We start from the raw sequence: 110,849 nt of genomic DNA on the forward strand, positions 1-110,849 counted from the left end.
GAGAGTAGGTCACCGCCGGACATAATTTATGTTCCAGAACCCCCAAGCCAAGGCTTGGGGGTTCTGATGTTTAACCACCCACCCACCCATGAACACGGCGTATAGGACAAAAAGTGTGTCTGCCCCGGGCATATCACCCGATCACCACCACCGTTGAGCCACCCCAACACATCGTTAACACCCGATAGCACCCATCCCAGCATCATATTCTTCGAGCGTTCCACCCCTGGTGGAACGCTCTACCTCGTTAAAAGAGTTATGCATACTTCGCGCATGACGGGCAGCAGCAAAACTGACTGTATCCACAGGTGCTGTGGATAACTATTGACGCGAGAGTTAGCCCAATGCGATCTGTGGATCTTGCCCATCACGCCGAGGGAGTAACGAAGTAAAAAAGATATCAAATCTTTGCTTCATAAGCGTAAGGTGGTTCGTTGAGACCTAGAACCAATTCCTTGATTCCGGCGAGGCCGGAACGAACATAGTTATAAGGACAGGACGATTATGAGCACCGATCCTTCGAAGACACCAGCTGCCGAACGCGAAATCTCAGCGGAAAACCACCGAGATGACAGTGTGCGCCCACAAGATGATCTGTATCGCCATGCAAATGGTGCCTGGCTCAATACTGCGCAGATCCCCGCTGACCAAGGGACCTACGGCTCATTCATGGCCTTACGGGATGATTCCGAGGAGGCTGTGCGTGCAATCATCGAAGAGGCTCAATCCGAAATCGGTCAGTCCGCGAACGAGTCCGATCCACGCAAGCTGCGCATTGCAAATATCTATGCAAGCTTCATGGATGAAGAGCGGATCGAGTCCAGCGGCGTCGAACCAATTCGGGACGATCTGACCAGCATCTATGCCACAGCAAACATTAGCGAGCTGCTCCAACTCGCAGGGTCGTTGTACCGTCGCGGGGTTTCAGGATTCCTTCAGGTAGGCGCTAGCTCGGACGCAGGTGCTCCAGAGCGAAACTTGCTCACCTTTATCCAAAGCGGACTGGGCCTTCCCGACGAGTCATACTATCGCGAAGAGCAATTCGCAGAACTGCGCGCGGAATACGAAGAGCACCTGACTCGGTTATTGAGCCTGGGCGGTATTGAAGCATCGGATGCCGCAGCTAAATCGGTGATGGAACTCGAAACAGTGCTTGCCTCGCATCACTGGGATCGGGTCAAATGTCGTGATGCTCAGGCCCGATACAACCTTATGACCAATGCCAAGCTCCTTGAACTGATTCCTTCTCTTGGGCTCTGGCTTCAGGGCGCTGGAATCGCCGAGAAGTACTATAACGAAGTTGACGTATGGCAGCCTAGCTACCTCGCGGGTCTTGAGGAAGCCTTGCAGGGCGTTGAGGTAGCTACCTGGCAGCACTGGCTTGCCGTACAACTGATCCGCTCAAATGCACCGTACCTTTCCAGTGCATTCGTAAACGAAAACTTTGACTTCTACTCGGCCAAGCTTTCTGGTGTGCAGGAACTGCGGGAACGTTGGAAGCGCGGTGTTGCATTTACCGAAGGCGCGGTGGGTGAAGACATCGGTCAACTTTATGTGGCCGAGCACTTCCCGCAGCGCAGTAAGGACAAGATGGAAGCATTGGTTGCTAACCTTACCGATGCGTACCGGATCTCCATTGGTGAACTTGAATGGATGAGCCCGCAAACCAAGGAAAAGGCACTCGAGAAGCTTTCGATGTTCCGCTCCAAGATAGGCTATCCGAACGAGTGGATCGATTACTCAGCAATCAACACGGTTGCAGATAACGTTATTTCCAACATTGCTGCCTCAAATGAATTTGATTTCCTGCGTGAACTGAAGAAGATCGACGACGGAGTGGACCGTGAACTGTGGTTCATGTACCCGCAGACGGTCAACGCTTACTACCACCCACTGCTCAACGAAATTGCATTCCCGGCAGCCATTCTACGATTCCCATTCTTTGATGCGGATCGGGATGCAGCGGCAAACTATGGAGCCATTGGCGCCGTCATTGGCCATGAAATCGGCCACGGATTCGACGACCAAGGTTCCCAATTTGATGGGACCGGTGAACTAAAGAATTGGTGGACCGATGAGGACCGGGCGGCCTTTGAAACACTGACCGGGAAGTTGGTGGACCAGTACGATGCGTTGGTTCCACCTGAAGCCCCCGAGCACCACGTGAACGGAAAACTCACACTCGGCGAGAACATCGGCGACCTCGGAGGTCTGGGCATCGCCTACACGGCCTACAAGCTAGACCTCGCCGCCAAGGGAATTGAAAACGACGAGATCATTGACGGGCTCACGGGCGACCAACGCTTCTTCTATTCGTGGGCCGAATGCTGGCGTACATTAATGCGCCCGGAGACCATGGTTAACCGCATCACCACCGATCCACACTCACCAGGTGAATTCCGCTGCAACCAGGTGCCCAAGAACATGGATGCATTCCATGAGGCATTCGGCACCAAGCCCGGCGATGGTATGTGGATGGCACCCGAAGACCGCGTCAAGATCTGGTGATAAGTAACTTCTGACAGCATCAGAAAATCAATAATGAGTTTAGGTTCTTGGGCTCCTCACGCTTGGAATCCAAGAACCTAAACTTTTTGATCGTCTATAAAATAGTCATTTATTTCACCCAATAGATCTTTGAAAGCTGCCGGCACGGAGCCATGCATGCCCTTGGGTGTTTCCACATAGTGGGAACCTGGCACTGCCCGATGAAGTGCCTGCGCGGTGGCGCGGAAGTATGCAGCACTCTTAGACCCGGCCATGAAGCAGGTGTTAGTCGGGAGTTTTGCGAACCGTTGGGCAGGGTGTGATTCCTGTAGTGCTGCGCTTAACTCTCCAACCCCTGTGGGCAGCAGGGCTCTTGTCGCTTTGCCTGCACCGAATCTAGAAGTTCCAGCAATCAAGAGCGCCAAAATGGGTTGTGGAACCCTACTTAGAGTGGGAGAGAACTGCATGCCGCGTTGCATGCGAGCAATAGCACGACCGGTTCTTCCCGCCTGTACGTCAAGCTCGAAATGCTTCATCCAAGCGGTATTTACCGATGCATCGATATTGATTGCCGGATCATATACGGCCAAACGCTGGGGTATTAGGGACTTGTACTCTTCGGCCGAGGCACTTTTTTCAATGAATTCTCGTACCGCGTTCAACACAACAGCCCCACCGAGTGAATGACCGAAGAGGTTTTGTGCACCGGTGTGCCGCAGCATCAAGGCAACATCGGAGATTTCCGTGTCCATGCTGTAGTCGGGTGGTTGTTCCGATGAGTTTCCGCGTCCGCGCCTGTCATAAACATCGATAGCCCAGTTATCGCCGAATTGAGTGCTCAGCGCTGCGGCAAAGGGTCGATAGATCAGAGCTGTGAGAAAAGCACCGCCGACTACCAAGACGCGCCTGTGGCCAGGTGCCTGCCCATTGCCATATGAGTACAGGGCAAGGTGGCCGCCGTCTGGGGTTTTTAGTGTGCTTTCTTCCATGGTGAATCCATCCTAGCCAGCGCGGGGAATAAGTGCTGTGGTGTCTCTGGACACCTCGCAGCCCACGCACAGCAAATGCAACGTAGAATTGCATATTGTGACTGCCGAAATTAAAACCCCCGCTGCCAAGAATCCCGACACCAACGATCAGCGTCAGGTGCGTATGAATAAACGCGCCACCTTGTTGGCTCGGGGCGAAGAAGCCTACCCGGTTGGAGTTGCACGTACGCACTCCCTCCAAGAAGTTCGTGAAGAGTTTCCCGAACTCGAACCGGACACGGCAACTGGCAAGCAGGTTGGCATTGTTGGACGCATAGTCTTCATGCGCAACACCGGCAAGCTCTGCTTCGCCACACTTCAGGAAGGCGGCCCAGACGGTACCGGCGTGCGCCTGCAAGCAATGCTGTCCCTGGCCAATGTTGGTGAAGAACGCCTTGCCGACTGGAAAGCGCTAGTAGACCTCGGTGACCATGTCTTGATCACCGGTGAAGTCATTGCCTCGCGCCGTGGCGAACTTTCTGTCATGGCCACCGAGTGGCAGATGGCGTCCAAGGCCCTACGTCCGCTACCGGTGCTTCATGCAGACCTCAATGAGGAAACCCGAGTGCGCCAGCGCTACGCAGATCTGATTGTGCGCGATGAAGCCCGCCAGATGGTTTACAAGCGTGCGGCAATCACCCGTGCGGTACGCGATACCCTGCATGCACGTGAGTACGTTGAGGTTGAAACCCCAATGCTTCAGCTGATTCACGGTGGCGCATCGGCCCGACCGTTCGAAACACACCTGAATGCCTTTGATCAGGATATGACCCTACGCATCGCAACCGAGCTATTCCTCAAGCGTGCCGTAGTGGGTGGCATTGACCGGATCTTCGAAGTTGGACGTATCTTCCGAAACGAGGGCGTTGACTCGACCCACTCACCGGAATTCACCACTCTAGAATGCTATGAAGCATACGCGGATCAGTTTGTGATGGCCGATCGCATCAAGGAAATTATTCTCAATGCGGCAGATGCTATTGGTGCAGGGCGCGTCATTGAAACTTCTAAGGGCACCATCAACCTCGATGGTGACTGGGCCTGGCTGGCAGTCTACCCGGGACTTTCCGAAGCCGTAGGCCAGGAAATTACTCCTGAAACCGACGCTGAAACTCTTCGTGGAATTGCCGAAAAGCACTCGGTAAAGGTTGACCCTAAATGGGGTGCCGAGAAATTAGTGATCGAATTGTTTGGTGAAATTGTCGAACCAAACTTGATCAACCCGACATTTGTTTATGATTACCCACCGGCCGCCCAGCCACTTGCCCGTCCGCACCGCAGCAAGCCCGGCGTCATTGAAGCCTGGGACTTGATCATTGGTGGCATGGAGCGTGGCACCGCCTTCTCCGAACTGATCGACCCGGTCATTCAGCGTGAGCGTCTCACCGAGCAGTCGCTCATGGCAGCAGATGGTGACGATGAGGCAATGCAGCTTGATGAAGACTTCTTGCGTGCACTGGAATACGGTGCTCCACCGATGGGTGGCATTGGCCTGGGCATTGACCGGCTAGTCATGCTGTTTGTTGACACTGGCATTCGTGAAACAATTCTCTTCCCACTGCTCAAGCCGGAGGCATAACATGCCCTATGTTGAAGCTTTGCTACCAACAATAGTTGTTGCACTCGTTTTTTGGTTTGTTATTCGTGCTGTATCAAACGTTGATAGAACCGAGCGTATTGCTGAAGCTGAAGTCGACGAACAAATGAATTCGATCAACGAAGAGTCTGGCAATAACGGTCAATAGTCTGACAGTTTGCCAAGTATTTTAGTTTCTACTTGTTACATTATGGGCTCTTGTGTTTATGATAATAGAGAACATGTGGATTGATACCGTTATTTGATTCATGTGTAATCCCAACAACACAAGGAGTAGCTAGTGGCACGCCAGGTTCAGATCGCGCTGATTGACGATATTGATGGCTCCGAAGCAACAGAATCCATCGTGTTTGGTATTAGTGGGCAGCACTACGAAATTGACCTAAATGAAGGAAATGCCGACGCGTTCCGTGACGCCTTGAAGCCGTACATCAAGGTTGCACGTCCCTCGAAGCAGTTCACTCCGAAGGAAGCTCCGGCCATTCGTGCCTGGGCCAAGGAGAACAACATCAAGGTGAATGCTCGTGGCCGCCTTCAGGCTGAAGTGATTTCGGCTTACCACGCCGCGATGGCCAAGAAGTCGCGTTCGAAGTCTAAGTAAAAGACTTCTTTGCGCTTATGCCTTTCACAACGAAGGTTGGGCGAAGGTAAGGCCGGGAACTAAATATTCAAATGGGGTCCGATCCATCGAGGATTTGGCCCCATTTGACGTTAATTCTCATTTCTTTGAACGCCGAGGGTGAACATTGTTATCCCTTGGGCGAACATTCCCCACGAGCGTGTATTTGATGCGTAGCATCGAAATACGTGTTAGCTAGGAGTGTGCCGCATGTTTGAGAGATTTACCGACCGTGCCCGTCGCGTTGTCGTGCTTGCCCAAGAAGAGGCGCGCATGCTCAACCACAACTACATCGGAACCGAGCACGTATTGCTCGGCCTGATTCATGAAGGTGAAGGCGTCGCTGCCAAGGCCCTTGAATCGCTGAACATATCGCTTGGTGCGGTTCGCGAACAGGTTCAGGAGATAATCGGGCAGGGCCAGCAGGCACCTTCCGGTCACATCCCCTTCACCCCGCGTGCCAAGAAGGTTCTTGAACTTTCCCTGCGTGAAGCGCTACAGCTAGGCCACAATTACATTGGCACCGAGCACATCCTGCTCGGCCTGATCCGCGAGGGCGAGGGCGTTGCCGCCCAGGTCTTGGTGAAGCTCGGCGCGGATCTGTCCCGCGTGCGACAGCAGGTTATTCAGCTGCTCTCCGGATACCAAGGTGGTAAGGAAACCGCAGGTGCCGGAGTTAGCTCCGGTGGCCAGACCGAGGGCACCCCTGCGGGCTCCGCGGTGCTTGACCAGTTTGGTCGCAACCTCACCGCAGCAGCACGCGAAGGCAAGCTCGACCCGGTCATTGGCCGCGAGTTCGAGATGGAACGCGTTATGCAAGTCCTCTCGCGCCGCACAAAGAACAACCCGGTACTCATCGGCGAACCAGGCGTTGGTAAGACAGCGGTAGTCGAGGGTCTAGCCCAGGCAATCGTGCGAGGCGATGTCCCAGAAACCATCAAGGACAAGCAGCTTTACACCCTTGACCTTGGTTCCCTGGTTGCTGGCTCCCGTTACCGCGGTGACTTTGAGGAACGCCTGAAGAAGGTGCTCAAGGAAATCCGCACCCGCGGCGACATCATCTTGTTCATCGACGAAATCCACACCCTCGTTGGTGCAGGTGCAGCCGAAGGCGCAATCGATGCAGCCTCGATCCTCAAGCCAATGCTGGCCCGTGGCGAACTGCAGACCATTGGTGCAACAACTCTTGATGAATACCGTAAGCACATCGAGAAGGATGCAGCGCTCGAGCGCCGTTTCCAGCCGATCCAGGTCAAGGAACCTTCGGTTGAGCACACCACGCAGATCCTGCGTGGCCTGCGTGATCGCTACGAGGCACACCATCGCGTCTCGATCACTGATGGTGCACTTGCGGCGGCAGCGCAGCTTGCGCACCGCTACATTTCCGACCGATTCCTTCCGGATAAGGCCATCGACCTGATTGATGAGGCAGGTGCGCGCCTGCGCATCCGCCGCATGACCGCCCCTCCGGCGCTGAAGCTGATGGACGAGGAAATCGCCACGGTTCGTCTGGAAAAGGAAGCCGCAATCGACGCTCAGGACTTCGAAGGTGCCGCAGCCTTGCGTGACAAGGAAGGCAAGCTTCAAGAAGCCCGTGCCGAGAAGGAAAAGGCTTGGAAGAATGGTGAACTCGATGAGATCGCCGAGGTTGATGAGGAACTCATCGCCGAAGTTCTTGCCAACTCCACCGGCATCCCGGTCATCAAGCTGACCGAGGAAGAATCCACGCGTCTGCTGAACATGGAAGATGAGCTGCACAAGCGCGTCATCGGCCAGGACCAGGCAATCAAGGCTATTTCTCAGGCAATCCGCCGTACTCGTGCGGGGCTGAAGGATCCGAACCGCCCCGGTGGTTCGTTCATCTTCGCCGGTCCGACAGGTGTTGGTAAGACCGAGCTGGCGAAGGCTCTGGCAGAATTCCTCTTTGGTGAGGAAGACGCACTGATCACCTTGGACATGTCCGAATACTCGGAAAAGCACACCGTCTCACGTCTCTTCGGTGCCCCTCCGGGCTACGTTGGCTACGAAGAAGGCGGCCAGCTCACCGAGAAGGTTCGTCGTCGTCCGTTCTCCGTTGTCCTCTTCGATGAGGTCGAAAAGGCTCACGCAGACCTGTTCAACTCGCTGCTGCAGATTTTGGAAGACGGCCGTTTGACCGACTCCCAGGGCCGCGTGGTGGACTTCAAGAACACCGTGATCATCATGACCACCAACCTTGGTACCCGCGACATTTCCAAGGGTGTGATGACCGGCTTCCAGTCGGCCACCGACACCAAGACCGGGTACAACCGCATGCAGGCGAAGGTCCAGGAAGAACTGCGCCAGCACTTCCGCCCCGAGTTCCTGAACCGTGTTGATGATGTCGTGGTCTTCCCGCAGCTGACCCAGGAAGAGATCGTTCAGATTGTCGATCTGTTCCTTGGCCGCTTGCAGAAGCGTCTTGACGATCGCAACATGACAATCGAGCTCTCCCCGGCCGCCCGTATCCTGCTGGCAACCCGCGGCTACGATCCGGCAATGGGTGCTCGTCCGTTGCGCCGCACCATGCAGCGCGACATTGAAGACCAGCTCTCCGAGAAGATCCTCTTCGGCGAACTTGTTGCTGGTCAGCACATCAAGGTTGACGTCGAAGGCGAGGGAGACGAAGCTACATTCACCTTCCATGGTGAAGGCGGAACCCCGCAGATCGAAGGCGAGCCGGCACCGGTAGCCATCGAAGGCTAACGTTTCAGATAGATTCAAAAGAAAAGAGGGCTTGTAATCCAGCAAGGATTACAAGCCCTCTTTTCGTCGTGGGGTCAATGCCTTGATGCAAGGAAGCAAAGAATATTGGGCATAGGATGATTTCATGAGTTCCTATACCGTCAGGCGTGCCCGTACCAGCGATGTGAAACATATTCGCAACCTAGTCAGACCACTGGCCGAGGGACGGGTGCTATTGGAAAAGGAAGCGGTTGCCTACTATGAAAACCTGCAGGAATTCTTTGTAGCCGAAGATAGCCAAGGCAACGTTATTGGTTGCGGTGGATTGCACGTGATGTGGGAAGACATTGCCGAGGTGCGGACTCTTGCCACCGACGGTGCCTGGCGCGGACAAGGTGTAGGCCATCAAATTCTTGACCGGCTCCTGCTCGAAGCCCAAGAACTTGGTGTTTCACGCGTCTTTTGCCTGACATTTGAGGTTGATTTTTTCGTGCGTCACGGCTTTGGTGTGATGGAAGAGCAAAGCGCGGTGGATCCGGAAGTTTATTCCGAACTGCTTCGCTCGACCGATGAGGGCGTCGCCGAGTTCCTTGACTTGGCTCGGGTAAAACCCAATACGCTGGGTAACACGCGAATGATTATTCGCTTTTAGTCCGGAAGGCTAATGCCCTCTGCAGCCTGCTGAGCCAGCCCATCTGCCAATAGTGAGCTCAAGGCCCGTTCGCGTTGTGCCAGCTCGGCAGGCAGCGAATGCAGGGTCACCCATGCCTCATGTGTGGGATCTCCAACCCGGCTCAGCGCACCGATCTGTGCGTTGCCAGTAGCAACCCCAAGATCCGGGGTGCCCAGCAGATCTGCACGGTCCACCGGTCGCGAGGAATTACGTAAGACCGCCATCATGGCACCGCGTACCTGTCGATCGGTTCCGTGCCATGGCTGACCCTTGGGAACATAATGCGGTTCGGGACGCCCGGCATCGATCCACGCGCAGTGGTTCATGACCGGGCAATCTTCACAGCGTGGGGAACGTGCGGTGCACACTAGCGCGCCAAGTTCCATCACACCAATATTCCAGGTATTGGCAAGAGGCGTGTTCGTTGGAAGAACCCTGGCGGCAAGGGCGAGCTCGGCAGCGTTTTGATTTTGTTCGGGTAACGCCTTGCCGCTGATGAGCCGGGCATGTACGCGGCGAATATTAGTATCAACAACAACCGTTGGTTCCTTGAAAGCAAAGCACGCAATTGCCGCTGCCGTGTAGGTCCCAACACCGGGCAATGCCAGCAGCTCGGCCTCGGTACCCGGAACCACCCCAGCATATTCTTCGGTAATCAATGTTGCCGCGGCATGTAGACGCAGTGCCCGACGCGGATAGCCTAGCCGCCCCCAGGCCTTGAGCGCTTCGGAGACCGGTTCCGCGGCCAAATCTGCCGGGGTTGGCCACCGTTTCATCCAGATCTCCCATACCGGCAGCACACGGACCACGGGAGTTTGTTGGAGCATGAATTCGGAGACCATAATGGCCCACGGCGTTGCCGTTTCTTCTCGCCAGGGCAAAATCCTGGCATTGCTGTGATACCAGTCGGCGATTTCCCGGTGCAGAAGCGGCAGGGCAGATTGTGGCACGAAGATCCTTGGAATTGCTAAATGGGACACCATTACTCTAGCTGGCGGCGTGGGAGCCACTACGAAGCGCAATCGGTTCGTAGCCTTGGTGTATGTCTGAAAAGTCGGTCCGCCCCTCTCGTCCCTCCGCGCAGGTGTTTCGCCGGCGCCGTCTAGCGGTACTCATCGCCGGGCTGTTGGTCATTGGGTTGCTGGTGTGGGGCGGCATTGCATTGGCCGGGGCGCTGCGCCCGGGCACCAGTGATACACCAACGCAGCAAGATTCCCAAGGTAATACACCAAAGGCCGATGAGCCCGGCACACAAGATCCAGCGGCGGAAAACAATGCCGATCCCAGTGCTTCAGCGACAGGATGCGTTGCCGAAGACGTAAGTGTTGTGGCTTCAACATCTCAATCAACGCTTGGTCCGTCGCAAAACCCTGTATTGATCATGACAATCAAAAATGAGGGTAAATTCGCCTGCACGGTAAACGTTGGAACAAGCCAGCAAGAATTCACCGTCATGAGCGGCAGTGACAGAATATTTTCAACTTCTGACTGTTTGGCGGATCCCCGCGACGTTGAAATCATCATGCCGGCGGGTAGCAGTGAAACAGCGCGTTTTACTTGGGAACGCGTACGTAGCGCACCTGGTTGCAAGGTAGTTGCAGCAAAGCCGCGCCCCGGTTGGTATGGATTTACTGCCAAACTTGGGAATCTGACAAGTGCAAAGGCAAGCTTCGAACTGAAGTAAGCGGCGTTAGGTAAACGGCCAAAGCGCTAACGTGAAAATGCTAGATGAAACGGTCCAGTAGGGAAGTTTCGGCAATCCTTGAAAGTCCTTCACGCACGGTACGGGCGCGCTGTTCACCGATGCCTTCCACTGCCATCAGATCCTCAATATTGGCTGCCATGAGCCGTTGCAGACCATCAAAACTCGTGACGAGTCGATCAGCAACAGTACGTGGAACCGACTTGATGCCAGCAAGTAGGCGGTATCCCTTGGGAGCGACGATTGCTTCAAGCGAATCAATACCAGGAGTAACGCCGAGAATTGCTGCGAACTTTCCAAGATCAATCAGATCTGTGCTGTCCAACGCCTGCATTTTGAGCAACGCTGCATCAATATCAAGTTCTTCCTTACCCAGTCCCGAATAATCCTTCAGGACAAGGTCCGAGCCCGGGCCAAGACCCGCGGAAAGCTCATCAAGCTGCAACGCTAAAAGTCGTCCATCGGAACCGAGTTCAAGAACGTATTGCGCGATTTCTTCGGAAATTCGACGCACCATCTCCTGACGTTGCAGCACAGCTGCAACATCCCGCACCGTAACAACCGCCTCGATTTCCGCGGCAGATAGGGCGTTGGTGACTTGATCAAGGCGTGCCCGGTAGCGTTCGAGGGTTGCCAGTGCCTGGTTGCCACGAGCCAGTACCGGTTCGGATCCTTCTAGTACATAGCGAATTCCCTTAACATACAGGGCAATGATGTGCATTGATTGGGATACCGAGACCACGGGGAAGCCGGTCTGAATTGCAACGCGTTCGGCGGTACGGTGACGAGTACCAGATTCCTGGGTAGGGATCGAGTGATCGGGCACTAGCTGTACGCCGGCACGCAAAATACGGGATCCATCCTTATCACAGACTATTGCCCCATCCATTTTGGCTAGCTCACGTAGCCGGGTGGGAGAGAACTCGATATTGATATCGAAACCACCGGAACAAATCGCATCGACAACCTTGTCGTGCCCTAAAAGTATGAGCGCACCTGTCCGACCACGCAGAATTCGTTCGAGGCCATCACGGAGCTCAGTACCGGGTGCCACCCGTGCCAAGGTAGTTTTTAGCGCTACTTCAGGGCTCTTGGGCATGACCAGTTCCTTCCGGCGGGATTAATACAATGGTATGGCCATGGCATGGGTGCTTAGCGCGTAAAGGGTCACTATCGACAGGTTTTGGTACAGCTTCGTTACAAAGAGTGCTCAAAATCTAGTTCTTTACACGCTGCTCAAAGGCAATATTGAGCGCCTCATGCACCGAAGAGACGGTAAAGACCCTGATTGAGTCGGGAATGTTCTTTGGTGGGTGGGGAGAATCTGGGACCATTGCGTAGCGAAAACCAAGTCGTTCTGCCTCGATGATGCGACGACCAATTTCCGGTACCGGCCGAACTTCACCGGCAAGCCCTACCTCTCCGAAAGCAACAAATTGTGGGGGCAACGGATGATTATGCATTGAAGAGGCGAGAGCCAAAGCGGTTGCTAGGTCGGTTGCCGGCTCGCTGAGCTTGACCCCTCCTACTGTTGCAACGTAAGAGTCCAGGCCGCTGAGCTCCATTTTTGCTCGTGACTGTAGAACCGCAAGGATCATCTGGGTACGGGCAGCATCAAGACCACTTGTGGCCCTGCGGGGAATGGCACTTACCGAACGCGAAAGTAGCGTCTGAACCTCTGCGACCAACGGACGACGACCCTCGAGGGTGACAGTGATGCAGGTGCCCGGTACCGGGTCTTTGGTGCGAGTGACAAAGAGCCCGGAAGGATCGGCAAGCCCATGAATGCCGGTTTCGGTCAGATCAAAACAGCCAACCTCATCTGTGGGTCCATAACGATTCTTCAAGGCACGCAATAGCCGCAATCGGGAGTGGCGCTCGCCGTCGAACTGACACACAACATCAACGAGGTGTTCAAGCAAGCGTGGTCCAGCGATAGAGCCTTCCTTGGTGACATGTCCAACCAACACTGTTGTCATATTGCGGCGTTTTGCCGCATTGATAATCGATGCTGCAACCTCGCGGACCTGGGAGATGCCGCCAGCAGTGCCATCGACCTCCGCGGAGGCCAGGGTCTGGACCGAGTCAACTATCAATAGTTCGGGATCGATCTTCTCAACCTGTCCCAAGGCAATGCCAAGGTCGGTTTCGGCGGTGAGGAAAAGGGTTTCGGCAAGCGCATCGATGCGTTCGGCGCGCACCTTGACCTGGGCCGCAGATTCTTCACCGGTAATATATAAAACTTTGCGATTGGTTCGGGCAGCACGGGCTGCAACATCAAGTAGCAACGTGGATTTACCAACCCCGGGTTCTCCGGCCAGTAGGATCACAGCACCGGGAACAAACCCACCGCCCAAGACGCGGTCGAGCTCATCGACCCCCGAAGGGCGGTAAGAAGCAGTGGATGCATCGATTTCGCCGATGGGTTGTGCAGGTACCGCAATATTTGAGGCAACGGTGGTCTTGGCGCTTACCGCACCCATTTCTTCAACCGTGCCCCAGGCTTGGCATTCGCCGCAACGGCCAACCCACTTCACGGTGCTCCAACCGCATTCACCGCAACGGTAGGAGGGAGTGGATTTGCTGCGTGAAATCTTTGCCATGTGCTTGATGCTAGTGCCTGGAACCGACAATTTGGGTCTGCACGTTGAGCTGTTCGCTAGAGGCGCGGTAGTAGTGCCACAGCGTCCTCGTGTTCAAGTCCCGCGGCCTCGAGCAAGTCAACAACCAGCGGACGCAATAACAGGATCATTCCTTCGCCCTGTAGACCACTTACATGCAAAGAATCCGGATCAAGCTGAAAGGCGCAATCGGAAAGCTCACGCTTAGCCCGAGCAATGGCCCGTTCATACCCCGAGTCCGTGGGCTCCAATATCGCTTGGCCCAGCGCATCCACTGCCTCGGAGAGTTCGGTAAGTAACCCGGAGACGGTTTCCACACCCCGGTCGCTGAGCGCCGCATGGTTGATCACTGTGGTCAGACGCCTAGCCAAAACTCGCGCATTTCTTACGGCAAGGTCCACCTTTTCGGCTGAAACATCGAGCCGGTCAACATCCGAGCGGTGCCTGCGCCGCAACGGTGCAAGGGTAGCTACCTCGCGGGCAGTCTTGAGCTCAGCGGGCAAGGCATCCATCAATGGTTGGGTGGCGCGGGCGCGGACCAACGCGTGGAAAGCCAAGGTCGCATCGGACTTACTCACTGCCCGGCCGCATTCATGCAAAACTCCCGAAAGCTCGGAGAGTAACTTCGCAAGATCCGCCATTGGCGCTCGGCGTGGGTCACGCGGCAGCAACATTAAGATAAGCAGCGCACATACGGAACCAACCACGGCGTCGAGCGAGCGGGCAAAGGGGCCAGCCTCGCCAATGGGCAACAACACCACGAGCAGTGATTGCAAACCCAATTGCATGGTAAAAAGTGGGCTTGAGTCTATAAAACGCGCAATCAAGAGGGACACAAACAGCACCAGTGAGGCCTGCCAGAGGCCAGCACCCAGAGCGGTGAGCATTAAATCGCCGACCGCCACGCCCAGCGTGCAACCAATAGCGACCTCTAGGGTGCGCCGCAGCGTTGTTTGTGGGCTAAACCCTAGAGCCAGTAGCCCACTGGTCGCGGCAAAAATGGGATCAACGTGCCCCAACAGCTGCTCGGCAATCCAATAGGCAAGGACCGCACACATAGTCATCTGGAGGATTTTGGGCAGCGACGTGCGTGCTCGCCGCACACCAACCCGGCTGCGACGTTTGAGGAAGCCCCAGCCTGCAGCAATCGAACTCTTCACGCCCATGGCCCTAAGTCTGTCATGTGCAGGTGGATCACCCTCAAATTCAAGACAGTGAGCCGAAACACCCCAATATCTTTAGCTTGTTCACCTTCCGTTCACCTTCAACGCAACCTCTGGTTACCTAGGCGGCATAACTTCGTATTGAAGCGATGCGCCAGCGAGTGCATCGTCGGGTACGAACCACGACGATTCGGACCACCATTGATAGGTATTTTGAAAGAGGAAAAACTCGTGAAGCTTCAACGCATCGGCAGCGCGGCTGCTGTTCTTACCGTCGCCGCACTGGCACTGACCGCTTGCGGTTCGGACAGCCCGACCGCCGCGGCCACTTCCGGCGCCGCAAGCTCCGGCGCTACCGCGGCTGCCGTTTCCGGCACGCTGACCGGTTCGGGCGCATCCTCGCAGAAGTCGGCAATGGAAGCCTGGAAGGCCGGCTTTGAGGCCGAAAACGCCGGCACCATGGTGCAGTACTCCCCGGATGGCTCCGGTGCAGGTCGCAAGGCATTCTTGGCTGGCGGCGCACAATTCGCAGGCTCGGATGCCTACCTCAAGGACGAGGAAATCGAAGCTTCGAAGAGCATCTGCGGCCCGGATGGCGCCTTCAACGTCCCGGCCTACGTTTCACCGATTGCCGTTGCATTCAACCTTCCGGGTATCGAAACCCTGAACCTTGACGCACCAACAATCGCCAAAATCTTCAAGCTTGAAATCACCAAGTGGAACGATCCTGCAATTGCTGCAACAAACGAGGGTGTCACCCTTCCTGATACGGCAATCACCGTTGTTCACCGCAATGACGAATCCGGAACCACGGAAAACTTCGTTGACTACCTACACACGGCTGCCAAGGATGTGTGGACCTACGACGTCTCGGGCGACTGGCCCAAGGACCTCTCCAGCGAAAATGCCAAGGGTACCTCGGGCGTCGTGGCAACCACCACCGGCACCGAAGGCGCAATTACCTATGCGGATCACTCTGCAGTAGGCAAACTGGGCACCGTGAATGTGAAGGTCGGCAGCGACTTCACCAAGATCTCCCCCGAAGCAGCGGCCAAGGGCGTCGAGGCAGCAACTCCCGTTGCCGGGCGTAGCGCACTAGATATGTCTCTGGATCTCAAGCGTGATTCCACCGAGACCGGCTCATACCCGATCATCCTGGTCTCCTACCACGTCTTCTGCTCCAGCTACAAGGATCAGAACACCGTTGATTTGGTCAAGGCATTTGGCGAGTACGTCCTCTCGGACGCCGGCCAGAAGCAGGCAGCCGAGTCGGCTGGTAACGCACCACTTTCGACAAAGATGAGCGAAACCGCAATCAAGTCGATTGAAGCAATCAAGGTTGGCTCCTAGCTAACACTTTGGGTCGGTTCCCGGGATGACCACTTGTTGGTGATTCGGGAGCCGACCACTCAAGTTTGTTTTTCCCCTCCATATCCCACGCGTTCGGCCACCCGATCCCCGTATTCGGACGCACAAAATTCTAAGGCTCACCTACATGACCAGCAACGCGCTTCGGCGCCAAGGATCTAAGGGACAGGCCGGAGACAAAATTTTCTCCGGTGCCGCGCTGGGCGCGGGCATCTTGATCCTCATCACACTTTTTGCTGTGGCAATTTTCCTGCTCATCCAGGCCTTGCCAACATTTACCGCTAACCCGGCATTGATCACCGGTGGCGAAGGATTCGCCAGCTACATTTTCCCGATCGTCATCGGTACCGTGATTGCAGCATCAATCGCGCTACTGATTGCCACCCCGGTAGGCATCGCCGTAGCGCTTTTCATCTCCCACTATGCCCCGCGCAAACTCGCTGCGGGTCTTGGCTATGTCATTGACCTGCTAGCCGCAATCCCTTCGGTTATTTACGGTGCTTGGGGCTACCTAGTTTTGGCTCCGGCCCTTGTGCCTTCCTACCAATGGTTGGCCGAGAACATGGGGTTCATCCCGCTCTTTGGCGGTCCGGCCTCACAAACCGGCAAGACGATCCTCACCGCCGGTATCGTACTTGCGGTAATGGTGCTTCCAATCATCACCTCGTTGAGCCGCGAAATCTTCCTCCAGACCCCTAAGCTCCATGAGGAAGCCGCACTGGCCTTGGGCGCAACGCGCTGGGAAATGATCACCATGTCGGTGCTTCCCTTCGCTCGGCCCGGAATTATCTCTGCGGTCATGCTCGGTTTGGGTCGCGCACTGGGTGAAACCATGGCGGTAGCCTTGGTGCTCTCAACCGGTGGTCTGATCCCATCGCTGATCAAGTCCGGTAACCAGACAATCGCTGCGGAAATTGCTTTGAACTTCCCCGAAGCGTTTGGCTTGCGACTTTCCGAACTGATCGCAGCTGGTTTGGTGCTCTTTGTCATCACGCTGGCCGTCAACCTGATTGCTCGAGCCATTATTGCTCGCCACAAGGAATTCTCGGGGGCCAACTAATGAGCAGCACAGCCACAAACCAAGCTAAGACCACACGAGCTAACGGGTCGTCGAAGACTCCGCAGGCTCCGCTTCCACGCAAACGTAACTCGCTAGCCAAGGGACACTTACCACGCTTTGCTGTTCTGGCAATTGCGGCCGGTGCCCTGGTGCTCGGTGCCGCGTCCTCAACACTTACCGGCTTTTCGATTGCTTCGTTTGCCATCTACAGCGCAATAATCTTCGTTTTGGCCGGAAGCATTATCACCACGGTGGTTGAAGGACCACGACGCGGAAAAAATGCGCTTGCCACATACCTTGTGTACGGTGCCTTCCTGCTGGCCTTGATTCCGCTGGCCTCGGTATTATTCACGGTCCTGCAAAAGGGTCTGCCGGGAATCAATATGCATTTCCTGTTCCATTCAATGAACGGCGTCACCGGCGCGATCGATAACGCAAGCGTAGAAAACGGTACTCCGGTCCTTGGCGGCGCCTACCATGCTGTGGTTGGCACTCTGCTGATCACCCTGTGGGCAACGTTGATCTCCGTGCCGGTGGGCATGCTCACCGCCGTATACCTTGTTGAATATGGCAAAAATGGTCCGCTGGCCCGCGCCATCACCTTCTTCGTCGACGTAATGACTGGTATCCCTTCGATCGTTGCCGGCCTCTTTGCCACAGCGCTTTTTGCGGTACTGCTGGGCCCCACCGCCCGCATGGGTATCGTCGCGGCGGTAGCCCTGAGCGTCTTGATGATTCCAACAGTGGTTCGCTCCACCGAGGAAATGCTCAAGATTGTTCCCAACGAACTACGCGAAGCATCCTACGCGCTGGGCGTGCGCAAGTGGCGCACCATCACGAAGGTAGTAATCCCCACGGCAATCTCCGGTATCGCCTCCGGTGTTACCCTTGCCATTGCCCGTGTCATCGGCGAAACCGCACCAATCCTTGTCACCGCGGGTCTAGCAAATAACATCAATGCGAATGTCTTTGGTAACTGGATGGCCACCCTGCCAACCTTCATTTACTACCAAATCATCACACCAACCTCACCGACGAACATTGACCCTTCGATCCAGCGTGCCTGGGCTGCGGCTCTGTTGTTGATCGTCATGGTCATGGTGCTCAACCTTGGTGCCAGATTGATCGCTAGCCTCTTCGCCCCCAAAAAGGGCCGTTGAGCCGTAAGGCTCCGGACCCTTCGATACCCCCAAAATTTTTAAGGAATAAGAAAAAATGTCAAAGCGCATCGACGTCAAAGACCTCAATGTCTACTACTCCAAGTTCTTGGCAGTTGAAGATGTAAATATCGGAATCGAAGCAAAATCTGTTACCGCTTTCATCGGCCCCTCGGGCTGCGGCAAGTCAACGTTCCTGCGCACCCTGAACCGCATGCACGAGGTTATCCCCGGTGGTCGCGTCGAGGGCGAAGTACTGCTCGATGGCGATAACCTGTACGAATCCGGTGTTGATCCGGTGACCGTGCGCTCGCAGATTGGCATGGTCTTCCAGCGCCCCAACCCGTTCCCCACCATGTCCATCAAGGACAACGTACTGGCTGGGGTCAAGCTCAACGGCAAGAAGATTTCCAAGTCCGATGCTGATTCACTGGTTGAAAAGTCCTTGCGTGGGGCCAATTTATGGAACGAGGTCAAGGACCGCTTAGATAAGCCCGGCTCGGGCCTCTCCGGTGGGCAGCAACAGCGTCTGTGCATCGCCCGCACCATCGCCGTAAAGCCACAGGTAATCCTGATGGATGAGCCATGCTCGGCATTGGACCCGATCTCCACCCTGGCCATTGAGGATTTGATCAATGAACTTAAGAGTGAGTTCACCGTGGTGATCGTGACCCACAATATGCAGCAGGCGGCCCGCGTGAGTGATAGGACGGCGTTCTTCAATATCGCCGGAACCGGCAAGCCAGGCAAGCTGATCGAATACGCGGATACCGCGACGATCTTCTCCAACCCGTCGGTCAAGGCCACCGAGGATTACGTCTCCGGTCGCTTCGGATAAGTCTCAGCGATCAAATGGCTGAGCTAATTACATAGAACTTCGCACCCCGGGCCCCTCAGGGGGTTTAGGGAGCGGTACCGGGAGGGGGATCTTCCGGGGATCCTGGAGGGGATCACAGTGGCGGGGTAGTGCGCGTAGGATGCGCACTACCCCGCCACTGGCATGTTTAATGCCGTATCTGAGGAGCCGACGCCGGACGCGACACGGAGGAACGCACTGCTGCAATGTGCACACTACTGTGTAAAGCGTAATACTGTGGTGTGCGGAGAAGGGAGTGCCTGGTGGACACCACGCAATTGCTCAAGGGAGTGCTGGACGTCGCGGTATTGGCCGTGGTTCGGGAGGAAGACGGCTACGGCTACGACATCGTGCGGCGCTTGCGCGCCGCCGGAATAGCGGAAATCGGCGACGCCTCGGTCTACGGGACGCTACGCCGGCTCTACGCGGCGGGAGCGCTTTCCACCTACGTGGTGCCTTCCGAGGGCGGACCCAACCGCAAGTACTACGCCATCAAGGCCGAGGGCATCGCAATGTTCGAGGCTCAGCGAGAAACCTGGAACGAGTTTGCCGCGGTGTTCTCCACGCTCATCAATCACCAACCAGCACCGGCAGCCGCCACGAGTTCGAACGGATCCCACTCATGAACACGAACCACCGGAACATCGTCGGCGAATTCGCCCGGGCAGTACGCGCCCAGCTTGCTGACCTCCCCGCGCTCGACGTCGAGGAGCTCACCGAGGGACTCGAGGCGGACCTCACCGAGCGGCTGGCCGAGGATGGCTCCGACCTAGGCGATCCGGCCGCCTACGCGGCGGAACTTCGTGCCTCCGCCGGGCTCCAGGCCAAGGCGCCGGTCCTTGCCGCCCTGTCCTTGCGCCGCTCCCTAGAAACCAAGGTGCGCGGGGCCATCGCGTCGCTGCGTGCAAAGCCCGCAACCGCGGCGCTGCTCGACTTTCTGGTCGCGCTGCGCCCCGTGTGGTGGGTGCTACGCGGCTGGATCGTCTTTGGACTGCTGATTGTCTTGGTCAAGCAGGACTGGCCGTTTTTCCCGCGGGGCTTGCTCGAATTCCTCCTGTGGGCCGGGGTGATCGCCGTGAGCGTGCAATGGGGACGCGGGCGCTGGCTGGGCAGCGGTCGCGCCGGCAAAGGGCTGAAGTATGCAACCAGCGTTGTTGCCGCGGTGCTGCTGCTGCCCATGGCGCTGGTCGCCTTCGACTCGGTTAACCGGGCGCTCTACAGCCAGTCCTACGACTACGCGTCCGCGGCGTCCGCGGTGTCGGATGGCCTGTCCCTCGACGGGGAAAACGTCTCAAATGTCTTCGCCTACGACTGCTCGGGTCAGCCTCTGCGCAACGTGCAGCTCTTCAGTGAGAACGGCACCAAGCTGTCCGTGAACCCCTTTGGTGACGGATACTCCTCATACCCCGACAAGGAAGAACAGGCAGATGTCTTTGGCCTACCAAGCCAGTTTGTCGCCGGGCATGAGGGATGGAACGTCTTCCCGCTAGATGCCACGGTTCAGGATCCGTACGAGTCCGAGGGCGCCGACCTGGGACGCATGCAGGCGCCCTTGCCGTTCGACACCGTCCAGCCGTTGCTCAATGAATGCAGCCCCGAGGCCCCGAAGGAAAAAGAGGCTGCGCTGCCGAGCACCATGCCCACGGCCCCGACGCTCAAGCCCGAGGACGTCAAGGCGACCGACGTGAAATCCGCTGTCGAGTCGGGCGCCACGGAAAGCGGAACGCCAAGCCCCTCACCAACAGACCCGGAGGTCGAGGAATCGACTCGGGACTCGGGCACGGAGCGAGACAAGCCTGCTACCGGTTCGTCTGTGCCGACTCCGGCCCCGTCAGGCAGCCCGTCACCCTCGGAAGAGAAATAGGCTCGGGTCAAAACGACAAGGGCGTCGGGGAGACGAACTAACCCAGCAGCGGGTTCATGGCCAGGAAAAGTATCCCGGCGAGCATGGCACACACTATTGGTGTTGCCACCCAGTGCAGACCGACCCGGTTCACATTCCGCCAAATCACCGATTCGAAGCGTTGGTTGGCCCCGGCACCAACGATTGAACTGGTGACCGCCTGGGTGGTGGACATCGGCAGATGGAACACCATGGCCCCCAGATAAAGCATTGTCGCGGAGATGGACTGGGCGATCATCCCACGCAGTGGGTCAAGGCTCACCAAACGGTAGGCAATGGTGTGGGCAATGCGCCAACCACCAAAAAGCACACCAGCTGCCAAACAGCTTGCCCCCAAAAGCTGGGTGCTGAGCATAATGGACCCCGGTTGCGCGGCATGCGCGGTCACCAAGGTCAGGGTGAGCATGGCACCGGTGCGTTGACCATCCTGGATCCCGTGTCCCAACGCTACAGCGCACGCGGCAACCGCTTGCCCGGCCCGAGATACCCCATTGACATCGGAAGCACTTGAATGGCGCACCAGCCAGGTTGCCGGAACCACAAGTAGGTAGGAAAGCGTGTAGGCAACTAGCGGGGTAACAAGTAACGGGAGCAGCACACCAGCAAGCAGCATCCGTAAGGCATCGTGTACTCCCTCGTTGCCTAGGATTGCCGAGGCCCCACTGGCACCGGCCAACGCGGAAATAAGCGAATGGGTCGAAGAAATCGGTAACCCGCGCCACCAACACAGCAGTCCCCAAGCCCCTGCGGCCAACAGCGCTGCCAGAAGCAGGGCGAGCCCCGGGGTTCCATCCGGGACATTTAGCTCAACCGCGGAGATGAGATAAACACCAAAGCTTGTTGAAAGCATGGTGCCAACAAAGGTGAAAAACGCTGCCACAAGCACCGCATAGGTAGGTGTTAGCGCCCGGGTGCGGACCGCGGCCGCCACCGAGTTTGACGCGTCACGAAACCCGTTGAGAAACGCGAACCCACAGGTGCAGGCAAGGACCGAGAACATCATGAGAGTTTGGGAGCTCATGGGGTGCGGATCAGGATTCCTTGACCAGGACGCGTCCCAAATGATCGGCAACGGCGCGCAGGGATTGTGCCGAAGCAAGGAACTGCTCGGCAACCGAACGGTGCCTAATGATGGTTCCTGCCTTGTTTAGATCCCCAATTTCGCCAACCCAGGTGAGATGGGTGCGGTGCGCACGCTTTGAGAGCCGCACCAGCTCTAGCCACAAATCCTCAAGATCATCCATGCGCTGAAGTTTGCCCAGTGCATCGGTGGTGAGCTCGGCCTGCCGCCCAATGAGTTCAAGTTGTTCGGCGGCTCGATGAGATAGCTGTTTATTACCCAGATGCGCAATCAAATCCCCGGCACCGCTGAGCTGCTCGACTGCCTCGTGCAGCAGGCGTGAAAAGGTGTAGATATCTTCACGCGGCAACGGGTTCACATAGCTGGTACGCAGGTGGGTGAGCACCGCATAGTGCAGGTCGGTGGTTTTTACTTCGGAAGCATTCAAGTCCTCCAGGTGAACCAGACGGTCCTCATCGGAACCGAGCATTTCGGAGAGGATTCCTACACATTGATGAACCTCGGTGGCCAGCTCACGCAACAACTCAAGACCACGCGTATCTGAGGGGAAAAATCTAAACTTCACGAAAGTACCACCGGGTGCAAATGAATCAAATGAAAACAGGTCGTGCCCAGTTTACGTGGGGAAGGTTAACAGATTTGATCACGTGTTGAAGTGCTCGTGTATCAGGAAAATTAGTGGTGCCGAACCGGGAGCGCCTCTCGGCGGAAGGCCGCTCGTAGCGGCTGAAAGTTGGAGCCCGGGGCTGCCGCGGTCCGGCACCATGAACTAATCTTTCTCGCTTTGACCCCAAGCTGTCAACATAAATACGTGGTTTGTGCCGCAAGCGTGAAAGAAGTCTCAGTCGAGTTCTCCGCGGCGCCACAGTGCGGCCGACGCTTCAAGATCCTCTGCGGTTTTAATCAGCGACTGCGCTCGCCGGGTCATGAGTGCGGCACGTTGTTCGTGAGCAAGCTCTGCTGCATCTGCCTGTTCTGCCTGCCCCAGGGCGATGATCCTGCAGTAGGCAGCGGTGCGTTCCAGTGCCACATCGAACTCTCCATCGAAGGCCCCTGTGAGAATGGAGCTCGTCATTTCGCAGAGTTCTGCGGCGCCCGGTGGCTCGGCAGCCCCGGCAATGACTCGGGAGACTTCTGCCTTGGACGCGCCGGAGGCAAAGAATGAGGCCATTGATTCGGGATTGTTCACGGTTGCCGAGCGGATCGCATACATGCGCCACAGGGCACCGGGCAGAGATCGAGCTGGAGTCTTTGACCAAAGCTCTGCAACAACTTCAAGACCTTCGTCCTCGGCAAGAGTGATGAGTCGGTCCCGAACCTGCGGATCATTATTGAGTTTTCCGGCTTGCACAAGTGCCTGCGCGGTGAGGTGCGCTGCCTCTGAGATGCGCGCAGGATCTGCCCCGCCCTCAAATGGATCAAAGTCCACCGGGGCAAAAGGCTTGGGTTTGTGGTGACGGAACGTGGTTGCCGGGGGAGTCAGTGCGATGTGGCCCTTCATGGGCTTGAGGATACTCTCTTCAGCTGGGTACTTACTCATCGGGTGGCAACCGGGCCCTGACAACACCACCGAGTGCCTTAGCCAAGGCCCGGACGATGAACTTCAGGTATCGGAACACTTCATGAATCTAGTAAATGTGCACAAAGCACTCTCATTTATCGGCTAATATAGGTGTTGGCCTTATGCCATGCGCCTTTAGCTCAGTTGGTAGAGCACTGGACTTTTAATCCATTGGTCGCGGGTTCGAGCCCCGCAGGGCGCACCAAGAAAACCCCGTTCTCCACGTGAGAACGGGGTTTTTGTGGTTCTATGGCGCCGCCCACCCGCGGCGCACCCAGGATTAGTGATGCCAACTACCTACCCAAAAGCGCCGATAGGACTAGGAGGGCTAGTGCGGCAATCGGGAAAATCCACGAAACAAGAATGTTAGAAGCTACCGAGAATGCTCGTGTTTTTTGAGCATTCCTCTGGCTGCGCAACGGATCGATAATGCTGTCGTCGCCGTCCTTGGCAGTGGCAATGGTGTCAATGAACGAAACAATAACCATGATTGACGCGGTGATGAGCAGGACCGGCAGCGGGGCTACCGAGAGCCAAGCCTCAGCGGATGTACGTGGAGCGCTAAAGGCCGCGAGCACTCCTCCGGACACCGCTGTTCCAATGAGTGCGGCAAGAATCCAGAAGTTTCGTAATAATTTGTCGAACAAAAGGGGAACGCTCAGCGCTGCAACTACGGGCAGTGCTAGCCAAGCTACTTGGGCAACGCCTAGGCGCAGTGCTTCGCCCGCGACCCATGGGACGGTGGCCTGAGTAAAAGCCAAGAAGGCTATGAGCCCAACAGCTGATCGCGTGATGGTGCCCTTGAGCGAAACGTTTTGAGTAGTAGTTGATGCGGCGATATGAGTTGCGTATTCGGCAGGGGAGCCGAACGCAACCTGTGCCGACTCTCCGGAATCTGCGAGGTGTTCTTTGACGGTGGCCAGCGTGTCACCGATCTTGACGCCGGGAATGTTGTGAATTCGCAACTCAAGTGTCAGGGCTTCTAACCACTTGCGGTCTTGTTTGGTTTTCATCATGACTCCTTGTTCTCGCTAATTCTTGGGGGCTTTGGGGGTGAGGAATGTCGTGGTGGTGCTCGTGAAGGAGTGCCAGGCCTTGCGCTGCATGGCTAACTCTTGATGTCCAAGTTCGGTGAGCTTGAAGTATTTTCGTCCAGGGCCTTGTTCTCCGGGCCGCCATTCAACATCAAGCCAACCGGCGGTTTCAAAGCGTGTAAGTAGCGGGTAAAGGGTTCCACCCTTCACCTTTCCGAGTCCCGCCCGGTCCAGCTCATTGATAATTGCGTATCCGTAGGTTGTGCCCGACTCCAGCGCCTGCAATGTGCAAAGGCCAAGTGCTGCGCGTAGCCAGTCACTTGGCCAGCCAACGGCGGGTTCGGGCTCCTCCTCGGATGGTTCGAAGATTTGCTTTGTCTGCATAGCTAGATTGTCTATCTAACTAGTCAGCGTGTCAAGAGTGGCTGGCTCGCGACGGCAGGGTGTGTTGCCTCGAACGATGTAGCAATGTTGCGTGCGGCACACTGCGAGCACTATCTTTGAGATGTCAGGCGAAACACCAAAGACGTTTCTGCCGTCGCTCTAAAAATGGGCGAAAGCCGGGTTCATTGCCCGAAGACGAATATGGCCCTACTCTTTTTGCTGCATTCGAAAGTACCCCCAAATGCCTACAATTTCCGCTGTAGTTTCCCACGCCCTTTTAACCTGCACCTCAGAAATATTTGGGGTCATGGGAAACGGAAACGCACATTTCCTGGATGCCGCGGTCCGTACCGATTTCCGCTTCACCGCAGTACGCCACGAATCCGCGGCAGTCACTGCCGCAGATGCCTACTACCGAATCACCGGTAAACCCGCGATAGCCACCACCACGTACGGCGCCGGCTTCACCAACGCGGTAACCCCACTGGCAGAGGCCGCTGCAGCCCAAATCCCGATGATTCTTGTGACAGGGGACCAACCAACCTCCGGAGCGCGGCCCTGGGATGTTGACCAAGATGCAATCAATACAGCGGTTGGCGCCAAAACCTTCACCATTGATGCGCGCACCCCCAAGGCAACAACACTTGCCGCGGTCGCCCACGCGCTACGCGAACGGATGCCGGTAGTCATTTCCCTGCCCTATGACATCGTTGCCGATCGCGCCCCGGAAGAAGCCGAGCTAACGCTTGCCGACTTCGCTACCGAACCCGAATACCCGCAGGCATCGCCAGAGCTATTGATCCAGGCCGCTACAGCTCTGAGCAGCGCAAAACGCCCACTGATCCTCTACGGACGCGGTGCGCGCCTCTCCGATGCGGCAATGGCAATAACGGCGCTCGCCGACAAACTTGGCGCCTTGAGCTCAAGTACGGTCCTGGCCACGGGTCTGCTGGGTTCTCGTCACGGGGATCTAGGGATCACCGGAGGCTTCTCATCTGCAGAAACGGCGGCACTGATCCACGAGGCAGACACCGTGCTGGTGCTCGGTGCCAAACTGAACCAGTTCACTACCCGCTTTGGAGACCTTTTCAATACCGGAGCGCAGGTCATCCAAGTGGATCTGGGCAATGCCGCAACCAACCCACGCGTGGATGCATTTATTAGCGCAGATGCAACCGCCGTCGCCACGGCACTTGAATCGATGGTTGCACCGGTGTCGGCCAACGCAAGCTGGCTTGAGCAGGTCGCCGATCGCTTGGCGAAGATCAACGATCACGAATCTGGCGAGGTCACCGCCCCCGATGGACTGCTAGACCCGCGCTCGGTTGCGGCAACGCTGAATACCATCCTTCCCAAACGCCGCTTGGTGGTTCAAGACGGCGGACACTTCATTGGTTGGGGACCGATGTACTGGGATATCCCCGGACCCCACGCCCTGAATCTTGTGGGAACCGCCTACCAAAGCATCGGTATGGGAATTGCCTCCGCTGTGGGTGCCGGCGCCGCGGCGCGGGCCGATGAGACGGTTGTCCTTGCCGCAGGTGATGGCGGATTCCTCATGGGCCTTGCTGATCTTGAATCGGTGGTCCGTTCGGTAGCGAGTGGCATCATCGTAGTCTATAACGATGCGGGCTACGGGGCGGAGATTCATCAATACGGATCGATTGGACTCCATGAGAAACCGATGCTGATTCCAGAGGTTGATTTTGCTGCGGTGGCCCGTGGCCTCGGTGGGCAAAGCACTAAGGTGCGTACCCTGGAAGACCTTGATGAGCTGCGTGCTTGGGTAGCCCGTGGAGCCAAGGGCGTGTTCCTTGTCGATTGCCGTATTAGCCCGCAGGTACGTGCCCCGTACATGGAAGAAGTTCTTGAAGCCAATCGCAGGGCGGCTCTTGCCCGAGGCTAGATTTTATTGCTAAAGGCGTCTGGACCAGTGCGTATGTGCGCGGGTTTGGGCGCCCTTTGCTGTCTGAGTAGTGAATTTCGCGATGGGGATAATCCCCAGACCTACCACAAAGTAGGTTTGCGGTTTAGGGTGGAACGGTGCGATATCTGACCAGGCTGGCGCTGAGCGCTGCAATCCTCACCGCCATCACAACGATGGGCGTTACCCCGGCAATCGCACAAACATCAGCACCCCTACAGGTAAGTAGCGTGAGCGGCACCTTGATCCAGCCAATTCCCTACCCCGACGCACCGCACGAACAGGCCCAGTCCCTGAAGGTTGCAACTTTCAATGCATCACTGAATCGCCCCGCCGAGGGTCAGCTGGCACTCGATTTAGCGGGACCACACGATGCGCAGGCACAGGCGGTGGCCGAGATCGTGCAGCGCAATGCCCCGGATATTCTGTTGCTCAACGAATTTGATTACGATTCCCAGGGCGCTTCCGCACGACTATTTAGCGAAAACTACCTCAAGGTCTCCCAGCGTGGGCAGGCGCCGGCGAATTACCCCTACACCTATCTGGCCCCCTCAAACACTGGCATTCAAAGCGGTGCTGACCTTGACGGCGATGGGATCGTTGGGGGTCCCGGCGACGCCTTTGGTTATGGGGACTTTGAAGGCCAATTCGCGATGGTTCTTTATTCCAAATACCCAATTGATGCGGCAAATGCGCGTACCTTCCAAAATTTTTTGTGGAAGGACATGCCAGACTCGCAACTACCTGGGGAGTACTACAGCGAACTAGTACAAAGCGTCTTACGTTTACCAAGTAAATCCGTGTGGGATGTGCCGGTAAAGGTTGGTAAGAGCACCGTGCACATTATTGCTTCGCACCCCACCCCACCGGTCTTTGACGGTGCAGAAAAGCGCAACAAGCGCCGTAATCACGACGAAATCCGGCTACTTAATGACTACATTAGCGGCGGAGAAGATTCTCAATACATCTACGACGACAACGGAACGCACGGACCATTGGAAAGTGGAAGTAAGTTCATTGTTCTGGGGGATCTGAATTCGGACTCGAATACCGGAGAATCGGATCCGGCTGCCATCAAAGAGCTGCGCACCAATCCACTGCTTGTTGACCCTAAACCCGTGAGTGAAAAATGCTCGGCCTTTGCTGGCTCCCGCATTGGCCGCAGTGCCTTGATGCTTGACGCATTGAGCACTGCCGATTTCGGTCGCGGCGGCAAGGGGGTCATGCGCGTTGATTATGTACTGCCAGCAAAGGCCCTGCCGATACTTGATTCGGGTGTTTATTGGCCAGCAACCGGAGCCTCCGGAGCGGACCTAACCGAAGGCTTGCCACCGGTCAGTAGTGATCATCGCTTGGTCTGGGTCAACCTGCAGCTTCCCAAATAAAGAACAGCCCGGAAACGCACGCAAAGACAGCTGCCCGTGGTGGAGATTCGTTAAGGCAATCCCACCACGGGCCAGCTGCACTTCTTACACGATGGCTCTCGTGCGCGATGTGTTTAGGCGTGAGTATTTTCCTTGCTCAAGGTCGTTGAGTCAGTATCACTCGGCCTATCTTCAAGGCGATGCCGTCGCCGCTGAGCCAGCGCATTAAGCACAGCAATGGTGATGATCAAAACTGTGGTGGCGAGAAGCTGCGTGCGGCTGGCCGGGTCAAAGAGCGCCAAGAGAACGATTCCAGCAAGCATTGCCAAGGCAAGCAGGGATAAATATGGGAAACCAGGCATGCGTACCGGCAGGATAATGCTTGGGTCCTTATCCGCTCGATGGCGCAGAACCAGTTGGGAAACAATAATGAATCCCCAGGTGACAAGAAGGGTTGAGCCCACCGCGTTGAGCAGTAGCGGCATGACTAGGTCGGGCGCCAGGTAGTTCATGGCTACCGCAACAGTGCACAGGATTATTGATCCCAACACCGCAATATAGGGTGTCTGATTCTTATTACGTACCATGACAACCTTGGGTGCAAGCTTTCGTTCGGAGAGCGAAAGAAGCATGCGAGAAGCCGCATATATATTTGCGTTCATTGCCGAAAGCAGGGCAATGACAACTACTAGTGCCATGATCGAATCAATGAATGGAATATTTGCGGCGCCAAGCACAGCAACAAATGGACCAGCGGCAAGTTCCGGGGTGTTCCATGGCAGGACGGCAACCATCACAAGCGCCGAACCAATGTAGAAGACAAGTACGCGCACCAGCACGCCACGCACTGCCTTGCGAATACTACTACGCGGGTTATCGGATTCGGCTGCAGCAATTGCAACAATTTCAATGCCACCAAAAGCAAAAACTACCATCAACAAGCCCGCGCAAAGGCCAACAATTCCGTTGGGCATGAACCCACCATGCTCAACCAAATTGCTCAGGCCCTTGGCCTCAACTCCGGGAAATAAACCAAAGATCATCGCGGCACCGATGACCAGGAACACGACTATCGCTGCGACCTTGAGGAATGAGAACCAGAACTCAAACTGGCCAAATTTTGCAACATGGGCAAGGTTCACCGCCGTCAACAGGCCGACAAATATCAGTGACCAGGTGCCTTGCGAAATTCCTGGAATCCACCCGCCAATGATTGCCGCGGCACCCGTAGCCTCTGCCGAAATGACAATGACCGCCTGAATCCAATACAACCACCCAATGACCGCTCCGGCATTAGGCCCCAGTGCCTTAGTCGCGTATACGGAGAAAGAGCCCGAGGATGGGTTAGCGGCAGCCATTTCGCCGAGCATATTCATGATCAAGATGACCAAAAAACCTGCAAGAGCAAAGGCCAGGATGACACTTGGTCCGGCAACGGCAACTGCCTGACCGGAACCGATAAACAATCCGGCACCAATGGCTCCGCCGATGCCCATCATGGTGATTTGGCGGGTGCTGAGGTTCGTTTTAGAGCTAGTGGTGGAGCTATTAGACATGTGCAGGAAACTCCTGCAGGACGCTGATCAGTGAGTCTGCCACCAATTTATTGGCTTCGGGGGATCCAATAGAAATGCGGATACCTTCACCCGGGAATGCTCGGCCCCAAACACCTGCCGCACGCAATGCGGCATCGATGGCTTCGGTGCGTTCCTTGGTGGCTAGCCAAATAAAGTTTGCGTGCGAATCCCAGAGCTGGATCCCGGCATCACGCAACGCCTTGACCAAGCCGGCGCGCTCAGTAATCAATTTATCGATACGCACCTGCAACTCGGCCTCATGATTCAGGCTCAGTACCGCAGCGCGCTGAGCCAGTGCGCTGACACCAAAGGGAATCGCAGTTTTGCGCAGGTTCTCGGCAACTGCAGCGGGTGCAATTGCGTAGCCAATACGTAGCCCGGCCAGGCCGTAGGCCTTGGAAAAGGTGTGTAGCACGGCAACATTGGGGTAACGGTGGAAGAAATCTAGCCCAATTGCAGAATCACCGTGAATATTGAAGTGGACGTAGGCCTCATCGATGACAACCAAGACGTGCGCGGGAACCTTGGCCATAAACGCATCAACAGCAGCCGAATCTACAACGGTGCCGGTTGGGTTATTCGGATTACAAATGAAGATCAGTGAGGTGCGCTCGGTGATCGCCGCTGCCATCGCCGGCAGGTCGTGCCCGCCCTGTGCGTCCAGAGGAACCATGACCGGTGTAGCCCCTGCAACATGAGTCAAGATCGGGTAGGCCTCAAAGGAGCGCCACGCGAACATGACCTCAGCACCAGGGTTAGTTGTCGCATGAATTAGCTGCCCGGCAACTTCAACCGAACCTGCACCCAATGCGATATTTTCCGGGGCAACCTTGAATCGTTCGGCAAGCATTGCAACCAATTCCGGTGCGGCTGCGTTCGGATACTCGTTAATTCTTCCGAGCTCGGCAACAAGAGCCGTAGTGACTGCGGGTAATGGGGCAAAAGGATTCTCGTTCGAGGAAAGCTTGAACGCCTTTTCGTGCTCGCCGGGAGTCGCACCCTGCTTGTATGCAGGGATCGCTTGCAAAGAATTGCGCTGGGCGATTGTCATCGTGCCTCCGTAGAATTTACAGGTGGCGAATCATCGGTGATGCGCCTCACATAAGCTACGAAGCTGGTCTCCGCCGGTCAACTGCCCAGCGAAAAGCCATACAAGATGTACACGAAGAGTAGTGAAAAGCAGTCAAACACTAGGCAGTGTGCCCAGCATTAGTAGCAGCACCCAGCCTACCGCCATTGCGCAATGTGGACTCACGCGGTGCCGTCGCCGGCTCCGCAAGATCGGCGCTATTCTTTCGCACAGCCTCCCACGCCAAGGGGATAGTACGGTTCTCAAAGTGGGTTTCGAGCACAATCGATGAGGAAGATCTGCTCATGCCCTCGGTGGCGGAAATCGCATCAAGCACGCGCTGTAAATCCTTAGTCGACCGGGCAACAATTTTCACCAACATGTCACTGGTGCCAGAGACAGTATGCATTTCAAGAATCTCAGGAATTTTTGCAAGTTCGGCAGCAACTTCGGTCTGCCCAAAATTCTGTTTGATCTGTAAGGAACAGAAGGTGATGACCGGGTAGCCCATGGCCGAGGGGCCTATTTGTGGGGCAATGCGGGAGATGACTCCCGATTCATGGAGGCGATTGAGCCGGTTTTGTACCGTCCCGCGGGCAACACCTAAACGCTTTGAACACTCCATGACCCCTAGGCCAGGTTCATCGGTGAGCAGCTCGATTAATGAAACATCTAACGCATCGATTCTCATGACCCCAAGTATCTGCCCTGCAAGGCCAGAGATGCGAATTTAGCGACCTAACACATGGCCCAGATGCTCATTGAGCATCACTCCTGATGGATCTACAGCATCGCGTTGTGCCAAGAAGTCATCGAATCGAGGATAAGTCGAGGCGAGGTAGCCTGCGCCCTGAGTATGTAATTTACCCCAATGCGGACGCCCACCATAGTGAATGAAAACCTCTTCAATTTTTTTGAAGAATTCACTCGAGGGTTCCCCAGCGTACCTATGCACGGCAATGTATGCGCTTTGTCGTCCCGAAGCGGTTCCTAGCCACGTATCGTCGGCAGCTGTTGCACGCACTTCAAGTGGAAACGTGATCCGTTCGGGGCAGGACTCCAGTACCCGACGGACCGCGGCAAAGACCGTGGGAAGCGCCGAAAGCTCCACAGCGTATTCCATTTCGCGGAAACGAACCCGACGTGGTGCCACGAAAACATGCTCGGACTGATCTGTATAGGTACGTGCCGCCAACGCCTTGGCTGCGAGTTTATTGATGCTGGGTACTGTCGCCGGAACCTTGGCACCGAGCCGGCAAAGAAGGGCAAAAGCACCATTTCCCATCAGCTCATCATCAAGAATTCTTGAGCGCCACGGCACCGGATCCACGGGAGTATTTTCCGGTAGCCGGGTATTGGTTTTGGTCAGAGCCGTTTGAGTGTAGGGAAACCAATAAAATTCAAGATGATCGGTGAGTACCACGCGATCAACGAATGACTCGAGCATGCCGGCTAGCGGTTCTGGTTCCTCGCGAGCCAAAAGCTTAAAACGTGGAACACATTGCAAGGTGATCTCGGTCAGTACGCCCAGCGCTCCAAGGCCCACGCGCGCGGCCTGAAATAATTCTGGGTACTGTTGTGCGTTGCATTCGCGAACTTCTCCGGTGGGCAGAACGATTCGCAACGCGGTGACCATGCCGGAAAAACCGGTAAAGCCGAGTCCGGTGCCGTGTGTTGAGGTGCTGATGGCACCGGCGAGTGACTGGTGGTCTATGTCTCCCATATTGGCAAGGGCCAGCCCATAGGGCAGCAGCAGCCGTCCGATGTCGCGTAGCCGGGTGCCTGCCTTAAACCGCACTTGGTTAGTACTTAGATCGACGTGGATGATCCCGCTGAAGCGGTCGAGACTCATCAGAGTTCCAGTAGTTGCTGCGATCGGAGTAAAAGAATGGGCCCCACCGACTACTTTAAGTGTTGACCCGGTTTCGTTGGCGCTGCCCAGAGCCGCAATAATTTCATCTTCATCGGCTGGGACCGAGATATTTTGCGGTACGGCGATGGAACTCGCCGCCCAGTTTCGCCACGTTCCATTGCGCCCAAGCCCCTCGATGCGTGGGGTTTTCACAGGAAGGCCTTCCCTTCGGACCGGTACGTCGGCCAAGAATCAATAATTTTTCCGTGGGAATACACGGCAATCTCATTGAGGCGTTCGGCGGGTTCACCCGACTTGGCGTGCCGAAAATACACTGTGTCACCAAGCCTGAGCTTGCTGGCATGTTCCCCGCTCAATGGTGTTTGTACCTCTCCTGGACCTTCGGTGCCGTGATATTTAAGCCCCAGTGGCCACGCAATGGTGGGTAGCCGATCTGCTCCCGGTGGCCCGGAAGCAATCCACCCACCACCAAGTACCGTCACGGTATTAGGACCCGGGCGGCGCACCACATTCAACCCAAAGAATAATGCGTGTTTTGGTTGAAAGTGTGTGTATGAATCGAAGAGCCCCGGGCCCAACAGCCCCGAACCCGCAGCAATTTCTGTGACAGCCGGCTCGCTGGAGGTTGATTCAATAGACCCAGTACCGCCGCCGTTGACAAACTCGAGATCGGTAAGGGTTTGCAGGGCCGCAACGGCCTCCGCTCGACGAGTTCGTAGCTCCATTGCAGAGGCCTTCTGCATGGCTCGAATCGCCGTTCCCTTCGCTCCGCTTGCGGCATTGCCAACCCCGGCGATCTGTCCCTCATAAGCCATGAGCCCGACCAAGGAAATTCTGGGCTTGCGCAAAATAGCTACTGCCAGCTTGGTGACATCGGCGGCGGTGCGCAGCGGGGAGCGAGCTGCACCAATGCTGATGCCCAGTGCCGGGCGATAGGAAGCGTCCATGTCAATGGCGATTCGAATATTCTGTCGGTCCGGAACTGCGCGATCCAATATTTCTATTTGCTCAATATCATCGATCATGAGCGTGATGTTCTCGCGGCCAATCTCGCTTGCAGCAAATTTTTTGAGTACTGATACGTCGGTACAGGGGTAGCCGAGGACTATATCTTTTATTCCACACTCGGCAAGCCAAAGGGCCTCGGACAGCGTGAATGCAAGGACTCCCGCATAGCCGGGTTTGCTGAGGGTTTTTTCAATTGCGCGCCTAACACGGAGTGACTTTGAGGCAACCCTGACGGGCTTTCCCTTGGCACGTTGGACTAAATCTCTAGCGTTGGCCTCAAAATTCTCCAAGTCCAGCAGACCTACGGGGCGAGAGATGAGATTGGCTTGAGCAAGCGCATCATCATATTTCTCAAAGCGGACCGCGGTGGCCAGCTCTTCGGCTCGACTTGCCGCCGGTTTTGTATAGAACACCACGACTTCTCCGTTTCACACCCTCAAAAGTGGTACCAGTCACTTTTCGTTATTTCAACTTACCCTAATGCGTTCCTAAAAACTCATCGCCCAATTAGTGGTTAAGCTGGGTACATGGATGAGGCAATCTATTCCAATGACGCACGCCAACGCGCGAATACCGATCTGGTGATAGTGCTGCACGGGTATGGTTCAAACCCACAGCGCATGCTTCAGTGGTTTGCTACCCTGCCACCGGGGGTCACCGGGGCGGCACTGCGTGGGCCCCTCGACGTGGGTGGGGACCGAGGCTGGTTCTTGCTTGATTACTTCCTCACCAATAATTTTGCTGAGGTTGTTGCCGCTGCCCAACGGGTATTTGACTGGCAAGACAAATACGCGCTTGGGTACAAATCAATAAGCTTGCTGGGTCACTCGCAGGGCATGGCCATGGCAACCACGTTGCATCGCTTGCGTCCCGAAACGTATAAATCACTTGTTGGATTGAGTGGATTCGTGCTTTCCAATGAGCTGCTGAACCTCACAGACACCACACCCGAAATCGGGCATGAGATCCCGTGCTTCTGGGGTAGGGACCCACAGGATCTAGTAATCAACCCAGAAGCCGTGCAGCACACCAAAGAATGGTTGGATACCTATACGGCGCTGACGGCTCGAAAATACCCGGACATGGGTCACGGATTCGGCGCCGATGAGGAGCGCGATGTGAGAGCCTTCCTAAGCCACTATCTAAAGTAAGCAAAAGTTGATCAACCAATGAGTCAACCGGATGGTTGATTTGCGCTAAGAAGACTACCGGCAGGATTGATAGTAGCCGGAGAATCTCTTCCCGCATCTCTAGGCCCAGCTGTACCGAGTCAAAGCGCGGGATACATAGATATGGGAGCTAGGACATGATGCGAATCTTGTATACGGCATTTGCTTTTGGGATCACCGGAGTGCTTTCCGGGCTGTATTACCGGGAGCTCACCAAGGCCAATGATTTCTTTGACCGCTCAGCCTCGCAGCTTCCCTTGGTACACACCCATTTATTGGTGCTGGGATTCGTATTTTTGCTGATTGTTTTGGCACTTGAAAAGATCTTCAATATTTCGGCAAGCGCACCGCGTGTTTTTGCATGGTTCTATTGGACCTGGACACTTGGCGTTGCGATCACCGGAGGGATGATGTTGGTGATGGGCACGATGACGGTATTGGGTGCCGATGCAAGTTCCGCTGCCCTTGCCGGAATCGCCGGATTGGGTCATATATTGCTAACGGTTGCAGTTGTACTACTCTTCGTTTCCATGCGTACGGCAATGAAGAACGCTGCGAAGCCCCAAGAAATAACGGCTGGCGTCTAACTTGCCGGTTCAGCGGCCTCCGGGCCGCTGTGCTTTGCCGTCAAGTAAACGGAACACTGCCATCATTCAGTCTGAGCGTTTAGACTTCATTGCAGAATGAAAAAGAACCCAAAGCCCTCCGCGATTATTGGCCCAGACGGAAAACCCGTCGGTGGACTTCAGAACGCCATGATGAAGGCCGTTGGCGTCCAGCGCCCCCTGGTGCTTGCGTATTTACGTAGGTTGCGGCGCAAATACCCGCAGCACACGGCGGCCGAGCTAGCGAAAATTGTTGAACGTGATTACCTTTTAGCGATTACGGGATCCGGTGCCGCGGTGGGGGCAACCGCAGCCCTACCTGTGGTCGGTACTGTTGCCGCACTGGGGTTCTCTGCCGCAGCAACCATTGGTTTCCTTGAAGCAAGCGCGCTCTACGCTCAGTCGTTGGCCGAACTTCACGGAATTACCACCGAAGACCCAGACAAAGCTCGCTTGCTGGTGATGGCCATATTGCTTGGTGAAGAAGGCAGCTCAATGATTGCGGCGCTCACTCATCAAGTTTCGGGCCGTGGAGCCGGACCGGTGAAGGGGTGGGCTGCAATGTTTGGAGCCAATAAACCTGCAAGCCTGGTCAGCAGCATGCAAGGGGGCCTGCAGCGGACCTTCATGAAGAAAATGTTAACGACTCAAGGCGCATCAATCATGGGTCGGATGGTTCCATTTGGCATTGGTGCCGCGATTGGTGGAGCCGGCAACAGATACCTGGGTAAGCGCGTGGTTGAAGCAGCAAGTCTTGCATTTGGTTCCTTGCCTACCAGCATTCCCGGACAGCTACTAGGTGAAATCGATGCCCGTGCACAAAGTTCCGAAGAAGAGATTATCGGTGAGCTTGAGGCGCAGATCGAAGCCGAGCGCACAAGGCGAAACCAGAACTCTAAGTAGTGAAACTTCGATTTTCGCTGGGATGCCTAACGCAATATTGCGTTGGCAATACTGAAAATCGTTAGACCCGCAAGGGAGCCGACCACCGTTCCGTTAATGCGGATGAATTGAAGATCCCTGCCCACCTGTAGCTCGATCTTGTCACTGGTTTCCCTGCCGTCCCAGCGCGCCACTGTATCGGTGATCAGCGAGGTGATCTGTCCGCGATAGTTATCAATGATGTAGCCAGCAGCATTCAGAACCCACGCATTAACCTTGGTAGCTAGTTGCTCGTCATGACTGAGTCGACGGCCCAGATCGCTTATGCCAGCCACCATTGATTTACGCAATTCTGATTCGGGGTTACTCATGGCATCAAGCAGCGCTGCCTTAATCGACGACCAACTGGTTGCTGCCAACTCACGAAGCTGCGGATCACCCAACAAAGAATGTTTGAGCGCTTCAACCTTTTGAATCATCGCAGGGTCATCCTGCATATCGGCTGCAAAGTTCTTTAGCCACTCATCAATACTTGTCCGCATCGGATGATGAGGATCCGAACGGACCCCTGCCACAAACTTACTCAATTCCTTATGGAGCTTTTCCCCTAATAGGGTGTCAACGAGCGAAGGAACCCACGACGGTGAATGCTGCGCGACCGTAGAAACTATCATTTGTCGGTTGGCTACAACCCATGTTTGAGCACGCTCGGCGAGCAAATCTACTGCCGGTTTGTGATGGCCATCGGCGATGACCCTTGACACGATGCGACCAATAGTTGAGGACCATTCCGGTGCCAACATATGTTTCTTGGCCAGCGACTCGATGAGGGCCAAAATGTCATGGTCATCAAGCACTTCAAGAGCCGCGCCAATGAGTGTTGATGCTTCCTGGGCTACTCTTTGTGCTGATTCTTCCTTCGCTAACCAGCGCCCGGTACTACCTGCAATATCAAGCTGATCGAGCTTCTCCTCGACCACCTCGTGGGACAGAAAGTTTTCTTGAACAAACTCCCCGAGGCTCTCGCCAATCTGATTTTTTTTACGTTCAATGATCGCTGTATGAGGAATCTTTAGTCCCAGGGGGTGCCGAAAAAGTGCGGTGACGGCAAACCAGTCTGCCAGAGCACCGACCATGCCACCTTCGGCGGCTGCTCGCACATACTCGAGCCACGGGTACTGCTGCTGAAACGCGAAGGCAAGAGTAAAAATGATTGCCATGAGGATCAACAGGCCCGTAGCAACTCGCTTCATCTTGCGCAGCGCAACGGCCTTTGCTGCATTGTTTTCCGTAGCCAGTGACGAAGCTCGGGCTGTTGACATGTGCGTAGACTCCCCGGTGCCTGAAGGTAAAGTTGGAACAAAGTCCAACGATAGTTCACGAATTGGTAGGTGCGGTTTATACCGCGCCTATAGCTTGAGGGTTGTAGCGTGAAACGTATGCAAACTCTCGTTTACGCTCATCGCGGTTCCTCGAAGGCCTACGCCGAAAATACTCGTGCCGCATATATGCAGGCCTTGGCCGACGGTGCCGATGGAATTGAATGCGATATCCACCTCAGTGCCGATGGCTTTGTCGTTTGCCATCACGACCCAACCGTGGATAGAACCTCAAATTCCTCCGGCAGGGTTGGTGAAAAAACTCTTGCGCAACTGAAATCATTGGATTTTTCCTCATGGAGGAACCCACACATTCCCTCTCAGTTCGGGATACTTCACGATCAACTGATCACCCTGCGTGAGTTGGTGGAACTCATGCTCGAATCGGGGCGCGAGATTGGGTTGGCGGTGGAGATCAAGCATCCAAGTCCCTTTGGCAGAAAACTTGAGGAAGCGATGCTTGCCGAGCTGAAACATCTTGGCTGGGAACCTCAAGAATCACGGATCAAGAATATTTATGTCTCGTTCATGAGCTTTGATCCCGAGTCGGTGCGTTACCTGCTTGAGAGGATTCCGGGCCGGCATGTATGTCAGTTGGTGACGGAGGTTGACGAAGAATGGATCGATGAGCTGGTGTTGGCAGGTGAGAGCGATCGTGCCGCGGTGGCTTCGGTGCTTGCACAATCCATGGCCGGCGGTGTTGAACTGCTGAATTCAGGGATTCCACACCTTGCGGGACCCGGCATTGAATATATCCGTAAGCATCCACAAACGATCAACACCTGGCTGCAAAACGGTTCAACCTTTAGGGTCTGGACGGTTGACGACCCGAAGGATGCAAAATTCTTGGTGGGACTCGGGGTCACTCAGCTGACGAGTAACGTTCCGGCATTGATCAAAGCCAAGCTTGGGCTTTCCTAAAGTTCAAACTTGGAGCGACACTTATGCGTTGGCTCGTAGCGTCTTAAATCCTTCATAGACCATCGCGGCTCCGGCCAAAATGAGGAAGATCGCGATAACGACGAGCATCGTGAGGATTCCAGCTCCTGGAGCAATGACAAGCCAGAGCCCAAGCACCATGGTGATGCCGCCGCTGATCAGCCCAACCCACCAGAATGTAAAGCTCTTCCGGGCAGCCAACGCAGCTGCAAGTTGAATAATGCCAAGGATTAAAGCCCACCAGCCAATCATCAGCACGATAATGATTGCAGTTTTATTTGGCCAGATCATCGCGAAGAGGCCGGCAAGAACCGAGACAATGCCTAAGGCCAGCAGCCAAGGATTCTTCGTGCTTTTCCTCGCTGTAAACCATAAGCCAAGGTTCAGGGCCCCATCAATGAGGAAGAAGAGACCGAACAGGAAAACTACGGTTGCAACGGTGATGTTTGACCAAGCAACGATCATGATGGCAAAGACTATTGCCAGAGCTCCACGCAGGATCAATGACCAGCCAGTGGGTTTTGCATGGTGGACCACGATGGTTCCTTCGAGCATGAGCTTTCCTTCTTTCTGAAGATCACTAGGGCAATGACCGCCGGGTTAGTGTCAGTCTATGGTGAACAAGGAGTCATATTGGGAGAAGCACCCAAGGATTTTAACTTGACCATGGTTAAGTGGACAGCGTGTTCCCCAAGATGACCCCCGCTACCAAGATTGGCTTGTCCATTGCCATCGCCACAGGGCTGTATGCAATTTCTTATGGTGCCCTTGGAGTGGCCGCGGGGTTAAACGTCCTCCAAGTGTCGGTCTTGAGTCTGCTGATGTTTACCGGTGGGTCGCAATTTGCCTTCATTGGGGTGATCGCCGGAGGTGGAACTCCTGGTGCTGCTTTTGGTGCAGCAACATTGCTTGGAATACGCAATGCGGTTTATGGCATGCAAATTAAATCGATGCTGAGACCCCGTGGGCTAACCAAAGTTTTGGCGGCTCACGTCACCATCGATGAATCGGTTGCCACGGCGTCCGGGCAAAGCGACCCGGCGGAACAAAAACTTGGTTTTTGGGTGGCTGGCCTAGGTATATATGTCTTTTGGAATATATTTACTCTCATCGGCGCCTTGCTTGGGGATGCCTTGGGCGATCCGAAAGCTTGGGGTCTTGACGGTGCAGCGGTTGCCGCATTCTTGGGGCTGCTGTGGCCCAGGCTGAAGTCCGCTGAACCCATCGCAATAGCCTCGGTTTGTGCACTTGCCACAATTCTGGTGATCCCCTTAGTCCCGCCGGGAATTCCCATTCTTGTTGCAGCTGTTCTCTCCGGTGTTTGGGGCTTCTTTGGCAAAGGTCCAGCCACCGAAGGACTGGAACCTGATATCGAACCAAAACCTAGTGATCGAGGTAAGCCATGAGTGAGCTGTGGCTTTGGATTGTTCTGGGGTGCCTTGCCGCCTATGCGATCAAGATGCTCGGATTCTTGGTTCCCGAGAAGGTCCTCGAAAATGAGAAAGTTACTCGTGCGGCTGGTGCCTTGACAATTGGGCTTCTTGCCTCGCTGACCACAGTGAATGCTGTGGCAAGTGGCACCGAAGTAGTTTTCGATGCACGCATTGGTGCCTTGGTAGCAGCGGCTATTGCACTAATCCTCCGCGCACCATTCTTGGTTGTGGTGATTGTGGGTGCCGGCGCAGCAGCCTTGTTGCGATGGATGGGCTGGGGCTAATTCATCTTTGGATCAGTCCACTGCCATTTCGAGATCAGGGTCTTGGTAAACGCTCAATGTGTAAGAAGTCCCAGCCGTGGCCGTGAGGTTGATGTTGAAGGATCTCGCTTCTTCGGGAACATCGAAATGAACACCCGTGTACTGGCCATCGCAGTCGAGCTCAGAGTAAGACGAATTACTTCCTTCAAGAGTTATAGTTCCATCAACACAGACGAACTGAACGATAACTGGACCGTTTTTTACTAGATGTGAAATACGCAGCGAAACCGGGTCTCCGGTGTCATTTATTTTCACCTTCGTGAGCGCGTTGGTTCCATCCGAGGTCATGAAGGATGTGGGATCCGGCAAGTTCTCTTTGGTGAAGGGTTCCGGTGTTGGCTCTGGAATGCCAAATTGCCCAAACATTTCCAGCTGCTCTTGCTCCCAACCAGTTAGTTCGGTGGGGCTCGGCTCTGGCGTTGGTGTGGCAAGGCTTCCGTCGGGATCGGTCAGCGACGTGCACCCGGTCAGCCCCAGCAAGAGCGCCGCGGCACAAAACCAACGAACAATATGACGACTCATGGGATTCATCCTATGCATGGCTATCGCTCGAGGAGGTAACAACATGAGGGGTATTTCCACACGTTTTGCACCGATTGTCATTGGTCAACAGTGACAGTGCGGCAGCATAGTGGCATTGTTGAAGCATGATTGTTGCCTTTTCCCTAGCACCCAGCACCGACAACGCCGATGGTTCGGTACATGACGCGGTGGCTGCGGCGGTAAAGATCGTTCGCGAATCGGGACTGCCAAACTCGACTTCCTCAATGTTCACCGAGATTGAGGGTGAATGGGACGAGGTGATGGATGTGATCAAGCGGGCAACCGAAGCGGTTGCTGCCTACGGTTCACGAGTATCTCTTGTACTCAAGGCGGATATCCGTCCCGGGTTCACCGGAGAATTGAGCGGCAAGATTGAACGCTTAGAAAAGGCTCTTAACGCCCAGGAGTAATCTCATGCACGATCCAGCGGTGCCCGTCACGCCAAGCGACGTAGACACATTCCTCATCAAACAACTTTTGGCTCCGGAACCGGAGCTTGATGCGGCACGTCAACGAGCACATGATGCCGGGCTGCCGCGGATTGAGGTCAGCGAGGTACAAGGAAAATTCTTGATGCTGCTGGCCCAAATAGCCGGTGCCAAACGAATCCTAGAAATTGGAACACTTGGCGGGTATTCAACCTCTTGGCTGGCCCGCGGAGTAGGGACCGATGGACAGGTGGTGACCTGCGAATATGAGCCTCTACACGCACAAATTGCTGCAGATAACCTTCAAACTGCGGGAATCGCTGATCGGGTTCAGATCCGCATTGGAGCAGCCGTTGACACCCTTGATGCCTTGTTGGCCGAAGGAGGGCAGCCCTTTGACCTTGTGTTTATCGACGCCGATAAGGAAAACAATGTTCACTACATTCAGGCAGCGATTTCCCTAGGAAAATCCGGAACCGTAATTGTTGTGGATAACGTGGTGCGTGACGGCTTGGTAGTACATCCTGCAGACCCGCAAACCCAGGCCGGTGCACTGATCAATGGAGTGCGTGCAGGGCTAGAACTGTTGGGAACACACCCGTTACTTGATGCCACGGCACTTCAAACAGTGGGGCTCAAGGGCTGGGATGGCTTTGCCCTAGCACGGGTCCGCTAGCTCGGAGGCTGAGCTGAGGCGTTGGGCTCCGGCGCGCAATAGCGCATAGGCTTGCAGGGTGAGTACCCAGACCTACACCATTCGCCTTGCCACACCCGAGGATATTTCCGCCACACTGGAGATGAAACTCCTTGCCTGGCGTCAAACCTACACCGACCAACGCCCAGAATCCTTCTTCAATAATGCTCAAGCACGCCAGGAACTAGAAGCCGATTGGTGGGCCCGCGGCCTTGCCCAGGGTGCCGAATTGTGGATTGCCCTGGATCAGGACTCAAACATTGTTGGTGTTGCCGGTGGCGGACCTGTGGCCGAGGAAGATCTTGGCACCGGGGTTGGCCTTGAGCTACAGGTGCTTTACGTGCTTGCCGAGCATTACGGCAGCGGTCTTGGCGCCCAACTCCTAGAAACAGTGTTGAGTGGACGCGACTCTTTGCTCTGGGTCCTTGAGGGTAATGCAAGGGCCATTGCGTTCTATAAGAAGCACGGATTCATTACCGATGGCCGCATTGAATCACTCGCCGATGACTGGGCCGGGCTGCGCGAAATCTGCATGGTTCGCAGGGGAGACTCACGTGGCTAAGGGAAAGACTAAGAAGAGTTCACGCGGCAGCAACACTGCGCCGGAGCAGAATGCAGTTGCACCGCAGGACGGTCCTCTGGAAGGGATATATCCCATCGATACGGGTACCGCAGAGCTTGAACGTGATCCCTATTCGCCCACCGGTTGGCTGCTACGCATCAACGATGTTCCCTCCTCGCACGTAGACCTCGCCGACCCTGGGCACCTAGATTTCGAATATATGCGCTGGATCGCTGCAATTATTCGTTCCCGCTTTGCACCCGAGGATATTACGGAGCAAGAACATAAACTTCGCGCCCTGCACTTGGGTGGTGGTGCCTGTTCAATGGCCCGCTGGATCAACGCAACCTACCCCAATGCCCGGCAGGTAGTTGTTGAACTTGATGGTAAGCTCGCCGCTCTGGTGCGTGAGTGGTTTGATTTGCCACGTGCTCCCTTGCTGCGGATTCGTGTGGGAGAGGCCGGAGCTGTACTGGCAACGCTCACCGATGCAACACGAGATTTGATCATTAGGGATGTTTTTGCCGGAGATCAAACCCCACGTGACCTGACAACTCTTGCGTTCACGGCTCAGGCAGCCCGTGTCCTTGATGCAAATGGCCTCTACGTGGTCAACTGCGGGGACACCCCATCACTTGAAAACGCCCGCCGTGAGGCAGCAACCATTGCAGCACTGTTCAAACACGTGGCAATAGTCGCCGACCCTACAATGCTCAAGGGCCGACGCCACGGCAATGTCATCATTGCCGGATCAAATGCACCGATCCCCGCGGAAGCACCCTTTATCCGTGAACTACTCGGTGGTGGGGTGCCTGCTCAGCACTGGGATGATGCAACTGTGCGAGCATTTGCCCGCTATGCGATAGCCATCTAGGGCTCTGCCCACGGAAGTAGGCTTAACGAGTGCCCATTCTTCCCCCGCTGGACGCATACATAAGCTTTTGGGGGACAATCACTAGACGCAGGAGCGCCCGAAAATCCCCATGAACTCCCCAACCTATGTTTCCTGGGAACAGGACGGAGCAACACGAACAGCCGTCTTTTCATCCTCTAATGCGGCCAAACCACCGGCGCGAATACAATCCGTCGATGACACACTTACCGCGCATGAGGCGCACAAGCTGGCGGCCCAGGGTGTTGGGATGCTCTGGACGGGAGATTATCATAACGCCCGGCAACTGCTAAGCGCCATGGGCCGACGAGCCCCTGACGCAGGTAAGCCCAAGCGCCAACGAGCCCAAGAAAGTACTGCCGAACGTTTTTATAAGTATCGACAGGCCCGTACCCAGCGTTCGCGGATGCTCTCTATGCTGATGGTCCCGGTCGAGCCGGGACCGGTGGTTGCCCTGCGCCGCGCACCGGATATTACCAAGGCCTGGCGCAACGCCTTCGGTGAGGTTACTGAGACAACGGTGGTGACGTTGCAGGAACTTCTTGGGGCCATTGGTGCCCAGCAGTGGCGCGCCACTGGATTATTTGTTCCCGCGTTGGATGCAAAGATTCATCCCCATTACGGAACCTTTGCCCCGGTGCGTGGAGAGTACCTAGATTTAGTAGCTCAAGCGCAGCTTCCTGCAACAGATACTGCCTTTGATATTGGCACCGGTACCGGTGTGCTAGCAGCGATCCTTACCAAACGCGGGGTTCAAAAAGTGGTTGGTACCGATTCGCAGGCCCGTGCCATCGAGTGTGCAAGTGAAACGTTCGCATCTCTGGGGCTCGCAGAACGGGCCAGTGCCGTGCAGTGCGATATGTTCCCTCCGGGGCGTGCCTCACTTATTGTCTGTAACCCGCCATGGTTGCCGGGTACCCCGCAAACCTTGCTTGACTACGCTGTATATGACCCCAAATCACGGATGTTACGCGAGTTTCTGCGTGGACTACCCGAGCATTTGAATACAGCCGGTGAGGGGTGGCTGGTCATCTCGGACTTGGCCGAACGATTGGGACTGCGCAGTCGGGAAGAGTTTTTGGGCTGGGTGGCGGAGGCCGGGTTGGAAGTTCTCGGGCGATCCGACACCCGTCCAACGCATGGCCGCAGTGCTGATACGACTGATCCATTCCATGCCGAACGATCTGCGGAAATCACTTCACTGTGGAAGTTGCGGGTGCGCGGCTAAGCGTCTGCGTGATGAGACTCAAAAGCCGGTGAGCTCGCCCCCCTGTAGGGGGTGAGCTCACCGGCTTTTCTGGCTAAGAACCGGGTATCAGAGGGAGAAGTTTAGACTCCCATGGCCTGTTCAATGACGCCAATACCGAAGAAGAGCACGAAGGCTCCGGCAACTGCCCACATCAGTGGGTGAACTTCGCGGGCTCGCCCCTGAACGCTCCTGATGAAGACGAATGCAACAAAGCCCGCACCAATGCCGTTGGCAATCGAGTAGGTGAATGGCATCAGCACGAAGGTCAGGAATGCCGGGATGGCAACGCCCCAGTCGTTCCAGTCGATCTTTGAAACGTGCGAGATCATCATGAACCCGACAACCACCAAGGCCGGGGCGACTGCCTCAAATGGCACCAGGTGGATCAGCGGGGTCAGGAACATTGCGGCAATGAACAAGATGCCGGTGACAATTGAGGCGAGGCCGGTGCGGGCACCTTCGCCAATGCCAGCTCCGGATTCCACGTAGATCTGGCTCGAAGAAGCAGAGGCGCCGCCGCCAACTACAGCACCGAGAGCATCAACAAGCAGAACCTTGTCCACATCTGGGATGTTCCCGTGTTCATCGACCGAATCTGCTTCATTGGCAAGGCCCACCATGGTGCCCATGGCATCAAAGAAGATCGAGAGCAGGATGACGAAGGCAAGTAGCAGGGCCGCGGTGGTGCCCAAGTTTTGGAAGGCACCGAAGATGTTTGCCTGACCAATCAGCGACAGGTCGGGCAGCGCCCAATTTGGCATGGAGGGGGCCACCAAGGACCAGCCCTGAGGATTGGAGGTTGTTCCGTCGAAGGATGGGCCGATCTTGAAGACCGCTTCAAGAATGTTTGCTAGAACGGCCGAGACGACGATGCCGATGAGGATTGCGCCCTTGGTTTTGCGCACCACTAGGGCGATGGTCAGCAGCAAACCAACGATGAATACCAGGATGGGCCAGCCAACAAGTGTGCCTTCGAAGCCCAGGCCGACGGGAACTGTGGTGCCCGCGGCGTCCGGAACGCGGCGCACAAAACCGGCATTGACAAGTCCAATGAGTGCGATGAACATGCCAATGCCCACCACAATTGCTGTCTTGAGGCTTGCGGGTACGGCGTTGAACACCGCGGTGCGGAACCCGGTAAGCACCAGAATCAGCATTGTCAGACCGGAGATGATGACAAGGCCCATAACATCTGGCCAGGTGAGTCCGGGGTTGGTGGCAACAGTCACGGCAATAAAGGCGTTGACACCAAGTCCGGTGGCCATGGCGAATGGGTGCTTGGCCCAGGCGCCCATGAGGATCGTCATGATGCCGGCTACCAGCGCGGTAACTGCTGCAACTCGGGTGGCGCCAAGTTCGGCGCCGGTGGAGTCCGCACCCGCAAGGATGAGCGGGTTAAGTACCACGATGTAGCTCATGGCGAAGAACGTGGCGAAGCCGCCACGGATTTCACGCGCATAGTTGGAGCCACGCTCGGTGATTTTGAAGTATCTGTCAAGACGGGAAACGGGCGTCTTGCTAAGGAGGGAGTTGTCCTGTTTGGGCATGGGGGAATTATAGAACTATTTTAAGCCAGTAGGCGAAATGCCGTTCGAGTTTCGCGGGAACGCGCCTATTGGATAGACCCACGTCACACCCGTGGTGAACAATAGAACCACAGGGGTATGCGGCGGTAAGTCCGAAGCACCTGAGGTCCTGACACGTAGGAGTGAAGACGATGAGCGAAAAGATTTTTAATCAAGACGACACCGAAGTCATCCAGGGAATCGTTGTTGGCGTAGACGGGTCTGATCAGGCGCTTTGCGCTTTGAAATGGGCGGTCAAGGAAGCCAAGCGACGTGGTTCGGTGCTGAACATCGTCACCGCGTACACCATCCCGGTCTTTGCTGCCTCCTCAATGGACGCGGGTTATGCGACCCTCGATGACCAGCTGATTCGCAATGGTGCCGAAGAAGTTGTGCGTCAGGCTCGGGCCACTATCACCGATGAAGATGTAACAATTCGCACATACATTGAGTCCGGTGATCCATCAGGTGTGCTGCTGGATCTGAGCCGTCAGGCGGAACTCATTGTCGTGGGTACCCGTGGCCGCGGTGGATTCGTTGGCCGTCTGCTTGGATCGGTTTCCAGCGCGCTTCCGGCACACGCAAAATGCCCGACGGTTGTCGTTCCGCTGTGCATTGCTAAACGCTCGGATGATGATCCGGAAATTCAGGACCGGATTGTTGTTGGCGTTGATGGTTCTGACCGTGCTCGGATGGCTGTGCTTGTTGCTGCCGAGCTTGCCGCTGCCCGCGGCCTGTCGATGCGCATCGTATGTGCTCTGGCCCCGGTTAGCGGGGCTCTGGCATGGATGCCGGCAACAGTGGACCAGGAAGCCGTGGCGGCCGATGTTCGCCACCAGATGACAATTGGCAAGGCCTGGTTGCAAAGCTACTTCCCGGAATTGGAAATCGATATTGATGTCCTCGAGGGTGCCCCGGTTGAAATTTTAATTCGTGAGTCGCAGACAGCAAGGCTGCTGGTGACCGGCTCACGCGGTCGCGGAGGATTTGCTGGCATGCTCCTTGGATCCACTAGTCAAGGCGTCCTACACCACTCCAAGGGCCCTGTGATGGTGGTTCCCGATGGTGATGATCCACGTTTGGAAACTCGCAAGCGCTTTGAGGATCGGGCCAACGGCCTATAAGTACCACTGAACAGTAAAAAGCTCCGCTCAACCAGACAAAGGTTGGGCGGAGCTTTTTCGTGGTCCTTCAAGATATAACTACACGGAATTTGCCGGTGTTAGTAGCGTCCCGCATAGGGGTGAAGATTATTGACGTAGCTCAACGGAGTTACCGAGATTCCGCTATTCGGGTTGCGCGCATGAACTACCTGACCGTTACCCAAGTAGATGGCCACATGGTAGAAAGACCGTCCACCGTTGCTGGAGGAGAAGACCAAGTCTCCGCGACGCAGCTGGCTCAAAGGAACCTTCTTGGGTGCTGCAGCATATTGCTGTGAGGAGCTACGCGGTATGCTGATGCCCGACTTTGCGAATGCAGTTCCGGAGAAAGATGAACAGTCGAAGCTTTTGGGTCCGTTGGCACCAAAAATGTATCCCTTTGACGGATCATCCGCAGTTTTAAGTGCCCAAGAAATTGCCGAATTGAAGTTTCGGGATGACGGCGGTGCAACCTCAGTGACCGGCGGCTTCGGCTTCGGCTTGGGAGTCTCAGGCTTCGGAGTCGGTTTTGGAGCAGGAGCCGGTGTTGGCTTCGGGGTGGGCTTTGGCTTCTCTGGGGTTGGAGTTGGCTTCGGCTTTTCCGGTGCCGGTTTAGGCTTCTCCGGCGTCGGCTTAGGAGCTTCCGGTTTCGGCTTCTCCGGAGTTGGCGTCGGCCTGGGAGCGTCCGGAGTAGGGGCTGGCTTAGGTGCCTCCGGTGCTGGCTTTGGCTTTTCAGGTGCTGATTCAGGCACGATCGGTTCCGGCTGCGAAACTACGGGAATGGTCTCGGTCGGCTTGGGCTTAGTTGGTTTAGGAACCAACGTATTATCCTGCTGGCGTTCGGTTGGAACCTTTTTCGGCGGAGCAGCAAGCGGCTTAATCTCCGCAGGATTCACTGGCTCTTCGAGCACCGGGGGAGTCTGTGGAGCCGACTCAATCAATGCCTGAAGTCGTGCTGCCTCTGTTGCAGCTTCCTTGGCGGCAATACGCTGGGCTTCGACCTTTGCATCAACATCGCGCAGGAAAGCGAGCTGGTTGATGATGTCGTTGCGGAGCTTTTCTTGAGGCGAGATCTCTGCCTCGTAAGAGGAGAGCGTACTCGCTGCGGTACTGGCCGCCTCTAGCTGGGCCGCGGTTGCCTCGTTTGCTGCCGACTCCGCATCGCCTGCATAGTCCTGCCAAGCCTTCCAAAGGGCTGCGGCTTCTTCAGCAGTGCTGACGGTGCGTGCGCGATTGGCACTTAGCGCTCCCATAGTTGAGGCCTTGTAGAGGACATCGCTGTCGGCGTTGCTCTCAAGCAAAGTCACCACGCCGGGGTTAATTCCACCATTACGGTACAAATCGGAAGCCAGAGCTCCGACTTCTTTTTTACTGTTCAGCAGGTATTCGGTGGCTTTTTCGGCTTCCGTGCGGGCTTCCTTAGCGGCGCTTGCACGTTTTTCGAGAAGCTCGTTTGCATCAAGGAGGCCGTCTTGAGCTTCAAGTGCACTGGCTTCTGCCGTCAGAATCTTGCTGCGTCCTGCTTCAATGGCTGCTTCTAGTTGGGAAACCATTGCCTGAAGTTGTGCAGGATCGGATTTGGCGGCCTCTAACTGCGCCTGAGTAGGTAAGGGAGTAGTCGGTTCGCGGGTGATGCTGACGGAAAGCTGTGGGGCGAGCGGTGCGGCGGAAGCCGGGGCTACACCAGCGACGCAAGAGACAGTTAAAGCAATTGCGCAGGCTGCAACACCAAGTGTTTGCCGGAATACCATGCCGTGTGTTCCTTACCGCTGCGATCGGTTGAAAGCATTTCCAAAATACCTGTGAAAATGCGGCGCGGGAGTCCGGCCTGATCGCTGCTACCTCTAGCACCATATGGGATATTCATTCACATTGGCAACATCCTGCGCAAAACAAAAAGCAATTACAGCCGTGTAATTATCAGATTTTTTGTCTCGTTATAGACGATCACAGTGCATGCGCGAAAGCCGTGCTGGCATGGGAACCCATCATCAGCACGGCTTTCATTTCACCGAGTACATCTCCGCGTGCAAGGTATGGCGAATATTCCTTAGTAACGGCCTGCGTACTTGTAGATATTCCGCATACCCGCATAGTTAAGCTTGGTAACCGAGATACCAGCCTTGGGGTTACGTGCGTGAGCGATCTTGCCTCCGCCAATGTATAGAGCAACATGGTAGAAGGAACGGCCACGGTTAGAGGACCAGAAAACGAGGTCACCCTTCTTCAGCTTGGAGAGCTTTACCTTTTTGGGTGCAGCCTTGTACTGTGCGCTGGAAGTGCGCTTGAGCTTCTTGCCGCCTGCGGCAAATGCCTTGCCTGTGTAACCCGAGCAGTCAAAGTAGCGGGGTCCGGTTGCCCCGTAGCGATACTTGTACTTGTTGTTACTTGCAATTTTTTTGGCCCATTTCACCGAATTGTCGATGCGCTTGGCACGGGAAATTGCTGTTGGTAACTGAACGGCTGCACCAGAGATTGATGCGGTTCCGAATGCGCCACTAGGTACCGTGGCGAATTCGGGGTCAAGGGCAGGGTCATTGATTGGCGCTTCAACGTTTTGTTCAGAATCCTGCAATGCTGCCATGAGTTCGGCTTCTTCGCGGGACTCGGTCAGTTTTTGCAAGCGCGCGGTTTCGGCCTTCACCGTAGTGTTGCCAACCTTGGCCGAGGCTCTGATGAGTTCTTCTCGCTTGGCGCTCAGTTCTGTTTCGGCCTTCGCATAGAGGCTCTGGACGTTAGCCGAGATTGCAGCGCTCTGTTGGCGGTCACGTTCGGCGGCAGTAAAACTGAACTTAGCAAGTGAGGTGCCTGAAAGTGAGGTGGGAGAGATCTTCTGGGCGGTTGCTGATTCTTCGGCAACTACTAGGTTCTCTGCTGCTTCGAGGGCCACGGCTTCGGCATCCTGGAGGGCAGCGTCTACCTGGAAGATCTGAGATTCAAGGGATTTGGCCGTGGTGGCCGGGGCGATGGCAGCTACTGCCATGCTCTTGGTGATGTCTTGAATAAGATTTGGGTTGAGCTCTGCTGCGAGGACGGTTTCCGAGGGAATATCTGAATTTGTGGGAACCGGAGCTGCGGAGGCGCCTGTTGCCAAAACGGTGCTGGCTACTAGCGCGGTGCTGGTCGCAATGACCAAGTGTCGAAGGACGGACAAGGGATTTTCCTAACTGCCTTGCAGCGCAACCAGGTTTTGGAATCGTGGCCGGGCGAATCATGTTGGCAAGATAGGCCTGCCGGATCGCCGATCGTTCTTGGTCACGGGTTGAGCTGCATCCCCAAGAAGTAGGAGTGGTGGGGTGGCTTTGTGCAACGAATGCATAACGAGCATGCAGGAGTATGCGTGGCTTGTCGAGGGTTCGGTCACGAAATGGTCACGATAAAATTGGTTTTCGTAACCATTTCGTGACCAAAATATTTTTACTAATTCCGTTCCGAGCTGGACTTTTGTGCTAAGTGCCGGGCTAGGGTGCGAATCACAAAAATATTTTTCTCTATTTTAGAGATTCAACCCCAGCCGAGGTCGTGAAGACGTTTGTCGTCAATTCCGAAATGGTGGGCAATTTCGTGAACCACAGTAATTCCTACCTCCTCGATTACCTGCTTTTCGCTCGAGCAAATATTTAGGATCGAATTTTTGAAGATGGTGATTCGGTCCGGCAGTGCTCCGGCATCCCATCCAGCATCCCGATCGGTTAATGAAGTTCCTTCGTAGAGTCCTAGGAGCTGAGTCTGCGGATCTTCATTTGGGGGTGGAGCGTATGCGTCTTCAACAAAAATGACAACGTTGCTCATGAGGCGACGGAGAGCTTCGGGAATCTGCTCTAGCGACCGCTCTACCAATAGTTCAAAGTCATCATCTGTCATTTCGAAAGCCATAAAACGAACTCTAGCGATAGTTTCCGACTCGCTGCTTGCCGTCCGGAAAAATCTTTTCCGCGTGATTCCGGGATTTTTCTAGCTTTTTCGGCCCGGAGGGCCTCTCGTTTTGCATCAACGGAAATTTACCTCTATAGTTATTGGAGTCCACTGCGGCGGAGAAATTCAACGCAGAGGTTCCTGGCCCCCATCGTCTAGCGGCCTAGGACACTGCCCTTTCACGGCAGCGGCACGGGTTCGAATCCCGTTGGGGGTACGCATGAAATGCGGATTTTACAAGAGCGAAAAGCTCTGGTAGAGTTCTTGTCTTGTGAGCGAGGGAGACTTCGCAAGTAAGGCCCTGTAGCGCAGTTGGTTAGCGCGCCGCCCTGTCACGGCGGAGGTCGCGGGTTCAAGTCCCGTCAGGGTCGCTTTGGTTTTCTGGTTCGCTGGGAGATCACGGTGATCATCTAGCCTGATGATGCCAGGCTCTGTAGCTCAGTTGGTAGAGCGTTCGACTGAAAATCGAAAGGTCACCGGATCGACGCCGGTCGGAGCCACCACATAAAACCCTCTTGGAAACAAGGGGGTTTTTGCTTTAACTCGAACCTTGGACTTTAAGCCCTCTTCAGTAGCCAGCACCACCTCATTTCTGAGCCAATTCCGGCGTTGCCCTAGACTCCACTTTTCGCGGGTTTTAAGTGAGCCCGCTTTGTGCCTATATATAGGTATAAAGCGGTGACGATCCTCCAATGGCTTTCTGGGACGTAACCAAAAAACGGTTGTACGCTGTGATTAGTGCCACTGAATAACTTTTGGAGGTAAAAATGAGCGATCCACTTGCATCCGAGAAGTCAGCCCCCGCAGAAAATCAACGTGTTGCCGGGGGACTAACTAAGCTCACCGATCTTGCCATAGCCAAAGTCGCAGCGGGTGCAGCTCGAAGTGTTCCTGGGGTTCATTCGCTTGGATCAGGAACTTCGCGGGCCTTGGGGGCAATTCGCGGTGCGGTGGGCGCGGGTTACGAACCCGCCCACGGTGTCAGTGTTGAGGTGGGAGCAACACAAGTAGCAATCGATATTGTCTTGACGGCAGTGTTCGGGGTCCCACTGCACGAGCTGGCGGGAAGAGTGCGTGAAGCTGTATTTGTCTCCACCAGTGAATTAACCCAACTTCACGTTGTTGAGGTCAATATTGAGGTTGGAGACGTCTATATTCCAGGACCCACGGGGTTAGGCAGTAAACAAGAAACAGTAAATCGAGGAGAACAGCCTTGAAAACTACACTCATTGGTACCTTAATCGGAGCAATTCTTGCCTGGGCGGCGCTTTCTTATGGTTTTGGCGGGTTCCTTCTCATGGCGGTCTTCATGGCGATTGGAGCGTTCGCCGGCAAAATGGCTAACAGTCGGGTCGATTTCAGGGCCCTGCGTGACGTGTTAACCGGGCGGCGCTCTTCATCATGAGTGCCTTGACCGGAATGAAAAGTTTAGCTCGGCCGGGCGAACAGTTCCCGGGATATACCCGTATCGGTGCGCACGCGCTAAGCAATGCTGCCCGAGGCATAGCGGGAAACCTCTTTGACGTGGATCCATATTTAGTACGCGTCTTTTTGCGTGATGATGCTGGATATCTTGCACTGAGTATTAATCTTCCGCTTTCCCTGAGCAGACGGACTGTTTCATTGCTTCAAGACGCAAGAACCCAGCGACCAATCTTGGGACAGCAGTTCACTGCGCTCACCGGAGCGCTTGTGAGCAAGGTAGATATCAGAATCACGGGTGTTGTCGCTGCAGAGGGTTGGACTTGAGCATGAGTGATCTCGACGATGAAACCGTCAAAACACGTGAACTGACTAGCGGCAGATCACCTGCGGCGATAGTACTTGCGGTGCTGGTTATTGTATTGTGCGGATACGCACTTTTTGAAGCCTCGCTCAAAGCGTTGGGTCAAGAACCACTAATCGCAACCCCAGAAACATGGTGGCGTTGGATCTCGACATTACCCGGGGAATCGAACCTCTACGCGTTAGCCGCAGCCGGAGCGGTGCTGACCATGCTGGGTCTGACATTCTTTATTCACGGTGTCCGGACTGGACGACTTGCTAAACACTCGATGCAATGCGAAGAGGCAGTCCTGATACTTGACGATCAGGTCCTGGCAGCTGCCCTAGCTCGGCGGACTCAGGTGGACGCAGCGGTTGGACAAGGCCAAGTCTTGGTCATCATCAACAGAGATCGCATCGAGGTGCAGATTAGACCAACATCTGGAACGCCGCTTAGCGACGACACCGTAATTGCGGCTCTTGAAAATGAGCTGGAAATTAATTCCGTCGTACCTTTACCAAAGATTAAGGTAAAAATATCTGCGAACGGGGTGATCGGGCAGTGAACCTCACCCCACGGCCACTGAATCGGCTACTTTGCGCCATCTTCGGCGTTTTGATCATGGTTATAGGCATCCACCTGCTGTTGATCTCAACTATTTCCGGCTATGCAAGGTGGTGGCGCGCCTTCGCAGGTGAAGTAGGTCAAACAAGCCTGCAAATACTGAGAAACACAACGCTCGCGGGACAAAAAGATTCCTGGCTATGGATTCTGATAGCCATGGGGCTCATCATCATCATTTTGTTGATGATTTGGTGGATTGCTGTGCAAGGCAGAGGTCGGGTGAACGAGTACGTCAATAGCTATTTTCAGGATGATCCGGTGCCCGGACGCATTGAAATTACCGATGCAGCAGTTGAACAAATTTTGCGTACGATCCTAGGCAAACGAACCGATATTGTGTCCCTGAGCCTAACTCTCTGGGAGAACACACCAACCCCGGGGATTAGAGTCAAGGTACAACCGCGCAGCGGTGTTGCACCCGCCGAGCTCGGGGCGCAGGTTGCTCTGGCAGTCCGTGAGACCCAGGAACTCATGGGTGTCTCGGGCCCGATTGTTGTACATCTGGCCGCCGGTGCGCGCGCTAGGTTTGCTCGTAGTGAACGCGTCCAATAGTATTCAGAGTATTTTACTGCTGTGCCAAAACCGCCATGACGAGCAACGCGGTAAGAGCAATGAAGGGGAGACACAGAAGCAGGTGTAGCCACTTGTGCTCGACTAATACTGCGGCAAATTCCCTTAAAAATGCACTGGGCAGATAATATTTGGCAGTTGGTGCACCAACCACCTCCGCATCCAACTTGAGACTGCGGGCCAATAGAGCGGCCCGCAGGACATGATAATTATTTGTTACAGCTACCAATGCACCACTGTGACCCGAAGCCGAAAACATCAGGGAAGCAAGCTTGAGGTTTTCTTCGGTGTTTATCGCCTTGTCTTCGATGAGTACATCGTCCGAAGGCACTCCAGCAGTGAATAGATATTCGGCCATGGCAGTACCTTCGGCACGTGATTCATCAAGGCCTTGCCCGCCGGAAGGTATCAGTATTGGTCTTGGGGTTGTCTGTTCGTAGATTTCCACGGCTTTATCGAGCCGGCTACGCAGCAGTGGGGGTACCTGCCCATGGATGAGCCTGGAGCCGAGCACCACAATGCCGGCTGGTTTGACTCGTGAAGCCATCCGGCCATAGGCAACCGCATAGGAAAGAAAGACAACGAACACCACGCCGAAATAGCTACAGAGGAAGAACAGTAATGCCGCCAACCCAATGGCCCATGCATTTAGGGTCAGTACTAAGAGCACCGCAAGAACTGGTAATACCAGAAGTAGCACACCAAGGATGAGCGATAAAAGGTTGCCCAGTGAACGTCCCTCCGAACGCATCATGACCACTCCGTTATGGATTAATGCTGCTGCCAATACCAAAATTGCCAGTGGAACAAGGGCCATGATGAGTACTACAAGCAAAGAGAACCCGGGAATCCAGCGAGTCAGCAACTCACTGAGGGCAAGCACCGCGAAGTAGACGGCGCCAACCAATACCACCCCGTTGCGGAGCATCCTCCGATCCTTGTGGCGCAAGTAAAAATACAGGGCAAAGAGTAAGGCTGCTGGAATCAATGACACACGTTGAGCCTATCAATGCTGGGTTCTTAGTTTGCGCGGGCCAACTGACGAACGGCAAGCCAACGGCTCGATAGTCGACGATAAGCCGCGGCGGCACCCGTCATATCGGCCTCGGAGAGGGACTCTATGCCCATGCGCAGATCATGCGGCGAATCATCGGGCCATACTAGGGAAGCGATGCGCCCGTAATCGAGTTCGAGCACCGAATCCTTGTCAAAGAGCAATAGCCATTCACTCAACGCAGTCAGTTCATCGAGCAGATCCATTTCCGGGGCATGGATCGCCAAGGTCGCCGCAGCGTAACGTGCCCTATCCAAGGCCTGGGTCAGGGGCGTGTAGATGCGTGTGGAGAGAAGCTCTTCGTCGTCTTCGATGAGCTCGAATTCATCGTCTTCATGTACTAGGACGAACCAGCCAAAGGGAATACCCCAGGTAGCGGTCCTGGTATGTAGATGAGCGATGTCCTCGGCAAAACGAACCTCATTGACACGTAATGCGTTTGCGGCTCGTGCGGCGCTGGGAACCAATAGTTCTAGTAACTGGGGCCGCATTGAACCATCGAGCTGTTCCGAGGCAAGAATTGCCCGGGTTGCCAATTGGTCCGGACAGTACAGCGTATGGGTTGCCCCATCCCAGCCGGTGATCACCAGTTTGCGGAATGTTTCTTGGTGTTGATGAGGGAACGGATCCGAGAGCTGTCGGGTCAATCGCTGAACCGCGGCGGCAGCAACCGATTCTTCGAGGGCCTCCCGGTCGGCCGACTTGGTACTGGTGATCAGTACCTGATCGGCGTCCGAGAATGCACTTAGCGGTTCATAGACGCGCAAGTAGGACGTCGGCGGGAGAGCCCGCCGGCTGCCCTGATTGGCCCGTTGCATGATTTAGCCGAGTTCCACGATGACTGGAGTGTGGTCGGATGCGCCCTTGCCCTTGCGTTCTTCACGGTCAATTTCCGCGCCGATCACACGGGCGGCAAGCGCGGGAGAAGCCAGAGTGAAGTCGATGCGCATTCCCTCATTTTTGGGGAAGCGTAGCTGGGTGTAGTCCCAATAGGTGTAGGTCTTGGGAGTGTCCGTGTAAGGACGAACCACATCGATGAACCCGGTTTCCAGGAATGCCTCAAACGCCGCGCGCTCCGGTGCCGAAACGTGCGTCATGTTGTTCTCGGTGAAGAAATCAATGTCCCAGACATCCTCATCACGTGGGGCGATATTGAAATCACCCATTAGCGCCACCTGCGCCTCGGGGTTCTTAGTGATCCAGTCCCCGGCCTGCTTGTTAAGGTTTTCGAGCCATGAAAGCTTGTATGGCATGTGTTCATCCTCGCGTGCGCGCCCATTGGGTACGTAGAGGCTCCAAATGCGCACACCGCCACAGGTTGCTCCGATGGCACGAGCTTCCTGAACCGGGTCTACCCCACCCTTGCCGAAGGCTGGCTGGTCGATGAAGGTACGTTCCACATCTTCAAGTCCCACGCGGGAAGCGATGGCAACACCATTCCATTGGCTGAACCCAAAGTGCGCAACTTCGTAATCATTGTTTTCAAACAATTCCCACGGAAAGTTCTCATCCTTGCATTTGGTTTCCTGGATGGCCAGAACATCAACGTCGGAGCGGCGGAGCCAGTCTTCGACGCGGTCGGCGCGGGCACGAAGGGAGTTTACGTTCCAAGTAGCAATCTTCACGCTCCCAACCTATCAACTATGGCTGCGGTGGTCAGGTTGGCGCGATGAATTCCCCTTGGCGGTGAATTAGGCAGCTGCTCAACATTGGTTGTCGCTTGGTGCCGAGCAGCTAGGGATAACCCTGTCGCTTATCCCTAGCAATTTAGTAGGAAGTCCGAGTATATTTTGGAGTGTCGAGTGGTGTGCGTCACTAGGGTGTGGCCGTGCGGAAATGTTTTGCGAAGGAGCAACAATCTCATGACACGTGAACTTACTCATTACGTGGGTGGCACCCACATAGCGGGAACTTCCCAACGATTCTCTGATGTTTTCAATCCCTCGACTGGTGTTGTCCAAGCAAAACTTCCGCTTGCCTCGGGCCAAGAAGTGCGCGCTGCAATTGCCGTTGCGCAATCCGCGCAGGAAGCCTGGGGCACAACTAATCCACAACGTCGGGCGCGGATTCTGAACAAATTCGTGTCCCTTGTATACGAGAATATGGACGAACTTGCGGCGCTGCTGACCAGCGAACACGGCAAAACCTTCCCCGATTCCAAGGGAGACATTCAGCGCGGGCTCGAAGTTATTGAATTCTGTGTCGCGGCCCCGCACATGCTCAAGGGCGAATTTTCAGATAGCGCGGGTGCAGGCATTGATGTGCACTCCATGCGGCAGCCACTCGGCGTTGTCGCAGGCATTACCCCGTTCAATTTCCCAGCAATGATCCCGCTGTGGAAGGCCGGCCCGGCGATTGCCTCCGGCAACGCCTACATCCTTAAGCCCTCCGAGCGGGACCCCTCGGTTCCCTTGCGTTTAGCCGAATTGTTCACCGAAGCGGGACTCCCCGACGGAATCTTCAACGTCATCAACGGAGATAAGGAAACCGTCGACGCATTAATCGAGGATCCGCGCGTCAAGGCCATCGGGTTTGTCGGCTCGACCCCCATCGCCCAAAGCATCTATGCCGCCGCGGCAGCACATGGAAAACGCGCCCAATGCTTTGGCGGTGCCAAAAACCATCTGGTCATCATGCCCGATGCCGACATGGACATGGTTGCAGACGCACTCATGGGTGCCGGATATGGTTCGGCAGGAGAACGCTGCATGGCGATCTCCGTTGCCATCCCCGTGGGCGAGGCAACTGCCGATGCCTTAGTCGCCAAGCTTGTTGAACGCATTGGCCGCCTCAAGATCGGCGACGGCATGGATGAGAACACCGATTTTGGTCCGGTAGTCGCTCAAAGCGCTAAGGAACGCATCGAAAACTACATCCAAGCAGGCATTGATGAGGGAGCCGAGCTCCTGGTTGATGGTCGTGGATTGGAAGTTCCTGGACATGAGGGAGGGTTCTGGGTGGGACCCACACTCTTTGACCGTGTCACCGAAAACATGAAGATCTATAAAGAAGAGATCTTTGGTCCGGTGCTCTGTGTGTTGCGCGCCAAAGACTATGAAGAAGCGCTCCGTTTGCCTTCGGAACACGAATTCGGCAATGGCGTCTCGATCTTCACCCGTGACGGAGACACCGCCCGAAACTTTTCCTCCCGTGTGCAGGTGGGCATGGTTGGGGTCAATGTCCCCATCCCGGTCCCGATTGCCTATTACACCTTTGGCGGCTGGAAGGCCTCGGGGTTTGGTGATCTAAACCAGCATGGTGCCGACGGATTCCGTTTCTACACCAAGACCAAAACCGTCACCACCCGTTGGCCTTCGGGTATCCGTGAGGGCGCAAGTTTCATCATGCCGGCGGGGAGCTAAAACGTGCTCATGAGCGAATCCGAAATTCTCTTTGAGGTCCGGGGAACCCTGGGGCTGGTGACATTAAACCGTCCCCGTGCGGTCAATGCGCTCACCGGTTCCATGGTCGATGCAATGCTTCAGACATTGACCACGTGGGCGAGTGACCCGGCAATAGCCCAGGTCCTGGTGCATGGTGCAGGGGATCGTGGGTTGTGCGCTGGTGGGGACATCGTGGCTATTCACCGTGATATCAGCGCCGGCGGGAGACAAACAGCGGATTTCTGGGACACCGAATACCGGCTCAACGCGCTGATCAATTCCTACCCCAAACCGTATATTGCGTACATGGATGGGTTGGTGCTCGGTGGTGGGGTAGGAATTTCGGCTCACGGAAGCCACCGGATCGTCACCGAACGCACACGCAGCGGCATGCCTGAAACCACCCTTGGGTTCTGCCCCGACGTGGGCGGAACCTACCTTCTTTCACGTTCCCCGGGACATAGCGGAATCCATGCAGCGCTAACGGGTGATCATTTGGGCGGCGCGGAAGCCATCTACCTAGGCCTAGCCGACTACCTCGTTGATTCTGCACGGTTTCCCCAGCTGCTTGAAAGGCTTCAAGATCACCCGGTGGAGCAAGTCCTTCCACGATTTGTACTTCCACAACCCGTGGCAAACCTTGAAACGTGGGCCGAATGGATCGATGTGGCATACGCTCGGCCAACGGTGCTCGAGATCATTGCCACACTCCACGAATTTGGGCTTTCCGGAAACGGCCAAGCACAAAAAACCATTGAAACACTTGCCAAGAAATCTCCGACGGCCCTGGCGGTGACGCTCGAATCATTGCATCGCGCCGGCAACCTTGAATCCCTTGAAGCCGTACTCGAACAGGAGTACCGGGTGGGGCTGCGCTTCCTAGAATCAGACGATTTCCCCGAAGGAATCCGCGCCCAAGTCATTGACAAGGACTATGCCCCCGTCTGGAATCCCGCAACACTTCACGATGTGACGCCAGAATCGGTGGCAGCGTTCTTTGCACCACTCGGTGAACACGAACTACGCCTAACCCCAAGCTCAAGCGTGACGCAAACTATTGAAAGTTGAGGACACCATGACAGAAACATCACCGGAGAACACCGGGCGCATTGCCTTCCTCGGTCTGGGGCACATGGGCGAACCCATGGCGGTGAACCTCATCAAGGCGGGCTTCGATGTGATTGGCTTTGATGTGCTTCCTGCCGCGGTTGAAGCCGCAAGACGAGCAGGAGTTCCCTGCGCAAAAAATGCACTTGAGGCAGCCGATAGTGCGTCAATCGTCTTGACGATGTTCCCCTCCGGGGCCATTTTGCTCGATGCCTACCGTGGTGTCGGGGAGCCGGGTCTGTTGGAAAGTGCAGCTGAAAATACTCTATTCCTGGACTGCTCAACCATCGATGTTGCCCAAGCCCGGGAGGCAGCACGGATTGCTCTTGAAGCGGGCCACCGTTCGGCCGATGCACCGGTATCCGGCGGTGTGGTGGGTGCCGAAGCGGGAACCTTGACATTCATGATCGGTGCCGCAGCCGCGGATCTTGCACAGATCACTCCGCTGCTGGAAGTCATGGGCAAAAAGCTTGTGCATTGTGGTGGGCATGGTGCCGGACAGGCAGCAAAAATTTGTAACAACATGCTCTTGGGCATCTCAATGATCGGTGCCGCCGAAGCCTTCGTGCTCGGCGAAAAATTGGGCCTGACCCACCAAGCGCTCTTCGATGTCATCTCAACCGCCTCGGGCCAATGCTGGTCGGTCACCACTAACTGCCCGGTTCCCGGCCCGGTCCCGGCTTCCCCGGCCAACCGTGACTACACGCCCGGCTTCGCCGGCGCCCTGATGGCCAAAGATCTGGGTCTGGCGCTGAACGCTCTTGAACATGAGGGAGTTGCCGCCCAACTAGGTCCCCTTGCGGCCGAGATTTACCGGAAATTCTCCGATGAGGGAGGAGCCGGACGAGATTTTTCTGGAATCATCAGCAATATCAGGGACTCTTCACAAGGCTAGGACCGGGCAATAGTCATATTGGGGGAGGGGGGGAGCTCGCCGATGACAATCTTCACGTGTTTAACCTGTGGGATCGAACATCAAGATACTTTTCGCCCTCCTCTACGTTGTGAAATTTGTACCGATGAACGCCAATGGGTTCCGGCCTCGGGCCAAGCATGGACCACCCGGGATGAACTTGAAGCCCAAGGCTACAAACTCGTCATCACCGAATTAGAACCTGGGCTGCATGCGGTGAGCACCCTTCCACGTTTGGGCATTGGCCAGCGCGGACTGTTGGTATGCACCGCGGAAGGAAATCTGCTCTTTGAACCACCGGGCTTTATTGATGCTGCGGGTGCCACACGCATCGAAGAGTTAGGTGGCGTCGCCACCATTGCCTCGAGCCATCCGCACCTCACGGGATCCTCAATTCAATACAGCCACCGTTTTGGGCATGTGCCCGTTTACGTTGCCGCCGCCGATAAACAATGGATCCGACGTCCCGATCCGGTGATCAAACTCTGGGAAGAGTGCGTGGAATTACTTCCGGGGCTCATCATGTACCAATGCGGCGGCCACTTTGCCGGCAGTTCGGTGGTGCATTGGCCAGCGGGGTACAAAGACACCGGAGTATTAATCACCGGGGACACCATCGCGGTGGGTGGGGACAGGAATTCGGCAAACGCCATGCGTAGCTATGTCAACAACATCCCACTTCCGGCCAGCACCATTGAACGGCTCCTGAGCATCATAGGCCCGCTGGAATTTTCCCGAATGTACAGTGCCTTTGGGGTCCTGGAATCCGAGGCCCACACAATCGTTGAACGCACACTGCATCGCTACATTGCCTGGGTAAGTGGCACCATGAGTGAGTAAGCCCAACAACCACTAATCAACCGAATGGTCGATGTGCGTCAGTGCTAAGAATTAGAGGATTGGAGATAAGAAGGGGGCAGGTGCCGCGAGTTCCGCCCCGGAATCTCCAACGAAAGTGAAACCCTCCACGTGTTTCTAGCCATCCGTGACCTCCGCTTTGCCAAGGGCCGTTTCGCGCTCATGGGTGGCGTCGTAGCCCTCATCACCTTGCTCCTTGTCATGCTCTCCGGACTTACCGCAGGACTTGCCGACCAATCGACCTCGGCACTGAAAAACCTCGGCACCGAAACCCGCTTGGTGGATACCGTGGCCTTCGGCGCGGCACCAGGAAATGATCCAAAGGTTTCCTTCACCGAAAGCCAGGTGACCAATGCGCAGGTTGAAGCCTGGAAAAGTCAGCCGGGCGTCGAAAGCGCGGAAGCCATCGGCATTAACCAGACCCGTATGCAGGGCAGCGCAGCCGGCGCCGAAACCAGCACCGGAACCACAAACGTTGCGGTCTTCGGTATCCCCGCAGGCAGCGGCCTGTCTCCAATCCCGGTTGCCGATGGCACGGTAGTTGTTGGTGAATCGGTGGCCAAGGACCTGTCCCTGAGCAAGGGCGATACCGTATCGCTGGCAGGTGTTGACCTCACCGTCGGCGGAATCGCACCGGATGCTTGGTACTCACACACCTCGGTTGCTTACACTTCACTGGGCTCCTGGGCCAAGCTAGCCCACCTGGGCGAAACTACTCAGGTTGGTTCCATTATTGCCATCACCAATCAGCCAGGTGCCACGGTTGATACCCAGGCAGCAAACACCGCTGCAAACACCCTAGATACAACTCGCACCGGAGCATTTGCCGCACTTTCCTCCTACAAGAGCGAAAACGGATCACTGATGATGATGCAGGCGTTCCTCTACGGAATCTCGGCCCTTGTGATCGTCGCTTTCCTCACCGTGTGGACGGTTCAGCGCACCCGCGACATTGCGGTGCTCAAGGCCCTGGGCGGCTCGGGCAAGTACGTCCTGAAAGATGCCATTACGCAGGCCGGAATCGTCTTGCTTGTAGGTGCCGGAATCGGTGGTGGCATCGGAATCCTCGGCGGATCCTTCGCCGCCAAGGCAGCACCATTTATGCTGTCCCCGGCAACGACTATCCTGCCAATTATCGGAGTCGTGGCCCTCGGCCTAGCCGGTGCAGCGCTCGCCGTCTCCCGAGTGACCAAGGTTGATGCGCTGATTGCTCTCGGCGGCAACTAGCTCACCCGTTTTGCGGAAAACCCTCCAAGCTACTTTCTAGAATCACCCGTCCCCGAAAGGACCCCTCGGTTAGCCATGAATTCACCCTTTGAAGCCAATGCCCCAGCAACCGCACCGTTGAGCCTGCTTGATGTAACCCTTGAATACCCGGACGGTCAGGGAACTATCAAGGCTCTGGACTCAGTGAACTTGCGGGTTGCCGCAGGGGAGATGCTCTCCCTGATTGGGCCTTCGGGCTCGGGTAAGTCATCATTGCTTGCGGTTGCCGCAACGCTGGTGCGCCCCACCCAGGGCTTGGTGATGATCGATGGAACTACCGCTAGCGATTTGAATGACACCGAAATGACAACCTTGCGCCGTGAAACGGTTGGAATCATTTTCCAGCAGCCAAACCTTTTGGCATCGCTTACCGCTGTTGAACAGCTGATGATCTCCGATCACCTGCGTGGCAAGCCTTTGAAGGCCGCGAAAAAGCGGGCACTTGAGTTGTTGGAAATTGTCGGGTTGGCAGAAAGCGCACGTAAGCGTCCGCATCAGCTCTCCGGTGGCCAGCGTCAACGCGTGAACATTGCTCGGGCGCTCATGGGACAGCCCAAGGTGCTTTTGGTTGATGAGCCAACTGCAGCTCTTGACCATGAACGTAGTGCGTCAATCGTGCGTTTGTTGGCACAGGTCACCAAGGAATTTTCGGTTGCTACGGTGATGGTTACCCACGATACTGAATTCCTTGCGCTTACTGATTCGGTGGCAACAATGCGTGATGGCGTCCTTGGCGCAGTGGAAATGGCTGGAGTTTAGAGCTTTCATGGGTGGGTCTGCTTTCCAAGAGCAAGCACAGTGCGTAACGTAAAAGTTACGTATTGTGAGTCTTAGGCGGAAAGATCTAATGGGTGCACCAGCCGCATTGTGGGATGGGTTGGCCGAGGAATTCAAGGAGTCCGCGGCATATAGAAAATATATTCTTGAGTCGGTCAAGCAAACCACCATCGAAGAAGCGATGACAGCGTTGGATGAGGCACGAGAAACCTCGGGGATGAGCAAGGCTGATATCGCCCGGGTGATTGATGCTAATCCGGCAACTATTAGACGGTTCTTTTCCGGGAAATCCATGAATCCAACACTTGGAACGCTGACCGAGATTGCTGCGGCACTTGGCCTTCGCGTGAGGCTAGAACCACTGCCTGAAGCCGAGATCGCTCGCATCGTCCAACCACTACTCAATGGTGTCGAACGAAGCTCTTGACACACCAGGGGGGCTCTTGACAGGATATTTTCCTGCCAAGAGCCCCCCTGGTTTTAATGGTCAGCGATCACAGTTTTTGGTTAAAAACTATTTAACCCGGTGTACCAATTGCTTGGATTCGGTGACACCGATTTCGTTGCTCAAAACAACCGTGTACTTGTACGTACCTGGTGATTTGTTGGTAAACGTTGTGCTTGCCTGCTGCGCTGACGGGGTGGCTGCCGCTAGTTCCTGCTCGTCAACCACCACACCGTTTTCATACAGGGTGTATCCGGTGGCATTGGTACCCCACCCGAGATTCGTATTTATCGTGTAGTCCGAAGCGAACTTCTTGCCTTCCACGCTCAGTGTGGGTGCTGCAGGGTTGGCGTCCTTGACTTTGACGACCATGGTTGCGGTTTTGGTAGTCCCAGCACTATTTGTCAGTTCCGCGCGGTAACGATAGGTGCCATTGGGTTTTCCGGTCACCTGAACCACGCCCTGCTGCGCAGCTGGAGTGTTGGCTAGCAGCTTCTCGGTGGCAATCTTGACATCATTTTCATAGAGCGTAAAGCTGCTGGCATTGCTGCCGGAGAGCAAGTTGATTGTCACCGAGTAGTCGCCATCGGCAAGACCCATGTCGGCATCATTGTTGTGTGAAAGTACGGCCTTGGCCGGGGCTTTGGTGGCCGTATCTTCGGGTGCGATCTCTAGGGCGAACTCATTGACAAGCACCGAGCTGTTCACGGTGGTGGCACCGTTGCTGGCGGTGAAAGCTAGAGTGCGTTCGGCGAGTTTGCCGGAAGCAATATCCTGCGCAGTGAGCGTGTGCTTTACCGTGTATTCGGTGGTGGCACCGGAGACCAATTCGCCGAGAGCCCGGGAATCATGGGAGATATTGGTCAATCTGACGTTGCCTGAGTTTTTCAGGGTCACGCTGGTGCTGACGAGGTCTCCTACCGTGGCAAAACCATCGGCATCAACATCGTTGAAAGTTGAGGTCGCGGCGTTGGCTTCCATCTTGGGTGCACGGGCCAGGACATCAACTTCGTGGCCGGTAATTTCGTAGCTATTTACAACCTCGTAGTTGGCGCCAATACGTCCGGCAGTCCACTTGGTTAGCGGGGTAAAGAAACCGTCGGCAAGCTCTTCCGAGCTCACCATGTGGCGCGGGGTGGTACAGGTGTAGGAGGTTTCCGCGGCGAGGTTGCCAAAGCGGCAGTTGCCCGCAGGGCTTGCCTCACCCACCGGCTTGGCAGCGAACGGGGCGAAGTTGCCCTCGGTTGGAACTACCCACTGGGCAATATTCGAGGCGCTGGTGACCTTGAAAGAGTACGGAACCTTTTCGCCCACGGTGTATGGATTAACGGTTAGATCCCGGTCGGTATTTGCACGGAAGCCTTCGATCTCAAGTCCCGTGACCTCCTTACCGGCTACGGTTGCGCGCACGTTGCTCTGCGCTTCGGTGCCGTTCGAAGCGGTGAAGACCGTCTGCAGCAGGTAACTACCATTGGCCGTGGCCGGAACCTTGACCTCGAGTTCTACGGTGCGAGATTCGCCGGGATCCAGCTCGGCGATTTCAACGGTGTTGGAAGAGAATCGCTTGTCCTCGGTGAGCTTCAAGGAGCCCACGATGGTGGTTGCTTCTTGGTTGGTGATGGTCACCGGAAGTTTGTGCTTGGTACCCGCATCTGCCTGGAAATCTTGGGCGGCTTGTGGGGCACAGATGTAGTTGATCCACTCTTCATCGAAGGATGCGAAGGGCATCGAATCGGTGTAGTTGCCCTCGTAGAGCACGCCGAAGAGTCCATCCTCAAGTGCCGTTGCCGAAGAGTACGCCGAGAATCCGTGACGAATGGTGCGCAGGCCCGGCCAAGTTGTCCCATCATCGCAGGAGACGCGGGCCGAGACATTCTGTCGTCCGGTCTGTGAATTGGCACCGGTATACAGCAGCTTCTTGGCGTCCTTGCTGCCCGCCGCTGCGCCCGGGAACATCTGAGTGATGTGAGCGTTGTTGGTCGGATCGGGCAGATTCTTATCCTGCTTGACCGCAGAATAGCTGTGCCCGCCATCGGTCGAGATGGCTATCTTGCGGTATCCGCCGTTGCCCGAGTCTCGTGAGTTGAGCATGACTCGTCCGTCGGAGAGCTCAACAACCTTGTTTTCGTCCATTGACGTACCGACAAATTCGCCGCGCTGCCAGGTGGCACCCTGGTCATCGGAGTAGACCGAGTAGGACTGGATGGTTCGCGAGCCATTGGCCTGCTGCACATCTCCTGCATACTGCTGAATGAGACGGCCCTTGTATTCGCCGCGCTTGAGCTGAATGCCTTCACCGGAGGTGGCGAACATGCTGCGCACATCCCCGGCTTCCGGGGTGCGATCCGCGCCCGGCTTGACCACATCGGTGATCAGGCGCGGATTGCTCCAAGTGAGACCCCCATCGGTGGATTCAACGACAGCTGCGCTAATGATCGATCGGTCAGTGTCGTCGTTGCCAAACGCGCTGCCGTGGAAACCTTGGTCCTTGGAGTAGACGAAGAAGTTAAAGACCTTGCCGGACTCGGCATCAACCACGTAGCTGGGATCGGAGTAGCCATATTTGGGGCCACTTGCATCGGCGGCGTGTCCGGCTGCGACGGTGGTCAGTGCGCCCCAGGTCTTGCCGTTGTCGGTTGAGCGGCGTTGGACGATGGTGTTGGGGTTTGGTGCGTCTGCCGCACTGCCTGGACGCGCGTCCCAGGAAGCCAGGACCACCCCTTCGCCCAAATGAGCCAGGGCCGGGATTCGGTAGAACCAGTTGTTGTCAGTGCGGTCGGCGGCGATGTTTTCTTCGCTAAAAACGCCCGGCCCACTGGTGGGATCCGCTCCGGGGAAGGAGGTAGCGGCAAAGGCGGCTCCGGCAGTGGTTGCCGGCAGGACGAGACTCAGGGCCGCAAGAGAACCAAGCCAGGTGGCTTTCCTGCGTATACGTGGGGTCTGCGGGGGAGGGCTTATCAAGGGGTGAGTTCCTTTCACAAACGAATCATCTCGGGCTGATTCAAACAGGACATATGATGTGGGATGTCCTATGTAAAAGTATGTGAGGGTAGTCACTAAAAATGCTCAATGTGACATTCCTCGGCGCGTCGGGTTAGCTCATCGGTTTTTGTAACTGCAAGTCAAGCCGGCTATTCTGGTTTTGCCCGCGGGGACGTGCAACGCTTGACGTTACGTGTTGGCGGCGTGCTCGGGTGCGCTGAAATCGCCGGCATCCTTGCGGAATTTTGCAAAGATGCGGATGAGCGTGCTGATATCTCGATCCGAAAACCCTGACTCGGAGAAGATGCTCTTGTTCAATTCCTCGGTGGCATCGGCTGCCAAGTCACGGCCCTTCTGTGAGATGGCAATCAGCGTGGTTCGTTTATCGGTTGGGTGCTTGTCTCGTGCCACAAGTCCCGCTTTTTCGAGTCGATCCACGGCATTTGTCACAGATGTTGCGTGAACCTGTAGCAGGGCACTTGCCTTATTCATTGCTAGTTTTCCATCGCGAGCAAAGCTGAGCAGGGCCAGCATTTCGTAGCGGGCAAAGGTAAGCCCAAAAGGTTTGAGAACTCCCTCGGCCCGTTGCAAAATAATTTGCTGCGTGCGCATCAGTGCGGTGATTGCTGCCATGGGCTCGGCAACGTCCCCCCAGCCGTGACGCTCCCAATTGTGCTGGGCCTCAAGAATTGGATCGCGCGGTAACGGCTGGCTCATCGTTTTCCTTCCAAAGATGGTCAAGGTGCTGCCCAAGTTTACTCAGAACACGTCCTGGCTAGGATTTTAGTGACGGAAAATCGGTATCCGAATACTCAATTCCGCCGCCCTGCGGACCATGTCCATCGGTTTGGCGGGATTCTTCGCTGCGCCGTAGCTCTACGCGGCGGATCTTTCCCGAAATAGTCTTGGGCAGCTCGGCGAATTCGAGTCGGCGTATGCGTTTAAAGGGAGCCAGCTTTTCGCGACAAAAGCCTAGGATGCTTTCGGCCAATTCCGCTGAAGGTTCATATCCATCGGCCGTCACCACAAAGGCCTTGGGGACGGAGAGTCTGAGGTCGTCGGGGGAGGGGACCACCGCGGCCTCGGCCACGGAGGGATGCTCAATGAGCACCGATTCAAGTTCAAAGGGGCTCAGTCGGTAGTCACTGGATTTAAACACATCATCCCCGCGACCAACATAGGTAATAATTCCCGCTTCATCTGCCTTGGCCATATCCCCGGTGTGATAGTAGCCGTCACGGAAAGCATCCGTGGTCTTTTCCTCATCCCCGTAGTATGACTTCAAAAGCCCTAGGGGGCGTGGGTCAAGGCGCAAACAAATCTCACCCTCGTTACCTTCTTTTCCGGTGGCGGTGTCAATAAGAACCACGTCGTACCCGGGCATAGGCCGCCCCATGGCTCCGATTTTAATGGGCAGGCCCGGTGGGTTAGCAGTTTGCACAGTGGTTTCGGTCTGTCCGAAACCGTCCCGAATGGTTTGCCCCCAGGCCCGGCTGACCTGATCGATGACCTCGGCGTTCAGTGGCTCTCCGGCGGAAACCAACTTCGCGGGCGGGTTCTTAATCGCGCTTAAGTCTGCCTGAATTAGCAGCCGCCACACGGTTGGTGGTGCGCAAAAGCTGGTGACGGATTCGGCATCCATCTGGGCCATCAGTGCCTTGGCATCAAAGCGGTCGTAGTTGTAAAGGAACACCGTGGCCTCGGCAATCCAAGGGGCAAAGAAATTGCTCCAGGCATGCTTGGCCCATCCCGGCGAGGCGACGTTGAGATGCACGTCACCGGGCTCTAACCCAATCCAAAACATGGTGCTCAGGTGCCCCACCGGGTAGGAAGTATGAGTGTGCTCAACAAGTTTGGCCTTGGAGGTGGTCCCGGAGGTGAAATACAGCAACAGGGTCTCGTCGGCGAGCGTGGGAACTTCCGGGACGAACTTTTCGGCAGCAAGCCTACTGTCGGAATAGTTAAAGCCTTCCGCCGGTGCCCCTGAATCTACGTGAATAATTTTGTAATCGCCTGTGACATTCAAAAACTTCCCGGTGTCTTCGCTCCCGGCAAAGACCCAGCGGGCGCCACCACGCTGTACGCGGTCCTGCAGGTCAAGTGTTGTCATTTGCGTGGTGGTTGGAATCATGACCATGCCGGCCTTGATCCCGGCGAGCATGATTTCCCACAGTTCTACACGGTTTCCAAGCATGATGATCATCTTTTCGCCTCGTTTCATCCCAATGGATTGCATCCAGTTGGCGAGTTGGCTTGAGCGGCTCGAAAGCTCGGCCCAGCTACGCCGGGTTGAGGATCCATCTTTTTCGGCGATGACCAGTGCGTTGGTGTTAGCACGGAGCGGATCGGCGGCAACTGCATCAAACCAATCGAAGGCAAAGTTGAATTCGGTGAAGTGTGGCCAGACGAATTCACTGCGAGCGGTTCCGTAGTCGTTGCGTAGTTCTAGGAGCCGATCGCGTACGCTGCGGAACATTTCGGTGTTGCTCATCGTGGTCTCTCGCTCAAACTAAATTAGTAGGAAGCCCTAGTGATTTCAATCACTTGCAAATATACTTGGATATCCAAGTGTTTGGAAGAGTTCACAGCGGATCGCCAAGCAAAGAAATCACGCAAGGAAGAAACAACGTGCCACTGAGCGAAGACCGGGGAGCCGAGATGAATGTGGCACCGAACATCAAACCAACGCCACTGCCCTTCCCAGAGGTTGATCTCATGCATATCTGGGATCAGCTCGAGGCACCCGAACGCCAACGGCTTGAATCCATCCGCGCATTCTTTCAAGTCCGCATTCGACCCGCTTCCATTGAATATTGGAACCGCGAAGAATTTCCGCACCACTTCTTGGCGCAGATGGCTGCCCACGGGCTGGGAAACTTGCAACTAGATGGAAGCAGTGACCTCTTCAAAGGCCTTGTTTATGTTGAGGCGGCACGCGCGGATGTCTCATTATCTGCACTCATTGGTATCCACAATGAGCTGATTCTTGGCATGATCTATGAATTTGGCAGCCCCGAACAAAAAGAAAGTTGGCTCCCAAAGCTCAGCAACTTTACGGCCTTGGGCGCCTTCGCGCTGACAGAACCCAACCACGGATCCGATATTGCTGGCGGGCTTTCAACGATAGCCACCCGCGAGGGAGAGCACTGGATTATTACCGGCTCCAAACGCTGGATCGGTGCCGGAACCATTGCCGATTTTGCCCTCGTCTGGGCGCGCGACAGCGAAGATGGAAAGATTAAGGCATTCATTATTGAAACGAACCGAGAAGGGTTCAACGCTAATAAAATTGAAAACAAGATCGGCCTGAGGATCATGCAAAATGCGGACATTGAGATGGAAAGCGTCCGAGTCCCCGATGCCAACCGGCTCCCCGGGGTCGCAAACTTTACCGAAGCCAACGAACTGCTCAAGCACTCACGTGCCTGGGTCGGTTGGCAAGCAGCGGGAGTGCAATTAGGCATCTTTGATATTGCCCGGGACTACTGCCTACACCGTGAACAATTCGGGCAGAAAATTGCCAAGTTTCAGCTGGTACAAATGCCGCTGAGCGAAATCCTGGGCAACGCGATGGCAAGCCTGTCATTGATGAGCGATATCGCTCGCCTGCAATCGCTAGATAAGCTCGAGATGGTCCAAGCAGCGATGGCCAAGGCCACCACCACGCGCCTAGCCCGCGAATCCGCGGCCAAGGGCCGAGCACTCATGGGCGGCAACGGGGCAAGCAGCGACTATGAAATGGCTAAGCTCTTCGCCGATGTTGAGATCCTCTATACCTATGAGGGGACGTATGAGATCAATTCGCTGATTGTGGGTCGCGCGGTAACCGGTGTTTCAGCCTTCGTTTAACAAACTTTGATGAATGCGGTGGCCGAACCCGGGGTAATCTCCGTACGTCCAGCATCGTGAATCACCGGTGTGTTTGCCGCCCGCGACTGGGCAACGAATTCCTTGGTGCCTAATCGTTCAACGGATATCTGGCATCCATCGGCCCGCCATGCGTCAACATCGGCAGGAGCTCCTTCTAGAACCCACGCAAAAAGTGCATGAGCAGCCTGTGCCGCGGCCTTACCAGTACTCATGCCCAAAGCATGGTTCAAGGCAATACGTACCTTCGTCGGATCACCCGAGTCACCTGCCGGCAACGTAGTTCCGGAGACCTGCAGTTTGGCAACGCGCTTAGGCAAAGAATCTGCCGGCATCGGTGCAAAGCCCAATGCCTTGGCCTCACCCAGCTCGGCCAGAGCATGCTCCGGGAACTCGGCAGCAACCTTGGCAAACATTTTTGCATCGGCCCGCCGCACACTTTTGGCAAAAGCCCCCTGGGCCCACGGCTTCCAATAGGGATGACGTGGATTAGCCATGAGTGCTGAAACCGAAGCGAGCGCGGCCACGGCAATGCCCTGATCTTCGGCGCAAGGATCTTCACGATCGACCAGGAGGATAATCGGTTGGACAAGCTCGCCGGACGGCTCGGGATATTGCTCCTCGAGTGATGGCGTATCATCCGGTTTTGGCGTGGTATTTTCCATATTTTGCATATCTAAAATCATCGGGTCTGTCTGTGGCACTTAACTTTTCCACCACGAATCGAGGATAGAGGTGGGTGTGGTGCGTTTATGCCGTGAACGCAGGAACTTTCCCTCAAGATTTTCGGCGGCTTCTACCGGGATGTCTTTACCCTCGAGGTAGTCATCAATGTGCTCGTAGGTGATGCCTAGTTCGTCTTCGTCGGTGCGTAGCGGCTGACCATCAAGCAGGTCGGCCGTTGGAACCTTCTCCCACAAGGCACGTGGGGAGCCGAGGTGACGTAGAAGTTCACGGTTTTGGCGCTTGTTCAGGCCATAAAGGGGGAGTATATCGGCGCCTCCATCACCAAACTTGGTAAAGAATCCGGTTACAGATTCGGCAGCATGGTCGGTGCCAATCACCAACAAGTTATCTTCACCTGCCAGGGCATATTGGGCGATCATGCGCATGCGCGCCTTAATGTTTCCCTTGTTGAAATCGGAAATAGGTGCACCGGTGGATTCTTGGAAGGCATCCTCAAGTCCATCAACACCGGCCTTGATGTTCAGTACGTGCTCGATATCGGCAGCAACAAACTTCATGGCGGCCTCGGCATCGTCCTCATCGAGCTGTTTGCCATAGGGCAAACGAACCGCAACAAACTTTGCCTCGGTCCCGGCAACCCGTAGTTCTTCGGCAGCTAGCTGAGCCAGACGCCCGGCAAGTGTTGAATCCAGACCGCCGGAAATACCCAGCACAAAACCCTTGGTCATGGTGGTCAGTACGTATTCCTTAAGGAACTCGACGCGCGCACGTACCTCTGCTGCGGCGTCAATAGTGGGCTTGACGCCCATTTCCTGAATGATCAAAGCCTGTAATTCGCGCATTTACCTAGCCTAGCGCGCCAAGCTTTCTTTAGGCATCGGCAGGCGGGTTATTCGGATCCCATCCAAGGTTAGTGGCCATTTGCTGCAACGAAGCCACGGTAACCGCGTATTCTTCGGAGCTGATACCCGCGCTAGATTCCTCGCGCATGGCATCGACGATCTCGGTTAAACGATCCAAGGAGATCGCACCACGTTCGGTCAAAGCAAAGGTATGCCCATCCTCGGAAACCCACCCGGATTCAACTAGCTCGGCTAAATGCTCCGAGGGGCTCGTCGGTTCATCCTCGGCCTGAGCTGTGCCAAAGAATGGAGCAAGCGCCGCGGTGAGTTGTCCACCCGAAGCGGATCCGCGCGCAAGTACATTGAGCAGCTGCCACTGTCTACGCGTGACACCGTGCTCCTCGAGGGAATTGGCAAACTGCTCAGAAATGAGCGAGTCAACCAGTTTGAGCCAGTAACCCAATGGGCGTTGATCGGTCATGACCTCAGCCTAGCCCCGCAACCGCTCCCTGTCAGTAGCGGATTTGTAATCGGGGCCTGCCTTGACTGGTAACTGCTGTGAGCTAGCTAAAGCGGCTTGCCGTGAGCCGAAGGATGCAATCAGCAGCGGCGGCAAACTAGAATTATGCTCATGACCAACTCTGCCGCGCGCACCCGTTTGCTTGAACTCGTTAAGGAACTTGCCGTTGTTCACGGCAAAGTGATCCTCTCCTCCGGTAAAGAAGCCGATTACTACATCGATCTTCGCCGCATCACCCTGCACCATGAAGCCGCACCGTTGGTGGGTGCTGTAATGCTTCAGATGCTTGATGAAGCCGGCATCGAGTTCACTAACGCCGGTGGCCTCACCATGGGTGCCGACCCGGTAGGTACAGCACTGATGCACGCAGCTGGACAGGCCGGACGCGCCATCGACGCCTTTGTGGTTCGTAAGGCACAGAAGTCCTACGGCATGGGCCGCCAGGTCGAGGGTCCCTCGGTTGAAGGCCGCAACGTTGTGGTTTTGGAAGATACCTCCACCACAGGTGGTTCGGCATTGACAGCGGTTGAAGGCGTACGCAAGGCAGGCGGCAATGTTGTTGCAGTTGCAGTGATCGTCGACCGCGACACCGGTTCGAAGGAACGCATCGAAGCAGAAGCAGGCGTGCCGTACCTCTACATTTATGGCAAGGAAGAACTGGGCCTCTAGAGTTCAGCACTTGCAAGGATCGAGAAGGACCTCCAAGCAGTACTTGGGGGTCCTTCGCTGTTTCTGTCCCCCAATGTGGTGGAGGGAGTGAAGGGCCGGGAAGTCCTTAGATTTTTAGCCGAAATAATTTTCGAAGAGTTGCTTTTCAAGCGCGGAGCAGGGACAAAGTGTCGGTGAGATTTTCTAAAATTGAAGCATGGCAGCGACGTCAGACACTCCCGAAGTTCGTGCAGGGGCGAAACCCAAAGATCTAAGCTATGGGCACCTTCTCTCACAGGGTTTAGACCCGAAACAATTGGTAGTTGAGCTTCTTCGCCTTGAAGGAACTAATGGCGTGCACTTGCTTGCCAAGGCCCTGCATGAGGCCACGATCCCCGCAGATCGTTTCACCAGCATTGAAACGATTAGTGCATTAGAAGATCTTAAAGCAAGTGCTTGCGAACTTCAGGCGGGCACCACCTACGCCTTAGAAGAAAACCTCACTCAACAACGCGTGGCATGCAGCCAACGAAGCGTTGAACAAGAATTTGGTGTGGGGCCGGAGGTCGCTATCGCGCGGCACAAACGCCCGCGATCCGGAATTTCCTACGTGAATTTCACTAAGATCCTTTTCGAAGATTTACCTCATACCCGGTTGGCCTTCAGGAACGGAACGTTCTCGGAGGAAGAGGCAATGACCATCGTTAAGGAGGTCAAGGGTCTGAACCAGGAACAACGCCAGGAAATCGATTGTCGTGTGTATCTTGAGGCACCGAGTGTGGTCCTCCAAGGCGGGAAGAAATTAGCTTCTATCATTCGGGCTTGGGCTCTATCCTATGGGTCGGCCAAGGACGAGGACTCCCACGAAAAGGCCAACGATCGCCGGTTTTTGAATGTAGTTCCGGTGAATCAATACGAGTCACGGATAGTCGGATCACTACCTACCGGGCTTGCCGTTTTAGTGGCCCAAGCTATCACGGCACGGATTTCTCAAGCCCAAAAAGATGGTGATTCGCGACCCCACTCGCAGGTAGCGGCAGATGCATTCGTGGAGGGAATCACCGGAGTCAGCGACCCGAGCCAAGTCCCGGTCACCTTAGGCATTGTGATGACCGATCGCACTTTGATTCAAGGCCACGCAGAACCTGCACATCTTGAAGGCTATGGCGTGATCAGCGCGGAACACGCTCGTAAGATCTTGTGCGGCACTCAAGCCCACCCTAACGAATATGACGTGTGGGTGCGCAGGCTCTATACGGCACCAGGAACCGCGGATTTGATCGCCATGGATTCGGCTCAGCGAAAATTTACCGGCAACCTGAGAAAATTCATCATCATTAGGGACCAATTCTGTCGTACACCCTTCTGCGATAGCCCCATTCGGCACCTCGACCACGTGCTCCAGGCAGCAAAAGATGGGCCGACAAGCGTCGAAAATAGTGATGGGTTGTGCGCCTTTTGTAATTTAACGAAAGAGGCACCGGGCTGGAAAGAAGAAACAGTTCCAGGACCGCGCCACACCAAGCGAGTGACCACTAGTAGCGGCCAAACCTACCTCGCCACGGCGCTTCCCCTACCAGGAGCAACCACCTACAACGTGGAACCTGCGAAACAAAAAACCATCACAGAACCTAAGCGTTCCAACTAACAAACTCACCGAGAAACCACCCCCACCGAAGTGGGGCTGGGACACACCTATGTCCCACACCAAAAGCGGAAATAAACTCTGTAATTTCGTGTGAAAATGCCGGTACCTTGCTGACCAAATGCGGGACTTTGACACACAAATGGGGGTCAACAAGGCCACATCAAATGTCCACCAACGAAATCCTAAACAAAGTACGGAATTTTTGGTTGAATATTGGAGCTTTTCCTCTGCTAGTCTTGCCATATCCACGGACCTCCCGGCCTTGATCTGGCCGGTTGCAGATAACGGGTGGTACGCCATTAACAGTTGTGTAGACCAAGGAGCCCCTTAATGCATCTGACCCCGCGAGAGCACGAAAAGCTCATGGTGGTTGTAGCAGCGGATCTGGCGCGCAGACGCCAGAGTCGTGGACTATTACTGAACCACCCAGAATCGGTGGCAATTATTACCTATGAGCTCATTGAAGGTGCCCGCGATGGACGAACCGTCGCAGATTTGATGAGCTACGGAACCACCATCTTGACCCGAGAGCAGGTCATGGTTGGCATCCCGGAAATGATTTCCGAAGTTCAGGTTGAAGCTACATTCCCTGACGGAACCAAACTCGTCACTGTCCACAACCCGATTCGCTAGCGGCAGGAGAAAAACATGATCCCCGGAGAATATATTCTGCGCGATGAGCCGATCCTCTGTAACGACGAGCTCGAAACCCGAATTCTCAACCTTGTAAACCATGGTGACCGGCCCATTCAGGTTGGCTCGCACTACCACTTTGCTGAGGTCAACCCCCAGCTAGATCTGGACAGGGTCGCGGCGCGCGGTTTCCGTCTGGATATCCCTGCAGGCACCGCGGTTCGCTTCGAGCCAGGTGACGCACGCACGGTGCACCTGGTCGAATTTGCTGGACGACGCCACGTTTACGGATTCCAAGACCGTGTCAACGGCCCATTGGGTGTAACCATTCCGGTGGTGGAGACCGAAGCCATTGGTGGAACCGCAGGCATCAACCCGATCACCGAGGCCGAGATCGTCTCCGACTATGACATTGATTTGCCCAACTTGGGCGGAGAATCGGTGGGCTTCCACACCGACTTTGGTGTTGACCCAGTCGATGAGTCTCTACCTCCCCACCCGGATGAGGTTAGAAAAGCCACGGAGGAAAGCGAAAAGGCCGAAGAAGAGTCAGTGACCAACGAAAATACCCCTGAGGAGGACCAAGCATGAGTTTTGAGATGAGCCGCAAACACTACGCGGAAATGTATGGCCCGACCACCGGGGATGCTATTCGTCTTGCCGATACGGAACTTTTAGCAGAAATTGAACACGACTTCACCAACTACGGCGACGAGGTTGTTTTCGGCGGTGGCAAGGTCATTCGTGATGGCATGGGCCAAAACGGACAACTGACCCGAGACCAAGATATCCCCGACACTGTTATCACCAATGTCGTAGTCATTGACTACACGGGAATTTACAAGGCCGACGTGGCCCTGCGCGATGGACACATCTTCAAAATCGGTAAGGCCGGCAACCCGGACATTACCGACGGCGTCAACATCACCATCGGTGCCGCGACGGACATTATTGCCGGTGAACACAAGATCCTTACCGCCGGTGCCATCGACACCCACGTGCACTTCGTGAGCCCAGATCAGGTCCCGGTGGCACTTGGTTCTGGTATTACCACCATGATTGGTGGCGGTGCCGGTCCGTCCGATGCCTCAAAGGCCACTACCGTGACGCCTGGCCCCTGGCACATTTCCCGGATGCTGCAGGCAGTTGAAAACCTGCCCATGAACATCGGGTTCCTCGGCAAGGGACATGCAAGCTCCCGTGGACCATTGGCCGAACAAATTCGTGCCGGAGCCATCGGCCTGAAGATCCACGAAGACTGGGGAGCTACCCATTCATCGATTAATGAGTCTTTGAAGATCGCAGATGAATTCGATATTCAGATCGCTATCCACGCCGACACGCTCAATGAGTGTGGCTTCGTGGAGGACACCATCGCGGCCATTGGGGATCGAGTGATCCACACCTTCCACACGGAGGGTGCTGGCGGCGGCCACGCACCGGATATTATTCGCATGGCCGGGCTGCCCAACGTCCTGCCGGCATCGACAAACCCTACCCTGCCGTACACCATTAACACGGTCGATGAACACCTAGATATGCTCATGGTGGCTCATCACCTCAACGCGGACATCCCCGAAGATGTTGCCTTCGCTGACTCGCGTATTCGAGCGGAGACCATTGCCGCAGAGGACGTCCTGCACGATATGGGCGTCTTCTCGATTACCTCCTCAGACTCCCAGGCCATGGGCCGCATTGGAGAGGTAGTGCTACGCACCTGGCAGGTAGCCGATGCCATGAAACGCCAGCGCGGCAAGCTGCCCGACGACCTGGAAATCGGTGACAACTTCCGGATCAAGCGCTACATCGCCAAGTACACCATCAATCCTGCTATCGCCCACGGAATTGCGGATTCCATTGGCAGTATCGAGGAAGGCAAATTTGCGGACTTGGTGCTCTGGGACCCGGCATTCTTCGGGGTTAAACCTGACATGGTCATCAAGGGCGGACTGATCGTGCAGTCATTGATGGGGGATTCGAACGGATCAATTCCAACTCCACAACCCCGTACCCTACGCACCAACTTTGGGGCGTTGGGATCTGCTGTCCACCACAGCGCAATTACGTTCCTGTCACAGGCAGCCATCGAAGAAGGCGTTCCCGAGCGGCTGCGCCTGCGCAAGGTTATCCGGCCCGTGCATGGTATCCGCACGCTACGTAAGAGCGATTTGAAACTCAATGGGGAAACTCCGGAAATCCACGTTGACCCGCAAACCTATGCGGTAACCGTCGACGGAGAACTAGCAACCTGTGAGCCCTCCAAGGTCTTGCCAATGGCTCAGCGTTACTTTCTCTTCTAAAAAACCACAAAGTTTTCAAAGGATTTCAATGATTATCGAAAAGCTCGTGGGCAACACCCATGAGATCCCGGCCGATGAACTTGTAGGACTACACCAAGAAAAGGTGGTGCTACCCAGCGCCGCTCTGGTCAAACGCATTCAACGGGTCACCACAGATCACGGCCGCGAACTAGGTATTAGGCTGGCACCCGGTGCGGACCTACGCGACGGGGATATCCTGCTACGCAATGAGAAGGAAATCATCACCATTTCGGTGCTCCCTACCGACGTATTGGTCATTGGTGCCAAAAGCATTTTTGAGATGGGTCAAGTGGCCCATGCGCTTGGAAATCGGCACCTGCAGGCCCAGTTCTTTGACACGGATTCCGAATACGGTGCAGCAGTTATGGTGGTCCAATACGACCATACCGTTGAAGATTTCCTCAAGAGCCACGGCACCGCATATCAACGCCAAGAACGCGTGATGCCGGTTCCGTTCCGCCATGCCGAACACACCCACTAATGCCGCAGTCGGTCACCTGCTGACTCTATTGCAGCTGACCGATTCGGCGCTTCCCACCGGTGCCTTCAGCCACTCATTGGGGCTCGAAAGTTATCTGAGCACCCGTCAGGTCCATGACGAAGCAACATTTACCATTTGGTTGGAAAAGTTCTTATCCCAATCATTGGTGTATTCGGATGGGCTTGTAGTTCGCTTGGCTTGGGAAGCGGAGGATGCAGCGGCGATTGCGCGCGTGGATCAGCTAGTTCACGCCGCAGCGGTGCCCCGAGAAATCCGGGAAGCCGGGATCAAAATGGGTGCACGGATGCTGCACGTTGCCACAAGCGTGTTCCCGACCAAGGAACTTAGCTCGTATCAAGAACAGATCCTTGCCGCAGAATGTTATGGGCACCCCGGGGTTGCCTTTGCACTGGGTGCCAAAGGTGCTGGGGCACCGTGTCCTGACGCGATTGCCGGATATCTGTTCTCAACCATCACCTCAATGACGCAAAACGCGATTCGTGGCATCCCCATCGGTCAAGATGCGGGACAACGAGTCCTACGTGCCATGCATCAACCGGTAATTGACGCCGTGGCGGTCATTATGGGCCTTGAAGAATATGATCTGGGCGCGGCGGCACCGGGGCTAGAAATTGCACAAATGCGGCACGAACATCTTCGTGCACGCATGTTCATGTCCTAGCCAATTCCCAGCGGGCCTAAGTACCCACACACGTAAACTTAAGAATATTAGGAGTCATCATGGAACCCATTTGCATTGGTATTGGCGGACCCGTTGGAGCGGGAAAAACCCAGCTCATCGAACGCATTACCCGACGCCTCGACGGTGAAATCTCAATGGCAGCGATCACCAACGACATTTATACAATCGAAGACGCTAAGATCCTTGCCGCCAACGGGGTACTGCCGTTGGATCGAATCATTGGTATTGAAACTGGTGGCTGCCCGCATACCGCCATCCGCGAGGATACCTCAATGAATTCTGCAGCCATCGAGGAGCTCAAAGCCACGCACCCAGATCTACAGCTGATCTTTGTTGAATCCGGCGGAGATAACCTCTCGGCTACCTTCTCACCGGAACTTGTTGACTTCTCGATTTACATCATTGATGTGGCCCAGGGGGAGAAAATCCCGCGCAAGGCAGGCCAAGGCATGATCAAATCGGATCTATTCATTATCAACAAGACTGACCTAGCCCCGTATGTTGGAGCGGATCTCTCGATCATGGAGCGCGATTCCAAGGAATTCCGTGGGGATCGTCCCTTCTGCTTCACCAACCTGAAGACCGACGACGGCCTAGACACCGTCATTGAGTGGCTCAAGCACGAGGTTCTGATGCTGGATTTGAGCTAAATAGATGGCAGTGAATAGATCCCCGGTGATCCCGGAACTTGGGGAAAACCCTTTCGGCTCCGAACCAATGGTCGGAGAGCTGCGCTTACGCGTGGGAAATCGGGCAGGAAAGGCGATTGCCACCCGGCAATATCATCAAGGCGCGCTGCGGATCCTGCGCCCGCACTACCTCGATGAGACAGACCAGGTGTGTTACACCATCGTGAACCCCGGTGGCGGGTACATTGGCGGGGACCGCTATGGCATTCAGGTAGTTGTAGACCAGAACGCAAGCTTGTTGCTGACGACCCAGTCGGCCACCAAGGTCTATAAGACCCCGCAGAATCATGTGGAACAACACATGGTTGTAGATTTGGGTCCCGGAGCGGTGCTCGAATACGTCCCGGACCAGCTTATTGCTTACCGCGGAGCCAGCTACCGGCAGCACACTCAGATTCAGATGTGCGCCGATTCCAGCTTGCTGCTTTGCGAGGTACTCACCCCCGGGTGGAGCCCCGATGGAAAACCATTCCGCTATGACGAGGTCCGCCTGCGCACCGAAGTCAGCATCGATGGCAGACTCACGGTGCTCGATAACCTCTTGGTCCGCCCGGGAACCGATTCGCTTGATTCACTGTTGTTCTTACAGGATTACACCCATGTGGGGATGCTGCTTGCGATGGATTCCCGGCTTGAAAAAGCGAGTATTGAACGGATCAGGGAGCTTGCCTACAAGATTGGTGAGGCTCAACGCTCCCCGGTGCATCTGGGGATTAGTCAGGTTCCAGGACCCGGGGTGGCGGTGCGGGCGCTCTCGCACTCCACCGAGGCCATTAATGCTGTGATGATGGCGGTTGTTGACGATCTGCGTCACCACCTCAGGGGGCAAAAGCCCATGAATTTGCGTAAATATTAGGAAGTACGCTCCACGGCATTGGTTTGTGGGGCACCAAGCTCGGCAAGGTTCTGCATGCGGTGGGCCACTTGACCAAGTGCCTCGGCATCGTGGGAAGCAACAAGCACCGCGGTGCCGCTGGTTGCCTGCCGGGCGAGCAGCTGAAGAATCGTGCGGGTGGTTTGCGCGTCTAACGCGGAGGTGGGCTCATCACAGATCAATACGCTGGGCTCTAGGACCAAGGACCTAGCGATCATGGCCCGTTGTAATTGCCCATCGGATACCTGATGTGGGTAGCTGCGTAGGAGCTTGGGGGAAAGCTGCACCAGATCGGCTAGCTGGCCAAGGCGTTCTGCATGTTGTGTGGGGCGCGGTCGTAATGCTCCTGAGCGGAAATCCAAGGGGGCGCAGATCAACGATTCAAGCCTGAGTCGCGGATCTGACGCGGCGCGCGAGGATTGCAAAACTACACCCAGGTTTCTGCGCATCTCAGAGGGGACTTCGTGGTTAGGCATGACGAGACGATTATTTATGGAAACGGTCCCGGAATCGGCACCAAGCATTAATGCAGCTATTCGGATCAAGGTGGATTTACCGGCACCCGAGGGCGCCGTGAGCCCCACCAGCTCTCCGGCTCCGACCCGCAGATTGATGCGCTCGAGTAACTGGTGAGAGTCTCGCGGGGTCCCGGGGTGCGTAAATGAAATATTCGCCAGTTCAAGGCTCATGCGTGGTTCCCGAGCAATTCCTGAGTGTAGGGGTGAGCCGGGTTGCCCAAGATCTCACCGGCAGTACCGGATTCGACTATGACACCGTTCTCTATGACGCATAGCCGATCAGCAATCTCGCGAGCCACCACCAGATCGTGGCTCACCACGACGATGCTGCGCCCACCGGAGGCCTCAGCACGCAGAAGATTTTGGATCACCACGCGTGTTTGAGTATCAAGTGCAGATGTTGGTTCATCGAGTAAAAGGATTGCCGACTCGGTGGCTAAACCAAGAGCCAAGACAACGCGTTGGGCCTGCCCGCCGGAGAGTTCGTGCGGATACCGGTGCATCAGGGGTGGCTCCAGATTCACTCGAGTCAGTAAGGCCTCAAGATGTTCCGTGCTTGACGGCCGCCGATGAAGTTTGAGTGTCTGACGTAGCTGGGCTGCCACGGTTCGCACCGGGTTCAGTGAGGTGCTGGCGGAACCCGGGATAAATGTTAGTTTTTGTCCGCGTGCACCAGCCAGCTGTGATTTATTCATAGGGGTTCCTGAGAGCCTGATTGACCCGGTATGCCGAGCGCCTTCGGGGGATAGCCCGGCTATGACACGGAGCAGTTGAGATTTTCCGGCACCCGAGTGGCCAACGATGACGGTGATTTCTCCGCTTTTGGCGGTGAAATTTACCTCGTGCAGGATCTGCGTTTCGGCGCTCGCCTGCGCGTGGGGTTGCGGTAACCATAGGCTCAGTGCCTCGGTGTACAGAGCATAGGATGCGGAACTGGCGTCCTCGGTGTTGCTCGTTGTGCCGTGTTGGGCGGGCAAATGAGGCCTACGCGCTAATGACCGTTTAAACCCGTACGAGTGTCTAATATCTGTGTGGGCCAAAGAGAGCGTTGCCCAACTGACCAGGACCAAGATGCCCGCAGGGAAGGCCAATAACCACCACGCTCCGGTGAGGATTCCACCGCGAGCATCTTCGAGAAGCAGGCCGAGTGATGCGGATTCCGGGGGTAACCCCACACCCAAGAAGGAGAGGGCGCTTTCGTGCCAGATAGCGTGCGGTAGCTGTAAGGCCAAGGCTATTGCTGCCTGAGGTATCACCGCGGGCAAGAGGTGAGTGAACCAGATACTGCGTGGGGCAGCACCACTTGCCACGGATAAGGCAACATAATCTGAAACGCGTTCGGTCATCAACCGTGCACGGACGATGCGCGCCACCTGGGTCCAGTGCGTCAAAGCTATAGAAAGAACGATGGCCCACCATTGACCGCGCCACAAGGCCACCACGACAACCGCAAGTAACAGGTGGGGTAGGGCATTTGTCGTATCGACAAGGCGCATGGTGATTCTGTCAAACCAACCGCCACGCCATGCGGCAAGCACCCCGATGCCAACACCCACGAAGGTGGAACATAGTGAAGCCACTAGGGCCAAGAACAATGACATGCGCAGTGCAGCTGCCGCACGTATCCAAATATCCCGGCCCAAGGTATCGGTGCCGAAGAGGTGAACACTCGAGGGCGCCTGCAATACCGCGCCTAGGTCCACCTCGTGCGTGTCCACGGGAAATGCCCATGGCACCAACAATGCGTAGGTGATGGCCAAGGCCAACACGGTTAGCGGAACCACACGGAGCCTAAACATCGTGCACCCGCGGATCTACAGCAAGGTAGCAGGCATCGGCAAGCGCTGAACCGGCAAAAACCATCAGGCAGGTTAGGGCAGTGACTGCCGCGAGCAGCGGGAAGTCGCCGGCAATTGCCGAATCTACGGTGGCCGAGGCCAACCCCGGCCAGGAGAACACCACCTCGATGAGCAGGGCACCGGTGACAAGCTCTCCAAGCCGAGTACCAACGACAGTAATAAATGGCAGCGAGGCAACCGGCAATACCTGTGACAAGAGGATCTGCCTGCGACCAAAACCGCGTCCACGGGCAGCCAGCACAGCATCGGACGCAAGCTCTTGAAGCACCGAAGCACGCAGATTCATCACCAGCCACGGCAGGAGCGTGATGGCTAGGACGCATGCGGGTAAGACCAAATGCAGTGCCACGGAGGCACCGGTGGGCTCGGCACCACCGGCGGCAATCCCACCGGCAGGCAATCCCAAGCTCAGCGCAAAGACGGCGATGGCTACCAAACCTAAGACGAAGGGGGGAATTGCTTGGGCAATATGAACCACGCTCAGACAGAGCGTATCGAGGATCCCACCGGGGCGGAGCCCGGCCCCCAACGCCAGAAGAATTGAGAGAGCTATTGCAAGAATTAGTCCGGCGCCGGTCAGTAACACCGTATAGCCGAGACGTTCACTGAGCACCGTGGCCACAGGTTGAGCAAAAAGCCTAGAGGTTCCCCAATCCCCACTTAGTGCGTCGCCAATCCAACGGAACCACACCGAATACCAGGTATCGTTGAGCCCCAACTCTTGTGCCAAAGCCTCGCGCTGGGCAGGGGTTGCCTGTTCGTAGGCAGAACCCAAATAGGCGGCCAGCGGATTGAATGGTGCAATCGAGGCAAGCCAAAATACACCCGCGGTGACGGCCATGGTTGCGGGAATGGCAACCATGAAGCGTCGGGAGAGCAGGGAAATGATCTCTCTACCTCGGCCGCGGCGTATGTGCTTGGTGGTGCCAGCGGCAAGGATCATTGATTTCTAGCCCATTGGCCCGGCTTCACCCAGGGACCCCACGCGGTTCCGTGATCATGTGGCTCTAAGAGCGTCCCGGTACCGGTCCAGGCCTTTGCCGTTGAGCTACGTTGCACGTAGCTATGGTCAGCGAAGGCAAGCACCACCATCGACGGTTCATTGACATAGAGTGATTGAACCTGCCGGTAAGCCTTGTCGCGAGCTTCGGGGTCCAAGGTGGTACGGCCCAAATCTAGGGCGGCATCCATGCCTGGATCGGCAAAGTGACTAGGGTTATCGTAATAGGAACCAGCCGCTGGATACTCCGAATGCAGCATCTTGTATAACTGAGTATCAACGTCATAGGGGGTGTCCCCGCCACCAAGCATCAGAGCATCGGTGCCAATGCGTGGCTCGGCCTGATCAAAAGTTGCACTTTGAACGCTTACCAAGATCCCCAACTGCTTCATCTGTGCGGAGAAGGCCAGGGACAGATCCCTGCGCAGGGTGTCCCCGGGGTTATACATCAGGGTGAAACGTGCAGGGACTCCATCCTTGGAGCGCATAGCATCATCGCCTAACACCCAACCGCTTTGATCCAGAAGCTGCCCTGCACGTTTGGTGTCGTACGCAAATACCGCCGAAGGCTCAAATGCGTTTCCATAGGCCGCCGGAACAAAGGTAGAAGCAGGGCGCCCGGCTCCCGCCAGCACCCCATCTACCAGTGCTTGCCGATCAACCCCAAGGTTCAGGGCAAGGCGAACCGTTGGGTCAGAAGTCAGGGGATGCTCCGCGGGCAAAGATAAACCACGCCAATCTGCAGAGGTCGCCCGAACCAATTCAAAATCGCTATTCCCCGCAAAGGACGCAGCAAGCCGCGGGGGTAGGACAGTTCCATCAAATTCACCGGCCAACATGCGCTGAGCCCGAGAATTATCATCTGTAGCTTCCTCGTACACCACACGTTTGAGGTCAACCTCCCCATCCCTAAAACTGGGGTTCGCCTTGAGCACCAGCCGGGAAGGAGTAAATGAGTCAAGAACATAGGGGCCGGTACCAATCGGAGCCCGATTGAGCACCGAGTCCTCCACTAATCCGGTCCGTTCTAAAGATTCGGAAGGAGCGACGCCAATCAAAAGTGCGGTTTTGAATGAAACTTGTGGTTCGTGCAGTGTGAACTCAACCGTGTGATCATCGGTAGCACGCACACCGGCAAGATTTGTTAGAACCCCGGCAATGGGTGAGGCACTCGCCGGGTCCATGATGCTTTGGTAGCTTGCCACCACATCCTTCGCGTCGAAGGGGGTGCCGTCACTAAAGAAAATGCCAGTGCGGAGCGTAACTTTCCATTCCTTGGCATCTGCCGAAATTTCTGGCTGTGCGGCAGCTAGCAATGGAACTATTGCGGGTAGTTGGTTTTGGGGACCTTCGAGGGTGAAGAGGGATTCATTGATTTTGCCGGTGCCATTGTTATCGAATCCGGCTAGCGGGTTCAAGGTCTCGGGCAGCGCCGCGGTCAGCAGTGCGAGTGAATCATCAGGTTGGCTCCCCGTACCGCTTTGCGGAGGGGAAACTGCGCACCCTGCCGTAACAAGTAGCATTGAAGCTAGGAAGGCAAGCGGCGTGATGCGTGGAAGTCTGCGCACTAAGTGAGGGTGTCCTTTATCGAAAATTCGTGTAGTCATAGGATCTTTTCCCTATGTTACATGTGTCTGTGCAGACAGATAATAAGAGGTAAAACCGGACTAAGTGAGGTTTGGTTCTTGGTCCACATATGCATGTAGAAAGGAAGTTGCGATGCCCGATACTCAGCACAGCAAAATCGGCGCGCAAGCCGTTGCGCGTTCCGAAGAGAGCCTGCCCGAGTGGATTGATGTTTTTGCACTCTGCGCCGATGCAACGCGAATGAAAATCTTGGTGGCAGTGCATGCCGCTCCCGATGCCTCGGTATCCCAATTGGCAACTGCCACGGGGCTGAGCGCAAACACGGTGACACAAGCGCTGGCGACGTTGTATAAAGCGGGGGTTATGGAAGTGCGCGCCGATGGACGTTTTCGTCGATGGGCACTCACCCACCCGGAAGTGCACAAGTTATTGCATCAGATGCAGGCGCCGCACTCGACTCTTCATCCCGAACACTAAGGCAGCTTGCCCTAAGAACGTAACTTGAGGGTGCAATCCGATCCTGAACTGAGTCGAGCACATACGCTGTAGCGTGTGAGTAGCAAAGTAGAGTCCCTGCCGGTGCCTTTTCGTTGGCTCTGGGCCGGCGCGAGCGTAAGCAACCTTGGGGATGGGATGTTGCTTGCCGCCGGGCCGCTACTTGTTACATCACTTTCCCGCGAACCGCTAGCTGTTGCCCTAGCACCCTTTGCCCAACAACTTCCCTGGGTGATTTTTGGGCTGCTCGCCGGTGCCGTTGTGGACCGGGTCGATCGGCGCAAACTCATGATTAGCGTCAACTTATTGCGGCTCGTGGTGATACTGGGGCTCGCCGGGATCATTATGAGCGGAATGATCAACCTTCCGATCCTTTACGGGTGCCTATTCCTCTTGGGCACTGCCGAAACCTTTGCCGATAACGCCTCCACATCGCTGATTCCGAACTTGGTGCCAAGCCACCAGCTTGGCCTTGCCAATTCACGGCTCTTTGGCACCATTACCGTTACCAATCAGCTCGCCGGACCGCCCATAGGTGCATTGCTTTTTGCCGTATCTTTTGCGCTTCCCTATGCGGGATTTGCCGCATTATTGGGCGTTGCAGTGGTGCTTTATGCACGTGTTGTGGTTCCGTTGCCCGCACCCGGTACCCAAATGGCCGAGAAGTCATCGATGATCCGTGAGGTGCGCGAGGGCCTGGGATGGATGAGACGTCATTTTGCTGTTCGCACGCTGGCAGTTCTGATCACCTTCTTCAACATCACTTTCGGTGCCACCTTCGCAATGTTGGTGCTCTACGCAACCGGGCAATTGGGCCTAGACAGTGTCGGTTACGGCCTGCTGATTAGCGCAAGCGCGATTGGCGGCATCGTCGGATCATTACTCTTCCCGGCCCTCGAGCGGCGCTTTAGCTACGCAACATTGCTGCGTGCCGGACTCATCTTAGAAACGATCACACACCTTTCACTAGTGCTCACTCACCAAGCTTGGTTAGCGATGAGCATCCTCTTCCTTTTCGGTATTCACGCGTTGGTTTGGGGCTCGGTATCTTCAACCGTGCGTCAACGTGCGGTCCCGGACCGACTGCGTGGGCGAGTTAATTCGGTTTATATGCTTGGGAGCATTGGAGGCATTGCCGCTGGGGCACTCTTTGGTGGTCTGCTAGGGCAGGCCTTTAGCTACAAAGCCCCGTTCTATGTGGGTTTTGTAGGATCCCTGATTATTTTGCTGCTTGTTTGGAAATCAATGACACATATTGCCGCAGCAGGAAGCCATGGAGCCGAAGAATGAGGTGCCCAGCGAAATCCTTCGTTTATGTACCCACGCATGAAAGAGTTGGAGCAAATCGTTCCAAACACGTCTGCTTACTCGCAGCCCGATTGAGGAAAATATACAGATGCTGATCAAAAACGTTCGACCGTGGGGAAAAACCCCTGTCGATATTGAAATCATCGATGGTCGCATCGAAGCGATCAGCCCTCATGAACCGGGCCAAGACAGCGAACAACAGCAGCAGAGCGTGCTCGATGGGCATGGACGATTGGCTCTGCCATCATTTAGCGACGTCCACGTCCACTTGGATTCAACCCGTATTGGATTGCCGTTCCGAGAGCATACAGGTGCCCCCGGAGTGTGGGGCATGATGCTCAATGACAGAAATAACTGGCGCTTGGCGGAGAATTCTTTAACCGAACGCGTGGGGATGACCCTTGAAAAAATGATTGCTCACGGCACCACCCGTGTGCGGAGCTACGCGCAGATCGATATTGACTGCAAGCTCGAAAAGTTTGAGGCGGTGCTCGCCGCAAAGGAAAAATATGTGGCAAGCGCCGAGGTAGAAATCATGGCATTTCCGCAGGCCGGGTTGCTACTGGAACCCGGCACGGCACACTACCTCGAAGAATCGTTAAAGCTCGGGGCCACGGTGATGGGTGGAATCGATCCGTGCCAACTTGATCGGGATCCGGCCAAACACCTAGATATTGTGTTTGGGCTGGCCGAAAAATACCAGGTAGATGTCGATATTCACCTTCATGAACCAGGACACCTTGCCCAATTCAGCACCGAACTGATCATGGAACGCACCCGTGCCCTAGGCATGGAAGGCCGAGTCACACTTTCCCACGCATACGAGCTGGGAAATATCTCGGAGGCAGCAACCGCAAAGCTCATTGAATCCATGAGTGCCCTAGATATCTCATGGGCAACCGTTGCTCCGGCAACCAGCGGAAAACAATTCAATCTTGCCGCCATGACCCAAGCAGGCATTCGTGTTGGTTTGGGTGAAGATGGGCAACGAGATTACTGGAGTCCCTATGGGGATTGCGATATGCTCTCGCGCACCTGGCAATTGGCCTTCACACATGGACTGCGTGCCGATGAACTAATTGAACATGCTGCGGCCATTGGCACCTGGGGTGGGGCAACGATTATGGATCGATCGCTGGACCGACTTACCTCAACCACCGATCGGCCGGGACTAAGCCTAGGGGATCGCGCAGACCTAGTCTTGCTGGCCGGTGAAACTGTTTCAAGCGCGGTGATGGACCGCGGAAGCGATAGAACAGTGATCCATGGCGGTCGCGTTGTTGCCGATCAGTTGGTGCTCACCAACGGGTAAGCACCAACTGATCGGACGCGGAGACTACTCTGCTGCTGGCTGTGCAGGCTTGGCCGCGACGCCGTTCTTCAGCTCGGCATGAATGCCGGCAACCGATGCATACTCAAGATCCGGGCGGAACGGGAATGAGGCAACATCATCCGGTGAAGTAATGCCGGTGTGCACAAGAACCGTGAGCAGGCCCGCTTCCATACCGGCAATAATGTCGGTATCCATGCGGTCCCCGATCATGGCAGTGGTCTCAGAATGAGCATCAATGCGGTTCAGTGCAGAACGGAACATCATGGGATTTGGCTTGCCCACCACATACGGGACGCGGGTTGTGGCCTGGGTGATTAGCGCCGCAACCGCACCGGTTGCCGGCAGGAGCCCCTCGGGGGAGGGCCCGGTGGCATCCGGGTTGGTTGCAATGAAGCGAGCGCCATTACTGATCAACCGGATGGCTTTGGTGATTGCCTCAAACGAGTAAGTGCGTGTCTCACCAAGCACCACGTAATCGGGATCCTGATCGGTGAGAATGAATCCGGCATCATGCAACGCTGTGGTCAATCCGGCTTCGCCGATGACGAAGGCTCGACCACCGGGGCGCTGCCGACGCAAAAATTCTGCGGTAGCCATGGCCGAGGTCCAGATATTTTCTTCCGGAATATCAAGACCCGAAGACAGCAACCGGGCACGTAGGTCGCGCGGGGTGTAGATCGAGTTGTTGGTAAGAACTAGGAAACGTTTTCCTGTTGCTACCCAATGCCCGATCAGTTTCGCAGCACCAGGGATCGCCTGATTCTCGTGAACTAGTACCCCGTCCATGTCCGTAAGCCAGCAATTAATGTCATTCACGGTGCGTGGTTCATGCGATGGCACGAGTGGTTCCTTTCAAGAAGTACCTGATGAATACATTATTTCAGGTTATTGGGGCCGGAAGAAGAAAAAGTGATTAGAGCCAATTGTTTTTCTTGAAGATCACGAATAGTCCAACGCTGAGCGCGACCATGAGTCCTAACGCCGCTGGGTATCCCCAGCTAAAGTCCAGTTCTGGCATATTCGCAAAGTTCATTCCATAGATGCTGCCAATTAAACTCGGGGCAAAGAGGATTGCTGCCCAGGAGGAGATCTTTTTCATCTGCTCGTTCTGGGTAACCCCTGCCTCGGTGGCGCGCTGTGAGGCGAGTGTTGAAGATAGGGACAAAGCGTTAGATAACAGTGCACGGAAGGAAGCTACTCGATCGGCAATACGTATCGCGTGGTCTTGGACGTCAATAAACTTTCTGTCCAGTTCTAGGGCGTCTTCCGGCGTGAGGTTAGTGAGTTTGAGATCCTTACGCAGACGCTCGATGACATCGGATAGTGGTGCGACAGCGCGCTGAAATTCAATGACTTCCCGCGAAAGTTCGTAAATGCGTCTCGAGACTTGGTTTTGTCCGGAGAAGAGCTGCTCTTCAATCTCATCAATATCGTTGCTGAGCCCCGCGGCTACCGGTTCATATTCGTCTATTACCTGGTCCATCACCGCGTAAAGGACGGCTTCGGGCCCCATCGAGAGCAGATCATGTTCGGCCTCGAGGCGTTTGCGGACTTCGGCAATCCTTGGTGACTCTGCATGTCTGACTGTGACGACGAAATCGTCGCCCACGTAAACATGTAGCTCACCAAACTCAACCTTTTCAACATCGTCAAGGTATCTTGCGGGACGGAGCACGGCAAAAAGATGATCTCCGTAGTGATCGAGTTTGGGTCGTTGATGACCGGTTAGCGTGTCTTCAACTGCCAATTCGTGCAAGCCAAACTCCGAGGCAACCTCTTGCATTTCATGTGCATCGGGACGGTACAGGCCAAGCCAAGCCATCCCGTGATTTTGCTTCATGAGCTCAAACGTGGCTTCCAGGTCTCTGGGTTCGATTACTCGGTTTCCCTGCACATAGATGGCATTATCAACGATTGGCATGGAACCTCCGGGTAATGGGTGGCCGGAAGTGAACCGGTCGGGATCTTACTGTTCTGGCAAGTCTGTCATTCTTCCACGCTGCTTGACATTTAAGCGGTTCCGGGGCCACATACAAGAGTATTGCTCCGGAGCAAATGCTTGTCGAGCAAGACAAGCGACTACCCTTGAGGGGTGACTTCCGCCGTAGAACCAGATGCCTTAGTGCCAGCCGATACAACACCCGAATATGAGGAACGCCCAGAAGTGGGCGTTGGGCCGTGGGAGGGTGATCTGCCATCCGATGAACACTACGATCCTGAGCTTCTTGCCACAGGTGATCGCCGAAATGTGGCGGATAAGTACAGGTACTGGAGCATGGATGCGATCATTGCGGATCTAGACGAACGTCGTCACGATTTCCATATTGCCATTGAAAATTGGCAGCACGATATGAATATTGGGACAGTCGTACGTACCGCAAATGCGTTTTTGGCTAAAGAAGTGCACATCATTGGTCGCCGTCGGTGGAACCGTCGCGGCGCAATGGTCACCGACCGCTATCAACACGTACGGCACCACCCGACCGTTGAAGACTTCGTGACTTGGGCCAAAGGAGAAGGCTTGGCCATTATTGGAATCGATATCTTCCCCGATTCGCAGAAATTGGAAACCTACGAGCTGCCCCGTAATTGCGTATTGGTGTTTGGGCAGGAAGGCCCGGGGCTCAGCGAGGAAGTCCACGAGAGCGCCGAGGCAACATTGTCAATCGAACAATTTGGCTCCACGCGTTCTATCAATGCGGCCTCGGCCGCTGGAATTGCGATGCATGCGTGGATTCGCCGTCACGTCTTCAACCAGAGTGTCTAGTTCCGGGTGGTCGAATGGCTAGAAAGTCAAACGGTTAGCGAATATCCTTTCAAACCCTGTCGAAGGTAGGTTAGCGTAGGTCTTGGGCGACCACTTCCGTGTCACGGAAGGTCAAACCAAGTCCAAGAAAACGTGGGCTAGTACGCTCAAGCGCTGGGTGGCGTTATACCCACTGCCGGATTCCTGAAACGGAGTAATTCTCTGGTGAATAAGCATCAGGTCAATCATCCTTTACCGATGCCCACACCGTTGACCTCACGGCGAGAATTACGGGCCAAGCCCAAATCTTCAAGATTAGTAATTTTGGTTGTTGCAACCCTAGCGGCATTAGCGCTTTCGGCGATCCCTGTTTCTGGAGCCAGAGACGCCGATTCCATCTCAATTGCATCTCCTCAAGGTCCGCTTGAGGAAGCTTCTTTTCAGTCACCTGTCGCAGTTGGTCTACACGGTGGAGTCGATGCAATCCGCTGGGACGCAGAAAATATTACGAGCGCCGCCGCTGGTGCCGAACTGGCAGACGCCGCTGATCCTGACGCCATGCTCGGTGTTGCAGGGTCCGCCGCGCAGCTCGTGGGGCAAACAGCTGGCCCCTTGGGCGTATTACCGGCAGGACTCCAACTTATCCACCCGGTCTCCTCTAGGCGTATCACCAGCCCCTATGGATGGCGCAGCAACCCCACCGGTTCCGGTACACAAATTCATATTGGGCAGGACTACGCAATTGGGTGCGGCTCTCCGGTCTACGCAACTGCCGATGGCAAGGTGATCCAATCGGCTTGGGCCGGGCACTCGGGAATGCGTGTGACTATCGATCATGGCTCCAATGTCCGAACCGGCTACAGCCATAATTCAAAGCTCATTGCTTCGGTGGGCGATACCGTCAAACAGGGACAACTGATAGCGCTCAGTGGAACCACGGGGAACTCCACAGGGTGCCACGTCCATTTTGAAGTCATCATTGATGGTAGATGGAATGACCCACGGAACTTCTTGCCACTGATTCCTGGTCAGCCGAACCCGATGATTGATTCTCGACGAACCACCATTGCTGCGGCGCCAATCCGAAATACAGGAAAACCTCAAACCGACAACGGTAACGGTCATGACATCGAGGTGCCGATTCCGGAGAAGACCAAATCTGCTCCCGCTACCAAGTCAAGTCAAAACGGTCACTCACCGATGGATCCTAGTAAAGAAAACTCAGCTGCGCATTCGACCCCTTCCTCGGCACCCACCACGGCACTAAAACCCACTCCCGAAAGTCCCTCGGTCACAACGGGTGCTGGTAATTCCTCGTCAACGTCTTCACCCGAGCAAGAGCAACCGACTATCGGGCCGAGCGAAGAACCTTCACTGCCCGAGGCCACACCACCGACCAAGGCACCGCCCGAAACTGATATTCCGAAGCCTACGGATAATACTGGGAACGGGGCAGGGAAACGCCCGGGTCACAGTGAGTCAGATAGCATCAAAAAATCCGAAATTTTGGATTCTCCCGCTTCCTGATGCTCGACAAGCAAGGTCGTTCAAGACTCCCGGCAAGCTCGTGGAGGTACATCACTGGAAATTGGTGTGAAAAAATTCGGCTGCGCTCTATTTTCGTTAGCTTCTCTCGGCTACGGTAATGCTTAAGTGTTCAGTTATTGGGGTAGCTGAATCGAATGGCGCTTCTCTCGCTGTTTAACCATTCGTCGTTCATTTCCCTGATGTGGCGGACGGTTACATGCGAAAATGGGGGAGTTGACCTTGAAAAAACACCAAGTCAACCGTGTTTCTGGCAGGTATGCAAAGAAACGCCATAAACGCACGAGCAAACGCGTTGCGGCTCTTGGTGTTGGAATCAGTGCTGCCCTTGCATTAACTGGTGCGCCGGGACTCGGTGCGACCGCTCTACAATCGGTTCACAGCGAATCGCAACCAGAACAACTGATGGCCGTCTCTTATGTTGAACCAGTAAGTGTCGCATTGCTCAGCGGCGTTGATGCAATCAACTGGGAATCGTTGGAATTCACTAGCACGAGTCTTGAGCAAGAACTCTCTGAAAGAACTAAAAGTATTGTGGGCCTGCGCAGTAATCAAGGCCTGCGCAACGAGCAAGATACTTCGACGACAGTGCCGGGTCAGTCAAACGGACTAGAAACAACATTTATAGCGCGTCGTGCATCATTTCCCCTCGGCCAAAGTGCCGGTGCACTTAGCGCACTTCCGGGAAATTTGCAGCTGATTCATCCGGTGTCTTCTCGACATATCACGAGCCCTTACGGGTGGAGGAATAATCCGACAGGCAGCGGCACACAAATTCACATCGGGCAAGACTACTCAATTGCCTGCGGGTCCCCGGTTGTTGCAACAGAAGATGGAACGGTAATCCAATCGGCTTGGGCCGGACACTCGGGTATGCGGGTGACAATCGACCACGGGAACTCGGTTCGGACCGGTTACAGCCATAACTCAAAGTTGATTGCCAAAGTCGGGGATGTAGTCAAACAGGGTCAGCTCATTGCACTGAGCGGCACCACAGGTAATTCCACCGGGTGCCATGTGCATTTTGAGGTAATTATTAATGGGAAATGGAACGACCCACGTAATTTTCTGCCCGCTATCCCGGGCCAACCAAACCCATTCATCAATTCACGCAATACAACTATTACAGCTGAACCTATTCGTAATGCTGGAAGGCCGCGCCCTGGCACTCAAGGAATATACGATCTGGAATTGGTGATTCCTACAAAACCCAAGGACAAGGTCGAACCAACGCATCAGAACTCTGAATCACCGGCCAAAGTGCATGCCGAAAAGCCGGAACCAACACGAGTGGAGAAGCCCGAAACTCCCAAGGTCAAACCACCGAAGTCGGAAGTAGTGGCACCCGCAAAGCCTCACAAGCCCAAGCCGGTCAAGCCCGCCGAACACAAGCCAACGCCAACACCTGTTGCTAAGCCGAGCGATAAGCCCGTTCCGGAGCCCAAACCAATTCCCAAGCCAATACCTGTTGTTAAACCGAGCGATAAGCCCGTTCCGGAAGTCAAACCAAGTCCTAAACCGACACCGGAATCCTCTCCGAGTCCAGAGAGCGCAACGCCTACTGTTGCTCCGCCCAAGACAACGAAAGCCCCTAGTGCAGAAACAAAAGCAACAACACAGCAACAACATGCTGCAACTCCTACAGATAAAGCAGCAGCCGGATCTTCTGCTGCCTCGGTAGCGCCGAAAAATCAGCAGGTCCCAGCACCGAGCAGTCAAACACCAAGCAAGGTTGCCCAGAAGCAGGTCTCACAGGCACCGAAGCTTGAAAAGAAGAAAGAAGCAGCTGCGGATCAGGCACTTGAAACAAAGATGGCTTTGAAAACGGCAAAAGCAGCGCCCTTGAGCATCACCGCGGATCAAATGGAGGCCCCCGCAGCCGAGGCTGCCAAACAGGCCGTCACTGGACCCGATTCTCAAGATCCCGCTGACTTACTGGCCCATGATCCGGCAACGCCAGAAAAGCCAGCAGCTAAATCCGTGGAAGCCAAGACAATTCAAGGCCCGGCGGCCAAAGACTCCGAATCCAAGGAATAAGTTCCACGAGAAATGCGTCGAAACCCGTTCCTAAGATGACCGATTTGTTGGTGGGTCGTGCGACATGAGTTTATGGCTTCCCGTCATCTCGTCAGCGATCCATCCCACAAGTAGCTAGGATGGGAGTAGCCAACGAGGTCTACTCCCCACACATTCCTTATCTACACAGGAGTCAGTATGCCCATCGCATCCCCGGAACAATACAACGCAATGATTGATTCTGCGAAGGCCGGCGGCTACGCCTTCCCCGCAGTCAACGTGACGTCGTCGCAGACCTTGAATGCCGCACTTCGCGGCTTCGCTGAAGCAGAATCCGACGGAATCATTCAGGTTTCCACCGGTGGCGCAGCCTACTGGTCGGGTTCCTCCATCAAGAACATGGTCACCGGCTCTTTGGCCTTCGCAGCTTTCGCTCGCGAAGTTGCCAAGGGTTACGGCGTGAACATTGCCCTGCACACTGACCACTGCCCGGCGGACAAGCTCGACGATTTCGTCTTGCCGCTACTTGCAGCATCGGAGGCAGAGGTTGCTGCGGGTCGCAATCCATTCTTCAACTCCCACATGTGGGACGGCTCCGCGGAGACTCTCGAAGAAAACCTGCGTATCGCTGCCGAACTGCTGCCGCGTACCCACGCAGCCAAGCAGATCCTCGAAGTTGAAATTGGCGCCGTCGGCGGAGAAGAAGACGGCGTGGAAAACGCAATCAACGACAAGCTGTACTCCACCGTTGAGGATGCTCTGGCAACCATCGCAGCCCTTGGCACCGGCGAAAATGGCCGCTACATCACCGCGCTGACCTTCGGCAACGTGCACGGCATCTACAAGCCGGGCAACGTGAAGCTGCGTCCGGAACTGCTCAAGGATATCCAGGAACAGGTTGGTGCCAAGCTTGGCAAGACAAACCCATTTGACCTGGTCTTCCACGGCGGTTCGGGCTCCTCGGATCAGGAAATCGCCGACGCGGTTGCCTACGGAGTTATCAAGATGAACATCGATACCGACACCCAGTACGCATTCACTCGTCCGGTGGCTGGCCACATGCTTGCCAATTACGACGGTGTGCTGAAGGTCGATGGCGACATTGGCAACAAGAAGACCTATGACCCACGTGTCTGGGGTGCCAAGGCCGAAGAGTCAATGGCAGCCCGCATCGTTGAAGCAGCAAACCAGCTTGGTTCTGCAGGAAAGAGCTTGAAGTAAATATGTCCAATATTGGATCCAATCTGTTAGGCATCCCCGAGACCCTGTTGCCAGAAGACGTAGAAGTCAACGCTCGTCTGGCCGCTGGCGATGAAGCGGTGGACATTGCAGCAGCCTTCCCATCATCCTCGCTGGGATGGGCACTGCTTGCCGATGAGGCGCATTCAGAGGGCCACGTTGTTGAGTCCTACGCGTATGCACGCGTTGGCTACCACCGCGGCCTTGATGCCTTGCGCAAGGCCGGTTGGCGCGGACAGGGTCCGGTGCCGTGGCGCCACGAACCCAACCGTGGCTTCCTACGCTCGCTCTACGCTCTACAGCGTGCCGCTGCGGCCATTGGCGAGGCAGAAGAAGTTGACCGTATTTCTCGTTTCCTTAATGATTCGGATCCGCTGGCCGTAGCTGGAATCGAAGCATAGTAGCGAACTAAATTCGTCCTCCGGGCGTACCCACCGTGGGCCGTTCATATCCTCCTCATGAGGTATGAACGGCCCACGGTTTTTAACCGGGCCAGGATTTGTATTCAAATCGTGACTGGTCGAAAAGTGCGCAGTGCAATAGATTGAGTTTCAACGTCGTTTTCGCACCTCGACATTCATGGGTACTTTTGCCGGCCCTCGCCTGCGCTTAGAGCCCAAGCCCGTAACACCCAATTCATTTACACACTCTTGGGACAGGACCACCATGGCCTCTAAAATTCGTACAGCCCTGCTAAGCACGGCTGTTGCCTCTGGGCTGCTACTTTCCAATGCACCTGCATATGCAGCTCCCATCGTGGGGGACAGCACCGCGCTCGAAACTAAGATCGAGACAACGGAACCAGCACATGACGCTGGTTCTACTGATGATGTTCCCCTTGCTCAGGAACCTGCACCGCCAGCCCCAGTGAAGAGCCCAGAGCACGTTGCGCCGGAATCCGATCCGCTCTCGCAGGATGCGCCGCCTGCTGGCGACATCGTAGATGCAGACGAGCAAACTCCTGTCGTGGTGGATGACTCGGTAAACGCCGAAAATGATGATGCTTCAAACGAGTCGAGCTCAAGTTCAGCGGAACTCGATCAAGCAGCACAGCCCTCAACTGGTGAAGATCTGGCCCAGAACGCCGAAAATGCCGATGCGCAGACGACCGCCAGCACGGATGAGTCAGCTACCGACAGCTCCGACACCGGCGCGACTCCAGAGAACGGTAACGCCGACACAACCAACACGCCTGCAGGCACTGATGCCTCGCTGGCTCCGGCCACTTCCGAAAGTCCAGTGCCCACGGCTACAGAATCTTCGGATGAAGCAGACGACGGAACTGAGTCGGGCAGCGACGCCGAGATCGATGCGATGCTCACCTTCGATGAGTTCTTCGAGGGCCTCGAAATGCCACCTGGCTCGGAAAACTGGACCGAGGAGCAGTGGTTGGAATTCATGGAAACCGAAGAGGGTCAAGGGTTTACCGACGCCGTCCTCGAAGGCCTGCTAGATACTGAAGAGTTCAACGATATTGTCGATATCGTTATCGATTTCATGGATACCCAAGAGGACGTGTACCTCAAAGAGCTAAAGGACTACCTGCTTGATCTCTTCGGCGGCAATGAGGAATGGGCCATGGAAGCCTACAACGGAATGGCCGCAGAACTGAGAGCCCAAGGTTTCGATGTTGCTGACTGGACCAAAGACCAGGCTGAAGCAGAAACTACGCCTCCGGTAAAGCCCAAGCCCGAGATCAAGCCCGAGATCAAGCCAGCAGGCAATATCAAGCCTGTGGTGGATAAGAAGCCAGTCGTTGAGGCTGTCGTCAAACCCGTAGTCCAGGCCAAGAAGGATCAGTTGGCAGTGACCGGAACCGACGGAACGCTGCTCATGGGTGGTGCCGGTGTGCTCCTGGTTGGTGGAGGTGTGCTGGCCTTGGGCCTGCGCCGCAAGACACGCAAGCACTAACCGTTTCATTTCGGGCCAGTTCGTGACACGATTCGGCCATGACACGGTTAGAAGCCTTGAATATCCAGGAGCTTATTCACCTTCCCGTTTCGCGGGTGTGGGAATTGCTCACCGACTGGGTTGCCGCCCCGCAATGGATGCCGGGCGTTGACTCAATGGAAGCCGAACAGCTCACAAGCCCCGGAACAGTACTTGACTACCGTTCCGGGGCTCACGAGCGTCAGCTGGTGATCTCCGAATTGGTTGAGGAGCATAGCCTCACGCTCACCGCAGGTAGCGGTGATGTTGTAGTTTCCTACGCCTATGAACTTGCCGAATCTTCGGAGCAGTGTGTAGTGCGGTTGGTCATTTCGGTCCAACTTGCCGAAGAGTTGGAAACCCAAGCAGCGGAGCTCTTGGCATCAATTGCAGAATCTGAATCCAGCACCCTCACGGCACTACGGGACTACGCGCAATCCGCACCATAAGCACCATGGGTGTTTTGCAGCTAGGAGTTGGATGAAGTTTCGGGCGTGAGATGTTCGAAGACCAAGTTTGTTTGGGTTGAAGCGAACGCAGCCTTGGCACCCAAATGTTTAGCAACGAAATCTCGCAGGTCTTCAACGGATCGGCAAATGACGTGAACCAGAATGTCGGGAGTTCCGCCGAGTACAAAAACGTCTTGTACTTCCGGTAATCCTTGGAGTATTCGGGCAGCGTTGAGCATTTCGTGCCTGTAATCAGGACGGATCATCACGGAGACCATGGCGCTCACCTGCAGGCCCAACATTCTTGGATCAATGTCCGCATGAAATCCCCTGATAACACCTGCCTCTTGCAGCGCCCGAACGCGACCCAAACACGTTGAAGGTGCAATTCCTGCACGCGAAGCCAACAAATTATTGGGTGTTCGCGCATCCTTGCTGAGTTCTCGAAGGATCGTCAGATCCGTATCATCCAGTCGAACAGTGTTCATCTGCTGCTGATGATTTTTGATTGATTCCGAATTGAGCACGAATTTTCTCCCAATTTTTGTGCAGTTATTCAGCATACTATCAATCTAAAGCTGAATAATTCTATGATTGGCCAGAAGGCGTCCAAGAGTTCAGAACGCCTACTAGGTTCATCAATGTTGAAGAAGGACACGTACGTCTCCATGAGCATCCCCGCACTTAGCACCGCCCGCGAAAACCTGATTGAAAAAGACAAGAATGATGTGCTTGCCTCGTTCCGTGACCATTTTTCGCTGCCTGAAGGAATCATTTACCTTGATGGAAATTCCTTGGGCCCGCTCCCGTTGGGAGCAGCAGAGCGTGCCGCGGAGGTCATCAACAACGAATGGGCCCAGGGGCTCATTCGCTCATGGAATACTGCGGGCTGGTTTGAAATGCCCAGCCGACTGGGCGACAAGCTGTCCAAGCTCATTGGTGGCAATGACGGGGAAACGGTAGTCACCGACACCACCAGCCTGAACCTTTTCAAAGCCATTGCCTCCACCGTACGCATTCAACAGCAAGATGCCCCGGGGCGTCGAGTGATCCTGAGTGAACGCGACAATTTCCCCACCGATATTTACATCGCCGAGGGCATCAGCGACTTCCTGAACTCCGTGAAGGAAGAAACCGGAGAACACTACGAGGTCCGGCTGATCGACGAGACCCTCTCGCTGGAGGATGCCCTGGATGATTCGGTGGCGGTCCTGGCACTATCCCATGTGAACTACCGCACCGGTGCCATGTGGGACATGCACGCAGTGACGGACCAAGCGCATGCCGCAGGCGCACTAGTGATTTGGGACCTTGCCCATGCAGCTGGTGCGGTTCCTGTGGATCTGAACGGTTCAAATGCCGATTACGCGGTGGGCTGCACCTATAAGTACCTCAACGGTGGACCGGGCTCCCCGGCCTTTATCTGGGTTAACGCACGCCACCAAGGACGCTTCTGGCAGCCGCTCACCGGATGGTGGTCCCACGCCGCCCCATTCGAGATGACAGACTCCTACACGGCGGCCAACGACGTGCGCCGTTTCCTCTGTGGCACCCAGCCCATCGCCTCAATGGCCATGGTTGAATGCGGGCTCGACGTTTCTCTCGCCGCAGACATGGAACTCGTTCGTGCCAAATCATTGGCACTCACCGACCTGTTTATTTCTTTGGTCAATGAACGCTGTGGAGAGTTCGGGCTTGAACTGATTACCCCGGAAAATCATGCCGATCGCGGCAGCCACGTCAGCTTCCGACACCCGGAGGGCTACGCGATTATTCAGGCACTGATCGACCGCGGCGTCATCGGAGACTACCGCGAACCCGAGGTGCTGCGCTTTGGTATCACCCCGCTCTACCTGTCCTACACCGAGATTTGGGACGCGGTGGAAATCCTGCGCGACATCCTTGAGACCCAGGCCTGGGATGTTCCGGCCTATAAGAACCGCAACGCGGTCACCTAGGGAACTTTCACACAAAGAGCTTTGCCAGTAAGTCTCTGGTGCCTGGAATGCAGAAGGGCGCATGTGCATTCCAGGTTCCGAAGCGTGCTCCTCGTTGCTCTCAATACCGATTTCACCAAGCGACCCGAAAACGACCCATAGATAGTTCCTGACGGAAATCGTTTCTAACTTTTCGTGCTGGGTGGGTCGCTCGCGTGTGATGACACTTGAGCGGCGGTTCAGGTGTGAGTTGTGCGGGACTTTGCCCAGCCAGGTGCCCGTCGCCGTAGCCCAGCACATACAATCGTCCTCGGTGCCCAACACGAAAGGAACGATGTGGCGAAGCTTTACTTCCGCTATGGAGCAATGAACTCGGGTAAATCAACGGGTTTAATGCAGACCGCGTTTAATTACGAGGAACGTGGTCAGCGGGTGTTACTTGCCAAGCCAGGGATCGATACCAAGGGTGAATCAAGCATTATTTCGCGTTTGGGCATGAGTCGAAACGTTGATTTCTTGATTCCACCGGGCGCTAATGCTCGCGAACTCTTTACCAGCCATGCCGCCGGGGATGATCCTGATGCGCTGCTACAACACGTTGATGCTCCGCCGGTGGCTTGCCTCTTGGTTGACGAGGCGCAATTCCTTACCGCCAGCCAGGTAGACGACCTGTTCCGCATTGCGATACTTGATGATGTCCCGGTACTCGCTTACGGGATTCGGTCGGACTTTCGTACCAACGCATTCCCAGGGTCGCGGCGCTTGCTGGAAATTGCGCATTCTCTTGAAGAACTGAAAACCATTTGCCGTTGTGGACGCAAGGCAGTGTTCAATACGCGCAGGGTGGGAGACAAAATCATTTTCGACGGTGACCAGGTGGCCATCGATGGGGATGAGGTTTGGTACGAATCGCTCTGCGGATCGTGCTATTTGCAGGAATCCGGAGGACGGCTGGGGGAATAAGGGCCCACAAGACTGCCTTAAGACGAAATTTCGCGCGTCACTCGGCGCTGGCTGGGTGCTCCACGGCGAGCCCCTGAAGAATCACCCGGATACCGTACTCAAAGGCCTCCTGGCCCGAGCCTGCCGCGTGTGCGACGGCATCGGGTTCCTCGGCTAGGGCTCTTGCCTCTTGGTGGGCTGCAATGGATCCCAGTAGGTGGTTCAGCAATAGATGCCGTGCATAGAGCGCTTGATCCGCGGGGATGCCTGCGTGCTCTAGAAATTCCAGCAGCCAGCCAAGAGGGGCCAACGCCTCCGGACGCATGGTTTGGGCCAATTGAACGACTTCGGCCGAATCCGGAATAGTAAGCAAAGCACTGCGCAGTTGATCCAACAAAGCCGCAATGGCAAGGGGTGCCATCTGGCGCGTCGGCATACTTGGCTGCGGCACCTTGCCCAAAAGTTTCGCTGCAACATCAACAAGAAGCTCCTGCTTTGACTTCACATGCCAGTACAACGCACCCACCTGGACGTCGAGTTCGCGAGCTAGCCGACGCATTGAGAGGTCGGCCAACCCGAATTCGGAAAGCACGCTAACGGCAGCATCAATTAGTTGTTCACGAGTCAGGGCCATGTTCCCCAGTCTATGTTGAGCACAAAATTACTCGGCTCCAAGATGCTGCCCAAGTCAGCACGAGGGCCGTACACTCAAGAATATGATTAGGTTTCTGATTCGACTCGCGATTTTTGTGGTTTCCTCGGCGCTTGGCCTGGTGGTAACCAGTTTGATCCTGGACGGGTTCAACCTTCATATCTCGGGATTCATCGTTGCTGTATTGGTTTTTACCTTGGTGCAATCGATTATTACCCCCTTCGTGGCAACCATGGCCAGAAAATATGCCTCCGCATTCCTCGGCGGGGTGGGCTTGGTTGCAACTGCATTGGCGCTTTTCGTGGCGCAATTGTTTTCCACCGGCCTGAGTATCGAGGGCGCGAGTACCTGGGTCATTGGAACACTTCTGGTGTGGCTGATCAGTGCATTGGGAACGTTCTTGCTTCCCCTGTGGTGGTTGCGTGAAAAGAGAGCGTCGCGCAAGGCCGCGAACACAACCGAAACGTAGGAAGAAAAAATAACCGTCGGGAAAAACAGCCACCCTTGATGTCTCGACGAACCGACTAAAGCGGGGTTTGATGGGGTCATGAGTATTCAATTCCCAACGCCAGGGGCAATGGCCGAGTACCAACGGATCAGCCGTGCGCTGCTCGGCGAGGGAGTCAGCTCGGGCAAGATGTTCGGCAAGGACGCCCTGAAATTTGAATCCAAGGCAATTGCCTGCCTGCTTCAAGACACCATGGCGTTCAAAGTGGGCCGCGACAGCGCGGCAATGGCCAAGGCCATGAAACATCCCGGAGCGGAGCTCTTTGACCCCTCGGGCCAAGGCCGGCCCTTCAAAGATTGGGTGGCGGTTCCCGAATCTTCGATTGAACGCTGGGAAGAGCTGGCCAACGCCGCATTATCTGCGGCAATTGACCCCGAAGACGAGGCTGAGAAACCATGAATCAACGCTGGGATGGTTCATCGGGTAAACTCGTGACGTAAGAGCCCCTTACTGTTCTTCCTGATCCATGCGTGGGCATTCGAAGAACGAGGGGCATTTCTGCGCCCGGCACCGCCGGGACCCGGCATATTGTGCCGGCCGCGCTGAACCGAGCAAGGGGGAGGATCCCATGCCAGCAATCGTGATCGTCGGAGCCCAGTGGGGCGACGAAGGCAAAGGCAAAGCCACAGACCTTTTGGGTGGCCAGGTCGACTATGTTGTGAAGCCAAACGGTGGAAACAACGCAGGCCATACAGTTGTCGTCGGCGGTGAAAAGTATGAGCTCAAGCTCCTGCCCGCCGGCATTCTTTCGCCAAACGCCACACCCATCATTGGCAACGGCTGTGTAGTAAACCTTGAAGCGCTTTTCGAGGAAATCGAAGGGCTAGAGGCCCGCGGAGCGGATACCTCTAAGCTGCGTGTTTCCGCAAACGCACACCTGGTGGCCCCGTACCACCAGACCATGGACAAGGTCACCGAACGCTTCCTAGGTAAGCGTGCCATTGGCACCACCGGACGCGGCATTGGCCCTGCCTACATGGACAAGATCGGCCGCCTAGGCATCCGCGTGCAGGACGTCTTTGACGAGTCAATCCTGCGCCAAAAGGTTGAAGGTGCCCTGCACCAGAAAAACCAGCTACTGGTCAAGGTCTACAACCGTCGTGGCGTCGAAGTTGACGAGATCGTCAACTACTTCCTGTCCTTCGCTGAGCGTCTACGCCCCATGGTTGTTGACGCAACCCTGATGCTTAACAACGCGCTCGATGAGGGCAAAGTTGTGCTCATGGAGGGCGGCCAGGCTACCTTCTTGGATGTCGACCATGGAACCTACCCGTTCGTGACCTCCTCGAACCCCACCGCCGGTGGTGCGTCGGTAGGCTCGGGCATCGGCCCGACCCGCATTAGCCGGTCGATCGGCATCATCAAGGCCTACACCACCCGTGTTGGCGCCGGACCGTTCCCCACCGAACTGTTCGACGACATGGGCGAATACCTGCAGAAGACGGGTGGCGAATTTGGTGTCAACACCGGTCGCCCACGTCGTTGCGGTTGGTATGACGCTGTCTTGGCTCGCCACGCCTCGCGCGTCAACGGCTTCACCGACTACTTCGTGACCAAGCTCGATGTGCTTTCGAACATTGAGAAGATCCCGGTATGTGTTGCCTACGATGTTGACGGGGTGCGCCACGACGAAATGCCGATGACGCAGACCGACTTCCACCACGCCAAGCCGATCTTCGAATACTTCGATGGCTGGACCGAGGACATCACCACGGCCCGCACCATGGAAGACCTTCCGGAGAACGCACGCAACTACGTGCTGGCGCTCGAGGCCATGAGCGGTACCCGCTTCTCGGCCATTGGTGTTGGACCGGATCGTGAACAGACAATCGTGCGTCACGATCTGATCAACGACTAGCATTACCTGCACACGCGAGGGCGTGGTGCGGATTGGATAAGAGTATGAACGAACAACTTTTGACCAGCCTGCGCCACGCCCTTGCTGTGTCACCAGAGGATACGACGCTGCGCCTGCACGTCGCCGAGCTACTACACGCGGCAAACCGTAACGCCGAGGCCCTTGCCGAGGTCAACCACGTGATTCAGCAGGAGCCAGGAGATCCGCGGGCCTTGGGGCTACTGGGCAAGATTGCGGCATCCCTCACAGGACTTCCGCCGGCCGGCTCGGTGCAGCAAGCGCCGGCGGCACCAGCGAGTCAAGACCCCGACGTCGCTGAGGGAGCTACGGAAGCCGTACCGACCCCGGCCGAGTTCGATTGGGACGCGGCAAGCCGGGAACTCGGGGAGTCGGTTCCGGCGCCCTTCGTGAACGCCGAACCGGTGGCCATGGGATCCGATGTTGAGGGTGTTGCCTCCATCGAACCCGAGGCTCCGGTCATCACCCTGGCAGATGTTGGGGGACTGAAAAACGTCAAACAACGCCTCGAAGAGTCGTTCCTAGCACCCATGCGACATAGCGAAATTGCCAAGGCTTTTGGTAAATCACTGCGTGGCGGGTTGCTGCTCTATGGGCCGCCGGGCTGCGGAAAAACCTTTCTAGCTCGTGCGGTGGCCGGAGAGCTTGGCGCGCGGTTCATGTCTGTGGTGATGACCGACGTACTTTCGGCATATATGGGCCAGACGGAAAAGAATCTCAAAGCGGTATTTGATGCCGCGCGCGCCGAAACGCCAACGGTGCTCTTCCTCGATGAGGTCGATGCGCTGGGCATGCGTCGTGGCTCGCTCACCGGTGGTGCATCCTGGCTGCGGCAAATGGTGAACCAACTGTTGTTGGAAATGGATTCGATGGCCGGAAACAACGATGGCCTGTACATTCTTGCGGCAACCAATCATCCGTGGGATCTAGATGAGGCATTGTTGCGCCCGGGCAGATTGGACCGTTCGGTGCTTGTTACCCCGCCGGATGCCAGCGCCCGCAGCGCAATCTTGCGCTATCACTTAGCCAAGCGACCCCTTGCCGGAATTGATCTGCCCGCGTTGACCAAGCGCACCGAGAACCTCTCGGGTGCCGATCTAGAACACCTGTGTACGACTGCCGCGGAGAAAGCAATGATGGCCTCCATCAAGGCAAACCAGGTGGTTCCCTTGGATATGAGCCACCTAGAAATGGCATTGAGCGAGGTCAAGGCCTCCACCCTGCCGTGGCTTGAATCTGCCCGTAACGTCGTGCGTTTCTCCAATGAACACGGCAGATATGACGAGCTGGCCAGCTACCTACGTGCTCGAAAGATGCTTTAGCCCACCATCATGGCAACACCAATAACCATCGAGCTATTGCACGCCCGCGTGCAAGGACTTAACGCGGCCTCGCGCCCCGCCGAAGCCTTAGATCTGGTGTCAGGTCAAGTAGAACATCTTGGAGACGATTCACGTTTTTGGATCATCTTTGGATTCGCCCTGCTGGCCCAGGATCGGGTAGCTGATGCTCAAGCAGCGGCGCAGCAAGCCGCCCAATTAGAGCCCGACTCCGCACGGGTACTGAACCTGTTGATTTGTTGTGCCCATGATGCGGGCGAGCATGAGCGGGCCGTAGAACTCGCCCACCAATTGGTCGTCGTCGATCCCACCGAAGCCCAAGGGCACTACTGGATCGCCGTGCTCTATGGAGGTAAACCACAGAGCCGAAATGACCTCGAACGGGCAGCAGATGCAATTGCCCACGCGTTGCACCTGAACCCGATGGACCCAGAATATTATCGCTTGGCCGCGCTAATCGCTGACCTATCCGGCAAGACCTCGCTGGCTCACGAATATTTGCGCACCGGGCTTCAAATCGATCCCAACAACAGTTCATTGTTGGTAGCCTCCGGCCAGATCGACGGAGCTAAAAAAGTTGTGGGGGAGCGCAGCGACGTGCTGCGCTCGGTGCTTGCTGTGAACCCGATGGATTCCACAGCACAGGACGAATTATCCGAACATTTCTTGTTCAGGCTCCTGTCCTTGGGGCGATTGCCATGGTTGCATGCAATCTTTGCAGCGCTTTCACTATCGATGGCGCAAGGACTCTGGGGTGTACTGGTGAGCCTCGCCCTGATGCTGCTCTTTGCGGGTCTTGGTTGGCGGAATTATCGTAGCGCGGCAAGCGGGATGCCCGCGGGTTACCCGGCCGAAATTCTACGCACCAACTCCTCGGCACGCCGCGGCATATACCTGCTGGGAGCCTCGGTTCTGGGCATCGGCCTAGGGTCCGTGATTGCAGCGCCGATGGAAAACCAGGTGCCCGGACTATTACTGCTGGGCGCCGGCGCAATGACGGGATTTATTGGCGAAATTTTGTTGCATAAATCTGCCGGGGCACCCGTCGGCGGCGAAGCTACCGATCATGACAAGCTGCGCTATAAACACCGCCGCTTTGGACTGCTCATCGATGGACATAGCCCAAGATTTTGGTGGGGTTTGGTCTGTGTACTGAGCCTTGGCTTTAGCCTGGAGTTTGCCTCCGCGGCTACCGGAATGGCGTTGCTGATCGGCGCCGGCTGGCTGCTGGGGATAGGCTGGCAATTACTGTACTGGGTACTGCGGATGGGGCGCGGGAACAATCCCTGGTCGAAGTCCAAGAGCCTCAAAACGAAGGCAAAATTTGGGTGGATGGCGCGCGCCGCAGGGGGAATGCAAGGAGCCTATTATTTGGGTCTACATCTGATCTTCCCGGCCCTGATCATGAGCATGGGAATCTCGCTTTTTATTGGAGAGTCATTTACCTCAAATAATCTCGAAGCTCCCGTGCAACACATTGATCATTCACGGCTCGCACCGGTAGTTCCCTCACCCGTGGTGCCGTCGATGGATTTTAGTATTCCCACGCTGCCAAGCTTTGATTTTGATCGGTTAACCGAAGGCACCGACTGAAAATGGCTTAGGGGTCTGAGCCTGGCTCCCGAGTCCCTATGCCTAGACCTCGTGGGTGGACTGGATGCGTACCGCGGCACGGGCCGCCCGGCTCACCTGTAGCGAGCCCAACCAGCCGATGACCAACGCAATCACCGAAGCAATGATTGCCGCCTGCACACCGGAGGTGAAGGCATCGGTCATGGCTCTTGTAACTTGCGCAGTTTGTGGCCCGAACATGGAGGGCGAATGCTGGATTTGCGGGATGATACCGCCCGCGGAATCGCTAAGTTTCTGCGCCCATGAGCCGGCATCTAGGCCTTTGATGTTTAATGCGCTAAGCGAGGTGGTTGCCGCGTGTGTTGTGGCAATCGCCAAGACACTTCCGGCAATTGCCGTACCTAGGCCGGAGCCAAGCTGACGCAAGGTACTTTGGGTTGCCGAACCCTGACCCGAAGCCTCGGTTGGGATATCCCGCAGTACAGTGCTTGTCAGCTGCGCCGAGGCCAGTCCAAGACCTAGGCCGTAGAAGACCAGCAGGGCGATCATCGGGACCAGTGGGGAGCCGATCCCCAGGATCCAAGCCAAACCAAGAACACCGATAATTTCCATGCCTAGGCCCAGGACCACCACCCGGTCGGCGCCGAGCCGCGCGGCGAGGTGTCGGGCCATTGCTCCGGAGAGGAACGCGCCGGCGGCCATACCGGCGAGGATGAGCCCGGCCCCCATAGCGTCGTTGCCCAACACATTGATGAGGAACAGTGGCAGCACCAACAGCAAACCAAACTCACCGACGGCAACCATCATTGCTGTTGCGTTGCCCCACGAGAACGTCGTGTAGGAGAACAGGGAAAGATCCAGCAGGGTGCTCAGGCCCTTCTTACTGCGGGTCAACTCCCACAGCACAAATGCCACAAGGGAAAGAATGGCAAGTAGGCCGAAGACCGGGATCAAGGAAAGCGCAGCATCCGCGGGCCACGTGAAGGGGCCAATGTTTGCCGCCGTCTTCGGGGTCCACCACCCCCAGCTTGGACCCTCAATGAGCGCGAAGACCAGCAAACCAAAGCCGATGGCGCTGAGCAGTACGCCCAAAACGTCTACGCCGCGTTCCTTATGCTCAATAGTTGTTTCCGGAACCACTTTCCAGATGCCCCAGAGTACAAGCAGACCTAGCGGAAGATTGACCCAAAAGATCCAGCGCCAGTCGAGGTAGGTAGTAAACGCACCGCCAAGTAGCGGGCCGATTGCCGCGGCACCTGACATCACAGCACCCCAGACGCCAAAGGCAGCTGCGCGTTCCTTGCCGCGGAAGATCGAGTTGACGCTCGAGAGTGTCGAGGGCAGAACCGCTGCACCGCCAATACCTTGTATAGCACGGGCGCCAATCAAAGCTGCGGCGTTTGGCGACATTGCGGCAATCAGGCTGCCGGCCACAAATAGTGTCACGCCAATGGCCAGCAGTTTGCGGCGGCCAATCCGATCTCCCAACCGCCCAGCGGTCATCAACAAGGCGGCCAGCACCACCGAGTAGAGCGAATTTACCCACTGGGCCTGTGTGAGGTCCATGCCGAGGGCATCGATCATGCTCGGGAGAGAAACCCCGACGATGGTTCCGTCAAGAACGATCATCGCCAGAGAGCCGGCAAGCACTGCCAAAGCTAACCATCTACTGTCATGTTTCCCCGTCATATTTCACACACTACGACTAACAAGGAGCATAGGGAATCCACCAAACGGGGGATAGTCGCTAGGCTTGACTAAAGGACCGCAACGAAAGGGAACCGTCATGAAGGTCAGTGTCGGACAATTTGCACCCACGGGCTCTGTCGCCCAGAACCTCGAGACCATGGCCGGGCTTGCCGCCAAGGCCCATGCCGAAGGCTCTGATTTACTGCTGTTTCCCGAAGAAGCAATGCTCGCCGTCTCCAAGGTCGATGGATCACTGGCGGATGCGGTGGCAGGTAACTGGACAAAATTTGTGCAGCAGCTTTCCTTCATTGCGGCAGAAAACCAGATAGCAATCGTTGCCGGCGGCTACGAGGACTCCGGGGACGCACGCCCCTACAACACGGTTGCCGCCGTGGGCGCGGATGGAAAAATCTTGGGCACCTACCGCAAGATTCACCTTTACGATGCATTCTCCTACCAAGAATCAAACACGATCACCGCAGGACCTGTAGAAAACGTCCCGGTCATTGAAATTGGTGAGCTCAAGTTCGGCATCCTAACCTGCTATGACCTGCGCTTCCCTGAAATCTCTCGACGTTTGGCGCTCGCCGGTGCCGATGTTCTATTGGTTGCCGCAGCCTGGTTCAAGGGCGAGCACAAGATCGATCACTGGGAAACGTTGCTCAAAGCACGAGCGATCGAAAATACCGTATGGGTCGCGGCGGCCGGAACCAGCTCGAGCCATACGATTGGCCACTCGGCGATACTTGACCCGATGGGTGTGCCCATCGAATTCTTGGATGACGATGAAGAAGGCTTAGTGACAGTGGATGTCACCGCACGTCGCATTGAAGAAGTGCGTGAATTCTTACCGGTTTTGGCTAACCGTCGGCTTTAAAAAGTTGTAAGTACTGCCCATGCGCGGGGGCGGGTAGGTTCACCGATGGTGGGCCTGCTCGCCCCCATTGTTTGCGTAGGGGGGGTCTTCAATATGAACTGGACCCCGAAAGTTGGACTCGGTAAGTAAGAGTCTATGCCGCGAGTGCCTGAGCCCGATATTCCAAGGGGCTCAGGCACTGCAGCGTTAATGAGATTCGCTCATAGTTATACCAGTGGATGTAGTCATCTAGCTCGCTGGTGA

Annotated in this window: 108 protein-coding genes and 4 tRNA genes; 71 read left to right on the forward strand and 41 right to left on the reverse strand. The window is 55.7% G+C overall.

Annotated features, from left to right (window positions below):
• The first annotated feature begins 504 nt into the window (after positions 1–504).
• Positions 505–2,508, forward strand: coding sequence for a M13 family metallopeptidase (locus CQ018_RS15760; protein ID WP_105550979.1), 2,004 nt, complete (start codon positions 505–507; stop codon positions 2,506–2,508).
• A 77-nt stretch (positions 2,509–2,585) separates the two neighbouring features.
• Here CQ018_RS15760 and CQ018_RS15765 read toward each other — a convergent pair whose 3' ends face one another.
• Positions 2,586–3,476, reverse strand: coding sequence for an alpha/beta fold hydrolase (locus tag CQ018_RS15765; RefSeq protein ID WP_105550980.1), 891 nt, complete (start codon positions 3,474–3,476; stop codon positions 2,586–2,588).
• 97 nt (positions 3,477–3,573) lie between these two features.
• Here CQ018_RS15765 and lysS point away from each other — a divergent pair, with 97 nt between their 5' ends.
• The 5 genes from lysS to CQ018_RS15785 all read left to right on the forward strand — a co-directional run bounded on the left by lysS (position 3,574) and on the right by CQ018_RS15785 (position 9,086).
• The gene (gene lysS, locus CQ018_RS15770) at positions 3,574–5,094 is read left to right on the forward strand and encodes a lysine--tRNA ligase (protein WP_181149926.1); all 1,521 of its coding nucleotides are present in this window, start codon (positions 3,574–3,576) and stop codon (positions 5,092–5,094) included.
• A 1-nt stretch (position 5,095) separates the two neighbouring features.
• On the forward strand, positions 5,096–5,260 hold the full coding sequence (locus tag CQ018_RS20105) for a hypothetical protein (protein WP_181149927.1): 165 nt from the start codon (positions 5,096–5,098) through the stop codon (positions 5,258–5,260).
• Between the two features lie 132 nt (positions 5,261–5,392).
• On the forward strand, positions 5,393–5,713 hold the full coding sequence (locus CQ018_RS15775; RefSeq protein WP_105550981.1) for an Lsr2 family protein: 321 nt from the start codon (positions 5,393–5,395) through the stop codon (positions 5,711–5,713).
• A 228-nt stretch (positions 5,714–5,941) separates the two neighbouring features.
• Positions 5,942–8,455 (forward strand): ATP-dependent Clp protease ATP-binding subunit, encoded by a 2,514-nt coding sequence (locus CQ018_RS15780; RefSeq protein WP_105550982.1) that lies wholly within the window; start codon positions 5,942–5,944, stop codon positions 8,453–8,455.
• 124 nt (positions 8,456–8,579) lie between these two features.
• A complete protein-coding gene (locus CQ018_RS15785; protein ID WP_105550983.1) occupies positions 8,580–9,086 on the forward strand; it encodes an amino-acid N-acetyltransferase in 507 nt (168 codons plus the stop codon).
• Here CQ018_RS15785 and CQ018_RS15790 read toward each other — a convergent pair.
• On the reverse strand, positions 9,083–10,090 hold the full coding sequence (locus CQ018_RS15790; protein ID WP_105550984.1) for an A/G-specific adenine glycosylase: 1,008 nt from the start codon (positions 10,088–10,090) through the stop codon (positions 9,083–9,085). The two genes, CQ018_RS15785 and CQ018_RS15790, sit on opposite strands and share 4 nt — an antisense overlap.
• A gap of 59 nt (positions 10,091–10,149) precedes the next feature.
• Here CQ018_RS15790 and CQ018_RS15795 point away from each other — a divergent pair, with 59 nt between their 5' ends.
• Positions 10,150–10,791 (forward strand): hypothetical protein, encoded by a 642-nt coding sequence (locus CQ018_RS15795; RefSeq protein ID WP_105550985.1) that lies wholly within the window; start codon positions 10,150–10,152, stop codon positions 10,789–10,791.
• Positions 10,792–10,831: 40 nt separating this feature from the next.
• On the opposite strand, the gene disA is transcribed toward CQ018_RS15795, so the two are convergent.
• From disA to CQ018_RS15810, 3 genes are all read right to left on the reverse strand, one after another.
• Positions 10,832–11,908 carry a DNA integrity scanning diadenylate cyclase DisA gene (disA, locus tag CQ018_RS15800; protein WP_105550986.1) on the reverse strand — a complete coding sequence of 359 codons (1,077 nt, stop codon included), beginning with the start codon at positions 11,906–11,908 and terminating at the stop codon, positions 10,832–10,834.
• 118 nt (positions 11,909–12,026) lie between these two features.
• Positions 12,027–13,412, reverse strand: a complete 1,386-nt coding sequence (radA, locus tag CQ018_RS15805) for a DNA repair protein RadA (protein WP_105550987.1) — start codon at positions 13,410–13,412, stop codon at positions 12,027–12,029.
• A gap of 56 nt (positions 13,413–13,468) precedes the next feature.
• Positions 13,469–14,596, reverse strand: coding sequence for an aromatic acid exporter family protein (locus CQ018_RS15810; protein WP_105550988.1), 1,128 nt, complete (start codon positions 14,594–14,596; stop codon positions 13,469–13,471).
• A gap of 228 nt (positions 14,597–14,824) precedes the next feature.
• On the opposite strand from CQ018_RS15810, the gene pstS reads away from it, so the two are divergent.
• From pstS to CQ018_RS15840, 6 genes are all read left to right on the forward strand, one after another.
• On the forward strand, positions 14,825–15,943 hold the full coding sequence (gene pstS / locus CQ018_RS15815) for a phosphate ABC transporter substrate-binding protein PstS (protein ID WP_105550989.1): 1,119 nt from the start codon (positions 14,825–14,827) through the stop codon (positions 15,941–15,943).
• A 145-nt stretch (positions 15,944–16,088) separates the two neighbouring features.
• Positions 16,089–17,021 (forward strand): phosphate ABC transporter permease subunit PstC, encoded by a 933-nt coding sequence (pstC, locus tag CQ018_RS15820; RefSeq protein WP_105550990.1) that lies wholly within the window; start codon positions 16,089–16,091, stop codon positions 17,019–17,021.
• Positions 17,021–18,181 (forward strand): phosphate ABC transporter permease PstA, encoded by a 1,161-nt coding sequence (pstA, locus tag CQ018_RS15825; RefSeq protein ID WP_105550991.1) that lies wholly within the window; start codon positions 17,021–17,023, stop codon positions 18,179–18,181. The genes pstC and pstA overlap by 1 nt, the downstream gene beginning before the upstream one ends.
• A 55-nt stretch (positions 18,182–18,236) precedes the next feature.
• On the forward strand, positions 18,237–19,016 hold the full coding sequence (pstB, locus tag CQ018_RS15830; protein WP_105550992.1) for a phosphate ABC transporter ATP-binding protein PstB: 780 nt from the start codon (positions 18,237–18,239) through the stop codon (positions 19,014–19,016).
• 281 nt (positions 19,017–19,297) lie between these two features.
• The gene (locus tag CQ018_RS15835; RefSeq protein ID WP_105550993.1) at positions 19,298–19,660 is read left to right on the forward strand and encodes a PadR family transcriptional regulator; all 363 of its coding nucleotides are present in this window, start codon (positions 19,298–19,300) and stop codon (positions 19,658–19,660) included.
• Positions 19,657–20,898, forward strand: coding sequence for a hypothetical protein (locus tag CQ018_RS15840; protein ID WP_105550994.1), 1,242 nt, complete (start codon positions 19,657–19,659; stop codon positions 20,896–20,898). Before CQ018_RS15835 ends, CQ018_RS15840 begins: the two co-directional genes overlap by 4 nt.
• A gap of 37 nt (positions 20,899–20,935) precedes the next feature.
• On the opposite strand, the gene CQ018_RS15845 is transcribed toward CQ018_RS15840, so the two are convergent.
• The 3 genes from CQ018_RS15845 to CQ018_RS15855 form a co-directional block, all read right to left on the reverse strand.
• Positions 20,936–21,958: an inorganic phosphate transporter gene (locus CQ018_RS15845; protein WP_105550995.1), complete on the reverse strand. Its 1,023-nt coding sequence runs from the start codon at positions 21,956–21,958 to the stop codon at positions 20,936–20,938.
• 10 nt (positions 21,959–21,968) lie between these two features.
• A complete protein-coding gene (locus CQ018_RS15850) occupies positions 21,969–22,583 on the reverse strand; it encodes a hypothetical protein (RefSeq protein ID WP_105550996.1) in 615 nt (204 codons plus the stop codon).
• A 276-nt stretch (positions 22,584–22,859) separates the two neighbouring features.
• Positions 22,860–23,519 carry a hypothetical protein gene (locus CQ018_RS15855; protein ID WP_105550997.1) on the reverse strand — a complete coding sequence of 220 codons (660 nt, stop codon included), beginning with the start codon at positions 23,517–23,519 and terminating at the stop codon, positions 22,860–22,862.
• Positions 23,520–23,708: 189 nt separating this feature from the next.
• Here CQ018_RS15855 and CQ018_RS15860 point away from each other — a divergent pair.
• Positions 23,709–23,784, forward strand: a tRNA-Lys gene (locus tag CQ018_RS15860).
• 88 nt (positions 23,785–23,872) lie between these two features.
• On the opposite strand, the gene CQ018_RS15865 is transcribed toward CQ018_RS15860, so the two are convergent.
• Both CQ018_RS15865 and CQ018_RS15870 read right to left on the reverse strand, forming a co-directional pair.
• Positions 23,873–24,595 (reverse strand): hypothetical protein, encoded by a 723-nt coding sequence (locus tag CQ018_RS15865; protein ID WP_146111931.1) that lies wholly within the window; start codon positions 24,593–24,595, stop codon positions 23,873–23,875.
• 15 nt (positions 24,596–24,610) lie between these two features.
• On the reverse strand, positions 24,611–24,997 hold the full coding sequence (locus CQ018_RS15870) for a PadR family transcriptional regulator (RefSeq protein WP_105550999.1): 387 nt from the start codon (positions 24,995–24,997) through the stop codon (positions 24,611–24,613).
• A gap of 241 nt (positions 24,998–25,238) precedes the next feature.
• Here CQ018_RS15870 and CQ018_RS15875 point away from each other — a divergent pair, with 241 nt between their 5' ends.
• Both CQ018_RS15875 and CQ018_RS15880 read left to right on the forward strand, forming a co-directional pair.
• The gene (locus CQ018_RS15875) at positions 25,239–26,903 is read left to right on the forward strand and encodes a thiamine pyrophosphate-binding protein (RefSeq protein ID WP_105551000.1); all 1,665 of its coding nucleotides are present in this window, start codon (positions 25,239–25,241) and stop codon (positions 26,901–26,903) included.
• 137 nt (positions 26,904–27,040) lie between these two features.
• The gene (locus tag CQ018_RS15880; protein WP_258142656.1) at positions 27,041–28,306 is read left to right on the forward strand and encodes an endonuclease/exonuclease/phosphatase family protein; all 1,266 of its coding nucleotides are present in this window, start codon (positions 27,041–27,043) and stop codon (positions 28,304–28,306) included.
• 113 nt (positions 28,307–28,419) lie between these two features.
• Here the strand turns inward: CQ018_RS15880 and CQ018_RS15885 are convergent, their stop codons facing one another.
• The 5 genes from CQ018_RS15885 to CQ018_RS15905 form a co-directional block, all read right to left on the reverse strand.
• The gene (locus CQ018_RS15885) at positions 28,420–29,841 is read right to left on the reverse strand and encodes an amino acid permease (RefSeq protein ID WP_105551001.1); all 1,422 of its coding nucleotides are present in this window, start codon (positions 29,839–29,841) and stop codon (positions 28,420–28,422) included.
• Complete coding sequence (gene hisC, locus CQ018_RS15890; RefSeq protein WP_105551002.1) at positions 29,834–30,913, reverse strand: histidinol-phosphate transaminase; 1,080 nt, start codon at positions 30,911–30,913, stop codon at positions 29,834–29,836. The genes CQ018_RS15885 and hisC overlap by 8 nt, the downstream gene beginning before the upstream one ends.
• A gap of 139 nt (positions 30,914–31,052) precedes the next feature.
• Positions 31,053–31,622 (reverse strand): Lrp/AsnC family transcriptional regulator, encoded by a 570-nt coding sequence (locus tag CQ018_RS15895; protein WP_105551003.1) that lies wholly within the window; start codon positions 31,620–31,622, stop codon positions 31,053–31,055.
• A 39-nt stretch (positions 31,623–31,661) separates the two neighbouring features.
• Positions 31,662–32,996, reverse strand: a complete 1,335-nt coding sequence (locus CQ018_RS15900; protein ID WP_105551004.1) for a D-arabinono-1,4-lactone oxidase — start codon at positions 32,994–32,996, stop codon at positions 31,662–31,664.
• Positions 32,993–34,228 (reverse strand): alanine racemase, encoded by a 1,236-nt coding sequence (locus CQ018_RS15905; RefSeq protein WP_258142657.1) that lies wholly within the window; start codon positions 34,226–34,228, stop codon positions 32,993–32,995. Before CQ018_RS15905 ends, CQ018_RS15900 begins: the two co-directional genes overlap by 4 nt.
• Before the next feature lie 111 nt (positions 34,229–34,339).
• Here CQ018_RS15905 and CQ018_RS15910 point away from each other — a divergent pair, with 111 nt between their 5' ends.
• From CQ018_RS15910 to CQ018_RS15920, 3 genes are all read left to right on the forward strand, one after another.
• Complete coding sequence (locus tag CQ018_RS15910; RefSeq protein ID WP_105551005.1) at positions 34,340–34,963, forward strand: alpha/beta hydrolase; 624 nt, start codon at positions 34,340–34,342, stop codon at positions 34,961–34,963.
• A gap of 155 nt (positions 34,964–35,118) precedes the next feature.
• On the forward strand, positions 35,119–35,568 hold the full coding sequence (locus tag CQ018_RS15915) for a DUF2871 domain-containing protein (RefSeq protein ID WP_105551006.1): 450 nt from the start codon (positions 35,119–35,121) through the stop codon (positions 35,566–35,568).
• A 96-nt stretch (positions 35,569–35,664) separates the two neighbouring features.
• Positions 35,665–36,489, forward strand: a complete 825-nt coding sequence (locus tag CQ018_RS15920) for a hypothetical protein (RefSeq protein WP_105551007.1) — start codon at positions 35,665–35,667, stop codon at positions 36,487–36,489.
• Between the two features lie 26 nt (positions 36,490–36,515).
• On the opposite strand, the gene CQ018_RS15925 is transcribed toward CQ018_RS15920, so the two are convergent.
• Positions 36,516–37,790, reverse strand: coding sequence for a DUF445 domain-containing protein (locus CQ018_RS15925; protein WP_105551008.1), 1,275 nt, complete (start codon positions 37,788–37,790; stop codon positions 36,516–36,518).
• Positions 37,791–37,907: 117 nt separating this feature from the next.
• Here CQ018_RS15925 and CQ018_RS15930 point away from each other — a divergent pair, with 117 nt between their 5' ends.
• Entirely contained in the window at positions 37,908–38,768 is an 861-nt protein-coding gene (locus CQ018_RS15930) for a glycerophosphodiester phosphodiesterase family protein (protein WP_105551009.1), read from the forward strand.
• A gap of 21 nt (positions 38,769–38,789) precedes the next feature.
• On the opposite strand, the gene CQ018_RS15935 is transcribed toward CQ018_RS15930, so the two are convergent.
• Positions 38,790–39,341: an HdeD family acid-resistance protein gene (locus CQ018_RS15935; protein ID WP_105551010.1), complete on the reverse strand. Its 552-nt coding sequence runs from the start codon at positions 39,339–39,341 to the stop codon at positions 38,790–38,792.
• Between the two features lie 140 nt (positions 39,342–39,481).
• Between CQ018_RS15935 and CQ018_RS15940 the strand changes: the two genes are divergently transcribed.
• Both CQ018_RS15940 and CQ018_RS15945 read left to right on the forward strand, forming a co-directional pair.
• Positions 39,482–40,192 (forward strand): AzlC family ABC transporter permease, encoded by a 711-nt coding sequence (locus CQ018_RS15940; RefSeq protein WP_105551078.1) that lies wholly within the window; start codon positions 39,482–39,484, stop codon positions 40,190–40,192.
• Positions 40,189–40,503 carry an AzlD domain-containing protein gene (locus tag CQ018_RS15945; RefSeq protein WP_105551011.1) on the forward strand — a complete coding sequence of 105 codons (315 nt, stop codon included), beginning with the start codon at positions 40,189–40,191 and terminating at the stop codon, positions 40,501–40,503. The genes CQ018_RS15940 and CQ018_RS15945 overlap by 4 nt, the downstream gene beginning before the upstream one ends.
• A gap of 12 nt (positions 40,504–40,515) precedes the next feature.
• Here CQ018_RS15945 and CQ018_RS15950 read toward each other — a convergent pair whose 3' ends face one another.
• Positions 40,516–41,064, reverse strand: coding sequence for a hypothetical protein (locus CQ018_RS15950; protein ID WP_105551012.1), 549 nt, complete (start codon positions 41,062–41,064; stop codon positions 40,516–40,518).
• Positions 41,065–41,189: 125 nt separating this feature from the next.
• On the opposite strand from CQ018_RS15950, the gene CQ018_RS15955 reads away from it, so the two are divergent.
• The 5 genes from CQ018_RS15955 (at position 41,190) to CQ018_RS15975 (ending at position 44,889) form a co-directional block, all read left to right on the forward strand.
• The gene (locus CQ018_RS15955; RefSeq protein ID WP_105551013.1) at positions 41,190–41,495 is read left to right on the forward strand and encodes a thiamine-binding protein; all 306 of its coding nucleotides are present in this window, start codon (positions 41,190–41,192) and stop codon (positions 41,493–41,495) included.
• Between the two features lie 4 nt (positions 41,496–41,499).
• Positions 41,500–42,189: an O-methyltransferase gene (locus tag CQ018_RS15960; protein WP_105551014.1), complete on the forward strand. Its 690-nt coding sequence runs from the start codon at positions 41,500–41,502 to the stop codon at positions 42,187–42,189.
• A 58-nt stretch (positions 42,190–42,247) separates the two neighbouring features.
• A complete protein-coding gene (locus CQ018_RS15965; RefSeq protein ID WP_105551015.1) occupies positions 42,248–42,769 on the forward strand; it encodes a GNAT family N-acetyltransferase in 522 nt (173 codons plus the stop codon).
• Positions 42,711–43,643: a fused MFS/spermidine synthase gene (locus tag CQ018_RS15970; RefSeq protein WP_181149934.1), complete on the forward strand. Its 933-nt coding sequence runs from the start codon at positions 42,711–42,713 to the stop codon at positions 43,641–43,643. The genes CQ018_RS15965 and CQ018_RS15970 overlap by 59 nt, the downstream gene beginning before the upstream one ends.
• 109 nt (positions 43,644–43,752) lie before the next feature.
• Positions 43,753–44,889 (forward strand): methyltransferase, encoded by a 1,137-nt coding sequence (locus CQ018_RS15975; RefSeq protein WP_105551016.1) that lies wholly within the window; start codon positions 43,753–43,755, stop codon positions 44,887–44,889.
• A gap of 101 nt (positions 44,890–44,990) precedes the next feature.
• Here the strand turns inward: CQ018_RS15975 and CQ018_RS15980 are convergent, their stop codons facing one another.
• Positions 44,991–46,457, reverse strand: a complete 1,467-nt coding sequence (locus tag CQ018_RS15980; protein ID WP_105551017.1) for an NCS2 family permease — start codon at positions 46,455–46,457, stop codon at positions 44,991–44,993.
• 170 nt (positions 46,458–46,627) lie between these two features.
• Between CQ018_RS15980 and CQ018_RS15985 the strand changes: the two genes are divergently transcribed.
• Complete coding sequence (locus CQ018_RS15985; RefSeq protein WP_105551018.1) at positions 46,628–47,599, forward strand: universal stress protein; 972 nt, start codon at positions 46,628–46,630, stop codon at positions 47,597–47,599.
• A gap of 98 nt (positions 47,600–47,697) precedes the next feature.
• Here CQ018_RS15985 and CQ018_RS20750 read toward each other — a convergent pair whose 3' ends face one another.
• From CQ018_RS20750 to CQ018_RS16000, 3 genes are all read right to left on the reverse strand, one after another.
• Positions 47,698–49,368, reverse strand: a complete 1,671-nt coding sequence (locus CQ018_RS20750) for an NlpC/P60 family protein (protein WP_105551019.1) — start codon at positions 49,366–49,368, stop codon at positions 47,698–47,700.
• A gap of 299 nt (positions 49,369–49,667) precedes the next feature.
• Positions 49,668–50,771 (reverse strand): C40 family peptidase, encoded by a 1,104-nt coding sequence (locus tag CQ018_RS15995; protein WP_105551020.1) that lies wholly within the window; start codon positions 50,769–50,771, stop codon positions 49,668–49,670.
• A 350-nt stretch (positions 50,772–51,121) separates the two neighbouring features.
• Positions 51,122–51,493 carry a metallopeptidase family protein gene (locus CQ018_RS16000; RefSeq protein WP_105551021.1) on the reverse strand — a complete coding sequence of 124 codons (372 nt, stop codon included), beginning with the start codon at positions 51,491–51,493 and terminating at the stop codon, positions 51,122–51,124.
• A gap of 183 nt (positions 51,494–51,676) precedes the next feature.
• On the opposite strand from CQ018_RS16000, the gene CQ018_RS16005 reads away from it, so the two are divergent.
• From CQ018_RS16005 to CQ018_RS16040, 8 genes are all read left to right on the forward strand, one after another.
• Positions 51,677–51,749, forward strand: a tRNA-Glu gene (locus tag CQ018_RS16005).
• A gap of 80 nt (positions 51,750–51,829) precedes the next feature.
• Positions 51,830–51,903, forward strand: a tRNA-Asp gene (locus CQ018_RS16010).
• A gap of 56 nt (positions 51,904–51,959) precedes the next feature.
• Positions 51,960–52,035: transfer RNA gene (locus CQ018_RS16015), tRNA-Phe, on the forward strand.
• Between the two features lie 264 nt (positions 52,036–52,299).
• Positions 52,300–52,749: an Asp23/Gls24 family envelope stress response protein gene (locus CQ018_RS16020; RefSeq protein ID WP_105551022.1), complete on the forward strand. Its 450-nt coding sequence runs from the start codon at positions 52,300–52,302 to the stop codon at positions 52,747–52,749.
• Positions 52,746–52,937 (forward strand): DUF2273 domain-containing protein, encoded by a 192-nt coding sequence (locus CQ018_RS16025; RefSeq protein ID WP_105551023.1) that lies wholly within the window; start codon positions 52,746–52,748, stop codon positions 52,935–52,937. Before CQ018_RS16020 ends, CQ018_RS16025 begins: the two co-directional genes overlap by 4 nt.
• Positions 52,934–53,281 carry a hypothetical protein gene (locus CQ018_RS16030; RefSeq protein WP_146111932.1) on the forward strand — a complete coding sequence of 116 codons (348 nt, stop codon included), beginning with the start codon at positions 52,934–52,936 and terminating at the stop codon, positions 53,279–53,281. The genes CQ018_RS16025 and CQ018_RS16030 overlap by 4 nt, the downstream gene beginning before the upstream one ends.
• 2 nt (positions 53,282–53,283) lie before the next feature.
• Positions 53,284–53,862 carry a hypothetical protein gene (locus tag CQ018_RS16035; RefSeq protein WP_105551025.1) on the forward strand — a complete coding sequence of 193 codons (579 nt, stop codon included), beginning with the start codon at positions 53,284–53,286 and terminating at the stop codon, positions 53,860–53,862.
• On the forward strand, positions 53,859–54,473 hold the full coding sequence (locus tag CQ018_RS16040; RefSeq protein WP_105551026.1) for a hypothetical protein: 615 nt from the start codon (positions 53,859–53,861) through the stop codon (positions 54,471–54,473). The genes CQ018_RS16035 and CQ018_RS16040 overlap by 4 nt, the downstream gene beginning before the upstream one ends.
• Positions 54,474–54,486: 13 nt before the next feature.
• On the opposite strand, the gene CQ018_RS16045 is transcribed toward CQ018_RS16040, so the two are convergent.
• The 3 genes from CQ018_RS16045 to CQ018_RS16055 are packed head-to-tail and all read right to left on the reverse strand — an operon-like array spanning position 54,487 to position 57,170.
• Complete coding sequence (locus tag CQ018_RS16045) at positions 54,487–55,485, reverse strand: YdcF family protein (protein ID WP_105551027.1); 999 nt, start codon at positions 55,483–55,485, stop codon at positions 54,487–54,489.
• Between the two features lie 26 nt (positions 55,486–55,511).
• Positions 55,512–56,363: a hypothetical protein gene (locus tag CQ018_RS16050; protein WP_105551028.1), complete on the reverse strand. Its 852-nt coding sequence runs from the start codon at positions 56,361–56,363 to the stop codon at positions 55,512–55,514.
• A 3-nt stretch (positions 56,364–56,366) separates the two neighbouring features.
• A complete protein-coding gene (locus tag CQ018_RS16055; RefSeq protein ID WP_105551029.1) occupies positions 56,367–57,170 on the reverse strand; it encodes an exodeoxyribonuclease III in 804 nt (267 codons plus the stop codon).
• Positions 57,171–57,407: 237 nt separating this feature from the next.
• On the opposite strand from CQ018_RS16055, the gene CQ018_RS16060 reads away from it, so the two are divergent.
• The 7 genes from CQ018_RS16060 to CQ018_RS16090 all read left to right on the forward strand — a co-directional run bounded on the left by CQ018_RS16060 (position 57,408) and on the right by CQ018_RS16090 (position 64,276).
• A complete protein-coding gene (locus CQ018_RS16060; protein WP_105551030.1) occupies positions 57,408–58,907 on the forward strand; it encodes a CoA-acylating methylmalonate-semialdehyde dehydrogenase in 1,500 nt (499 codons plus the stop codon).
• A gap of 9 nt (positions 58,908–58,916) precedes the next feature.
• The gene (locus CQ018_RS16065; RefSeq protein ID WP_105551080.1) at positions 58,917–59,996 is read left to right on the forward strand and encodes an enoyl-CoA hydratase/isomerase family protein; all 1,080 of its coding nucleotides are present in this window, start codon (positions 58,917–58,919) and stop codon (positions 59,994–59,996) included.
• Between the two features lie 7 nt (positions 59,997–60,003).
• Positions 60,004–60,930, forward strand: a complete 927-nt coding sequence (mmsB, locus tag CQ018_RS16070; RefSeq protein WP_105551031.1) for a 3-hydroxyisobutyrate dehydrogenase — start codon at positions 60,004–60,006, stop codon at positions 60,928–60,930.
• A gap of 42 nt (positions 60,931–60,972) precedes the next feature.
• Entirely contained in the window at positions 60,973–61,788 is an 816-nt protein-coding gene (locus CQ018_RS16075) for a hydrolase (protein WP_105551032.1), read from the forward strand.
• Between the two features lie 129 nt (positions 61,789–61,917).
• Positions 61,918–63,033: an ABC transporter permease gene (locus tag CQ018_RS16080; protein WP_105551033.1), complete on the forward strand. Its 1,116-nt coding sequence runs from the start codon at positions 61,918–61,920 to the stop codon at positions 63,031–63,033.
• Positions 63,034–63,108: 75 nt separating this feature from the next.
• Positions 63,109–63,831: an ABC transporter ATP-binding protein gene (locus tag CQ018_RS16085; protein WP_105551034.1), complete on the forward strand. Its 723-nt coding sequence runs from the start codon at positions 63,109–63,111 to the stop codon at positions 63,829–63,831.
• Between the two features lie 88 nt (positions 63,832–63,919).
• Positions 63,920–64,276 (forward strand): helix-turn-helix transcriptional regulator, encoded by a 357-nt coding sequence (locus CQ018_RS16090; RefSeq protein WP_105551035.1) that lies wholly within the window; start codon positions 63,920–63,922, stop codon positions 64,274–64,276.
• 87 nt (positions 64,277–64,363) lie between these two features.
• On the opposite strand, the gene CQ018_RS16095 is transcribed toward CQ018_RS16090, so the two are convergent.
• The 3 genes from CQ018_RS16095 to CQ018_RS16105 all read right to left on the reverse strand — a co-directional run bounded on the left by CQ018_RS16095 (position 64,364) and on the right by CQ018_RS16105 (position 69,767).
• Positions 64,364–67,255 (reverse strand): exo-alpha-sialidase, encoded by a 2,892-nt coding sequence (locus tag CQ018_RS16095; protein ID WP_181149928.1) that lies wholly within the window; start codon positions 67,253–67,255, stop codon positions 64,364–64,366.
• A 210-nt stretch (positions 67,256–67,465) separates the two neighbouring features.
• A complete protein-coding gene (locus CQ018_RS16100; protein ID WP_105551037.1) occupies positions 67,466–67,993 on the reverse strand; it encodes a MarR family winged helix-turn-helix transcriptional regulator in 528 nt (175 codons plus the stop codon).
• 58 nt (positions 67,994–68,051) lie between these two features.
• A complete protein-coding gene (locus tag CQ018_RS16105; RefSeq protein ID WP_105551038.1) occupies positions 68,052–69,767 on the reverse strand; it encodes an AMP-binding protein in 1,716 nt (571 codons plus the stop codon).
• Between the two features lie 167 nt (positions 69,768–69,934).
• Here CQ018_RS16105 and CQ018_RS16110 point away from each other — a divergent pair, with 167 nt between their 5' ends.
• The gene (locus tag CQ018_RS16110; protein ID WP_105551081.1) at positions 69,935–71,125 is read left to right on the forward strand and encodes an acyl-CoA dehydrogenase family protein; all 1,191 of its coding nucleotides are present in this window, start codon (positions 69,935–69,937) and stop codon (positions 71,123–71,125) included.
• Here the strand turns inward: CQ018_RS16110 and CQ018_RS16115 are convergent.
• Genes CQ018_RS16115 through CQ018_RS16125 form a run of 3 tightly spaced genes read right to left on the reverse strand, consistent with a single transcriptional unit; the run spans position 71,122 to position 73,153 of the window.
• Complete coding sequence (locus CQ018_RS16115; RefSeq protein WP_258142659.1) at positions 71,122–71,847, reverse strand: peptidyl-tRNA hydrolase; 726 nt, start codon at positions 71,845–71,847, stop codon at positions 71,122–71,124. The genes CQ018_RS16110 and CQ018_RS16115 overlap by 4 nt on opposite strands.
• Positions 71,848–72,672, reverse strand: coding sequence for an ammonia-dependent NAD(+) synthetase (nadE, locus tag CQ018_RS16120; protein WP_105551039.1), 825 nt, complete (start codon positions 72,670–72,672; stop codon positions 71,848–71,850). It abuts the gene before it with no gap.
• Between the two features lie 28 nt (positions 72,673–72,700).
• Entirely contained in the window at positions 72,701–73,153 is a 453-nt protein-coding gene (locus CQ018_RS16125; RefSeq protein WP_105551040.1) for a MarR family winged helix-turn-helix transcriptional regulator, read from the reverse strand.
• A 150-nt stretch (positions 73,154–73,303) separates the two neighbouring features.
• On the opposite strand from CQ018_RS16125, the gene pyrE reads away from it, so the two are divergent.
• From pyrE to CQ018_RS16170, 9 genes are all read left to right on the forward strand, one after another.
• Positions 73,304–73,861 (forward strand): orotate phosphoribosyltransferase, encoded by a 558-nt coding sequence (gene pyrE, locus CQ018_RS16130; protein WP_181149929.1) that lies wholly within the window; start codon positions 73,304–73,306, stop codon positions 73,859–73,861.
• A 196-nt stretch (positions 73,862–74,057) separates the two neighbouring features.
• Entirely contained in the window at positions 74,058–75,488 is a 1,431-nt protein-coding gene (locus CQ018_RS16135) for a DUF222 domain-containing protein (RefSeq protein WP_105551042.1), read from the forward strand.
• Between the two features lie 330 nt (positions 75,489–75,818).
• Positions 75,819–76,121, forward strand: coding sequence for an urease subunit gamma (locus CQ018_RS16140; protein ID WP_105551043.1), 303 nt, complete (start codon positions 75,819–75,821; stop codon positions 76,119–76,121).
• A gap of 15 nt (positions 76,122–76,136) precedes the next feature.
• Complete coding sequence (locus CQ018_RS20755; RefSeq protein ID WP_308729230.1) at positions 76,137–76,712, forward strand: urease subunit beta; 576 nt, start codon at positions 76,137–76,139, stop codon at positions 76,710–76,712.
• Positions 76,709–78,421: an urease subunit alpha gene (gene ureC / locus CQ018_RS16150; protein WP_105551044.1), complete on the forward strand. Its 1,713-nt coding sequence runs from the start codon at positions 76,709–76,711 to the stop codon at positions 78,419–78,421. The genes CQ018_RS20755 and ureC overlap by 4 nt, the downstream gene beginning before the upstream one ends.
• Positions 78,422–78,449: 28 nt before the next feature.
• Positions 78,450–78,923 (forward strand): urease accessory protein UreE, encoded by a 474-nt coding sequence (gene ureE / locus CQ018_RS16155; RefSeq protein WP_105551045.1) that lies wholly within the window; start codon positions 78,450–78,452, stop codon positions 78,921–78,923.
• Positions 78,904–79,605, forward strand: a complete 702-nt coding sequence (locus tag CQ018_RS16160) for an urease accessory protein UreF (protein WP_105551046.1) — start codon at positions 78,904–78,906, stop codon at positions 79,603–79,605. Before ureE ends, CQ018_RS16160 begins: the two co-directional genes overlap by 20 nt.
• Before the next feature lie 56 nt (positions 79,606–79,661).
• Entirely contained in the window at positions 79,662–80,276 is a 615-nt protein-coding gene (gene ureG / locus CQ018_RS16165; RefSeq protein ID WP_105551047.1) for an urease accessory protein UreG, read from the forward strand.
• Between the two features lie 4 nt (positions 80,277–80,280).
• The gene (locus CQ018_RS16170; RefSeq protein WP_105551048.1) at positions 80,281–81,171 is read left to right on the forward strand and encodes an urease accessory protein UreD; all 891 of its coding nucleotides are present in this window, start codon (positions 80,281–80,283) and stop codon (positions 81,169–81,171) included.
• Here CQ018_RS16170 and CQ018_RS16175 read toward each other — a convergent pair.
• From CQ018_RS16175 to CQ018_RS16190, 4 genes are read right to left on the reverse strand one after another with little or no spacing between them, the layout of a single operon-like run.
• Positions 81,168–81,878 carry an ABC transporter ATP-binding protein gene (locus CQ018_RS16175; protein ID WP_105551049.1) on the reverse strand — a complete coding sequence of 237 codons (711 nt, stop codon included), beginning with the start codon at positions 81,876–81,878 and terminating at the stop codon, positions 81,168–81,170. The genes CQ018_RS16170 and CQ018_RS16175 overlap by 4 nt on opposite strands.
• Positions 81,875–83,506, reverse strand: a complete 1,632-nt coding sequence (locus tag CQ018_RS16180) for an ATP-binding cassette domain-containing protein (protein ID WP_105551050.1) — start codon at positions 83,504–83,506, stop codon at positions 81,875–81,877. The genes CQ018_RS16175 and CQ018_RS16180 overlap by 4 nt, the downstream gene beginning before the upstream one ends.
• Positions 83,499–84,509, reverse strand: coding sequence for an ABC transporter permease (locus CQ018_RS16185; RefSeq protein ID WP_105551051.1), 1,011 nt, complete (start codon positions 84,507–84,509; stop codon positions 83,499–83,501). Before CQ018_RS16185 ends, CQ018_RS16180 begins: the two co-directional genes overlap by 8 nt.
• Positions 84,506–86,173, reverse strand: coding sequence for an ABC transporter substrate-binding protein (locus tag CQ018_RS16190; RefSeq protein WP_258142660.1), 1,668 nt, complete (start codon positions 86,171–86,173; stop codon positions 84,506–84,508). The genes CQ018_RS16185 and CQ018_RS16190 overlap by 4 nt, the downstream gene beginning before the upstream one ends.
• 112 nt (positions 86,174–86,285) lie before the next feature.
• Here CQ018_RS16190 and CQ018_RS16195 point away from each other — a divergent pair, with 112 nt between their 5' ends.
• The 3 genes from CQ018_RS16195 (at position 86,286) to CQ018_RS16205 (ending at position 89,268) form a co-directional block, all read left to right on the forward strand.
• The gene (locus tag CQ018_RS16195; protein ID WP_105551053.1) at positions 86,286–86,630 is read left to right on the forward strand and encodes a helix-turn-helix transcriptional regulator; all 345 of its coding nucleotides are present in this window, start codon (positions 86,286–86,288) and stop codon (positions 86,628–86,630) included.
• 75 nt (positions 86,631–86,705) lie between these two features.
• Positions 86,706–87,938, forward strand: a complete 1,233-nt coding sequence (locus CQ018_RS16200) for an MFS transporter (RefSeq protein ID WP_105551054.1) — start codon at positions 86,706–86,708, stop codon at positions 87,936–87,938.
• A 106-nt stretch (positions 87,939–88,044) separates the two neighbouring features.
• Positions 88,045–89,268, forward strand: coding sequence for an amidohydrolase family protein (locus CQ018_RS16205; RefSeq protein WP_105551055.1), 1,224 nt, complete (start codon positions 88,045–88,047; stop codon positions 89,266–89,268).
• 24 nt (positions 89,269–89,292) lie between these two features.
• Here CQ018_RS16205 and CQ018_RS16210 read toward each other — a convergent pair whose 3' ends face one another.
• Both CQ018_RS16210 and corA read right to left on the reverse strand, forming a co-directional pair.
• A complete protein-coding gene (locus CQ018_RS16210; RefSeq protein WP_374954214.1) occupies positions 89,293–90,075 on the reverse strand; it encodes an HAD-IIA family hydrolase in 783 nt (260 codons plus the stop codon).
• Between the two features lie 127 nt (positions 90,076–90,202).
• Positions 90,203–91,210, reverse strand: a complete 1,008-nt coding sequence (corA, locus tag CQ018_RS16215; RefSeq protein WP_105551057.1) for a magnesium/cobalt transporter CorA — start codon at positions 91,208–91,210, stop codon at positions 90,203–90,205.
• A 201-nt stretch (positions 91,211–91,411) separates the two neighbouring features.
• Here corA and CQ018_RS16220 point away from each other — a divergent pair, with 201 nt between their 5' ends.
• The 7 genes from CQ018_RS16220 to CQ018_RS16250 all read left to right on the forward strand — a co-directional run bounded on the left by CQ018_RS16220 (position 91,412) and on the right by CQ018_RS16250 (position 99,213).
• The gene (locus tag CQ018_RS16220; protein WP_181149931.1) at positions 91,412–92,056 is read left to right on the forward strand and encodes an RNA methyltransferase; all 645 of its coding nucleotides are present in this window, start codon (positions 91,412–91,414) and stop codon (positions 92,054–92,056) included.
• A 237-nt stretch (positions 92,057–92,293) separates the two neighbouring features.
• On the forward strand, positions 92,294–93,562 hold the full coding sequence (locus tag CQ018_RS16225; protein WP_146111933.1) for a peptidoglycan DD-metalloendopeptidase family protein: 1,269 nt from the start codon (positions 92,294–92,296) through the stop codon (positions 93,560–93,562).
• Between the two features lie 240 nt (positions 93,563–93,802).
• Complete coding sequence (locus tag CQ018_RS16230) at positions 93,803–95,617, forward strand: peptidoglycan DD-metalloendopeptidase family protein (protein ID WP_181149932.1); 1,815 nt, start codon at positions 93,803–93,805, stop codon at positions 95,615–95,617.
• 177 nt (positions 95,618–95,794) lie between these two features.
• On the forward strand, positions 95,795–96,817 hold the full coding sequence (gene fbaA / locus CQ018_RS16235) for a class II fructose-bisphosphate aldolase (RefSeq protein ID WP_105551061.1): 1,023 nt from the start codon (positions 95,795–95,797) through the stop codon (positions 96,815–96,817).
• Between the two features lie 2 nt (positions 96,818–96,819).
• Positions 96,820–97,236, forward strand: coding sequence for a DUF3151 domain-containing protein (locus tag CQ018_RS16240; protein WP_105551062.1), 417 nt, complete (start codon positions 96,820–96,822; stop codon positions 97,234–97,236).
• A 265-nt stretch (positions 97,237–97,501) separates the two neighbouring features.
• Complete coding sequence (locus tag CQ018_RS16245; RefSeq protein WP_105551063.1) at positions 97,502–98,746, forward strand: hypothetical protein; 1,245 nt, start codon at positions 97,502–97,504, stop codon at positions 98,744–98,746.
• A 38-nt stretch (positions 98,747–98,784) separates the two neighbouring features.
• Positions 98,785–99,213, forward strand: coding sequence for an SRPBCC family protein (locus tag CQ018_RS16250; protein ID WP_105551064.1), 429 nt, complete (start codon positions 98,785–98,787; stop codon positions 99,211–99,213).
• A gap of 20 nt (positions 99,214–99,233) precedes the next feature.
• Here the strand turns inward: CQ018_RS16250 and CQ018_RS16255 are convergent, their stop codons facing one another.
• Entirely contained in the window at positions 99,234–99,740 is a 507-nt protein-coding gene (locus tag CQ018_RS16255; RefSeq protein WP_219844072.1) for an Lrp/AsnC family transcriptional regulator, read from the reverse strand.
• A gap of 114 nt (positions 99,741–99,854) precedes the next feature.
• Between CQ018_RS16255 and kynU the strand changes: the two genes are divergently transcribed.
• Both kynU and CQ018_RS16265 read left to right on the forward strand, forming a co-directional pair.
• On the forward strand, positions 99,855–101,171 hold the full coding sequence (gene kynU, locus CQ018_RS16260; RefSeq protein ID WP_258142661.1) for a kynureninase: 1,317 nt from the start codon (positions 99,855–99,857) through the stop codon (positions 101,169–101,171).
• A gap of 315 nt (positions 101,172–101,486) precedes the next feature.
• Complete coding sequence (locus CQ018_RS16265; RefSeq protein ID WP_105551066.1) at positions 101,487–102,113, forward strand: thymidine kinase; 627 nt, start codon at positions 101,487–101,489, stop codon at positions 102,111–102,113.
• A 37-nt stretch (positions 102,114–102,150) separates the two neighbouring features.
• Here CQ018_RS16265 and CQ018_RS16270 read toward each other — a convergent pair whose 3' ends face one another.
• Positions 102,151–102,726, reverse strand: a complete 576-nt coding sequence (locus CQ018_RS16270; RefSeq protein ID WP_105551067.1) for a TetR family transcriptional regulator — start codon at positions 102,724–102,726, stop codon at positions 102,151–102,153.
• An 82-nt stretch (positions 102,727–102,808) separates the two neighbouring features.
• On the opposite strand from CQ018_RS16270, the gene CQ018_RS16275 reads away from it, so the two are divergent.
• The 5 genes from CQ018_RS16275 (at position 102,809) to CQ018_RS16295 (ending at position 108,061) form a co-directional block, all read left to right on the forward strand.
• The gene (locus CQ018_RS16275; protein ID WP_105551068.1) at positions 102,809–103,213 is read left to right on the forward strand and encodes a phage holin family protein; all 405 of its coding nucleotides are present in this window, start codon (positions 102,809–102,811) and stop codon (positions 103,211–103,213) included.
• 78 nt (positions 103,214–103,291) lie between these two features.
• Positions 103,292–103,651: a hypothetical protein gene (locus CQ018_RS16280; protein ID WP_219844073.1), complete on the forward strand. Its 360-nt coding sequence runs from the start codon at positions 103,292–103,294 to the stop codon at positions 103,649–103,651.
• Positions 103,652–103,820: 169 nt separating this feature from the next.
• Positions 103,821–105,110, forward strand: coding sequence for an adenylosuccinate synthase (locus CQ018_RS16285; RefSeq protein ID WP_105551070.1), 1,290 nt, complete (start codon positions 103,821–103,823; stop codon positions 105,108–105,110).
• Positions 105,111–105,154: 44 nt separating this feature from the next.
• A complete protein-coding gene (locus tag CQ018_RS16290) occupies positions 105,155–106,450 on the forward strand; it encodes an AAA family ATPase (RefSeq protein WP_105551071.1) in 1,296 nt (431 codons plus the stop codon).
• Positions 106,451–106,459: 9 nt separating this feature from the next.
• Positions 106,460–108,061 carry a lipopolysaccharide assembly protein LapB gene (locus CQ018_RS16295; RefSeq protein ID WP_105551072.1) on the forward strand — a complete coding sequence of 534 codons (1,602 nt, stop codon included), beginning with the start codon at positions 106,460–106,462 and terminating at the stop codon, positions 108,059–108,061.
• Between the two features lie 42 nt (positions 108,062–108,103).
• On the opposite strand, the gene CQ018_RS16300 is transcribed toward CQ018_RS16295, so the two are convergent.
• A complete protein-coding gene (locus CQ018_RS16300) occupies positions 108,104–109,729 on the reverse strand; it encodes a DHA2 family efflux MFS transporter permease subunit (protein ID WP_105551073.1) in 1,626 nt (541 codons plus the stop codon).
• Between the two features lie 97 nt (positions 109,730–109,826).
• Between CQ018_RS16300 and CQ018_RS16305 the strand changes: the two genes are divergently transcribed.
• Positions 109,827–110,606 (forward strand): carbon-nitrogen hydrolase family protein, encoded by a 780-nt coding sequence (locus CQ018_RS16305; RefSeq protein WP_105551074.1) that lies wholly within the window; start codon positions 109,827–109,829, stop codon positions 110,604–110,606.
• 133 nt (positions 110,607–110,739) lie between these two features.
• Here CQ018_RS16305 and CQ018_RS16310 read toward each other — a convergent pair.
• On the reverse strand, positions 110,740–110,849 hold a 110-nt coding region (locus CQ018_RS16310; RefSeq protein ID WP_146111934.1), incomplete at its 5' end, for an IS3 family transposase.

The organism is Arthrobacter sp. MYb227 (genome assembly GCF_002975435.1).
GTDB lineage: Bacteria > Actinomycetota > Actinomycetes > Actinomycetales > Micrococcaceae > Paeniglutamicibacter.

Excerpts from the sequence above, each read along its gene's own strand:
- CQ018_RS15950 (WP_105551012.1), bottom strand. The coding sequence starts at position 41,064 with ATGAGTCGTCATATTGTTCGTTGGTTTTGTGCCGCGGCGCTCTTGCTG.
- CQ018_RS16140 (WP_105551043.1), top strand. The coding sequence starts at position 75,819 with ATGCATCTGACCCCGCGAGAGCACGAAAAGCTCATGGTGGTTGTAGCA.
- CQ018_RS16205 (WP_105551055.1), top strand. The coding sequence starts at position 88,045 with ATGCTGATCAAAAACGTTCGACCGTGGGGAAAAACCCCTGTCGATATT.
- CQ018_RS16110 (WP_105551081.1), top strand. The coding sequence starts at position 69,935 with ATGAATGTGGCACCGAACATCAAACCAACGCCACTGCCCTTCCCAGAG.
- CQ018_RS16020 (WP_105551022.1), top strand. The coding sequence starts at position 52,300 with ATGAGCGATCCACTTGCATCCGAGAAGTCAGCCCCCGCAGAAAATCAA.
- hisC (WP_105551002.1), bottom strand. The coding sequence starts at position 30,913 with ATGACAATCGCCCAGCGCAATTCTTTGCAAGCGATCCCTGCATACAAG.
- CQ018_RS16035 (WP_105551025.1), top strand. The coding sequence starts at position 53,284 with ATGAGTGATCTCGACGATGAAACCGTCAAAACACGTGAACTGACTAGC.
- corA (WP_105551057.1), bottom strand. The coding sequence starts at position 91,210 with ATGCCAATCGTTGATAATGCCATCTATGTGCAGGGAAACCGAGTAATC.
- CQ018_RS15760 (WP_105550979.1), top strand. The coding sequence starts at position 505 with ATGAGCACCGATCCTTCGAAGACACCAGCTGCCGAACGCGAAATCTCA.
- ureE (WP_105551045.1), top strand. The coding sequence starts at position 78,450 with ATGATTATCGAAAAGCTCGTGGGCAACACCCATGAGATCCCGGCCGAT.
- CQ018_RS15895 (WP_105551003.1), bottom strand. The coding sequence starts at position 31,622 with ATGAGAATCGATGCGTTAGATGTTTCATTAATCGAGCTGCTCACCGAT.
- ureC (WP_105551044.1), top strand. The coding sequence starts at position 76,709 with ATGAGTTTTGAGATGAGCCGCAAACACTACGCGGAAATGTATGGCCCG.
- CQ018_RS15790 (WP_105550984.1), bottom strand. The coding sequence starts at position 10,090 with ATGGTGTCCCATTTAGCAATTCCAAGGATCTTCGTGCCACAATCTGCC.
- CQ018_RS16125 (WP_105551040.1), bottom strand. The coding sequence starts at position 73,153 with ATGACCGATCAACGCCCATTGGGTTACTGGCTCAAACTGGTTGACTCG.
- CQ018_RS16060 (WP_105551030.1), top strand. The coding sequence starts at position 57,408 with ATGACACGTGAACTTACTCATTACGTGGGTGGCACCCACATAGCGGGA.
- CQ018_RS15935 (WP_105551010.1), bottom strand. The coding sequence starts at position 39,341 with ATGCTCGAAGGAACCATCGTGGTCCACCATGCAAAACCCACTGGCTGG.
- CQ018_RS15985 (WP_105551018.1), top strand. The coding sequence starts at position 46,628 with ATGAGCGAAAAGATTTTTAATCAAGACGACACCGAAGTCATCCAGGGA.
- CQ018_RS16190 (WP_258142660.1), bottom strand. The coding sequence starts at position 86,173 with ATGACTACACGAATTTTCGATAAAGGACACCCTCACTTAGTGCGCAGA.
- pstC (WP_105550990.1), top strand. The coding sequence starts at position 16,089 with ATGACCAGCAACGCGCTTCGGCGCCAAGGATCTAAGGGACAGGCCGGA.
- CQ018_RS16050 (WP_105551028.1), bottom strand. The coding sequence starts at position 56,363 with ATGCAACGGGCCAATCAGGGCAGCCGGCGGGCTCTCCCGCCGACGTCC.
- CQ018_RS16105 (WP_105551038.1), bottom strand. The coding sequence starts at position 69,767 with ATGAGCAACACCGAAATGTTCCGCAGCGTACGCGATCGGCTCCTAGAA.
- CQ018_RS16280 (WP_219844073.1), top strand. The coding sequence starts at position 103,292 with ATGAGTATTCAATTCCCAACGCCAGGGGCAATGGCCGAGTACCAACGG.
- pstB (WP_105550992.1), top strand. The coding sequence starts at position 18,237 with ATGTCAAAGCGCATCGACGTCAAAGACCTCAATGTCTACTACTCCAAG.
- disA (WP_105550986.1), bottom strand. The coding sequence starts at position 11,908 with ATGCCCAAGAGCCCTGAAGTAGCGCTAAAAACTACCTTGGCACGGGTG.
- CQ018_RS16085 (WP_105551034.1), top strand. The coding sequence starts at position 63,109 with ATGAATTCACCCTTTGAAGCCAATGCCCCAGCAACCGCACCGTTGAGC.
- pyrE (WP_181149929.1), top strand. The coding sequence starts at position 73,304 with ATGACCAACTCTGCCGCGCGCACCCGTTTGCTTGAACTCGTTAAGGAA.
- CQ018_RS16290 (WP_105551071.1), top strand. The coding sequence starts at position 105,155 with ATGAACGAACAACTTTTGACCAGCCTGCGCCACGCCCTTGCTGTGTCA.
- CQ018_RS15780 (WP_105550982.1), top strand. The coding sequence starts at position 5,942 with ATGTTTGAGAGATTTACCGACCGTGCCCGTCGCGTTGTCGTGCTTGCC.
- CQ018_RS16090 (WP_105551035.1), top strand. The coding sequence starts at position 63,920 with ATGGGTGCACCAGCCGCATTGTGGGATGGGTTGGCCGAGGAATTCAAG.
- CQ018_RS15855 (WP_105550997.1), bottom strand. The coding sequence starts at position 23,519 with ATGAAGGGCCACATCGCACTGACTCCCCCGGCAACCACGTTCCGTCAC.
- CQ018_RS16225 (WP_146111933.1), top strand. The coding sequence starts at position 92,294 with ATGCCCACACCGTTGACCTCACGGCGAGAATTACGGGCCAAGCCCAAA.
- CQ018_RS16285 (WP_105551070.1), top strand. The coding sequence starts at position 103,821 with ATGCCAGCAATCGTGATCGTCGGAGCCCAGTGGGGCGACGAAGGCAAA.
- CQ018_RS15980 (WP_105551017.1), bottom strand. The coding sequence starts at position 46,457 with ATGCCCAAACAGGACAACTCCCTCCTTAGCAAGACGCCCGTTTCCCGT.
- CQ018_RS16075 (WP_105551032.1), top strand. The coding sequence starts at position 60,973 with ATGACAATCTTCACGTGTTTAACCTGTGGGATCGAACATCAAGATACT.
- CQ018_RS16000 (WP_105551021.1), bottom strand. The coding sequence starts at position 51,493 with ATGGCTTTCGAAATGACAGATGATGACTTTGAACTATTGGTAGAGCGG.
- CQ018_RS16180 (WP_105551050.1), bottom strand. The coding sequence starts at position 83,506 with ATGTTTAGGCTCCGTGTGGTTCCGCTAACCGTGTTGGCCTTGGCCATC.
- CQ018_RS15920 (WP_105551007.1), top strand. The coding sequence starts at position 35,665 with ATGAAAAAGAACCCAAAGCCCTCCGCGATTATTGGCCCAGACGGAAAA.
- CQ018_RS15945 (WP_105551011.1), top strand. The coding sequence starts at position 40,189 with ATGAGTGAGCTGTGGCTTTGGATTGTTCTGGGGTGCCTTGCCGCCTAT.
- CQ018_RS15870 (WP_105550999.1), bottom strand. The coding sequence starts at position 24,997 with ATGCAGACAAAGCAAATCTTCGAACCATCCGAGGAGGAGCCCGAACCC.
- CQ018_RS15930 (WP_105551009.1), top strand. The coding sequence starts at position 37,908 with ATGCAAACTCTCGTTTACGCTCATCGCGGTTCCTCGAAGGCCTACGCC.
- CQ018_RS15970 (WP_181149934.1), top strand. The coding sequence starts at position 42,711 with ATGACTGGGCCGGGCTGCGCGAAATCTGCATGGTTCGCAGGGGAGACT.
- CQ018_RS15785 (WP_105550983.1), top strand. The coding sequence starts at position 8,580 with ATGAGTTCCTATACCGTCAGGCGTGCCCGTACCAGCGATGTGAAACAT.
- CQ018_RS16245 (WP_105551063.1), top strand. The coding sequence starts at position 97,502 with ATGGCCTCTAAAATTCGTACAGCCCTGCTAAGCACGGCTGTTGCCTCT.
- CQ018_RS15910 (WP_105551005.1), top strand. The coding sequence starts at position 34,340 with ATGGATGAGGCAATCTATTCCAATGACGCACGCCAACGCGCGAATACC.
- pstA (WP_105550991.1), top strand. The coding sequence starts at position 17,021 with ATGAGCAGCACAGCCACAAACCAAGCTAAGACCACACGAGCTAACGGG.
- CQ018_RS15960 (WP_105551014.1), top strand. The coding sequence starts at position 41,500 with ATGCACGATCCAGCGGTGCCCGTCACGCCAAGCGACGTAGACACATTC.
- CQ018_RS16170 (WP_105551048.1), top strand. The coding sequence starts at position 80,281 with ATGGCAGTGAATAGATCCCCGGTGATCCCGGAACTTGGGGAAAACCCT.
- CQ018_RS16210 (WP_374954214.1), bottom strand. The coding sequence starts at position 90,075 with ATGGACGGGGTACTAGTTCACGAGAATCAGGCGATCCCTGGTGCTGCG.
- CQ018_RS16300 (WP_105551073.1), bottom strand. The coding sequence starts at position 109,729 with ATGACGGGGAAACATGACAGTAGATGGTTAGCTTTGGCAGTGCTTGCC.
- CQ018_RS15810 (WP_105550988.1), bottom strand. The coding sequence starts at position 14,596 with ATGGGCGTGAAGAGTTCGATTGCTGCAGGCTGGGGCTTCCTCAAACGT.
- CQ018_RS15795 (WP_105550985.1), top strand. The coding sequence starts at position 10,150 with ATGTCTGAAAAGTCGGTCCGCCCCTCTCGTCCCTCCGCGCAGGTGTTT.
- CQ018_RS16160 (WP_105551046.1), top strand. The coding sequence starts at position 78,904 with ATGCCGAACACACCCACTAATGCCGCAGTCGGTCACCTGCTGACTCTA.
- CQ018_RS16030 (WP_146111932.1), top strand. The coding sequence starts at position 52,934 with ATGAGTGCCTTGACCGGAATGAAAAGTTTAGCTCGGCCGGGCGAACAG.
- CQ018_RS16295 (WP_105551072.1), top strand. The coding sequence starts at position 106,460 with ATGGCAACACCAATAACCATCGAGCTATTGCACGCCCGCGTGCAAGGA.
- CQ018_RS20105 (WP_181149927.1), top strand. The coding sequence starts at position 5,096 with ATGCCCTATGTTGAAGCTTTGCTACCAACAATAGTTGTTGCACTCGTT.
- kynU (WP_258142661.1), top strand. The coding sequence starts at position 99,855 with ATGTTGAAGAAGGACACGTACGTCTCCATGAGCATCCCCGCACTTAGC.
- CQ018_RS15765 (WP_105550980.1), bottom strand. The coding sequence starts at position 3,476 with ATGGAAGAAAGCACACTAAAAACCCCAGACGGCGGCCACCTTGCCCTG.
- CQ018_RS16195 (WP_105551053.1), top strand. The coding sequence starts at position 86,286 with ATGCCCGATACTCAGCACAGCAAAATCGGCGCGCAAGCCGTTGCGCGT.
- radA (WP_105550987.1), bottom strand. The coding sequence starts at position 13,412 with ATGGCAAAGATTTCACGCAGCAAATCCACTCCCTCCTACCGTTGCGGT.
- CQ018_RS16100 (WP_105551037.1), bottom strand. The coding sequence starts at position 67,993 with ATGAGCCAGCCGTTACCGCGCGATCCAATTCTTGAGGCCCAGCACAAT.
- CQ018_RS15955 (WP_105551013.1), top strand. The coding sequence starts at position 41,190 with ATGATTGTTGCCTTTTCCCTAGCACCCAGCACCGACAACGCCGATGGT.
- CQ018_RS15925 (WP_105551008.1), bottom strand. The coding sequence starts at position 37,790 with ATGTCAACAGCCCGAGCTTCGTCACTGGCTACGGAAAACAATGCAGCA.
- CQ018_RS16270 (WP_105551067.1), bottom strand. The coding sequence starts at position 102,726 with ATGGCCCTGACTCGTGAACAACTAATTGATGCTGCCGTTAGCGTGCTT.
- CQ018_RS15865 (WP_146111931.1), bottom strand. The coding sequence starts at position 24,595 with ATGATGAAAACCAAACAAGACCGCAAGTGGTTAGAAGCCCTGACACTT.
- CQ018_RS20750 (WP_105551019.1), bottom strand. The coding sequence starts at position 49,368 with ATGGTATTCCGGCAAACACTTGGTGTTGCAGCCTGCGCAATTGCTTTA.
- CQ018_RS16175 (WP_105551049.1), bottom strand. The coding sequence starts at position 81,878 with ATGAGCCTTGAACTGGCGAATATTTCATTTACGCACCCCGGGACCCCG.
- CQ018_RS15940 (WP_105551078.1), top strand. The coding sequence starts at position 39,482 with ATGACCCCCGCTACCAAGATTGGCTTGTCCATTGCCATCGCCACAGGG.
- CQ018_RS15975 (WP_105551016.1), top strand. The coding sequence starts at position 43,753 with ATGAACTCCCCAACCTATGTTTCCTGGGAACAGGACGGAGCAACACGA.
- CQ018_RS16275 (WP_105551068.1), top strand. The coding sequence starts at position 102,809 with ATGATTAGGTTTCTGATTCGACTCGCGATTTTTGTGGTTTCCTCGGCG.
- CQ018_RS15845 (WP_105550995.1), bottom strand. The coding sequence starts at position 21,958 with ATGAGCTCCCAAACTCTCATGATGTTCTCGGTCCTTGCCTGCACCTGT.
- CQ018_RS15840 (WP_105550994.1), top strand. The coding sequence starts at position 19,657 with ATGAACACGAACCACCGGAACATCGTCGGCGAATTCGCCCGGGCAGTA.
- CQ018_RS16135 (WP_105551042.1), top strand. The coding sequence starts at position 74,058 with ATGGCAGCGACGTCAGACACTCCCGAAGTTCGTGCAGGGGCGAAACCC.
- CQ018_RS15915 (WP_105551006.1), top strand. The coding sequence starts at position 35,119 with ATGATGCGAATCTTGTATACGGCATTTGCTTTTGGGATCACCGGAGTG.
- CQ018_RS16185 (WP_105551051.1), bottom strand. The coding sequence starts at position 84,509 with ATGATCCTTGCCGCTGGCACCACCAAGCACATACGCCGCGGCCGAGGT.
- CQ018_RS16240 (WP_105551062.1), top strand. The coding sequence starts at position 96,820 with ATGTCCAATATTGGATCCAATCTGTTAGGCATCCCCGAGACCCTGTTG.
- CQ018_RS15885 (WP_105551001.1), bottom strand. The coding sequence starts at position 29,841 with ATGTCTAATAGCTCCACCACTAGCTCTAAAACGAACCTCAGCACCCGC.
- CQ018_RS15875 (WP_105551000.1), top strand. The coding sequence starts at position 25,239 with ATGCCTACAATTTCCGCTGTAGTTTCCCACGCCCTTTTAACCTGCACC.
- CQ018_RS16250 (WP_105551064.1), top strand. The coding sequence starts at position 98,785 with ATGACACGGTTAGAAGCCTTGAATATCCAGGAGCTTATTCACCTTCCC.
- CQ018_RS20755 (WP_308729230.1), top strand. The coding sequence starts at position 76,137 with ATGATCCCCGGAGAATATATTCTGCGCGATGAGCCGATCCTCTGTAAC.
- nadE (WP_105551039.1), bottom strand. The coding sequence starts at position 72,672 with ATGCGCGAATTACAGGCTTTGATCATTCAGGAAATGGGCGTCAAGCCC.
- mmsB (WP_105551031.1), top strand. The coding sequence starts at position 60,004 with ATGACAGAAACATCACCGGAGAACACCGGGCGCATTGCCTTCCTCGGT.
- CQ018_RS16305 (WP_105551074.1), top strand. The coding sequence starts at position 109,827 with ATGAAGGTCAGTGTCGGACAATTTGCACCCACGGGCTCTGTCGCCCAG.
- CQ018_RS16065 (WP_105551080.1), top strand. The coding sequence starts at position 58,917 with ATGAGCGAATCCGAAATTCTCTTTGAGGTCCGGGGAACCCTGGGGCTG.
- fbaA (WP_105551061.1), top strand. The coding sequence starts at position 95,795 with ATGCCCATCGCATCCCCGGAACAATACAACGCAATGATTGATTCTGCG.